At 38.7% G+C, this 115343-nt stretch carries 113 protein-coding genes, 3 tRNA genes, 10 pseudogenes, 1 riboswitch and 1 other annotated feature (2 of these 128 cut by a window edge); of the genes and pseudogenes, 99 read left to right on the top strand and 27 right to left on the bottom strand.

Annotated features, from left to right (window positions below; all coding sequences use genetic code 11):
• Positions 1-361: the final stretch of a flavocytochrome c gene (locus CYK55_RS09900; protein ID WP_034690277.1), read on the top strand. The gene continues 1151 nt to the left of window position 1, outside the view; 361 of the gene's 1512 nt are visible here — the last part of the coding sequence; its start codon lies off the left edge, out of view; the stop codon is at positions 359-361.
• Positions 362-411: 50 nt separating this feature from the next.
• Here CYK55_RS09900 and CYK55_RS09895 read toward each other — a convergent pair whose 3' ends face one another.
• From CYK55_RS09895 to CYK55_RS09870, 6 genes are all read right to left on the bottom strand, one after another.
• Entirely contained in the window at positions 412-1398 is a 987-nt protein-coding gene (locus CYK55_RS09895) for an NAD(P)H-quinone oxidoreductase (RefSeq protein ID WP_034690281.1), read from the bottom strand.
• Positions 1399-1400: 2 nt separating this feature from the next.
• Positions 1401-2051: an NAD(P)-binding oxidoreductase gene (locus CYK55_RS09890; RefSeq protein WP_126134256.1), complete on the bottom strand. Its 651-nt coding sequence runs from the start codon at positions 2049-2051 to the stop codon at positions 1401-1403.
• 143 nt (positions 2052-2194) lie between these two features.
• Positions 2195-2809 (bottom strand): ECF transporter S component, encoded by a 615-nt coding sequence (locus CYK55_RS09885; RefSeq protein WP_034690283.1) that lies wholly within the window; start codon positions 2807-2809, stop codon positions 2195-2197.
• Positions 2810-2825: 16 nt separating this feature from the next.
• The gene (gene coaC / locus CYK55_RS09880) at positions 2826-3377 is read right to left on the bottom strand and encodes a phosphopantothenoylcysteine decarboxylase (protein WP_034690286.1); all 552 of its coding nucleotides are present in this window, start codon (positions 3375-3377) and stop codon (positions 2826-2828) included.
• 13 nt (positions 3378-3390) lie between these two features.
• A complete protein-coding gene (locus CYK55_RS09875; RefSeq protein WP_034690289.1) occupies positions 3391-4119 on the bottom strand; it encodes a phosphopantothenate--cysteine ligase in 729 nt (242 codons plus the stop codon).
• Positions 4116-5105, bottom strand: coding sequence for an acryloyl-CoA reductase (locus CYK55_RS09870; protein WP_126134255.1), 990 nt, complete (start codon positions 5103-5105; stop codon positions 4116-4118). Before CYK55_RS09870 ends, CYK55_RS09875 begins: the two co-directional genes overlap by 4 nt.
• Positions 5106-5336: 231 nt before the next feature.
• On the opposite strand from CYK55_RS09870, the gene CYK55_RS09865 reads away from it, so the two are divergent.
• The 8 genes and pseudogenes from CYK55_RS09865 to rhaM all read left to right on the top strand — a co-directional run bounded on the left by CYK55_RS09865 (position 5337) and on the right by rhaM (position 13232).
• Positions 5337-5879 (top strand): helix-turn-helix domain-containing protein, encoded by a 543-nt coding sequence (locus CYK55_RS09865; protein WP_019723760.1) that lies wholly within the window; start codon positions 5337-5339, stop codon positions 5877-5879.
• Positions 5880-5896: 17 nt separating this feature from the next.
• Complete coding sequence (locus CYK55_RS09860; RefSeq protein WP_034690297.1) at positions 5897-6982, top strand: ABC transporter ATP-binding protein; 1086 nt, start codon at positions 5897-5899, stop codon at positions 6980-6982.
• An 11-nt stretch (positions 6983-6993) separates the two neighbouring features.
• Complete coding sequence (locus CYK55_RS09855; RefSeq protein WP_034690298.1) at positions 6994-7800, top strand: ABC transporter permease; 807 nt, start codon at positions 6994-6996, stop codon at positions 7798-7800.
• Positions 7797-8627 carry an ABC transporter permease gene (locus tag CYK55_RS09850; RefSeq protein ID WP_126134254.1) on the top strand — a complete coding sequence of 277 codons (831 nt, stop codon included), beginning with the start codon at positions 7797-7799 and terminating at the stop codon, positions 8625-8627. Before CYK55_RS09855 ends, CYK55_RS09850 begins: the two co-directional genes overlap by 4 nt.
• Entirely contained in the window at positions 8624-9697 is a 1074-nt protein-coding gene (locus CYK55_RS09845; RefSeq protein WP_034690299.1) for an ABC transporter substrate-binding protein, read from the top strand. Before CYK55_RS09850 ends, CYK55_RS09845 begins: the two co-directional genes overlap by 4 nt.
• A 232-nt stretch (positions 9698-9929) precedes the next feature.
• Positions 9930-11296 (top strand): annotated as a pseudogene (locus tag CYK55_RS09840) (IS1182 family transposase).
• Between the two features lie 174 nt (positions 11297-11470).
• Positions 11471-12505, top strand: a complete 1035-nt coding sequence (locus CYK55_RS09835; protein ID WP_034690300.1) for a hypothetical protein — start codon at positions 11471-11473, stop codon at positions 12503-12505.
• 403 nt (positions 12506-12908) lie between these two features.
• On the top strand, positions 12909-13232 hold the full coding sequence (gene rhaM, locus CYK55_RS09830) for an L-rhamnose mutarotase (protein WP_034690301.1): 324 nt from the start codon (positions 12909-12911) through the stop codon (positions 13230-13232).
• Between the two features lie 72 nt (positions 13233-13304).
• Here the strand turns inward: rhaM and CYK55_RS09825 are convergent, their stop codons facing one another.
• A complete protein-coding gene (locus tag CYK55_RS09825) occupies positions 13305-15245 on the bottom strand; it encodes an ABC-F family ATP-binding cassette domain-containing protein (RefSeq protein WP_126134253.1) in 1941 nt (646 codons plus the stop codon).
• Between the two features lie 215 nt (positions 15246-15460).
• On the opposite strand from CYK55_RS09825, the pseudogene CYK55_RS09820 reads away from it, so the two are divergent.
• Together CYK55_RS09820 and CYK55_RS09815 are read left to right on the top strand one after the other, a co-directional pair.
• A pseudogene (locus CYK55_RS09820) lies at positions 15461-16116 on the top strand (redox-sensing transcriptional repressor Rex).
• A gap of 252 nt (positions 16117-16368) precedes the next feature.
• Positions 16369-18611, top strand: a pseudogene (locus CYK55_RS09815) (ATP-binding cassette domain-containing protein).
• A 53-nt stretch (positions 18612-18664) separates the two neighbouring features.
• On the opposite strand, the gene CYK55_RS09810 reads toward CYK55_RS09815, so the two are convergent.
• Complete coding sequence (locus CYK55_RS09810) at positions 18665-19015, bottom strand: thioredoxin family protein (protein WP_126134252.1); 351 nt, start codon at positions 19013-19015, stop codon at positions 18665-18667.
• A 279-nt stretch (positions 19016-19294) separates the two neighbouring features.
• Between CYK55_RS09810 and CYK55_RS09805 the strand changes: the two are divergent.
• Positions 19295-20210 (top strand): annotated as a pseudogene (locus CYK55_RS09805) (permease).
• Positions 20211-20220: 10 nt separating this feature from the next.
• On the top strand, positions 20221-21060 hold the full coding sequence (locus CYK55_RS09800; protein WP_034690814.1) for a TIGR03943 family putative permease subunit: 840 nt from the start codon (positions 20221-20223) through the stop codon (positions 21058-21060).
• A gap of 158 nt (positions 21061-21218) precedes the next feature.
• Here CYK55_RS09800 and CYK55_RS09795 read toward each other — a convergent pair whose 3' ends face one another.
• Together CYK55_RS09795 and CYK55_RS09790 are read right to left on the bottom strand one after the other, a co-directional pair.
• On the bottom strand, positions 21219-21692 hold the full coding sequence (locus CYK55_RS09795; RefSeq protein WP_010734803.1) for a threonine/serine exporter family protein: 474 nt from the start codon (positions 21690-21692) through the stop codon (positions 21219-21221).
• A gap of 15 nt (positions 21693-21707) precedes the next feature.
• Positions 21708-22460 carry a threonine/serine exporter family protein gene (locus CYK55_RS09790; protein WP_126134251.1) on the bottom strand — a complete coding sequence of 251 codons (753 nt, stop codon included), beginning with the start codon at positions 22458-22460 and terminating at the stop codon, positions 21708-21710.
• A gap of 198 nt (positions 22461-22658) precedes the next feature.
• On the opposite strand from CYK55_RS09790, the gene CYK55_RS09785 reads away from it, so the two are divergent.
• The 8 genes from CYK55_RS09785 to CYK55_RS13505 all read left to right on the top strand — a co-directional run bounded on the left by CYK55_RS09785 (position 22659) and on the right by CYK55_RS13505 (position 26294).
• The gene (locus tag CYK55_RS09785) at positions 22659-23048 is read left to right on the top strand and encodes a TetR/AcrR family transcriptional regulator (protein WP_034690806.1); all 390 of its coding nucleotides are present in this window, start codon (positions 22659-22661) and stop codon (positions 23046-23048) included.
• A 3-nt stretch (positions 23049-23051) separates the two neighbouring features.
• Complete coding sequence (locus CYK55_RS09780; protein WP_126134250.1) at positions 23052-23432, top strand: hypothetical protein; 381 nt, start codon at positions 23052-23054, stop codon at positions 23430-23432.
• Between the two features lie 283 nt (positions 23433-23715).
• Complete coding sequence (locus CYK55_RS09775; protein WP_126134249.1) at positions 23716-24435, top strand: DNA/RNA non-specific endonuclease; 720 nt, start codon at positions 23716-23718, stop codon at positions 24433-24435.
• Between the two features lie 258 nt (positions 24436-24693).
• Positions 24694-24960: an IreB family regulatory phosphoprotein gene (locus CYK55_RS09770; protein WP_002290885.1), complete on the top strand. Its 267-nt coding sequence runs from the start codon at positions 24694-24696 to the stop codon at positions 24958-24960.
• On the top strand, positions 24957-25388 hold the full coding sequence (gene ruvX / locus CYK55_RS09765) for a Holliday junction resolvase RuvX (protein WP_034690801.1): 432 nt from the start codon (positions 24957-24959) through the stop codon (positions 25386-25388). The genes CYK55_RS09770 and ruvX overlap by 4 nt, the downstream gene beginning before the upstream one ends.
• 21 nt (positions 25389-25409) lie before the next feature.
• Entirely contained in the window at positions 25410-25715 is a 306-nt protein-coding gene (locus CYK55_RS09760; protein ID WP_010734809.1) for a DUF1292 domain-containing protein, read from the top strand.
• A gap of 252 nt (positions 25716-25967) precedes the next feature.
• Positions 25968-26144, top strand: a complete 177-nt coding sequence (locus tag CYK55_RS13510) for a hypothetical protein (RefSeq protein WP_164546246.1) — start codon at positions 25968-25970, stop codon at positions 26142-26144.
• Complete coding sequence (locus CYK55_RS13505; RefSeq protein WP_164546245.1) at positions 26145-26294, top strand: hypothetical protein; 150 nt, start codon at positions 26145-26147, stop codon at positions 26292-26294.
• A 63-nt stretch (positions 26295-26357) separates the two neighbouring features.
• Here CYK55_RS13505 and CYK55_RS09755 read toward each other — a convergent pair whose 3' ends face one another.
• The 3 genes from CYK55_RS09755 to CYK55_RS09745 all read right to left on the bottom strand — a co-directional run bounded on the left by CYK55_RS09755 (position 26358) and on the right by CYK55_RS09745 (position 31159).
• Entirely contained in the window at positions 26358-27680 is a 1323-nt protein-coding gene (locus CYK55_RS09755; RefSeq protein ID WP_126134248.1) for a 2-hydroxycarboxylate transporter family protein, read from the bottom strand.
• 238 nt (positions 27681-27918) lie between these two features.
• A complete protein-coding gene (locus tag CYK55_RS09750) occupies positions 27919-29559 on the bottom strand; it encodes a malolactic enzyme (protein ID WP_034687550.1) in 1641 nt (546 codons plus the stop codon).
• A gap of 205 nt (positions 29560-29764) precedes the next feature.
• Positions 29765-31159, bottom strand: coding sequence for a PLP-dependent aminotransferase family protein (locus CYK55_RS09745; protein ID WP_126134436.1), 1395 nt, complete (start codon positions 31157-31159; stop codon positions 29765-29767).
• 92 nt (positions 31160-31251) lie between these two features.
• Between CYK55_RS09745 and CYK55_RS09740 the strand changes: the two genes are divergently transcribed.
• Both CYK55_RS09740 and CYK55_RS09735 read left to right on the top strand, forming a co-directional pair.
• Positions 31252-32211: an ornithine cyclodeaminase family protein gene (locus CYK55_RS09740; protein WP_126134247.1), complete on the top strand. Its 960-nt coding sequence runs from the start codon at positions 31252-31254 to the stop codon at positions 32209-32211.
• A 7-nt stretch (positions 32212-32218) separates the two neighbouring features.
• Positions 32219-33000 (top strand): annotated as a pseudogene (locus CYK55_RS09735) (PhzF family phenazine biosynthesis protein).
• Between the two features lie 202 nt (positions 33001-33202).
• Here the strand turns inward: CYK55_RS09735 and CYK55_RS09730 are convergent.
• Both CYK55_RS09730 and CYK55_RS09725 read right to left on the bottom strand, forming a co-directional pair.
• Positions 33203-34306 carry an alpha-hydroxy-acid oxidizing protein gene (locus CYK55_RS09730; protein WP_126134246.1) on the bottom strand — a complete coding sequence of 368 codons (1104 nt, stop codon included), beginning with the start codon at positions 34304-34306 and terminating at the stop codon, positions 33203-33205.
• Positions 34307-34539: 233 nt separating this feature from the next.
• On the bottom strand, positions 34540-35307 hold the full coding sequence (locus CYK55_RS09725) for a DeoR/GlpR family DNA-binding transcription regulator (protein ID WP_034687541.1): 768 nt from the start codon (positions 35305-35307) through the stop codon (positions 34540-34542).
• A 169-nt stretch (positions 35308-35476) separates the two neighbouring features.
• Here CYK55_RS09725 and ulaG point away from each other — a divergent pair.
• The 14 genes and pseudogenes from ulaG to CYK55_RS13845 all read left to right on the top strand — a co-directional run bounded on the left by ulaG (position 35477) and on the right by CYK55_RS13845 (position 47976).
• A pseudogene (ulaG, locus tag CYK55_RS09720) lies at positions 35477-36536 on the top strand (L-ascorbate 6-phosphate lactonase).
• A gap of 171 nt (positions 36537-36707) precedes the next feature.
• Entirely contained in the window at positions 36708-37163 is a 456-nt protein-coding gene (locus CYK55_RS09715; protein ID WP_034687539.1) for a PTS sugar transporter subunit IIA, read from the top strand.
• Positions 37164-37333: 170 nt separating this feature from the next.
• Positions 37334-38824 (top strand): PTS ascorbate transporter subunit IIC, encoded by a 1491-nt coding sequence (locus tag CYK55_RS09710; protein WP_034687537.1) that lies wholly within the window; start codon positions 37334-37336, stop codon positions 38822-38824.
• A gap of 15 nt (positions 38825-38839) precedes the next feature.
• Positions 38840-39151: a PTS sugar transporter subunit IIB gene (locus tag CYK55_RS09705; RefSeq protein WP_019722445.1), complete on the top strand. Its 312-nt coding sequence runs from the start codon at positions 38840-38842 to the stop codon at positions 39149-39151.
• Complete coding sequence (locus CYK55_RS09700) at positions 39152-39793, top strand: 3-keto-L-gulonate-6-phosphate decarboxylase UlaD (RefSeq protein WP_010734823.1); 642 nt, start codon at positions 39152-39154, stop codon at positions 39791-39793.
• Between the two features lies 1 nt (position 39794).
• Complete coding sequence (locus CYK55_RS09695) at positions 39795-40646, top strand: L-ribulose-5-phosphate 3-epimerase (protein ID WP_126134245.1); 852 nt, start codon at positions 39795-39797, stop codon at positions 40644-40646.
• A gap of 171 nt (positions 40647-40817) precedes the next feature.
• The gene (locus tag CYK55_RS09690) at positions 40818-41888 is read left to right on the top strand and encodes an ABC transporter permease (RefSeq protein ID WP_010734825.1); all 1071 of its coding nucleotides are present in this window, start codon (positions 40818-40820) and stop codon (positions 41886-41888) included.
• Positions 41889-41903: 15 nt separating this feature from the next.
• Positions 41904-42571, top strand: a pseudogene (locus tag CYK55_RS09685) (ABC transporter ATP-binding protein).
• Positions 42572-42588: 17 nt separating this feature from the next.
• Positions 42589-43164 (top strand): TetR/AcrR family transcriptional regulator, encoded by a 576-nt coding sequence (locus CYK55_RS09680; RefSeq protein ID WP_034687530.1) that lies wholly within the window; start codon positions 42589-42591, stop codon positions 43162-43164.
• Positions 43165-43695: 531 nt separating this feature from the next.
• Positions 43696-46284 carry a glycosyl hydrolase family 18 protein gene (locus tag CYK55_RS09675; protein WP_034687528.1) on the top strand — a complete coding sequence of 863 codons (2589 nt, stop codon included), beginning with the start codon at positions 43696-43698 and terminating at the stop codon, positions 46282-46284.
• A gap of 343 nt (positions 46285-46627) precedes the next feature.
• The gene (locus tag CYK55_RS13860; RefSeq protein WP_235186284.1) at positions 46628-46801 is read left to right on the top strand and encodes a hypothetical protein; all 174 of its coding nucleotides are present in this window, start codon (positions 46628-46630) and stop codon (positions 46799-46801) included.
• A gap of 54 nt (positions 46802-46855) precedes the next feature.
• A complete protein-coding gene (locus CYK55_RS13855) occupies positions 46856-47002 on the top strand; it encodes a glycosyl hydrolase family 18 protein (RefSeq protein ID WP_235186283.1) in 147 nt (48 codons plus the stop codon).
• Positions 47003-47047: 45 nt separating this feature from the next.
• Positions 47048-47332, top strand: coding sequence for a hypothetical protein (locus CYK55_RS13850; protein ID WP_235186282.1), 285 nt, complete (start codon positions 47048-47050; stop codon positions 47330-47332).
• A 281-nt stretch (positions 47333-47613) separates the two neighbouring features.
• A complete protein-coding gene (locus CYK55_RS13845; RefSeq protein ID WP_241234770.1) occupies positions 47614-47976 on the top strand; it encodes a carbohydrate-binding protein in 363 nt (120 codons plus the stop codon).
• Between the two features lie 127 nt (positions 47977-48103).
• Here the strand turns inward: CYK55_RS13845 and CYK55_RS09665 are convergent, their stop codons facing one another.
• A complete protein-coding gene (locus CYK55_RS09665; protein ID WP_034687526.1) occupies positions 48104-49006 on the bottom strand; it encodes an N-acetylmuramoyl-L-alanine amidase family protein in 903 nt (300 codons plus the stop codon).
• 81 nt (positions 49007-49087) lie between these two features.
• On the bottom strand, positions 49088-50002 hold the full coding sequence (gene rnhC / locus CYK55_RS09660) for a ribonuclease HIII (protein ID WP_034687524.1): 915 nt from the start codon (positions 50000-50002) through the stop codon (positions 49088-49090).
• 205 nt (positions 50003-50207) lie between these two features.
• On the opposite strand from rnhC, the gene zapA reads away from it, so the two are divergent.
• From zapA to CYK55_RS09620, 8 genes and pseudogenes are all read left to right on the top strand, one after another.
• Positions 50208-50642 (top strand): cell division protein ZapA, encoded by a 435-nt coding sequence (gene zapA, locus CYK55_RS09655; protein WP_034687522.1) that lies wholly within the window; start codon positions 50208-50210, stop codon positions 50640-50642.
• Positions 50643-50671: 29 nt separating this feature from the next.
• On the top strand, positions 50672-51220 hold the full coding sequence (locus CYK55_RS09650; protein ID WP_010734833.1) for a CvpA family protein: 549 nt from the start codon (positions 50672-50674) through the stop codon (positions 51218-51220).
• Between the two features lie 109 nt (positions 51221-51329).
• Positions 51330-53690: an endonuclease MutS2 gene (locus tag CYK55_RS09645; RefSeq protein WP_126134244.1), complete on the top strand. Its 2361-nt coding sequence runs from the start codon at positions 51330-51332 to the stop codon at positions 53688-53690.
• Between the two features lie 85 nt (positions 53691-53775).
• Positions 53776-54090 (top strand): thioredoxin, encoded by a 315-nt coding sequence (gene trxA, locus CYK55_RS09640; protein WP_010734835.1) that lies wholly within the window; start codon positions 53776-53778, stop codon positions 54088-54090.
• 266 nt (positions 54091-54356) lie between these two features.
• Positions 54357-56135 carry an excinuclease ABC subunit UvrC gene (gene uvrC / locus CYK55_RS09635; RefSeq protein ID WP_126134243.1) on the top strand — a complete coding sequence of 593 codons (1779 nt, stop codon included), beginning with the start codon at positions 54357-54359 and terminating at the stop codon, positions 56133-56135.
• A 143-nt stretch (positions 56136-56278) separates the two neighbouring features.
• Positions 56279-57178, top strand: coding sequence for an ABC transporter ATP-binding protein (locus tag CYK55_RS09630; protein ID WP_034687515.1), 900 nt, complete (start codon positions 56279-56281; stop codon positions 57176-57178).
• Complete coding sequence (locus CYK55_RS09625; protein ID WP_010734838.1) at positions 57171-58433, top strand: ABC transporter permease; 1263 nt, start codon at positions 57171-57173, stop codon at positions 58431-58433. The genes CYK55_RS09630 and CYK55_RS09625 overlap by 8 nt, the downstream gene beginning before the upstream one ends.
• 253 nt (positions 58434-58686) lie before the next feature.
• Positions 58687-60584 (top strand): annotated as a pseudogene (locus tag CYK55_RS09620) (fructose-1,6-bisphosphatase).
• A 96-nt stretch (positions 60585-60680) separates the two neighbouring features.
• Here the strand turns inward: CYK55_RS09620 and CYK55_RS09615 are convergent.
• Positions 60681-61399: pseudogene (locus tag CYK55_RS09615) on the bottom strand (gamma-glutamyl-gamma-aminobutyrate hydrolase family protein).
• A 218-nt stretch (positions 61400-61617) separates the two neighbouring features.
• Positions 61618-61665 (top strand) — a sequence feature (sodium ion sensor (DUF1646 type); this cis-regulatory element may regulate processes involved in with the transportation of sodium ions).
• A 108-nt stretch (positions 61666-61773) separates the two neighbouring features.
• Here CYK55_RS09615 and CYK55_RS09610 point away from each other — a divergent pair.
• From CYK55_RS09610 to CYK55_RS09565, 10 genes are all read left to right on the top strand, one after another.
• Positions 61774-62097 carry a hypothetical protein gene (locus tag CYK55_RS09610; RefSeq protein ID WP_034687508.1) on the top strand — a complete coding sequence of 108 codons (324 nt, stop codon included), beginning with the start codon at positions 61774-61776 and terminating at the stop codon, positions 62095-62097.
• Positions 62084-64078, top strand: a complete 1995-nt coding sequence (locus CYK55_RS09605; protein ID WP_034687506.1) for a V-type ATP synthase subunit I — start codon at positions 62084-62086, stop codon at positions 64076-64078. Before CYK55_RS09610 ends, CYK55_RS09605 begins: the two co-directional genes overlap by 14 nt.
• Positions 64079-64101: 23 nt before the next feature.
• Positions 64102-64572, top strand: coding sequence for a V-type ATP synthase subunit K (locus CYK55_RS09600; RefSeq protein WP_010734843.1), 471 nt, complete (start codon positions 64102-64104; stop codon positions 64570-64572).
• A 16-nt stretch (positions 64573-64588) separates the two neighbouring features.
• Positions 64589-65173 (top strand): V-type ATP synthase subunit E, encoded by a 585-nt coding sequence (locus CYK55_RS09595; RefSeq protein ID WP_126134242.1) that lies wholly within the window; start codon positions 64589-64591, stop codon positions 65171-65173.
• Between the two features lie 14 nt (positions 65174-65187).
• A complete protein-coding gene (locus CYK55_RS09590) occupies positions 65188-66174 on the top strand; it encodes a V-type ATPase subunit (RefSeq protein WP_034687500.1) in 987 nt (328 codons plus the stop codon).
• Entirely contained in the window at positions 66164-66475 is a 312-nt protein-coding gene (locus tag CYK55_RS09585; protein ID WP_034687498.1) for a V-type ATP synthase subunit F, read from the top strand. The genes CYK55_RS09590 and CYK55_RS09585 overlap by 11 nt, the downstream gene beginning before the upstream one ends.
• A gap of 20 nt (positions 66476-66495) precedes the next feature.
• Positions 66496-68277, top strand: coding sequence for a V-type ATP synthase subunit A (locus CYK55_RS09580; RefSeq protein WP_126134241.1), 1782 nt, complete (start codon positions 66496-66498; stop codon positions 68275-68277).
• Complete coding sequence (locus CYK55_RS09575; RefSeq protein ID WP_010734848.1) at positions 68270-69646, top strand: V-type ATP synthase subunit B; 1377 nt, start codon at positions 68270-68272, stop codon at positions 69644-69646. The genes CYK55_RS09580 and CYK55_RS09575 overlap by 8 nt, the downstream gene beginning before the upstream one ends.
• Positions 69647-69653: 7 nt before the next feature.
• Positions 69654-70289 carry a V-type ATP synthase subunit D gene (locus CYK55_RS09570; RefSeq protein WP_104871768.1) on the top strand — a complete coding sequence of 212 codons (636 nt, stop codon included), beginning with the start codon at positions 69654-69656 and terminating at the stop codon, positions 70287-70289.
• A gap of 374 nt (positions 70290-70663) precedes the next feature.
• Positions 70664-72010 (top strand): TrkH family potassium uptake protein, encoded by a 1347-nt coding sequence (locus CYK55_RS09565; protein WP_126134240.1) that lies wholly within the window; start codon positions 70664-70666, stop codon positions 72008-72010.
• Positions 72011-72091: 81 nt separating this feature from the next.
• On the opposite strand, the gene CYK55_RS09560 is transcribed toward CYK55_RS09565, so the two are convergent.
• A complete protein-coding gene (locus tag CYK55_RS09560) occupies positions 72092-72466 on the bottom strand; it encodes a lactoylglutathione lyase (RefSeq protein ID WP_010734851.1) in 375 nt (124 codons plus the stop codon).
• 133 nt (positions 72467-72599) lie between these two features.
• Here CYK55_RS09560 and CYK55_RS09555 point away from each other — a divergent pair, with 133 nt between their 5' ends.
• Complete coding sequence (locus CYK55_RS09555) at positions 72600-73043, top strand: NUDIX hydrolase (protein WP_126134239.1); 444 nt, start codon at positions 72600-72602, stop codon at positions 73041-73043.
• Positions 73044-73112: 69 nt separating this feature from the next.
• Here CYK55_RS09555 and yidA read toward each other — a convergent pair whose 3' ends face one another.
• Genes yidA through CYK55_RS09540 form a run of 3 tightly spaced genes read right to left on the bottom strand, consistent with a single transcriptional unit; the run spans position 73113 to position 76124 of the window.
• Complete coding sequence (yidA, locus tag CYK55_RS09550) at positions 73113-73922, bottom strand: sugar-phosphatase (RefSeq protein WP_010734853.1); 810 nt, start codon at positions 73920-73922, stop codon at positions 73113-73115.
• Positions 73923-73936: 14 nt separating this feature from the next.
• Entirely contained in the window at positions 73937-75307 is a 1371-nt protein-coding gene (locus CYK55_RS09545) for an HD domain-containing protein (protein WP_034687487.1), read from the bottom strand.
• Positions 75291-76124, bottom strand: a complete 834-nt coding sequence (locus CYK55_RS09540; RefSeq protein WP_034687485.1) for a lipoate--protein ligase family protein — start codon at positions 76122-76124, stop codon at positions 75291-75293. Before CYK55_RS09540 ends, CYK55_RS09545 begins: the two co-directional genes overlap by 17 nt.
• 253 nt (positions 76125-76377) lie before the next feature.
• Between CYK55_RS09540 and CYK55_RS09535 the strand changes: the two genes are divergently transcribed.
• The 5 genes from CYK55_RS09535 (at position 76378) to CYK55_RS13835 (ending at position 78997) form a co-directional block, all read left to right on the top strand.
• Positions 76378-76809: a DUF1934 domain-containing protein gene (locus CYK55_RS09535; RefSeq protein WP_034687484.1), complete on the top strand. Its 432-nt coding sequence runs from the start codon at positions 76378-76380 to the stop codon at positions 76807-76809.
• A 76-nt stretch (positions 76810-76885) separates the two neighbouring features.
• Complete coding sequence (gene rpoE / locus CYK55_RS09530; RefSeq protein ID WP_034687482.1) at positions 76886-77500, top strand: DNA-directed RNA polymerase subunit delta; 615 nt, start codon at positions 76886-76888, stop codon at positions 77498-77500.
• Between the two features lie 238 nt (positions 77501-77738).
• A complete protein-coding gene (locus CYK55_RS09525) occupies positions 77739-78182 on the top strand; it encodes a hypothetical protein (RefSeq protein WP_235186280.1) in 444 nt (147 codons plus the stop codon).
• 284 nt (positions 78183-78466) lie between these two features.
• A complete protein-coding gene (locus CYK55_RS13840) occupies positions 78467-78706 on the top strand; it encodes a hypothetical protein (RefSeq protein WP_235186279.1) in 240 nt (79 codons plus the stop codon).
• 3 nt (positions 78707-78709) lie between these two features.
• Positions 78710-78997: a hypothetical protein gene (locus CYK55_RS13835; RefSeq protein ID WP_235186274.1), complete on the top strand. Its 288-nt coding sequence runs from the start codon at positions 78710-78712 to the stop codon at positions 78995-78997.
• 206 nt (positions 78998-79203) lie between these two features.
• Here the strand turns inward: CYK55_RS13835 and CYK55_RS09515 are convergent.
• Positions 79204-79275: transfer RNA gene (locus CYK55_RS09515), tRNA-Arg, on the bottom strand.
• Between the two features lie 59 nt (positions 79276-79334).
• Between CYK55_RS09515 and rpoN the strand changes: the two genes are divergently transcribed.
• The 9 genes from rpoN to CYK55_RS09470 all read left to right on the top strand — a co-directional run bounded on the left by rpoN (position 79335) and on the right by CYK55_RS09470 (position 90975).
• On the top strand, positions 79335-80663 hold the full coding sequence (gene rpoN, locus CYK55_RS09510) for an RNA polymerase factor sigma-54 (protein ID WP_126134238.1): 1329 nt from the start codon (positions 79335-79337) through the stop codon (positions 80661-80663).
• A 152-nt stretch (positions 80664-80815) separates the two neighbouring features.
• Complete coding sequence (locus CYK55_RS09505) at positions 80816-81907, top strand: sugar-binding transcriptional regulator (protein ID WP_200868945.1); 1092 nt, start codon at positions 80816-80818, stop codon at positions 81905-81907.
• 40 nt (positions 81908-81947) lie between these two features.
• Entirely contained in the window at positions 81948-82949 is a 1002-nt protein-coding gene (gene gap / locus CYK55_RS09500; RefSeq protein WP_034687475.1) for a type I glyceraldehyde-3-phosphate dehydrogenase, read from the top strand.
• A 105-nt stretch (positions 82950-83054) separates the two neighbouring features.
• On the top strand, positions 83055-84245 hold the full coding sequence (locus CYK55_RS09495) for a phosphoglycerate kinase (protein ID WP_034687474.1): 1191 nt from the start codon (positions 83055-83057) through the stop codon (positions 84243-84245).
• A gap of 94 nt (positions 84246-84339) precedes the next feature.
• On the top strand, positions 84340-85095 hold the full coding sequence (tpiA, locus tag CYK55_RS09490; protein WP_019723102.1) for a triose-phosphate isomerase: 756 nt from the start codon (positions 84340-84342) through the stop codon (positions 85093-85095).
• Positions 85096-85211: 116 nt separating this feature from the next.
• Positions 85212-86510 carry a phosphopyruvate hydratase gene (eno, locus tag CYK55_RS09485; protein ID WP_010734865.1) on the top strand — a complete coding sequence of 433 codons (1299 nt, stop codon included), beginning with the start codon at positions 85212-85214 and terminating at the stop codon, positions 86508-86510.
• A gap of 689 nt (positions 86511-87199) precedes the next feature.
• Positions 87200-87694 (top strand): hypothetical protein, encoded by a 495-nt coding sequence (locus tag CYK55_RS09480; RefSeq protein WP_034687472.1) that lies wholly within the window; start codon positions 87200-87202, stop codon positions 87692-87694.
• Positions 87695-88238: 544 nt separating this feature from the next.
• A complete protein-coding gene (locus CYK55_RS09475; RefSeq protein ID WP_126134237.1) occupies positions 88239-89702 on the top strand; it encodes a helix-turn-helix domain-containing protein in 1464 nt (487 codons plus the stop codon).
• 205 nt (positions 89703-89907) lie between these two features.
• Positions 89908-90975: a WxL protein peptidoglycan domain-containing protein gene (locus CYK55_RS09470; protein WP_034687467.1), complete on the top strand. Its 1068-nt coding sequence runs from the start codon at positions 89908-89910 to the stop codon at positions 90973-90975.
• A 46-nt stretch (positions 90976-91021) separates the two neighbouring features.
• Here CYK55_RS09470 and CYK55_RS13830 read toward each other — a convergent pair.
• Positions 91022-91430: pseudogene (locus CYK55_RS13830) on the bottom strand (hypothetical protein).
• 644 nt (positions 91431-92074) lie between these two features.
• Here CYK55_RS13830 and CYK55_RS09460 point away from each other — a divergent pair.
• The 5 genes from CYK55_RS09460 (at position 92075) to CYK55_RS09440 (ending at position 95388) form a co-directional block, all read left to right on the top strand.
• A complete protein-coding gene (locus CYK55_RS09460) occupies positions 92075-92467 on the top strand; it encodes a hypothetical protein (protein WP_241234769.1) in 393 nt (130 codons plus the stop codon).
• The gene (locus tag CYK55_RS09455; protein WP_126134236.1) at positions 92460-94034 is read left to right on the top strand and encodes a lipase family protein; all 1575 of its coding nucleotides are present in this window, start codon (positions 92460-92462) and stop codon (positions 94032-94034) included. The genes CYK55_RS09460 and CYK55_RS09455 overlap by 8 nt, the downstream gene beginning before the upstream one ends.
• A 13-nt stretch (positions 94035-94047) precedes the next feature.
• Entirely contained in the window at positions 94048-94341 is a 294-nt protein-coding gene (locus tag CYK55_RS09450; RefSeq protein WP_034687461.1) for a hypothetical protein, read from the top strand.
• Between the two features lie 3 nt (positions 94342-94344).
• Entirely contained in the window at positions 94345-94671 is a 327-nt protein-coding gene (locus CYK55_RS09445; RefSeq protein ID WP_034687459.1) for a hypothetical protein, read from the top strand.
• Positions 94672-94770: 99 nt separating this feature from the next.
• Entirely contained in the window at positions 94771-95388 is a 618-nt protein-coding gene (locus CYK55_RS09440) for a sugar O-acetyltransferase (protein WP_034687457.1), read from the top strand.
• A 167-nt stretch (positions 95389-95555) separates the two neighbouring features.
• On the opposite strand, the gene CYK55_RS09435 is transcribed toward CYK55_RS09440, so the two are convergent.
• Together CYK55_RS09435 and CYK55_RS09430 are read right to left on the bottom strand one after the other, a co-directional pair.
• Positions 95556-96134, bottom strand: a complete 579-nt coding sequence (locus CYK55_RS09435; protein ID WP_034687455.1) for an ECF transporter S component — start codon at positions 96132-96134, stop codon at positions 95556-95558.
• Positions 96135-96140: 6 nt separating this feature from the next.
• Positions 96141-97115 carry a nucleoside hydrolase gene (locus CYK55_RS09430; RefSeq protein WP_126134235.1) on the bottom strand — a complete coding sequence of 325 codons (975 nt, stop codon included), beginning with the start codon at positions 97113-97115 and terminating at the stop codon, positions 96141-96143.
• Positions 97116-97138: 23 nt separating this feature from the next.
• Positions 97139-97183, bottom strand: a riboswitch (PreQ1 riboswitch).
• 285 nt (positions 97184-97468) lie between these two features.
• Here CYK55_RS09430 and CYK55_RS09425 point away from each other — a divergent pair.
• From CYK55_RS09425 to CYK55_RS13500, 24 genes are all read left to right on the top strand, one after another.
• Positions 97469-98440, top strand: coding sequence for an alpha/beta hydrolase (locus CYK55_RS09425; protein WP_034687452.1), 972 nt, complete (start codon positions 97469-97471; stop codon positions 98438-98440).
• Between the two features lie 91 nt (positions 98441-98531).
• A complete protein-coding gene (locus CYK55_RS09420; protein WP_034687450.1) occupies positions 98532-98807 on the top strand; it encodes a GNAT family N-acetyltransferase in 276 nt (91 codons plus the stop codon).
• Positions 98808-99007: 200 nt separating this feature from the next.
• Positions 99008-99244, top strand: coding sequence for a preprotein translocase subunit SecG (gene secG, locus CYK55_RS09415; RefSeq protein WP_010734881.1), 237 nt, complete (start codon positions 99008-99010; stop codon positions 99242-99244).
• Positions 99245-99447: 203 nt separating this feature from the next.
• Positions 99448-100194: an alpha/beta hydrolase gene (locus CYK55_RS09410; RefSeq protein WP_034687447.1), complete on the top strand. Its 747-nt coding sequence runs from the start codon at positions 99448-99450 to the stop codon at positions 100192-100194.
• A gap of 2 nt (positions 100195-100196) precedes the next feature.
• Complete coding sequence (gene rnr, locus CYK55_RS09405; RefSeq protein WP_126134234.1) at positions 100197-102560, top strand: ribonuclease R; 2364 nt, start codon at positions 100197-100199, stop codon at positions 102558-102560.
• A 33-nt stretch (positions 102561-102593) separates the two neighbouring features.
• Complete coding sequence (gene smpB, locus CYK55_RS09400; protein WP_010734884.1) at positions 102594-103058, top strand: SsrA-binding protein SmpB; 465 nt, start codon at positions 102594-102596, stop codon at positions 103056-103058.
• A 301-nt stretch (positions 103059-103359) separates the two neighbouring features.
• A complete protein-coding gene (atpB, locus tag CYK55_RS09395) occupies positions 103360-104079 on the top strand; it encodes a F0F1 ATP synthase subunit A (RefSeq protein ID WP_010734885.1) in 720 nt (239 codons plus the stop codon).
• Positions 104080-104127: 48 nt separating this feature from the next.
• Entirely contained in the window at positions 104128-104343 is a 216-nt protein-coding gene (gene atpE, locus CYK55_RS09390; RefSeq protein WP_010734886.1) for an ATP synthase F0 subunit C, read from the top strand.
• Between the two features lie 101 nt (positions 104344-104444).
• Positions 104445-104969, top strand: a complete 525-nt coding sequence (gene atpF, locus CYK55_RS09385; RefSeq protein WP_010734887.1) for a F0F1 ATP synthase subunit B — start codon at positions 104445-104447, stop codon at positions 104967-104969.
• Positions 104956-105498, top strand: coding sequence for an ATP synthase F1 subunit delta (gene atpH, locus CYK55_RS09380; RefSeq protein WP_034687442.1), 543 nt, complete (start codon positions 104956-104958; stop codon positions 105496-105498). Before atpF ends, atpH begins: the two co-directional genes overlap by 14 nt.
• A gap of 22 nt (positions 105499-105520) precedes the next feature.
• Positions 105521-107077: a F0F1 ATP synthase subunit alpha gene (gene atpA / locus CYK55_RS09375; protein WP_010734889.1), complete on the top strand. Its 1557-nt coding sequence runs from the start codon at positions 105521-105523 to the stop codon at positions 107075-107077.
• Between the two features lie 13 nt (positions 107078-107090).
• The gene (locus tag CYK55_RS09370) at positions 107091-107993 is read left to right on the top strand and encodes a F0F1 ATP synthase subunit gamma (RefSeq protein WP_010734890.1); all 903 of its coding nucleotides are present in this window, start codon (positions 107091-107093) and stop codon (positions 107991-107993) included.
• 22 nt (positions 107994-108015) lie between these two features.
• Positions 108016-109422: a F0F1 ATP synthase subunit beta gene (gene atpD / locus CYK55_RS09365; protein ID WP_034687440.1), complete on the top strand. Its 1407-nt coding sequence runs from the start codon at positions 108016-108018 to the stop codon at positions 109420-109422.
• 13 nt (positions 109423-109435) lie between these two features.
• Complete coding sequence (locus CYK55_RS09360; protein WP_010734892.1) at positions 109436-109858, top strand: F0F1 ATP synthase subunit epsilon; 423 nt, start codon at positions 109436-109438, stop codon at positions 109856-109858.
• Positions 109859-110263: 405 nt separating this feature from the next.
• On the top strand, positions 110264-110494 hold the full coding sequence (locus CYK55_RS09355; RefSeq protein WP_029594144.1) for a DUF1146 family protein: 231 nt from the start codon (positions 110264-110266) through the stop codon (positions 110492-110494).
• A gap of 95 nt (positions 110495-110589) precedes the next feature.
• Positions 110590-111891, top strand: a complete 1302-nt coding sequence (gene murA / locus CYK55_RS09350; RefSeq protein ID WP_034687438.1) for a UDP-N-acetylglucosamine 1-carboxyvinyltransferase — start codon at positions 110590-110592, stop codon at positions 111889-111891.
• Between the two features lie 14 nt (positions 111892-111905).
• Complete coding sequence (locus CYK55_RS09345; RefSeq protein WP_080693132.1) at positions 111906-112082, top strand: DNA-directed RNA polymerase subunit beta; 177 nt, start codon at positions 111906-111908, stop codon at positions 112080-112082.
• A gap of 212 nt (positions 112083-112294) precedes the next feature.
• Positions 112295-112570 (top strand): membrane protein insertion efficiency factor YidD, encoded by a 276-nt coding sequence (yidD, locus tag CYK55_RS09340; protein WP_034687566.1) that lies wholly within the window; start codon positions 112295-112297, stop codon positions 112568-112570.
• 32 nt (positions 112571-112602) lie between these two features.
• Positions 112603-113052 (top strand): GNAT family N-acetyltransferase, encoded by a 450-nt coding sequence (locus CYK55_RS09335; protein WP_034687436.1) that lies wholly within the window; start codon positions 112603-112605, stop codon positions 113050-113052.
• A gap of 65 nt (positions 113053-113117) precedes the next feature.
• Positions 113118-114002: an ROK family protein gene (locus CYK55_RS09330; RefSeq protein WP_126134233.1), complete on the top strand. Its 885-nt coding sequence runs from the start codon at positions 113118-113120 to the stop codon at positions 114000-114002.
• Positions 114003-114076: 74 nt separating this feature from the next.
• A complete protein-coding gene (locus CYK55_RS09325; protein ID WP_010734899.1) occupies positions 114077-114310 on the top strand; it encodes a DUF2969 domain-containing protein in 234 nt (77 codons plus the stop codon).
• Between the two features lie 87 nt (positions 114311-114397).
• Positions 114398-114478 (top strand) — tRNA-Tyr (locus CYK55_RS09320).
• A gap of 6 nt (positions 114479-114484) precedes the next feature.
• Positions 114485-114556, top strand: a tRNA-Gln gene (locus CYK55_RS09315).
• A 116-nt stretch (positions 114557-114672) separates the two neighbouring features.
• The gene (locus tag CYK55_RS13500; RefSeq protein ID WP_010734900.1) at positions 114673-114843 is read left to right on the top strand and encodes a hypothetical protein; all 171 of its coding nucleotides are present in this window, start codon (positions 114673-114675) and stop codon (positions 114841-114843) included.
• A 52-nt stretch (positions 114844-114895) separates the two neighbouring features.
• Here CYK55_RS13500 and CYK55_RS09310 read toward each other — a convergent pair whose 3' ends face one another.
• A protein-coding gene (locus tag CYK55_RS09310; RefSeq protein WP_126134232.1) for a TetR/AcrR family transcriptional regulator crosses the window boundary here: on the bottom strand, positions 114896-115343 show its 3' portion. 161 nt of this gene lie beyond the right edge of the window; 448 of the gene's 609 nt are visible here — the last part of the coding sequence; its start codon lies off the right edge, out of view; it ends in the stop codon at positions 114896-114898.

Below are 115343 nucleotides of genomic sequence, written 5' to 3'. Positions count from 1 at the left end.
AATCAACTTACCAGCAGAAACATTAGCACAAACAGTCACAACTTGGAACGAAGAAGTTGCCAATCAAGACGATACAGCATTTGGTCGTACGACAGCAATGGAGCATGATCTGTCTAAACCAAACTACTATGCGATCAAAATCGCACCTGGTATCCACTATACGATGGGTGGAATCAAAATCAATACGAACACAGAAGTTGTGGATAAAGACGGACAACCGATCACTGGACTTTACGCGGCAGGTGAAGTCACTGGTGGCTTACACGGTGAAAACCGCATTGGCGGAAACTCTGTAGCGGAAATCATTATTTTTGGACGTCAAGCAGGACAACAAGCAGCAAAATTTGTCTCTGCACAATAATAGAAATGATATAAAAAGAGAACCTAAGGCTCATGCCCTAGGTTCTCTTTTTAAGATTCACTGACTGTCAAAATAATTTTTCCAACGTTTTTGTTGGCTTCCATATATTCATGGGCTTCTTTTACTTCTGATAATGGAAAGGTTCGATCAATGATTGGACGGATCGCTCCGGTTTCAAAATAAGGATCGATATTTTTCATAAACTCTTGAGTCAGTTTTGCTTTGTATTCATCACTTCTTGGTGTCAATAGCGTGCCAATCAATTGGATTCTTTTTTGTAGCAAAACTCTTAAATCAAGAGACTCGACTGTGGTGCCTCCTAGTGTGCCAATCAAGACCCAGCGACCATCTACAGCAATCGATGCCAGATTTCTTTCCCAATAAGAGGCACCGATGAAATCTAAGATGACATCAACGCCATTCCCATCAGTGATCTTTTTTACTTCATTCGCGAAATCTTGCGTTTTATAGTTGATTACTTCATCTGCGCCTAATTCTTGGCAGAAGGCTAACTTTTCAGCTGAACCTGCGGTAACGATGATGCGTGCTTGCGAATATTGTTTGGCTAATTGGATTGCTGCAGTACCAACACCACTTGCACCAGCATGGATCAAGACAGTCTCATTTTTTTGGAGTTTTCCTAACCAGTACAAGGTTTGATAGGCAGTCAAGAAAACTTCAGCGATACCAGCGGCTAATACGTAGTCAAGGGAATCCGGCAAGAGGATTGCTCGATCTGCTGGGATTACGGCATATTCTGCATAGCCACCTAAATTCACTAGACCATAGACTCTCGTTCCAGTTGAAAACTCAGAACGGTCACTTGCGTTTTCAATGACTTCACCAGCAACCTCTACACCTAAGATAGGGTAAGGCGCTTGGAGTACAGTATTTTCGCGACGCATGATATCCGTACGATTGACCGCAGCGGTATGGACTTTTAACAATAACTCCCCAGCTTTTGGAATAGGTCTAGGGACATCCACTTCCGTCAAAACATCTGCTGAACCGGGATGTTTCATAGAGATTCCACGCATGATCAAGCCTCCTCAACAAGTTGTTTGATGGCATCCAATACTGTAGCCGATCCTTCAGATAGAACAACAGTTGTTTTTGAGATGTTTGGTTGATCCACTAACGCTGCTAAAACTTCTGCTACCGTTTTTCTTGTAATCGATTGAGCTGGTTTTTCGTCTGGTTTGGTCAATTGGATCGAAGTGATCTCATCGTCGTTCGTCAAAGCTACAGGTTGTAGTATGACATAATCTAATGATGTCTGATTTTTCAACCATTCGTCTGCATAGTATTTGGTAATATAATAATCAGTCATTGACTCAGGCCATTTTTCACGGTTATCCGCAAAAGCTGCACTGATCATCAAATAACGAGAGATATTTGCTTGCTCTGCTGCAATCATTGTTTTGATTGCGCCGTCTAAATCAACTTGTAAAAGATTTTTTCCTTGAGAACCAGCAGCAAAGATGACGAGTTCACTCTCTTGGAAGGCTTCCGCCATTTTTTCTGAAGACCAAGTTAAATCAAAGGGAACATAGGCGATATTTTCTTCATCATAAATCGCTTGGTTGGCAACATCTCGTACACCCGCGTAAACTTGATGTTCGGTTGTTCCGAGTTTTTGGATCAAATGACGCCCAATTTGTCCGTTTGCTCCTACTACAAAAATATTCATTTTCTTCATCCTTTCGCTACATATCTGTATCCATCATGGTAACACCAAAAGATAAAAAATTCAGGACTAAACACTTATCAACAAAAAAACCAAAAAAGAGCGAGCATACCGCATCACTCTTTTTTGGTTTTTTAATCTGATCATTAACGAATCATTCGTAGTAAAACGGTAGATACCGCAGCTGTGACTAAACCAGCGACGATTGCTTCTGGTACCCCACTAGTAAAGATGACCGCTAAAACTGCTGAATAGACTGCATTGATATTTGTCCCAAGAACCTGTGCATAATCTTGTTGGAATAGAAAATAAATCAAGTTCATCACTAAGATCGTATTGGTCAGAGAACCAGCAATCCCTGCGAGAAACAATGAGAGCGGACTAACTTTGTTTTTTGTCAATCGCTGTATTCCTTTATAAACGAAATAAGGAACAACACCGATCAAGATTCTAGGTATCAAGGCAATGATCAAGGCTTTCCAGCTTCCTTGATCTGTGCCGATCACCGGAATAAACGGTGAGAAAACAAAAGACAACGCTGTTGGTATGAACGTACTGCGAATCAGACTGATCAAACCAAATGTTCCACCGAGAAAGGCACCTAGCCGAGGGCCTAAAATAATTGAAGCGACGATGACAGGGATATGCATCGTTGTTGGGTTAATCGGCCCAATCGGAATAAATCCGAGAGGCGTGACAGCGAGTAAGATCATAATTGCTAAAAACATAGCAGTTAAAGTAAAGTTTTTGGTATTTTTCATCATAACTCCTTAGATACTAGACCGACCTCTGATTCAGCAGAAGTGTGACTTGGTCGATAATGATTTGGTTATCCGCTAAAGCACCTTTTCCGTAATCGCCACAAGCTAAGAGGGATTCTCTAGGTTCAATCTCTTGATAACCAATTTCTTTTAGCGTCGTTAAATTTCTTTGATTGATCGGATGTTGGTACATATTAGTATTCATCGCCGGTGCAATCAATTTTGGTGTTTCCGGTAAAAGTGCCATGGCAACAGTCGATAAGAGATCATCCGCTAGACCATTCGCTAACTTGCCGATAATATTTGCGGTGGCTGGTGCAATCAAAAACAAGTCTGCTTGTTTGGCTAGCTCGATATGGTTGATGACTGAAGGATCATTTTCTTGCATGACATCTGTATGGACAGCACGCTTAGAGAGGGATTGCAATGTTAAAGGTGTAATAAATTTAGTACTACTTTTTGTCATGATGACATCGACTTGATAGCCGAGTTTGACTAGTTGATTTGTGATATCTGCACTTTTATAAGCGGAAATACTGCCAGATACGCCTAATAGGATTTTTTTCATCGTGAATTCCTCCTTATTTTAGAATCGCGGTAACGATACATGTTGCAATCTCTTGCTTGGTATCGGCTTCTATGACTTCTCCATTTTTAGATAATAAATAGCCATGGTGGTGTGTTTCACTGACTTGAGTCAAGTCGTTGGCCAAAACATAATCGGTTTGATTGGTGATCAAACTTTTTTTAGCTACGTCCAATAAGTGTTCTTTCGAGACATCGACTAATAATTTAAAACCAACGATGACAGCATTGGGTTGCCATTGGCGTAACAAACCAATAATCTTCGGTGTTTTCTTCAAGGTCAAAAAGAGATAGTCCGTATCAGATGAAATCTTGGCTTCTTTACTAGCGGTTCGTTCTGTTTTTGCCAACCATGAAGACAGTGAACCAGGAGTCAATGCCTCTTTACTTAACTGCTCAGCAAACTGTTGTTCAGAAAGACTGAAAGCTGGCGTGAAATCACTGACAGCCATGCTATGGATAATGGCATCATAAATATTATTTTGCATCAATCGTTCTAACGTATCCAGTAAATCTTGTGTAGAATCGATGAGATGGATCGTCAAAAGTTTAGAAGGAGTAGGTGTTACAGCAGATCGTGTCGTCACGTAGTCGATCGTCACAGTTTCGTGAGCAAGAAAAGCTTCTGCGATGGCTTGACCTAATCGTCCAGTCGAGTGATTCGTGATCGAACGGACTTGGTCGATTCGTTCGCTTGTGCCACCAGCAGTGATCAATACCTTCATATTTTTTCACCTACATTGACAAGTGTTCTTCCTTGGTGTGTCCCATCAAGGATTTTTTGGGTTGTTTCTTCCAATTGCTCTAAGGTGATCTCATTGACGACTAAATGATCAGTTACAGATAGGTCTGCTAGTTGTTGCCAGATATTCAAGCGTTTTTCATGAGGAACATTGACTGAATCAATCCCGATCAACTGGATATTCCGTAGAATAAAAGGTAAAACAGTCGTTGTCAATTTGATACCACTTGCGTTGCCACATAGTGCAGCAGCTCCGTCATAAGCGATCAAAGGGAGTAACCGAGTGAGTTGTTCACCCCCAACAGTATCGATCACATAATCGACTTGTTGTTTATCTAAAGGTTTATTTTTTTCTGGTAGAAAGGCTTCTGGATGAACGACTTGAGTTGCCCCTAGTTTCTGTAGCCAAATTTTTGCTTCTTCTTTGCGGGAAAACGCGATGATTTGTTGAAAGCCCATTTTATGCAACATAGCAATTGCCACACTACCCACTCCGCCAGAGGCACCAGTGACGATCACTTTATCCTCTGCTTTCATTCCTTGGGTAAGTAAAGCATTCACGCAAAGTGCAGCAGTCAAACCAGCGGTGCCTAAAACCATTGCTTGACGTAGGGTCATCGTTTCTGGAAGAGGGATAAGCCAATCCCCGGTTACTTTCTGGTAAGCGCTATAGCCACCAGGTTGACTAACACCCAACCCATAGCCGGTTGCTAAAACTTGATCTCCTGGTTGCAATCGTTTGTCCAAGCTTTTCATGACGACACCAGAAAAATCAATTCCGGGAGTCATTGGATAGTGACGGATCACTTGACCATGTTCACTACAAGCTAACGCATCTTTATAATTGACATCTGAGTATGCGATTTTTACCCAAACTTCATTATTAGTCAGCTCAGGAAATTCTTTGTCAACGATGCTTGTATGAAAAGTAGGCTCGTTGTTTACTTGAAACTGTTTGAATGTATTCATTAGATAGAAGGTACTCCTTTCGAAATTTTCCTTAATCATACCATAAAGCGTTTCATTTTCTAGTAGTTTGCTGATTAATTTCTTCAAAAAAAAAAGTTGAGATAACCGAAAAAGTACAAAGAAAATTCAAGCAAAAGGGTTGTTTTTTCAGCGGAAATTTGTATACTAATACAGATGGTAGTAAACTTGGAGTTTACTATTAGAAAACTTCGCATAGGGGGACAGTGATAAATGGAAATTGGTGAGAAGTTACGAAATCTACGCATCCAAAAAAATTTGACGCAAGAAGAATTAGGGGAGCGAACGGATTTATCTAAAGGCTATATCTCACAACTTGAACGGGATTTAAGTTCACCATCGATGGAAACATTTTTCTCTATTCTTGAAGTATTGGGCGTCACCCCAGAAGCATTTTTTCATCAAGAAACACCCAACCTTCAAATCGTTTATACGAAAGAAGATCGTACCGTCTATTACGATGAGGAAAATGGGTACGAACTGGAATGGTTAGTGACAGATTCCAATGAAAAAGAAATGGAACCAGTTTTATTGACATTCGATACAGCCGGTGAATATAAAACCTTTGAACCTTCACTTTCAGAGACATTTATTTTTGTCTTAGAAGGAGAGATCGCGTTAAGCTTGGGTGAGCGAGAGTATGTAGCAAAAAAAGGACAATCGATGTACTATCAGGCAACGACACACCATCAATTACGCAATCATCAAAACAAACAAACTAAGGTATTGATCGTCGCAACCGAATCATACTTGTAATATAGGGGGCAGAAAAAGTGGGAAAACCAATCATATCATTCGATCAAGTCGTAAAAAGCTATGATGATGAAACAATTTTGAAGAATGTCAGTTTTGAGATCGAACAAGGGAAATTTTATACATTGTTGGGGCCTTCTGGTTGTGGGAAAACAACGATTTTACGAATCATTGCAGGATTTACGGAAGCAACCGAAGGAGATATTTATTTTGAAGGAAAGCGCCTAAACGATCTACCGGCGAATAAGCGCCAAGTCAATACGGTTTTCCAAGATTACGCCTTATTTCCTCATATGAATGTATTTGATAATGTTGCATTTGGATTGAAAATTAAAAAAATGCCTAAATCAGAAATCGAAAAAAAAGTCAAAGACGCATTACGTATGGTGCAATTACCTGGGTATGAAACGCGGGAAATCAGCGAGATGTCAGGGGGACAGCGCCAACGGGTAGCCATCGCGCGAGCCATCGTCAATGAGCCGAAAGTCTTGTTATTGGATGAACCGTTATCAGCTTTGGATCTGAAGCTACGTACCGATATGCAATATGAGTTGCGCGAACTACAACAACGTTTAGGGATCACCTTTATTTTTGTGACACATGATCAAGAAGAAGCGTTAGCAATGAGTGATGAGATTTTTGTGATGAACAAAGGAAAAATCGTCCAAAGTGGTACTCCTGTGGATATTTATGATGAACCAATCAATCATTTTGTGGCAGATTTTGTTGGTGAAAGCAATATCGTTAATGGAGTGATGATTGAAGATAATTTGGTTGAGTTTGTTGGCAAACAATTTGAGTGTGTCGATGGTGGGATGCGCGTCAATGAACCAGTTGAAGTCGTCCTTCGTCCAGAAGATTTGACGATCACTTCACCGGACAAAGGAAAATTAGTCGTGACAGTGGACACTCAACTATTCCGTGGTGTCCATTATGAGATCATTTGCTATGATGAGCAACAAAATGAATGGATGGTCCACTCAACGAAAAAAGCGCGTGAAGGGAGTCAAGTCGGCTTAGCCTTTGAACCAGAAGACATCCACGTTATGCGTTTCAATGAGTCAGAAGAAGACTTCGATGCACGTTTGGAAAGCTACGAAGAATAGGGGGAGAGAATATGAGAACAATGCGTAGGATCTATTCCATCCCTTATGTTTTGTGGCTTGGATTATTTGTGATCGCGCCTGTTTTGATGATCATCTATCAATCTTTTTTTGATATGAGTGGTCAGTTTACATTAAGCAATTATGCTGCGTACTTTACTTCAGGAACTTACATCGCCATGACGATCAATTCGGTATGGTATGCGTTCTTGATTACATTATTCACATTGATGATCAGCTACCCAACAGCTTATTTTTTAACGAAATTGAAACATAAGCAATTATGGTTGATGTTGATCATATTACCGACATGGGTCAATTTATTGTTGAAGGCATATGCCTTTATAGGGATTTTCAGTATCAATGGAAGTGTCAACCACTTTTTCGAGTTTGTCGGCATTGGCCCGCAACAGATTTTATTTACTGATTTTAGCTTCTTATTCGTAGCGACATATATCGAGATTCCTTTCATGATCATGCCGATTTTTAACGCTTTAGAAGAAATGAATCCTTCGTTATTGAGTGCTAGCAAAGATCTAGGAGCAAGTAATTTTGAAACCTTTCGCCGAGTGATTTTTCCTTTGTCGTTGAATGGTGTGAAAAGTGGGGTACAAGCAGTTTTCATTCCCTCACTATCCCTTTTCATGTTGACCCGTTTGATTGGCGGAAATCGAGTGATCACGCTAGGTACAGCAATCGAACAGCATTTCTTAGTGACGCAAAATTGGGGCATGGGTTCAACGATCGGTGTGATTTTGATCATCGCGATGTTCGTTGTGATGTTACTAACTGGTGAGAAGAAAAAAGGAGGTCGCTCATGAGAAAAAAATTCAAATGGTCGTATCTCTATCTAACAGTTGTTTTTCTATTATTGTATTTACCGATTTTTTATTTGATTTTTTATTCCTTCAATGAAGGCGGAACGATGAACAGCTTTACCGGCTTTACTTGGGAGAATTATCAAGCGGTATTTGAGGATACACGACTGATCATCATCGTATTGAATACATTTATGCTGGCGTTCTTATCGGCTTTGATTGCAACGATCATCGGGACATTTGGCGCGATGGGGATCTATTACACGAAAAAACGTCAAGCACGAACGGCGCTATTGAGCATGAACAATATTTTACTTGTTTCTCCCGATGTGATCATCGGTGCGAGTTTTTTGATTTTCTTTACCTTAATCGGCTTTGGGTTAGGCTTTCAAAGTGTTTTGCTTTCCCATATCGCTTTTAGTATCCCAATCGTTGTTTTGATGGTCTTACCAAAATTGCAGGAAATGAACGATTCGATGGTGGATGCAGCGAGAGATTTAGGGGCGAATAATTTCCAAGTAGTAAAAAATATCATTTTACCGTTTTTATCTCCAGGAATCATTGCCGGCTATTTCATGGCATTCACGTATTCTTTGGACGATTTTGCGGTCACTTTCTTTGTGACAGGGAACGGCTTTACTACTTTATCCGTTGAAATCTATTCAAGAGCGCGGCAAGGAATCAGCTTAGAGATCAACGCATTGAGCGCACTTGTCTTCCTATTCTCGATGGTATTAGTGATCGGTTACTACTTTATTAGTAAAAAAAACCGACCAAAACGATTGAAAAAAAATCGCCGCAACCGTGAGGAGGTGGCTCGTTTACGATGAAAAAATTACAGTCTTTGCTGATCGGTATTATCTTGATCATTGGTGTATTGCTTGTCAGTGTTCGACAATTAGAAAAAGCGAGCGGAATGAGTGGAGCGAAAATCGTGACCATTTATAACTGGGGAGACTACATCGATCCTAGTTTGATCACGAAGTTTGAACAAGAATCCGGTTATAAAGTCAATTACGAAACATTTGACTCGAATGAAGCAATGTTTACCAAGATCCAACAGGGCGGAACCAATTATGATATTGCTATTCCTAGTGAATACATGATCCAAAAAATGATTGAAGAACAACTTGTCATGCCTTTAGATCATAGTAAGATCAGAGGCTTGAACAATATCGATGATCGCTTCTTGGATTTGGATTTCGATCCTGATAATAAATATTCGATTCCTTATTTCTGGGGAACACTGGGTATCGTGTATAACGATAAAGTGTTCGATGAAGAAGCAATCAAGCACTGGGATGACCTTTGGAAACCAGAATTGAAAGACAGCTTGATGTTGATTGATGGAGCAAGAGAAGTGATGGGCCTATCTTTGAATAGTTTAGGGTATTCTTTGAATAGCAAAGACATGACCGAACTGAACGAAGCAGCTCAAAAATTGAATAAAATGACGCCAAATGTCAAAGCAATCGTTGCAGATGAGATCAAAATGTATATGATCAACGAAGAGGCATCAGTAGCTGTGACTTTCTCAGGTGAAGCAGCAGATATGATGTATGAAAATGAACATTTACATTATGTGATCCCAACCGAAGGCTCAAATCTTTGGTTTGATAACATCGTCATACCAAAAACAGCTAAAAACCAAGAAGGCGCCTATGATTTCATCAACTTCATGCTCGATCCGGAGAATGCCGCACAAAACGCAGAATATATCGGCTACTCCACACCAAATAAAGCTGCCAAAGCTTTGCTACCAAAAGAAATCTCCGAAGATGAACAATTTTATCCATCTGATGAAACGATTTCGCATCTTGAAGTTTACGAAAATCTCGGTTCGGAATACTTAGGAATCTATAATGATTTATTCTTAGAGTTTAAGATGTATCGGAAATGATAGGAAAACTCAAGGAACAAAAACCACTGTTTTCGTACTTTTGAACGCTCAGTTTTCCAAATTTCTACCAAGAGCGCCTTTTTAGGTGCTCTCAGACTGTAGACAAACTCCTAAATTTGGAGTGTTGTTTGCAGTTTTTTTGTTTTATACTATTGTATAAACTATTTTGGGAGTGATTCTAATAATGAGAAAACAATCGATTGAAGGTAGAAATCAATTTGCTATGTAAACAATTGATGATCTTGTACCTAAAGATACTTAGTTCGAAAGATTGATGCTGCAATTCAGTTTGATTTCATTTATCCCATTGTAGAATTACGTATTCGACCTATGGTCGTCTCAGTATTGATCCAGTGGTCTTAATTAAATTAATATTTATCCAATATTTATTTGGTATCCGTTCGATGAGACAGACCATTAAAGATGTTGAAAAAAATGTTGCTTATCGTTGGTTCTTAGGTGATTCATTCGAGGATCCTATCCCGCATTTCCCTACTTTTGGTAAAAACTATGTTCGAATATTTAGAGAAACAACTTTATTTGAAGATATTTTCTTTCATATTCTAGAACAAGCTGTAAAAGCTGACTTCGTTACGGAAGACAACCTTTATATTGATTCTACTCATATTAAGGCAAATGCTAATAAACATAAGTTCACAAAAGAAATGATCTATGGTCAAGCTAAAGCTTATTAAGATGAATTAGAAGATGAAATAAAGAAAGAACGTATTGCTGTAGAAAAACATCCTTTTACGTGGACACAGAAAGTGAGTTGAGTCTTCAAAAAATAAGTCATTCAGATCCAGAAAGTGGCTACTATGTTAAAGATGAACGAGAAAAACAATTTGTTTATTCCGCGCATACTTCCTGTGAAGATAACGGTTTTATCTTATCTACATTAATTACACAAGGAAATGGACATGAGAGCCAAGTCGCAATCGATCTGGTTAAACAGTCGAAAAGAGCTTTTCCAAATATAAAGCGCGTTGTCGCTGATGCAGGATATAAGACACCTAAATTTGTTCATTTTCTGTCACACACTCTACCCGATTCTTCCATATACTGTACCTCATGGAGTAAAAGGAATGTTTCATAAAAAAGACTTTGTTTTTGATTCCTATTTTGACTGCTATTTATGCCCCAATAATCAACCGTTGTTATTTTCAACTATCACTCGTGATGGTTATCGAACCTATAAATCAAATCCAAAATTATGTAGGAGTTGTCCATTACTTGAAAACTGTATTTTGAGTACAAAACATCAAAAAATAGTAACTCGACATGTTTGGGCGGATCTTATGGATGAACTTGAACACCAACGCCATAAGGCGTTGAATAGAGAAATTTATAAAAAGAGAAAATAAACCATTGAACGAATAGTTGCAGATGCAAAAGAAAAGCATGGTATGCATTGGACGAAATATCGAGGTCTTGAAAAAATCGCCACGCACTCGATGCTTACGTTTGCTACCATGAATTTAAAAAAACTAGCCACATGCTATGGAAAGCAAAAAAGCCTATGGCTTTTTATTTCAAATTTCTACAATGACTAACAAAAAGAGTTGGCAATTAAGCCACTCCTTTTTGTCTACAGTCTGACAACAGATCATTCCAAAGTAATTCTTTGGAATGATCTGTTATTTATATTAAAAGGATGGGCTATTTTTAACGAAATTTTTAAGTCTTTTTTTTCAATTCTCAGAAAAGATGGGCGAGCGGAACGCTTTTCAAACTGTATACTCATTTTAGCAACTAGAAAATAGGAGGGATACTATGGGAATCAGCCAACGTATCAGGAAAATATTGAATCAAACTCAAGAATCAGCCGTCACTACTGAAAGTCAAGAACCTTCTTTAGACCAATTTGATGAAAATATCAGAGGTGAATTAGCAAAGTATCTAAAACGTCAAATACCTAGAGTTATGACATCAAGCAAGAAGGCTGCTATTGAACGTCTGCAGCATGCACAATCAATTGCAATATCCTGTGAAAAAAAAGATCAAAATGTGTTAGCCACTCAAATGACCGAGTACTTTAAAGATAATTTCTACTTAACCGATTATCTGCATGTCTGGTTAAATATCGATAAGGAAAAGCTCCAAAAATTCGAGGAGCAGAAAAGCCGAATAATAGAAGCAAATGATAATGCAGATATTTTCACACGATTGATTGAGTCATTAAAAGAAACGATCGTTACACGAAAAGAAATCCTTCTTATCTGCTTGGATAAACCGGAATTTAATCGAAAGCTAAACGATGAAGCAAGAGTGGAAGTAATTGAACGAGTAAAAACGGGCTACTTTAATCTTGATCCAATGCTCGAAAAATATATGGAAGAGAAAGATAAGCAAGAAGTCTCTGCACAAATAATGAATTCAAAGGGAGAGCTAATCCAACATCCCCTAACTGAAATGGCATTAAAAATAAATGACCCAATTCAACAAGAAGCTAGGACTAGAAGAATCGGGATACTTGAACCTCTAAATCGGAAGATAACGATCATGGAAAAGCCATTAACTAAAGACCAGCTAAACAAACATAATCCATTATCGTCAAAGATTGCTGTGAGCAAAGAGAGTGCAAACAAAAATAATAAAAAAGTAACTATAAAAGCAAATCGGAAAATAACCGTTTATCTAAATAACTGGAAATCACCGAAGAGTAGAAGACGATTCGTCTTTATTCGACGACAAATAAGAAAGCTTAATTTCAAAAATCGCCAGAAAATCAGTCTTTTAGTACAGCAAGCAAAAGCGGACAAAAAAGCGAGTAAAAAAGTAGGTGATTATTTTGGGTACCACCGTTAAGCCTACTAGCAAATGTCTAAAAGGTCTCATATTGAGTGATTTCTTTATTGGTAAACAACTGCAACGATAGCCGTTTTACTTTTTCTTAAAGAATTATCCTAACAAAAGACAAATATTATAGTGAAAATTCTTCAAACTTTTCTTCTATTCTATATACATACCAACCAACAACCCTATACTTTTTCATTTTTACTCCTCAAGTAAAAATAAACTCCTAGACCGCGGCTACCCACCGCGGTCGCTTTTTTGTTCTATAATGAATTCCTGTGAATCTGCCACCGTTATCCTTAGATTTTGCTATTGTAAACGCTTGCTTTAAGTTAGAAAATAAAGAAGTAAGTAAGAACCAAAAGATAATTGCTAGGATCGAGCAGATCGAACAATCAGTGAAAGGGGAATAAAGATGATCAAAAAAGCAGTAAAAATGAAGTTGTACCCAGGATACGAAGCAGAGTACCTCAAAAGACACAATGAATTGTGGCCGGAGATGCGTGAAATGTTGGCTGAACATGGTGCGCGCTCTTATTCGATTTTTCTTGATCCAGAAATAAATACTCTTTTTGGGTATTTAGAGATTGAAGATGAAGAAAAATGGCGGCATGTATCAGAAACAGAAATCAATCAAAAGTGGTGGGTGTTCATGGAAGATCTGATGGAAACAAATCCAGACCATTCGCCAGTAACTGTCGAATTGAAACATGTTTTCGATTTATATCAACAAGTCTAGAGTAAAACCGCTGAAAGCAGGATATAAAGCCAGCTTTCAGCGGTTTTGTTTAAAAGGGTGACAGGAGCGAGTCTATTGATTATTTTCGATTTCTTCTAACTCAAGACTCAAGTTTTCCCATTCAGACAACTTTTCTTCTTGTAGTTGATGTGCTTCATCAAGCGCTTGATTTAATTCATTCAATTTGACATGATCATCTAATACAGCAGGAGAGACCATCTGTTGTTCGAGTTCTTCCACTGTTTCTTCTAGTTGAGCCATATCTTCTTCGATTTGCGTGATTTTACGTTGCAAGCTCCGCATCATTTTTTGTTGTTCTTTGCTTTGTAAGTAAGTGGACTTGTTGGTTGAAATCGTGCTGATTTCAGGTTGTTCAGCTGCTAACAGTTCCGCAATTTCTTCTTCTTCTTTTTTCTTTTCTAAATAATAATCATAGTCCCCCAAGTAGACTTTGCTTCCGTTTTCTGAGAGTTCAATGACTTTAGTGGCGATACGATTGATGAAGTAGCGGTCATGGGAGACAAAGAGCAATGTTCCTTCATAGTCGATCAATGCATTTTCCAACACTTCTTTATTGTCGATATCTAAGTGGTTGGTGGGCTCATCTAAAATCAAAAAGTTCTCTTGATTCATTGCTAGCTTAGCTAACGCGACACGCGCCTTCTCTCCACCACTTAACAAGGGAATCGTTTTTTCAACGTCTTCACCAGAAAACAAAAAAGCGCCTAAAATCGAACGGATATCTTTTTCTGGAACGGTTGGATGTTCATCCCACAATTCAGCTAGAATCGTTTTATTGGTGTGGAGCTCCGCTTGTCCTTGGTCGTAATAACCAATGCTGACATTCGTACCAAGTGTTTCTTTTCCGCGGATGAAAGGCAGCTGTTGAATAATCGATTTTAGTAAAGTGGATTTGCCGATTCCATTTGGTCCCACTAAAGCGATTGCTTCTTGACGACGGATATCCAAGTTGATTGGTTCAGATAAGATGGTGCCGTCATAGCCAATAGCGGCATCTTCTACTTGTAACACAACATTTCCCGAAGGTTTCGCCACATTGAAGAGAAAATGTGCTTGTTTCTCATCTCCTTGTGGACGGTCTAAACGTTCCATTTTTTCTAGTGCCTTTCGACGGCTTTGGGCACGCTTTGTCGTTGACGCACGGACAAGATTTCTGGCAACAAAATCTTCGAGTTTATTGATTTCTGTTTGTTGTTTTTCATAGGCTTTCCAATCAGAAGCTAATTGTTCAGCTTTCATATCTAAATATCTGGAATAATTTCCTTTATAGTGACGCATCTTTTTCCGACTTAGTTCATATACCTCAGTCGCCACTTTATCCAAGAAATAACGGTCATGGGAGACAATTAGAAGGGCACCGGTATAACTTTGCAAATAGTTTTCCAACCAAGCAAGGGTTTCGATGTCCAAGTGGTTCGTTGGCTCATCCAGGATCAAGATATCTGGATGTTGTAAAAGCATCCTCGCTAAAGCTAATCTTGTTTTTTGACCACCAGATAACGTATCGATTCTTTGTTCGTAAAACGATGGATCAAATTTGAATCCATGTAATACAGAGCGAATTTCATTTTCATAACTATAACCGTTCTTATCAGAAAAATCATGCTGCAATTTATCATATTCTTTCAATAAGGCTTGATAAGCCGGCGTGTCAGGGGTGCCTTCACTGATAAATACTTCAAGGTCACGCATCCGCTGTTCCATCAAGCGTACCTCTTCAAATGCTTTTAGCATCTCATTCCAGACGGTTTCAGTTGAATCTAATCCTGTATCTTGGGCCAAATAACCAAGGGTAGCTGTTTTATTTTTTGCGATATTACCTAAATCAGGCGCTTCAATGCCAGCAATGATTTTTAATAATGTCGATTTACCGGCGCCGTTACGTCCAACTAAAGCGATACGTGCGCCCGTTTGGATCTCTAAGTGGATATTTTCAAATAAAATCTCAGCGCCAAAATGGCGAGCGATTTGATTGGCTTGTAATAGTATCATCGAATCCTCTTTTCTACTTTGTGAATTATCCTAGAATTTCATGGACTTTTTCTATTGTAGTCTACCACAAATTCATAGTTACTGCGAGGTTCTGAGAAGCTAGGAAAATGAGAATAAGAATAAAAATTCACAATATACAAGCAACGAAATTGATTTTTTTGTGTAAGTACTGATATGATGTATAAATCGAGAAGAAATACAGTGGAGGTAATGAAGTGAAAGACCATGTAATTCCAAAGGCAACCGCAAAACGCCTGCCTTTATATTATCGTTATTTAAGAATCTTGAATAATGCAGGTAAGAAAAAAGTTTCATCAACTGAACTAAGTGAAGCAGTCCAAGTAGATAGTGCGACGATCCGTCGTGATTTTTCCTATTTCGGCGAACTAGGAAAACGTGGTTACGGTTATGATGTAGAGGACTTGATGCATTTCTTTGCAAAAACCTTGAATGATGACCAATTAACGAACGTTGCATTGATCGGGTCGGTAATCTAGGAAGTGCCTTGTTGAAATATAAGTTTCACCAAAGTAATAGTATCCGTGTTAGCTGCGCTTTTGATGTGAACCCAGAAATCGTGGGTCGGATCGTTGATGGTATCCCTGTTTATCCAATGGATGACATGATCGAACAAATCAAGATCCAACAAATCGAAGTGGCAATCTTAACGATACCTGCCGAAAAAGCACAAGAAGTCGTGAATCGTTTGACAGAAGCTGGTGTCAAAGGGATATTAAACTTTACATCTGCTCGGCTAAATGCACCATCCGAAGTATTGATCCAAAATGTCGATTTGACGAACGAGTTACAAACGTTGATCTACTTCTTGCATTCCGATGCATCCTTGCACGAGCATGACGACAACGAATAACCGGAAATAAAGAAGAGTTAAACGTTCAATGACAAACTATTTTTCTGTTCACCAGAAAAAATAGTTTGTTTTTTTATGATCTTTTTTAGAAATGGATTAAAGTAAGAAACGTTTTTCTTCGTTGGCGTCTATTCAATTAGGAGACTGATAGATAAATAACTGAAAGCTTCGATATTTATTATAGTGATACATAGTTTCTGTGTTATAATAATACTTCACCAAAAAAATCGAGGGAACACGGGAGGATCAGTAATGCAGGAATATATCAAGATACATAATGCCAGACAAAATAATCTAAAAGGGTTTGATTTACAAATCCCAAAAAGAAAGATCACGATTTTTACAGGTGTCTCCGGTTCGGGAAAATCTTCCATCGTTTTTGATACGATTGCCCAAGAAGCGGGAAGACAGCTCAATGAAAATTTCTCTAAATTTGTGCAGAATTTCTTACCGAAGTATAGTCAGCCAGAAGCAGATGCCATCGACAATTTATCTATGGCAGTCGTTGTAGATCAAAGCCGTTTAGGTGGAAATTCGCGTTCAACACTAGGAACGATCACAGATATCAATCCACTGATCCGCTTGCTTTTCTCTCGTATTGGCACTCCCCATTTAGGCCCCGCCTGGAATTTCTCATTCAATGATCCTCACGGCATGTGTCCAGCGTGTGAAGGGATTGGTCGGATCGTTGGATTGAATCTAGACAAAGCGTTAGATTTAGAAAAATCGTTGAATGAAGGAGCGATTTTACTTCCAGGCTACAAAGCAGGATCTTGGTTATTGAAGTCTTTCACGAACACAGGTTTTTTTGACAATGATAAGCCATTAAAGGACTATTCAACAGAAGAAATGGAAAAGTTCTTGTATGCTTCAGGAGAAAAAATCGATTCGTTGTATATGGAAGGGATGAGTTCGACCTATGAGGGATTAGTGGCACGTTTCAATCGTTCCAATATCAAAGGGGCAATGAGAGCTCTGCCGCGACCCAGAAAAAAATCGTAGCGTTCATGGATGAACAAAGGTGTCCAGAATGTCAGGGAAAACGATTCAATCAAAAGGTTTTGGGCTGCAAGATCAACGGATATTCAATCGCAGATTTCTTAGCGATGCAACTGGATGAACTATTAGAAATCTTACCGGGGATCACAGATGAAATGATCCAACCAGTGTTGAGAAATCTCCAATCACGACTACAAGATCTGATCAATATTGGGTTGGATTACGTTTCCTTAGATCGCGAGACAGCGACTTTATCTGGAGGAGAAAGCCAACGAGTGAAAATGGTCAGGCACTTATCTTCTAGTTTAAATGACGTCATTTATATCTTCGATGAGCCTAGTATTGGGTTGCATCCACGAGATGTTCATCGGTTAAATGAACTATTGATCAAATTGCGTGATAAAGGAAACACGGTCATTGTTGTCGAACATGATCCAGATGTTATCAAAGTAGCAGATCATATCATTGACGTTGGACCCAAAGCAGGAAAAAATGGTGGGTATATCACCTATGAAGGTAGTTATGAGGGGTTACTGTCTTCAGATACATTGACAGGAAAAGCTTTTGGACAAATGATAGATTTCAAACAGGAACCAAGAAAAACAGATAGGTTTATTGAAACCTCAAAATCGACATTGCATAATCTTAAAAATACTTCTCTCAGAGTACCATTAGGTGTTTTTACAGTAGTTACCGGAGTAGCTGGTTCAGGAAAGAGCAGTTTAGTGAACAGCGTGTTTGCGAAAGAGTATCCGGAAGCAATCAATATCGATCAGTCAGCTGTTGCAGGGAATATTCGTTCCAACCCAGCGACTTATTCAGGGATCATGAACGATATCCGCAAGGTCTTCTCGTTGGAAAATAATGTTTCTGCCGGACTGTTCTCTTATAATTCAGAAGGGGCATGTGAAATTTGTAAAGGACATGGTCATATCAAAATGGAATTATCTTTTATGGATTCTGTAGAGGTTCTTTGCCAAGCCTGTGGCGGTAAACGATTCAAAGAAGAAGTTTATCAATACAAATTAAAAGAGAAATCGATCGATGAAGTACTAGCGATGAGTGTGACTGAAGCGATGGCATTTTTTGAAGAAAGATCGATTCAACGAAAACTGAAACAAATTTTAGAAGTAGGGCTAGGATATATGACGTTGGGACAACCGTTAAATACATTGTCAGGAGGAGAATGTCAACGGTTGAAACTGGCGAAAGAATTAAGTAAAAAAGGCAATATCTACATTATGGACGAACCAACAACCGGTTTACACATGGCAGACATCAAAAGTATCTTGGCAATCATTGAACGGTTGGTCAATAAAGGAAATACGGTCATCGTCATTGAACATAATCTGGAAATCATGAAGGCGGCAGATTGGTTGATCGATGTAGGGATCGATGGGGGCATTCGTGGTGGCGAGATCCTTTATGAAGGAACACCAGCAAAAATCGGAACTTGTGAACACTCAATCACCGCTCGTTATTTTACGGGAGTTTAACTAAAAAAATCGACAAGTCATTCGTTTGTGGAAAATGACTTGTCGATTTTTTTCTATTGATTAAATAAAGTATCGTAGCTGATTGGATCACTTGATTCATTCAATTGATCCAATCGCTTTGTCAGTTGTTCAAACTGAATAAAGCGGGCTTGTCGCCCGACTTCTTTCCCGAAATGGAAGAGTAAGATCACTGGGGCAGTATATGCTTGGAAGGTGCCAGCTACTTCCGGCACCTCGAAGGCATCTAAATGATACGCTGGGAAAGTATAATGAGTTAATAATTGTTCCAATTTTGGCACTACTGCATGACAAACACTACAATGGGGTGTAGAAATCGCAATCACGACAGTCGGTTCTTCTTGGATAGTTTTTAAGACTTCAGTTAAATCATGGGTTTCTTTCATGGTGATAACTCCTTAAGGTTGCTTCTAGCACATCGCTAATTCGATGGTGAAAAAGTATTCAGTCGTATACAGATAGAAAAAAGGCAAATGACTCTCTTATTTTTTACCTGAATCTTCATCTTAGCTGTGCTAAAAGTAAATCTATATGACGGAGATGTCAATAAAAAAGCTTTTTTTGATTTCTTAAACTTATGAAAAAAATTTAAGCTTTCTTGTATTTTATTGAAGAAAAGCGTATATTGATGGGCGAATGAAGTTCAAATGACAAGGAGAAATTATATGTTTTCGTTTATTCCAAATTCGGTATTGCAGATGGGAACGATTTTTTTATCGATCGTTATCGAAGCCTTGCCGTTTGTTTTATTGGGATGTATCATCTCAGGTGCTTTACAAGTATTTTTGACCCCGAACGTGTCAAACGATGGTTACCTAAAAATCGTTTTTTATCGATTATTGTTGGGTCTATTCTAGGTTTTTTCTTTCCTTCATGTGAATGTGGGATCGTTCCGATCGTTCATCAGTTTGTAAAAAAAGGGGTTCCTGTACACACCGCATTTGCATTTATGCTCACTGCGCCAATCATTAATCCAGTCGTGATCTTTTCAACTTTTATTGCATTTGGCAATACTTGGAAAATGGCGGGGCTGCGTATGTTAGGGAGTTTTATTGTCGCACTGATCGTAGGTGTCTGGTTGGCCTATATCCAAAAAGGCAGAATCTTGAAGTCTTCATTTGATTCAGCGATGGTTGAGCCTAGCTCCCATATACATGAGCATGAGGAAGCAATCGCACCACAGAAATGGGGACATCGAATCATCCATGTCTTGACTCACTCCATCGATGAGTTCTTCGATACGGGCCGATATTTGATCATTGGGGGGGGATTGCTGCAGGGATGCAAACCTATTTACCTACGAGAGTGATGTTGACGTTAGGTTCGACAAAGCTATTAGCCATTTTGATCATGCTAGTATTGGCATTCACGATGTCTCTTTGTTCCGAAGCGGATGCGTTTATTGGCTCCTCTTTGTTGAGTCTTTTTGGAACAGCACCGGTGGTTGCTTTCTTAGTTTTTGGACCAATGGTGGATATCAAAAACCTATTGATGATGAAACGTTATTTCAACACACGCTTCATCGTTTCATTGATCGGGCTGATCGCCTTAAGTGTTATCGGCTTTACACTATTTATTTAGGAGGAGAAACATGCTGCGATTTTTGATTTTATCCGGTTATTTTGAAATGATGATGTATCTTCAAGTCTCAGGGCGTTTAGATCAATACATCAATGTCCATTATCGTTATTTGGCAGTATTATCCATGGTCTTATCTGCCTTACTAGCCTTAGTTCAGTTGTATCTTTGGGTAAAAGCAGATGGACAAAAAGGAGTCCATGAGTCCCATGATTCTCATGATCACGGATTATCAAAACCGTATCAGCGTTGGATTGCTTATCTCTTATTAGCCTTGCCGATCGTTGTAGGAACACTGTTTCCGACGGTTAGTTTAAACACAACGATCGTGGAAGCGAAAGGGTTCAACTTTCCATTAAGCAAAGAATCTGTCGGTGATCCACAAGTGCAAACGCAATATTTGAAACCAGATACGAGTATTTATTTCAATAAATCTGACTATCAAGATCAAATGAATGAGTTAAAAGATAAATACGAAGATGAACAAATGATTGCGATCACAGACGATAATTATTTAGAGATCATGGAATTGATCTACAACTATCCAAGCGAATTCATTGGTAAGAAAGTCTCTTATGAAGGTTTTGTCTATCAGTCGAAAAATGACAAGGCTACTGATACCTTTCTCTTTCGATTTGGGATCATCCACTGTGTTGCTGATTCAGGCGTCTTTGGTTTGTTGACGCATCTGCCAGAAGGAATGACTGTGAAAAATGATGACTGGTACAAAGTCGAAGGGACGATCCAAACCGATTTTTATCAACCTTTCAAGCGAGAGATTCCTTCAGTCGTAGTGACGAAAGTAGAAAAAATCACTGCTCCTGAAAATCAATATGTGTATCGGGCATTTTAAATGAACGAAATAAAGTTGTAGTCATGTACAATATAAACAAAAAAGTGATAAGAGATGAAATTCTTACGAGTTTCATCTCTTATCACTTTTTTCATTAAAGGTTACAAGAATCCCACAGTATGATTGCTCTGTACAAAAAAGATCAAAGCGAGAAACGCTCATTTTTTCTTTCTTCTCTTCAATACAATCGCTTCACGTTTCAGTTTAAAACTACGGATATTGTGGTTGAATACTTCTGATATTACTAGACCTAAGGCAATCGCTCCAGCGATCATGATCGCTTGAACAGTGAAAAATGCCGCATCTTGATAAGCACCTGTAACTAAACTGCGAACAGCTTGATAGGCTAATCCTCCAGGAACCAATGGTACCATACCGGGGATATTGAAAATCGTGACGGGCATTTTTAGTTGTTTAGAAAAAAGATCACTAGCAAACGCAACGCCTAATGAACCTAGTAATGAACCTAAAGCTGCACCGCCACCCATAGCTAGACACAACCAATAGATCATCCAACCTACGGCACCAGCTAAACCACACCAAACTAAGGCTTTCCTTGGCACATTAGTGATGATTGCAAAGGCAGCGGTTGCTAAAAAGCTAAAAGAAAATTGAATCAATACATGCCACATGGATAAATTCCTTTCTTAGTAGAAGATTTGAAAGATAAAGGCGATTGCAAAACCAATCATCGCCGCAGTCATCATCGCTTCTGCTCCACGAGAAACACCAGAAACGTAGTGCCCCGCTAATAGATCACGAATCGCGTTGGTGATTTGAACACCAGGAACCAACGGCATAACACAACCAATGATGATCAAATCCTGATTGAGACCGATTCCTAAACGCACACTTAAAATAGCGGCTATGCCGATAATCAAAGAGGAAAGGAATTCAGCTAAAAACTTGATTCTAAAAAAACGTAAACTGCACAGATAAACAATGTAGCCCACTCCCCCAATCGACAATGTGATCGGTAAATCTTTCAATTCGCCACCAAATAAAATCATGATCGTTCCGCTAATGATAGCAGCGCTGATGATTTGTAGCCATACTGGGAACATCCGGCGGTCTTTCTCAACTTCTTGTAATGCGCTATATAGTTCTTCCAAAGTCAATTCATTGGCAACATATTTTCTTGAAAGGTTATTGACCTTGACTACTCTTTCTAAATTGATCGTTCGATTGGTGATTTGTTCCATGCGGATCGTCGAAGTCCGATCAAATCCGATAAATAGTCCTGTTTGGGTCACGTAGCTAACTAAGCGATAATTTCCAGAAGCAGAAGCGATCCGACTCATCGTATCTTCTACACGGTACATCTCTGCATTACTTTCCGTCATTATTTTTCCCGCCAATAAACAGGTATTAAGCAATAAATCTAAATCTTTTTCTGGCATGGCATTTTCTCCAATAGTTGTTTTCTTGTATTTATTTTACTACAAACAAATTGGAAAACGTAGAAAAAGAAAACTTGAATCTCAAAAATAAGCAGTGAAAGGTAAAATAAGATCCAAGTGTTCAATCAACATTTTAAATAAATCAAGCTTTCTAGTTAATTATTGACCAATCGTTCAATAATATGGCATAATCAAGTTATGGGAAGAACGAGAGAATTTAATGAAGAGAAAGTTTTATTAGAATCGGCCAAAGTTTTTGCCAAAAATGGGTATGCAGGGACGTCGATTAGTCAATTGGTAAAAGCGACTGGTTTGCTTCGAGGAAGTTTATACTCTGCTTATTATAGTAAAGCTGGTTTATTTACGACTTGCTTTAACTATATAGCTGAATATGAAGTGACTGATAATGGGTTATTGATTGATTTGTTAATCATTGCATTACTAGAACGTACGGCGGATGACAACGAGGTAAAAAGGATCGCGCAGAAAGTAATCGCTGCTTTAGAGCAGAAAAACGTGGCTTCGATTGAAACGATCATTGCTGATCGAATCATGCATCGGGCGAATCTTACGGACAGGGGGAAGTAGAAAATGGCTAAAGTTGAAATCCAAAATGATCGATTGATTATCAGTATGGAGGGCGTACGAAAACTGTGGGCATTGAAAAATGAAATATCCACACCATTATCCAATGTATTAGGCGCAACTGTGGATGCCGATGTCTGGGAAGATACACCGAAATTTGGCGAAAAAAGAATGGGTGTTGATGCCTATGGATATTATTTTGCCGGAACATTCGTCCAAGATTCAGATAAGGTTTTTTATGATCTCAAAAGAAAAGAAAACGGAGTCGTTATCACACTCAAAGATGAAGAATTCAATCGTCTCATCATTGGAGTAGAAGACCCACAAGCAACAGTCGAAATGATTGAACAGGCAATGAACAAAGCAAGCTTTGTAAAAGAAACTTGAAATAAGAATAGATGTTGAGAGCCTAATTGTCCGATCAAAAAAAGTATTCACTTGGTGATAGAATTGATAAGAAGATCAATCGAATAGAGTGATGAAGTTTTAGTAACAACCTAGATTTCCTTTCACGTGGAAATTTAGGTTGTTTATTTTAGGAAATAGACTGAAAATGCGTATATAATTTTTGAAGAAGGAATTGTTGAAAGAATTTAAATACTTCTTTATTTAAAAAAAGGGGAACGTATGTTAAGATTTATGGAGTTCGACTGAATAAAGGAGTAGATACATGAACAAAAAAACAACAAAAACAATCATAGGTGTCGCAGTTGCTCTTTTAGCAGGTGCATTAGGAATTTCAACGACGCAAAAAGAGTCTGATCTCGTTCAACAGCTGACAGGTCTATTTGATTCTAAACCTCAAGTCTCACAAGTGGCGAATGTTCCAGAATACGACGGCATGCACCAAGAAATCGAAATCAATCAAAATAAACCGACTTTTACAAAAGAAGAACTGAGCTTAGAAAAAGGAACATGGGAAAGTTATTCCGATATCGATCGATTGAATCGTGTAGGTCAAGCCAATGCCATGTTAGGAAAAAAGATGTTTCCTAAAGAAAAACGTGAGTCTCTTTATATCGATCCGACAGGTTGGAAACAAAAAAAATTGAGTGACGGACAATGGCTTTATAATCGAAGCCACTTGATAGGTTTTCAGCTAACTGGTCAAAACAATAACATCAAAAATTTGATGACAGGGACTCGTTCGTTGAATACCCCTCATATGCTGGCACATGAAAACGATATTGCAGCATACATCAAAGAAACCAATCATCACGTTCGCTATCGGGTAACACCACATTTTGAAGGAGAAGAACTAGTAGCACGAGGTGTTCAATTAGAAGCCCAAAGCATTGAAGATAACCAAATCTCATTCAATGTATTTATCTATAATGTGCAAGACGGTTATACGATCAACTATCACACGGGGCAAGCAAAGAAAACATGATCCATAGGCGTTCGTTATTTGAATATTTTGTGAATTTTTTGAAAAAACAGAGAAAAGACTTATTTTTGATTAAATATCACGTATACTGTAAGAAAGTGTACTCATAAATGTTGGAATCGATACAATCAAATAAGAAATCATTATTATTTTTATATTTCCAGCGAAGTTGGAATATTTATTTGTAGTTTTACCACATTTCGAGTAAAATAAAGGGTGTAGAGGGTAATTTGACTACCCTGCGGAAAGAGGTGTAGAATCATGGGTTTTACAGATGAAACCGTACGTTTTGGTTTTGATGATAGTCGTAAAAAAGAAGTCAGCGAAACATTAGCGATCGTTTATCGGGCTTTGGAAGAAAAAGGCTACAATCCAATCAACCAGATTGTGGGCTACTTGCTTTCTGGAGACCCGGCCTACATTCCTCGTTATCGTGATGCAAGGAATCTGATCCGTCGTCATGAACGCGATGAAATCATGGAAGTGATCGTCAAAGACTATCTCTCAAATCATGGAGTGAATCTATGAGAGTGATGGGCTTGGATGTTGGCTCAAAGACTGTAGGTGTCGCTGTTAGTGATCCTTTTGGCTGGACTGCACAAGGCGTAGAGATCATTCGTATCAATGAAGATAAAGAAGAATTTGGATTTGAACGATTGGCAGAACTGGTCAAACAGTACGAAGTAGATCGTTTTGTTGTAGGTTTGCCGAAAAACATGAATAATTCAATCGGTCCGAGAGCAGAAAGCTCAATGGCTTATGGAGAAAAGATCAAAGAAATGTTTTCTCTACCAGTCGACTATCAAGATGAACGACTGACTACCGTACAAGCAGAACGCATGTTGGTCGAACAGGCAAATACGTCAAGAGCAAAAAGAAAAAAAGTCATCGATAAGCTTGCTGCGGTGATGATTTTACAAAATTATTTAGATGGTTCGGGAAAACAACTATTTTAAAAAATGAAAAGAGGGGTTCTAATGGCAGAACACAATCATACACATGATCATGAAGGACATGAACATATCACATTGGTCGATGATCAAGGAAATGAAACATTATACGAAATCTTGTTAACAGTCGATGGACAAGAAGAATTTGGTCGTAACTACGTATTGCTTTATCCAGCCGGCGTACCGGAAGATGAAGATGTAGAATTACAAGCCTATGCCTACGTTGAAAACGAAGACGGAACAGAAGGCGAATTAGAACAAATCGAAACAGATGCTGAATGGGATATGATCGAAGAGGTCTTCAATACATTCATGGCGGAAGAAGAAGAATAGGATTAAAATAGCGGAGAAACCTTGAAATGACAAGGTTTCTCTTTTTTATCATTCTTTTAATCAAGAAATTGACCATGTTTATTTCCATAGAACAAATCATACTATCCTTAGCATAGTACATAACCTTAGAGATGAAAGGAAGAACAAAATGGTAAGAACTGCTTGAATGGAGGATGCAGAAACCATAAATAAGCTAAATAAGGAAGAACTAGGGGATGAGATGCCACTTTCGGAAACAACGGAGCCATTAAAATGCATCTTGGCACAGCCAGAGATCTATGTCTTGGTGTTTATGAGGAAGAAGGGACGAGGAAAGTATTAGGATATGTCCATACCCAAAAGTATGCAACATTGTTAAGTCCAACGTTGATCAATATTTTAGCATTAGCAGTTTCTTCAAAAGCGCAACATCAAGGAATTGTCAGATGATTGATGGAGAGTGTTGAGAAGCAAGGAAAAAAACGTGGCTACTTTGATGTTCGACTAAACTCTGGCAAACATCGAAACGAAGCACACCGTTTTTATGAACGTATCGACTATCATTCAACCAAATGGCAAAAACAATTTCTAAATGAATGATGAAGGTCATCACAAAAAAACTTCTCGAATAATGATCGAGAAGTTTTTTTACATTTATTCGAATTAAGAAAATAGTTGCATCAAAAATCCGGAAATGATCAAGACGATCGCTCCACCTAAACGATTGCCCATTTGAGCAAAAGCAATCAACTCCATGCGGTTTGCTGCGGATAAGACGGCAACATTTCCTGTGCCACCCATTGAATTGTTACATAATCCTGCTGTAATCGTTGATTCGATCGGATAAAGTCCAAATAGACGACCAACAAATGCTGAGACAAGTGAGATGACGATGACACTTGTTAAGCAGAGTACGACGAATTGCCATGTTAAAGCAGAAGCTAAAACATTCAAGTTCAATAAAGCAATCCCGATACCTGCTAAAACAGCTGCCGTTAAGTTTTTAACAATCAAGTTATTGAACATGATCGCTGCATCTTCGTAGTATTCAGGAAGAACATTGGTGATTTTACAGATGACCACAATAATGATCATGAAAGCATAAGCATGAACTTTTGGTACAAAGAAATTACAGATTTGCCCAAGAATAAAGAATGTGATCGAGACCATTAAACCAACACCTAATTGAGGGATAGAAGGTTTCACATTGCGTGGTTTGCCGTCACCTAGATCGCCTTTTTCCATCAGTTTCCCATTACCATTCAATTTTGGCATGGATTGTCCAGCACGAGCCACTAAAGCGGCTCCGATAATGGCTAGCACGTTTGTCATTGCAGTTGCAGGAATCAAACGTGAAATAATGGCAGAAGCATCTGTTCCTAAGACGTTTGCATAAATAGTTGATAGTGGAACAGCGCCAGCACCTACACCACCAGCCATGGCAGGTAAAGAAATGTATAATACGGAATTAGCGAAGCCATTCCCAATCAACATTCCCACAAGTCCAACTGCAAAAAATGAAACAACCATAGAAATAAGTGCAACAGGGATAAAACGAACGGAAGCCTTCATCAATAATTTGCGGTTCATTCCTAGAATACTTCCGGTAATCAAAGCAGCGATATAAAAGTCTAAAAAGCCCATATTATTAACAAAGTTTTCAGTTGATTTCACAACATAATCAGGTAAAATACCAAAGGTTGCGATAGCTGCGGAAGCGAAGATCGCAAAAACAGAGCCACCACCTAAATAACTTTTGACGATTGGGATTTTTGTCCCGATAAAATGGAATAGATTCCCAAAAATGACGAGTACGGCGATAGGACCGATCATATTTGTTGGTAATTTACCTAATGCCATCGCAATGATCAAAACGAGAACCATGATCAAATAGATAGGTAAACTGACCCCACTGATTTTTGTTTCCCAAAAACCTTCTTTGTTTGTCTTAACGACTGTAGAAGTCGTTTGTTCTTGATCTAACATCCTTACAGATCCTTTCCTTGATTAACGTAAGAGGAGTTCCCTATTAGTTGGAAAATAATTTAAAGCTATTCCTCAACTCGCTCCAGTATTTCTTAGCAAAAAACACCCCTTGGATCAATTCGTTGAAATGAACGAATGATCCAAGGCCTCGATGTTTACCATACGTATTTTTACTTTAAGTCTCGTTTTGCTCAGAACTGTTTTAGTAACGAATTATTGTGAAAGAGACTAGTGTGAGTTAAGCTTCTAAATCTTGATATTCAGGCACCCATTTAGCTGCTTCGACAGCTGCTTTAATGTCAGTGATTTCTTCACGGTTCAATTGTTGATCCACGACAGATTGAGCGACTGTTTCAGCAATCGTTTGTGAGAATTCAGTGATTCTTGCAACAGGTGGTAAAATAGCTGCCCCTGGTTTTGTGACATCAACGATCCCACCTAATGCACGACTTGCTTGTGAGATGATCTCAGCGTTGACACGAGTAGCTGTTGAAGCAATCAAGCCAAGTCCTAATCCTGGATACATCAATGCGTTGTTTGCTTGTCCGATTTGATAAGTCACGCCATTGTATTCCACATCATCCGCAGGGATACCTGTTCCGACTAATGCTTTTCCATCTGTCCATTCAATCAAATCTTTTGCTTTTGCTTCTGCTAATTTTGTTGGGTTAGACAAAGGCATGATGATTGGTCGTGGTGTATGGCTAGCCATTTCTTTGACGATTTCTTCTGTGAATGCTCCTGGTTGAGTAGATGTACCAATCATGATTGTTGGGTGAATTGCTTTGACAACAGCTTCTAAATTAGTCAATTCTTCACTATTGGCAAATTCTGAACGTTTACGTGCAAAAGGAATTTGTCCAGGCGTCAAGCCTTCAGTATCTTCGAACAATAGTCCTTGTTTATCCACTTGATAGAAGTGTTTACGTGCTTCTTCTTCTGGTACACCTTGACGGATCATTTCATCTAATAAGATATTCGCAATGCCGACTCCAGCCGTTCCCGCTCCAAATGTTAGGATCGTTTGATCTTTCAAAGATTCACCAGAAATATTCAATCCGCCAAGTACGCCAGCTAGTACGACGATCCCTGTTCCTTGGATGTCATCATTGAATGTTGTGATTTTGTCTTCATATTTTTCTAAGATCGTTGCGGCATTGCCACGACCAAAGTCTTCCCAGTGTAACAATAATTCAGGAAACAGCTCTGTAGCGGATGAAACAAATTGGTCGATGAATTCATAGTAAGACTCACCTTCGACACGTGCGTGTTTGTTTCCTAGATATAACGGATTATTCAATAACTCTTCATTGTTTGTACCAGCATCGATCGATACAGGTAATACTTGCGCTGGATTGATACCAGCAGCTGCAGTATAAACCATTAGTTTTCCAATTGCGATGTCAACGCCATTGACTCCCCAGTCACCCATACCAAGGATTCCTTCTGCATCTGTAACAACGATCAAGCGAATATCACGACCAGCTGCGGCGTTTTTCAAGCTTTCTTTGATCAATTCTGGTTCATCGATCGAAAGAAATGCAGCATCTTGTGGTTTTAAGAAAATTTCATTGTATTGTTCGATTGCATCTGCAACTACTGGATCATATACTACCGGCATAAATTCTACTAAATGTTGTCCCATCAATTTATAGAAAAGTGTGCGGTTTGTATTGAATAAGTTCATTAAGAAAATACGTTTTTCTAAATCAGTTTGTTTGCTTAGGTATTGGCCATATGCTTGCACAGATTGTTGTTCTAATGTTTGGACTGTGCTAGGAAGCATTCCGGTAATCCCATATTTTTTACGTTCTTCTTTTGTAAAAGCTGTTCCTTTATTTAAAAATGGATCATTTAGTAAGTTTAACCCTGTTAGCATGAATGATTCCTCCTAAGTTTTAATACATACGAAGTATAGGATTCACTAAGGGCTATAGTCAAAATAGGTAGTTGTGATAAATTTTATTTATATGACGAAAGAAAAAAGAGGAGCCTATGATTAAAAATAGGCTCCTCTTCGATGGGGTTCGAGTAGTTAAAAACAAAAAGAATGAGTTGGATCGTTTTGATTTTTATGTGATAAGTCACCGTTGAAAGTACACGATTTCTTTCTTGACGATTTCAAGTCCTTTCGTTAATACTTCTAATGGATTAGAGGATAAAGCAATTCGAATAAAAGGATCATGTTGCGGTTGTGTCGTAAAACGATGTGAATGATAGACACGAATCCCTTTATTTAAAAAAGCTTGTTCAATCGTTTCTGGAGACAGATCATTTCGAACAGGGAGATTTCGATAAAAAGGAAGTGGATTAGTCGGTCGAGGCAAGTTGAAAAGTGTATCGAATCGTTCATTTGCTTGTTTTGTATAGTTGGATTTTGTTTCGAGTATGTCCTGTGCGGTTTCTGAACATAAGATTTGCATGACAATCTCAGCATCTAAACTTGAGGTTTTGACATTGATATTGAAAATCGCCTGTTGGATGTTTTGTTTGTACTTTGCGGGAAATACTAGAAAAGCAACACGCATGCCTGCACAAATAAACTTGGTCATTCCGGCAAGATAAATGGTTTGTTCAGGAAGTAACTGCTGGAATGAGGGAAAGGGTGTTTTTTGATTATAGGTAGTCAAAAAAGAATGGATGTCGTCTTCGATCACGATCAATTGTTGCTTTGTAATGACTTCTTTTAGCTGTTGTCTCCGTTTTACAGATAGTTGAAACCCAATAGGATTGTTACATGAAGGCATCAGAAAAATACCGTGGATTTCTTTTTTCCGACATTCTTGTTCAAGTAATTCGGGAAGCATACCCTCCGCATCAAAATCAATCGGCACGATTTCCATATGGTAAAGGTGAGCAAGCTCAATGAAATTCGAATAAGTATAGCGATCGACTGCCAAACGATCTCCTGGAGAAAACAAAGCAGCTAGCGTGATCGCCAAGCCGTTTTGGACACCTGAAACAATAGCAATCTGTTCCCTTGAAGCATAGACACCTTGTGTTTCCAACCATTTTTTGGCAATCGTCAATTGATAGGTTGTCCCTAATGGTTCACGGTAGCTAAGAAGTCCGTTAGTCGCATGATTTTGTGAAACAGCTTGAATAAAAGGAGTGATCATTTCGTTGCATTCATCAAATGAACTGACTAACCCAAAATCAATGACATGATCAGGTACTTGATCAGAAGAAATAGTGATGGAGGTAAACGCATTTGGGGAAACAAATGTCCCACTCCCGATACTTGTATAGAGTAACCCTTTTTCTAGACCCAACTTATAAGCTTGACCAACTGTTGTGAAATTGATGTCTAAGAAGTCAGCTAGTTCTCTTTGGGAAGGTAACCTTGTATTTTTTTGTAATTTATTTGATAAGATGTCAGCTTCTAACTGCGTGACAAGTGATTGGTAGATTGGGCGATGTAACTTTTTTTTATCTGGACGCCAAGTCAGTGGATAATTCTCATAAGAGTTGATCGACATACTCGTTCCTTCTTTCAAAAATTGTATTCCATACAATTATATCATTGAATGTATTGTTTTCGGACGCTAGTATAGAAAAAAGGAGGAGAAATATGCAAATCATCGATAGTCAAGAAGTCAACACCCATTTTAGTTTTAAAGAAGCAATCAAAGTAATGGAACAGTGTTTTGGAGATTTTCAAATGGGAAAGATTTCTCAAGAGAAGCGAATGGTCCAACAATTACCAGATGGCGAGAAACAAAATGTGTTTGCGATGATGCCCGCTTATTTGGGAAGAAATCGGTATTTTGGTTCAAAAATCATCACGGCTTTTCCAAGCAATCACAAACAAAACCTACCATCACATTTAGGTGAAATCATACTCTTCGATTCAAAAAACGGGCAACCCGTCGCGATGATCGATGCGAATGCCGTGACTTGGATACGAACAGCAGCAGTTTCAGCATTAGCAACAGATTACCTAGCAAAGCCATCAGCAGATACACTCACATTGATTGGAACTGGACAACAAGCAGTTTCACATCTAGCCGCAATTACCTGTGTCCGAAAGATTCACCGTGTGTATGTCTATGATTTAGATGAAACACGACGAAAACAATTTATCCTAGAACAGCAAAATAATTATCCAAAACTGCGTTTTATTGATTGTTCGACATTAGTTGAAGCAACTATGGAAGCAGATATTATCTGTACTTTAACACCTAGTAAACATGCTTTTTTATCAAAAAAAGAGGTGAAATCTGGCGCACATATCAATGCAATCGGAACATTTACACCAGATACTCGTGAATTAACAAGTGATTTGATGGCCTCTGGACAACTGTATGTAGATGATTACCAAGCGGTCAAAAGGGAAAGTGGCGACTATTTGATTCCCTTGTCAGAAGGGAAAATTGATCAGACAAACCTCCTCGGTTCTCTAGGTGAATTAGTCACCCATCAGAAAACAGGGCGTACAGAAGAACGAGTGATCACGATCTTTGATGCAGTTGGCTTAGCAGTGGAAGATTTATGTTGTGCCGAATATATTTATCAAAAAGTAAAGGAGTAGTTTATAAATGAATTTACCCTATTATGTAGTTGACGCCTTCACCAATGAAGTGTTCAAAGGAAATCCTGCTGCGGTCTTTGTGTTAGATGAATGGCTACCTGATGATACCATGCAAAAAATCGCCATCGAAAATAACCTATCCGAAACCGCCTTTACCGTTAGAAAAGAGAAAGGTTATGAATTACGTTGGTTTACCCCTGATCGTGAAATCGACTTATGTGGTCATGCGACTTTGGCAACCGCATTTGTATTGTTTTACTTTTATGGTATCAGTGAATCCAAGATTTCATTTTCAACACAAAGTGGGAACCTATTTGTCACAAAAAAAGAGCAAAAATATGCGATGGATTTTCCAAGTATTTTACCGCAACCAATTGCTATATTACCAGAATATGAACAAGCAATCGGCAAAAAAATAAAAGAGGCTTATCTGGCAAGGGACTTATTTTTTGTTTTGGAAGACGAAGAGACAGTGGCAAAGCTAACGCCTGATTATACTGCAATGAGGGAATTAGAAGAAGGCGTCGGCGTGATTGTCACAGCTGAAGGAAAGAACGAAGATTTTGTTTCTAGGACCTTTTTCCCAAAACTAACGATCAATGAAGATCCAGTGTGTGGCTCGGCACATGCGAATTTGATTCCTTACTGGGCACAAAAGCTTGGAAAGGATGACTTGGTTGCTCAACAACTTTCTGCCAGAGGGGGGGCTTGACTTGCGAGTGGTTAGGTGAACGCGTGATGATCAGTGGCGAAGCAACCTTGTTTGCACAAGGTGAAGCGTACATTTAGAAAATCCATCCAAACAGGTAGTATATAGAGTGCAATAAATAGCATACAGTTCTGAAAAATAAGCCAGAAGCCCCGAAATTTGTTCAAATTTTTGGGGCTTCTGACTTATTTTTAAAGGCTTTTTTTGATGTTCGTTTATTTGGATTCAAAAGTGCGAGATAACTATGGGAACTGTACTTGTTTTATTTGAGATTTTCTCAATTTAGAAGAAACGATTTTCCCGTAATGTCACATTTTTGATATCTTCGATGGTTTGTGTCCCAGCTAATTGCATGACCATTTCTAATTCTTTTTTGAAGAAGTCGAATACTCGTTTGATACCTGTACTTCCACCGAGAGCTAAACCGTAAATGGCAGGACGACCGATCGCGACTAAATCGGCACCAGAAGCGATGGCTTTAAAGACATGCTGACCACGACGAACACCACTATCAAAGATGATAGGGACACGTTTGTCGACGGCTTCTGCTACATATTTCAAAGAATCAAAGGCTGCTGGCCCACCATCTAATTGACGACCGCCATGATTCGATACCCAGATGCCATTTGCTCCCGCATCTAATGAACGATAAACATCGTCTTCTGATTGCACACCTTTTACATAAACGGGTAAGTCAGAATGAGTAGCAATAAATTCCACATCTTTTGGACTTAACTTTTGTTTGGAGGATTTATAAACTGCGTCCATCGTTTGTCCGACCCCTGATTGATAGGCTTGAACGATCGGCATTGGCAAAGGAAAAGTGAAACCATTGCGAAGGTCGTTTTCTCGATTACCACCAACGGTTGCATCAGCTGTCAAAACGATTGCTTTTGCGCCATTACGTTTGGCCATCTCAAGAATATCTAAATTGATCCCATTGTCTTTACTCATGTAAAACTGGAACCATTGTGGTGCGTCTGGCCCACCGGCCTCGCGGATTTCTTCTAATGTACATGAAGCGTAAGAACTCGCCGTATAAATCGTATGAAAATCGGCAACTCCTTTAGCTGAAGCTTTTTCTGCATGTGTATGAGCTAAACCATGAGCTGCAATAGGCGCCATAATGATTGGCGCAGTTAATGTTTCTTGGTCAAAGCAAGTCGTTGTATCTGGAATTTCTACGTCTTTTAAAACATGAGGAATAATCAATTGATGATTGAATGATTGCACGTTTTCTTGATACGTAAAGAGATCTCCAGCGCCACTACTGATATAGCCATATCCGCCAGTAGGAATCACTTGAGCTGCCGCCATTTCTAGATCTTCTGTATTGATAAAACTGATTTGCCCTTCTTGTGAGCCAGCTTGATAAATCATTTCCATAAAACAAACCTTCTTTCGTAGTATCGATCAATAACTAATATTAAATTTGTCAGCGGTTACATTTTTTATACTACGCCTTGTTTTTAAAACAGGCAAATAATCTGTTTTATTTTATTTAACTGAACAAAGAGTTACTGCTATGCAAGAGTATAATCACGCTTTGAATACTTAACTAAAGGAAGAAAATCGAATGATAGCTGTTTTTTATCTGTTAGCAATTTTGGTGATTTTTTTTACAAACTTACTCGAATAACAGTGACACCTCGTTGTTCGATTTTTTTGGCAAGTTTAGGTGAACAATGCTGATCGGTGATCAAATAATCAAAGGCTGAGATATCGGCAATCTTAAACTGTGAAGTCCGGCCAATCTTACGATGGTCTGCAACAAGGATACGACATTTGATACTCTTTTTGATCATCCATTCGTTGATTTTAGATTCGTTTAAAATTTTTGTCGTCACACCATTCTCTAAATCTATTCCGCTACATCCAATAATACAGACATCTGCATTCATATCTGCTAATGTGCGAGCGGCAATATCTCCCACCAAGATTTCTTTCGGTACGCGTAATTCGCCACCAGTGAGAATATACGTATAATTTCCTTGTCTGACACAAGAAACGACCTTTAAATTATTCGTTACGACAGTGACGTGATTAGATTCTAAATAATCGAGTGTAGCTAATGCAGTGGAACTTGAATTGATAAATACTGTGGCATAGTCTCCAATATATTGACTAGCACAACGAGCAATTTGATGTTTGATCCATGTTGGTCCTGAAAGATCGAAATTTGTTTGATTGTCATAATTGAAGAGACAATAGCCATGTTCACGAATAATCTCATTTTTTTCTTCTAATAATCTAAGGTCTCGACGAATGGTGCTGAGTGATACGTGAAGCTTTTCAGACAGTTCAATCGTGGTCATTTGTGTGTACCGTTGTAATAGATCAAGAATTTCATTACGTCTTTTTTTAATCGTCAACAGAGAATTTTTCATTGTTATCCTTCCTTTTCAATCAATTTTTCTCTATATGACTAATTATAACTAAACGAGCATAAAAAAATGGAAACGATCACATAAAGTAATAACAGTCATATAAAGCTATTCCAATCATTTTGATAGCGCTTTATCATTTGTATATACCTAAAAAAGAGGAGGATGGCACATGAATTTAACAGAAGTAACAAAGGAAAGTTGGTTGCGTTCGACTTTTCCAGAATGGGGAACCTATCTGAACGAAGAAATCGAAATGGAACAAGTAAAAGAAAAAAGCGTATCTATCTGGTGGCTAGGATGTACAGGTATATGGCTAAAGTCAAATGAAGGTACAAATATCCTTTGTGACTTATGGTGTGGGACAGGAAAACGAACACACGGGAATGGACAGATGAAAAAAGGCCACCAGATGATGCGTATGAGCGGTACAGAAAAGATGCAACCGAATTTACGAACGCAACCTTTTGTGATCGATCCATTTGCAATCAAAAATGTGGATGCATTAGTGGTGACACATATCCATTCCGATCATCTGGATATCCACACTGCCGCTGCTGTTCATCAAAATTGTCCGGAGGCTCTATTTATTGGCCCCAAAGCAGTAGTGGAAACATGGCTCTCTTGGGGATACCAAAAGAAAAGACCCAAGTAGTCAAACCCGGCGATATCGCTTTGATCAATGAAGTAGAGATCGTTGCGCTGGAAGCCTTTGATCGGACGGCACTGATCACACATGATGATCCTCATGTGCAATTAAAAGATCAGTTACCACAAGAAATGGATACGATCGCTGTCAATTATCTTTTCAAAACATCAGGAGGGACGATCTACCATGCAGGGGATTCGCATTATTCCAACCTCTTTGCCAAACATGGCAATGAACATCAAATTGATGTTTGTCTAGGTGCATATGGTGAAAATCCGCGTGGTATCACTGATAAGATGACCGCCAGTGATTTGTTGAGAATGGCAGAATCGTTAAGAGCTCAAGTAGTGATCCCAGTCCATTATGATATTTGGTCAAATTTTATGGCTGACCCTAGCGAGATCACTCAATTATGGCGCATGAAAAAAGATCGATTGGCTTATCAGTTTTCCCCTTATATTTGGCAAGTGGGGGGAAATATACGTATCCAGATAATAGACAAGACTTGGCATTCAATTTCGATCGTGGCTTCCATGATGTCTTCGCCCAAGAAAATGATACGCCGTTTCCATCATTTTTGTAGGAGCCCAAGAGATATATGACAATAAATCAGCTGAACTGAGAATTTTATAACGAAAAGCAAAAGCGAGGAGGGAGAACGTATCAAAGCAAGGGAACGTAAGACAAAGTCATCTCTTGATAAGGATGCGCTATTGTCAAACAACGGGTTGCCTGCTTGATACTGTTTGTAAATATGTTGAGATATTTCTATGAGAATGACTTAGTCAATTATGTAGAAACTACGATAAATGATTGGCGAGTAGCAATCGAGGAGAGCAGTCGTCACTTATTAGAAAAAAGAATCATTGATCATATATATGTAGAAGAAATGATCCGCAATGTCGAAGAACATGGGGCATATATCCTGATCGCCCCGCACGTTGCGATGCCTCATGCCATGCAAGGTGGCTCACATGTTTTCGATACGACGATTTCATTTACCAAAATGAACGTGCCAGTTCCCTTTGAAGAAGGGGCAAAGTCTGCCAGCCTTTTCTTCACCTTAGCAGCTAAAGAGCCAAAGCAGCACTTAGAAAATATTCAATCATTATCAGAATTACTGATGCAAGATGGGTTGATCGAAGAATTACTTGCGACAGAAACAATCGAAGATTATCAAAGGATCATGGACAAATACGAGCCAATATAGGTAAAAGTAGTCTTTTGCTTGCTAGTTATGGTCAGTGAGGACCATAACTAGCAAGCAAATAGATACAAAAGATAAAAAAATACGATGTAAGGGAGGGAGTCCGTTTACATGAAAACCATGATATCTGGCATCTTTTGAGGATTTGTTCTGGTTTTTGGTAACGGAAAAATATGGGAGCTATCTTGATGGAGATATGGACGTATTTTGCGACAAATATTTTAACGCAGCCGGCTTATTTGATCGGTTTGATTGTTTTATTAGGGTATCTACTTCTTGGCCGACCATTATACGAATGTATAGCTGGATTTTTGAAAGCCACTGTAGGTTATCTGATTTTAGCTGTTGGTTCAGGTGGATTAGTAAACAATTTCCGACCGATCTTAGTTGGTTTGAAAGATCGCTTTGATCTTGAGGCGATGGTGACTGATCCTTATTTTGGCCAAAATGCTGTAGATGCAGGATTGATGGAGACTTTTGGGCGAACATTCAGTGATGTGATGATTTTATTATTGATTGCATTTGTGTTGAATATCCTGTTAGTTCGTTTTCAAAAATATACGAAGTTGCGAGCTGTTTTTACGACAGGAAATGTCCAGATCCAGCAAGCAGCTACAGCTTTTTGGATCTTACTTTTCTGTTTTCCTGAATTAGGAAGAGTAGAAGTATTAGTATTTATGGGAATCATTTTAGGGTGTTACTGGGCAGTTGCTTCTAATTTAACTGTTGGTGTGACACAAGAATTGACAGACGGAGCTGGTTTTGCGATTGCGCACCAACAGATGTTTGGAGTGTACCTATTTTCTACTTTAGCAAAGTGGTGGCAAAAGAGTAGTCGTAAAAAAAGTGGGAATAGAAAAGTTGATAAAAAGCTTGAAGATATGGAGCTTCCGGGTTTCTTATCCATTTTCAACGAAAATATGGTGGCGACTTCTTTATTGATGCTGTTCTTCTTTGGCATCATCTTATTAGTATTAGGACAGGAGTACTTGATTGAGGCAGAATTTATGGTGGCAGGCCAAAGTTTTCTATTCTACGTACTGACCACTTCTTTGAATTTTGCTGTGTATTTAGCCATTTTACAACTTGGTGTCCGGACCTTTGTGGACGAGTTGACACAATCTTTCCAAGGAATCTCAAATACTATTTTACCAGGAGCTGTGCCAGGGATCGATGTGGCTGCAACTTTTGGCTTTGGATCACCAAATGCAGTCACGATCGGGTTTTTATTTGGTGCATTAGGACAATTCTTGATGATCATCTTATTGATCGTCTTCCGATCACCAACGATCGTGATCGCTGGATTTATCCCACTATTTTTTGACAATGCGGTCATCGCTGTGTTCTCAAATAATCGTGGTGGATTCAAGGCAGCATGTTTGTTCCCTTTTTTATCTGGGCTGATCCAAGTCGGTGGTTCTGCAATCTTTGCGACATGGATCGGGTTATCTAGTTACGGAGGGTATATTGGTATGTTTGATTGGGCGACTGCTTGGCCAGTCTTTACTGTTTTGATGAAATTTTTTGGTTATGCTGGTGTTGCACTAGTGGTCGTCGGTTTGTTGCTAATTCCGCAACTACAATATCGAAAAAATCCAGAAGGATATTTTTTGATTGTGGAGGATTATCAAAAATATAAAGAGAAGTTTGGAGACAGTAATTAATAGGAGGGAAAGTAAATGAGAATTTTAGTTTCATGTGCCAATGGTTCTGGTACAAGTTTAATGATGATGCGTAGTGTAGAAAAGGCAATGAGAGAATTAAATATTACAGTGAGTAAAATCCATCATTGCCCGATCTCTGAAGGAAAAAGTTCAGCCAGTCAATATGATGTTGTCTTTACGCCACTCAATTTTATGCCGATGTTCATGCAAGCAATTGAGCGAGGTGTGACGGTCGTGGGGATCAAAAATGTGATGTCACCTACTGAAATCTGTGAGAAATTCAAAGAAACAACAATGTACAAAGAATTGAAATCAAAGGAGAATTAGATGAAACGACCAAAATTACAAATTGCTCTGGATCATAACACGTTAGCGTCTGCGTTGGCAGATGTGAAAAAAATAGGAGAAATCGTCGATGTGATCGAAGTAGGCACCATTCTTTGTCTTCAAGAAGGAAGCAAACCAATCGAATGTATGAGAAAAATGTTTCCAGAAAAAACGATCGTTGCGGATACAAAATGTGCTGACGCAGGAGAAACTGTGGCTGGGAATGTAGCGCAGGCTGGAGCAGATTTCATGACAGTGATCTGCTGTGCCTCTCTTGCTACCATGCAAGCCGCACAAAAGAAAGTCAAAGCGCTTCAAGTAGAACTATACGGAGAATGGACGATGGAACAAGCAAAAAAATGGCGAGAAATTGGGATTTCTCAGGTCGTCTATCATCAAAGTAGGGATGCCTTGTTAGCTGGAGAAGTTTGGGGAGAAAAGGATCTGAAGCTAGTCCAACAATTGATCGATTTAGGTTTTCAAGTATCAGTAACTGGTGGGCTGTCAATTTCAACGTTAGCCTTGTTCCAAGGGATGCCGATCTTTCATTTTATTGTCGGTCGAGGATTGACGGCGTGTGCAGATCCTATCATACAAGCTCAAGCATTCCAAAAGGAGATCAAGCGACTGTGGGGAGAATGAGATGACGAGAATCGGACTTTATGAAAAGGCACTGCCTAGCGGATGGTCGTGGCAAGAGCGGTTAGATGCAGTAAAAGAATTGGGGTTTGATTTTCTGGAAATATCGATTGACGAAAGCCAGGAACGATTGGCTCGTTTAGATTGGACGAATGAACAAATCGCTGAGTTAAAGGAAGCGATAGCGATTTCGGGGATTGCTATCCATTCGCTTTGTTTAAGTGGGCATCGGCGTTTTCCATTCGGCTCAGTAGATATCAAAAAACAAGAAAAAGCCTTATCTATGATGAAAAAAGCGATACAGCTTGCGTATCAGTTAGGCATCAGGATCATACAAGTGGCGGGATACGATGTATACTATGAAAAAAAATCAATAGAGACAAGAGAAGCGTTTATCAGAGGATTGCGTACCAGTATCAAAGAGGCAGCACAGTTTGGGATAATCTTGTCGATTGAAGTTATGGATGACCCATTTATGAATTCCATTCGTAAATTCATGGAGATAAAAAAACAACTCCCTTCTCCTTATTTACAAGTTTATCCTGACTTAGGAAATCTATCAGCGTGGCCAGAAAATAATGTGGCGATTGAACTTGAACAAGGCATCGAATATATTACTTCGATCCACCTAAAAGATACGCAACCAGTAACAGCTAGTAGTAAAGGTAAGTTTAGAGACGTTCCGTTCGGTCAAGGTTGTGTGGATTTTTCTGGCTTATTTAAAACATTGAAACGTGTAAATTACGACGGACCATTCTTGATTGAAATGTGGAGTGGTCAGGATAAGGATTATGAAAGTCAGATTTTACAAGCGAAAGAATATCTATTGCCAAAGTTAAAAGAATCGGGATTTTAACCTCACTTTTTTTGGTGAAACTTGTAAATAAACGATTGACATATTCCATATTGAATATAATCAACTCAATTATTTTTTCTTTAATTGATTATTCTGAGCAGATTATTCCTCTAAAAATTTATCAAGTGATAATATATATTTATCAGTTGATAAATTTTTAGGGGGAATTTTATGTTTTTAGCATTAAATGAAATCATTCATTCAAAATTACGCTATGCCTTAGTGACAGGTGTCATGTTTCTAATTGCGTACCTTGTCTTTTTTTTGACAGGATTAGCCTATGGGTTGGCACAAGACAATCGAACTGCTGTAGATAAATGGGAGGCAGATACCATTGTTTTATCAAAAGATGCCAATACAAACTTAGGGATGTCGATGATCACGAAAAAGATGGCAGAAGAAGTGAAAGGTGATCAAGTCGCTTATTTAGCTCAAACACCTGGAGTAGTCACGAGTCCAGATCGTCCAGATGCTGATAAAGTCAATGTTAGTTTTTTTGGAATCGATCAAAACCAATTCATCATGCCGAATATCGTGGAAGGAGAAGAATTCCAGTCAAATGATGAAGCAGTCGGTGATATCAGTTTAAAAGAAGAATATGGCTTAGATATTGGAGATACGATCAAATTATCAGGAAGCGACAAGACATTTAAACTGACTGGATTTACTGAGAATGCCAAATTCAATGTCTCTCCTGTCGTCTATACAACGATCAATGCGTACCAAGAGATACGATTTGAGAAACAAGATGCAACTGATAATGCTCGTATCAATGCAGTGGTCGTGCGAGGAGATGTGGATAGCTTACCGGATGATCTAGAGAAAATCAGTATTTCGACATTCATTAATGAACTACCAGGGTACAATGCACAAGTATTGACGTTTGGTTTCATGATCGGCTTTTTGATTGTGATTGCAGCAATCGTGATCGGCATTTTCATCTATGTATTGACCATGCAAAAGATCAATATTTTTGGTGTACTGAAAGCCCAAGGCGTTACTGGTGGATTTATTGCACGTTCAGTAGTTGCACAAACGTTCTTACTTTCCTTTTTCGGTGTCGCTCTTGGATTGTTTGGAACGTTCGTTACATCACTTGTTCTACCAGATGCTGTACCATTCCAAAGTAACTGGTTGTTTTTCGGTGTGATTAGTGTAATGATGTTGATCGTTGCTATTTTAGGGGCGCTTTTCTCTGTTAGAACGATCGTAAAAATTGATCCATTAAAAGCAATCGGATAGAAAGGAGAATGGGAAATGAAAGCAATTGAATTTATAGATGTTGAAAAAAGTTTTAAAGATGGTGATCAAACCGTCCAAGCATTGAAAAAACAAATGTCAGTGTCGATAAAGGGGAGTTTGTCGCAATCATTGGACCATCTGGTTCTGGAAAGAGTACCTTCTTAACGATTGCAGGCGGTTTACAGACACCAAATAAAGGAACCGTCAAGATCAATGGAGAAGATTTCAGTGAACAACCGGAGAAAAAACGAGTAAAATTACGGTTTAAGGAAATCGGATTTATTCTTCAAGCTTCCAATCTAGTTCCATTTTTGACCGTCAAAAAACAATTGGTACTAGTCGATAAGATCAAGCATGAAAATCGACAAGAGGAGGCAAAAGAATTATTCCAACAACTTGGGGTGGATAAACTCCTTAATAAGTATCCAGAAGATCTTTCGGGTGGTGAACGACAAAGAGTGGCAATTGCTCGAGCGCTATATAACGATCCATCAATTATTTTGGCAGATGAGCCAACAGCTAGCTTGGATTCAGAAAAAGCAGTAGAAGTTGTAGATATTTTAGCGAAAGAATCCAAGGAAAAAAATAAAGCAATCATAATGGTCACTCATGATACCCGACTTATTGACAGATGTGATAAAGTATTTATGATAGAAGATGGTGTCTTTCGAGAAAAAAAATAAGTCAGAGGGTGTAAAAGTTGGTCCATCGATACAATAAAGATACACAAGAGAAAATTTTAAAAGAAGCCAATCGTTTGTTTATGTCAAAAGGTTATCAAGGAACTTCAACACGTGAGATTGCTAAAAATGCTGGAATCACGCAACCAAATCTTTATCATTACTTTAGCGATAAAGAAAAATTATATTGTGCAGTCTTAGAAGAGCATTTGAGTACTGTAGGCACAGACTTAAGAGCAATCTTAGAAGAGAACAAACTTGATTTTAAACAATCTTTGACTAAAATGACGAAGTATCTGATCGATACCCATCTCTTAGACCTATTTATGATGCACCATGATTTAAAATCAAACCTTTCTGCCGAGACACGAAATCATCTTTTTACCTTGTGGAAAAAAAGTTATCGTGAACCATTTGAAGTGATTTTTTCGACAAATCAATCTTTGATGCGCACTCATGTTACGACAGAAATTGCTGCAAAGCACTTTTTTCTTCTGTTAGCACCATATATCACCGAATCTTCTAATTCACTTGAAAACCCATTTAGTGTGGAACGACTGATCGATTTATACCTTCATGGTGTGGTAGCTGATTAAATACGGTGATGACAGAAGTGTCCAGCTCCGAGAAAAAAGCCGAGAAACCCAAAATTGTTTTTCAAATTTTGGGTTTCTCGGCTTTTTATCAAGGAGTCACTTCTGGAACATCGTTTATTTGATTTTTAAGATTAGAAACAAAAATGAATTTAATTTCTTGTCCTCTACACTTTTTTTGTTATTCTATTTTCTCTGATTGTTATTTTTTAATTAAAATAATGAGGGATATTTAATTTTTTTGGCAATTGAGAAAAAGAGGTGAAAAGCAAGTGATATAAAGATTTTTAATAATAACAATTATAAATTAGATAGATAACCAAAGTGATTTAATTTGTTTTTTTAATAATTTTAGGAAAACGGTTGAAAAAGCCATTTTCAGGTGATAATATTCTGTTAGCAACAAAAGTTTCACTGAGTTTAACTCACTATTTTAGAGAAATAGAGGGGGGATGAATAACATATTTTCGTATTTATTTTGTTACATAATTGTTTTTTGAAAAGTGAATAGTGTAAAAAGGGGAGAATTTAAAAATGAAAAGTGTTAAAAAAATTGGGTTGGCAGCAATGTTATTTTCTTCTGTTGTCTCAACGGCGCTTCCGACAATTGGGGAATTGTCTATCGTCAATGCAGAAGAAATCCAACAAACAGAACAACAAGCAACTTATAGAAACGTAATGTACTATGGTGACTGGTCGATTTGGGGCGGCGAAGGTAACTTTTATCCAAAAGATATCCCGGCTGATCAATTGACACACTTGAATTTTGCCTTTTTAGATTTTGATAGTAACGGCGAATTAGTCTTTACTGATACAGACGCAGCGACTGGTGCACCTGTAGGATTACCTGGTGTACAATGGAACTCTGCTAGTTCTGGCATCTTAAATGCGATTCAAGATTTACGTGGGAAAAATCCAAACATGAAAATTGGTGTTTCATTAGGTGGTTGGTCTAAATCAGGAGATTTCTCTGAAGTAGCAGCAAACCCGACGAAACGTAAGAACCTTGCAGAGAATGTAGCAAAATTTATTAAATATACAAATATGGACTTTGTCGATGTTGACTGGGAATTCCCGGCAGATGTACGTCAACCAGACCTAGTGGATAACGTAAATGATGAAGGAACGCCAAATGCAAAACCTGAAGATAAAGATAATTACATAAAATTATTAGATGAAATTCGTGAAATAATTGATAAACAAGGCGAAGAATTAGGAAAAACATATGAACTGTCTGTTGCATTACCAGCAGCTCAAGGTAAATTAAATTCAGGTATTGACGTGAAACGATTATTTGATGTTGTCGATTTCGCAAACATCATGACTTATGATTTAACTGGTGCATGGTCAGATACAAGTGGTCACCATTCAGCACTTTACGGGAATCCAGCTGATCCTAATTATGATGAAGGCTTCTCAGTGGATCAAACAGTACAGTACCTACGTGAGAAAGGTGCGGCATCAGAAAAAATCGTTATCGGGGCAGCATTCTATACTCGTGGATGGGACGAAGTGGCAAAAGGAGATAATGCAGAGACACCGGGATTATTCCAAAAAGCAGAATTATCAAGTCAAGATGCCGATCAAACACCAAGTTATGGAGCGAAAAACAAAAATCCATTAAAAGTAGGCGACGGTGGACGTGCTAGTGGTATATGGCCATACCGTGATATTGAAACATTACTTGGTGATACATCTGGATTGAAAGAATATTGGGATGATGTAGCGAAAGCACCATTTATGTATAGTGAAACAACTGGTGAATTCTTTACTTACGAAAATAAAAAATCAGTGACTTATAAAGCTGAATATGTAAAAGAAAACCAACTTGGTGGAATTATTTCATGGCAACAATCACAAGATAAAGAAACAACTGGGACAAAACGTGATGAGTTGACCAATACAATCAAACAAGGACTGTTTGCCAGCGAGAAACTTCCAGAATTTGAGATCAAAAGCACCCCATTAAATGTAGATGTTGAAATCTCAACGTATACACAGTATGGCGTTAGTGGGTACGATGTTAAAATTACCAATAATGAAAAAGTGGAAGAAACTTCTTCTGTACTGAAATTAGTTGAATTTTCACAAGAAACAATCAAATTACCTAAATTGGTGATCCCAATGGCGACAAACGAAAAACTGGGCGCTGGTGATTACCAAGCAGGTACTGTAACAAATGTGGATGGCGCTGCAATCATTGATTTGTCTTCTGTATATGATGGCAAAGAAATCGCACCAGGGGCATCTTATGAGTTCAGATTGAGTTCAAGTGCTGGTGAGGCAGATGTCGCTGTCGACAATATCGACTCAATCACTTTGAGCCAAAGAATTGGTGACGAAGGTATCGAAATCAACAAACAAGTAATTTTTGGTGAAGGTTCAACAACTGAACCAGGAACACCGGATACAGAAGCACCATCAGTACCAACAGATCTTACGGCTTCTACGATTGGCGAAACAAATATTTCCTTATCATGGGCAAAATCAACAGATGATAAAGCAGTAAAAGGATATTACATTTTCCGCGATGGCAAACAAGTAGGACAATCATCCACAACTTCATTTACTGATGCTGGGTTAACGGCGGATACAGAATATTCATATACAGTAAAAGCGTTTGATGCAGCAGGAAATGTTTCAGAAGAAAGTAAAGTATTAGTGGTTAAAACGTTAGAAAAAGCACCAGTAGATACAGAAGCACCTTCAATTCCTTTAGACTTGAAAGCTTCAACGATCGGTGAGAAAAATGCTTCATTGACTTGGACTCGTTCAACAGATAATGTTGCAGTAGCGGGATACTATGTTTTCCGTGATGGCAAACAAGTGGGACAATCAGCTACAGCTTCATTTGCTGATACTGGTTTAATACCGAATACAGAATATTCATATACAGTAAAAGCATTTGATGCAGCAGGAAATGTTTCAGAAGAAAGCAAAGCATTAGTTGTCACAACTTTAGAAGAAACAACTCCGCCAGCTGAAGGCGAATGGGATGCTAACAAAGTCTATGATTTGGGTGATGTAGTAACTCATAAAGGTAATACGTATCGTGCGAAATGGTGGACACAAGGTGATGAGCCGGGAACTGAACCATGGGGTCCGTGGGAACTAATCGGTTAATTTAAATAAAAAAAGAACAGGGCAGCTTGCCTTGTTCTTTTTTTATAATGTTATTCTGTCGTCGTTATTTATCTTATTTGCTCGAATTTACCGAAAAAAACATGTTAGTTAAAAAATAAACAAAACCACATGGATTAAAAATAACTTGGAACGTGATGGATGTATTCGGTTGCAATTAGTTTCATTATAAAAATTGAATGCTGAATTTATATTTGTAAGACATTTACAATTAAAATTCAGCTGATTTCTAATTTTTAAGGAGTGATAAAATAACTTTAATCTGTGATTTTGGCACGCTTGTTTTTTCTGTAAAAAAACTGAGAAAAAAGGAGATGAGATTGATATGAAAAGAATTAAGAGTATTAGTTTAGTTGCTTTTCTATTTTCTTCGATTATTGCAATGACTTTACTAGCATTTAATGAGTCGCCAGAAGTCTATGCTGAAGAGGTGCGAGAAATTCAGGTCGCGCCTTATCGCAATGTCATGTACTATGGCGATTGGTCGATTTGGTGTTGAGAAGGAAATTTCTATCCTACAGATATTCCAGATCTGATTAGTGTAACAAGTGGATTGACTGAGTACTGGGATGATGTAGCGAAGGGTCCTTATATGTATAGTACAGAAACTGACGAATTTTTTAGTTTTGATAATGTACGTTCGATTGGTTATAAAACACAATACATACAAGAAGAACAATTAGGCGGTGTGATTTCTTAGATGCAATCATAAGACAAAGAAACGACAAGTATAAAATGTGATGAATTGACGAATGCGATCAAAGAAGGATTATTTGGGAATACGCCATTACCACAGCACGAAAATGTTAGCACACCGTTAGATATCTCTTTAGATAGCACGCCTTATACAGAGAATGATGTAAGCAGGTACAAAATCACTTTGGAAAATGATGAAACATTGACAGAAACGTCTACTATAGTAAGCGCTGTTGAAGCTGCCCAGAAAACAGTCAAATTGCCTAAACTTATGCTGGAGTTGAATAGTAATGAAACGTTAACTTCTGGTAACTTCAAGGAAAGGGGGATGTGACTACCACGAACGGCATGGTAACTGTCGATCTAGCCACCGTTTGTGATGGCAGAGAACTTACTCCAAGAGCTTCTTATGATTTCTGATTACAATCTACTACGTCACAGGTTTCGGTTGATCATATTGACACGATCACTTTAAGTCAACGAATTGGAACTAGCGGTATTGAGATCAATCACCAAGTAATCTTTGGTGTAGAAGCGCCAGACCCATCAGATGTTGAAGCACCGTCAATTCCAACAAATGTTGCAGCAACAACGATCAAAGCTACAGAAGTGGCGTTGAACTGGACGGTTTCAATTGATCATCAGCGAGTAGCAGGTTATTTTGTTTACCGTGATGGTCAATTAGTAGGGCAAACAAGAAGGCCATCATTTACAGATACGGGATTAACACCTGATACACAGTATACGTATAATGTAAAAGCATTCGATGCCTCAAACAATGTTTCGGCAGCTAGTCAACCAGTGATCGTTCAAACCTTGGAAGACAGTATGCCTGGATATGCGGTATGGGATGCATCAATAGTCTATCTTATGGGAGATAAAGTCACTCATTTAGGAAATACGTATTGGGCGAAATGGTGGACACAAGGCGATGAAACTGGTACTCAGCAACGGGGACCATGGGAACTGATCAATTAGATCGTTTAAATATAAACAGATTCAGCGGTGGCCATTTACTGACAACTAGTTGCTGATGAAATTGAAGAACCTTGTTGGGCTTGATGAAATATCAATACCTAACGAGGTTCTTGCGTTTAGAAAAAAATTACTGATTAAAATAAGTGAGCAGCGCTTGTGTGATCGATTGCGCCAACTGTTGTTGATAATTAACAGTAGTCAATGTAGCTAAGTCTTCGTCATTATTCATATAGCCCATTTCGATCAAGAGGGAGGGTTGAAGGTTTTCTCTTAACACCTGATAGTTCCCTGTAGCAGTTCCACGAGATGTAATGGGCAGATCCTCCAGTTTTTCAGAAACAGTTTCCGCTAGACGTTGCTCACTATTGTAATAATAATAAGTGGTTGTACCAGTTGCTTCATTGGCCGATTCAGTCGAATCAGCATGTAAGCTGATAAAAAGGTCAGCTGCTTTTTCTTCGCTAAATGCACAAATGTCATCTAATGAAATGTAGGCATCTGTTTCATGTGTCAAATAAACCGTTGCGCCAGCGGCTTCTAAACTCGTTTGTAACTGTTTTGCGGCAGCGAGTGTCACTGTCTTTTCTTCTGTATGTCCATCTGTGCTAAGTGCGCCTGTATCGTCGCCTCCGTGTCCAGGATCTAGTACGATCACCGCTTCTGATAGGTCACTCGGTAGCTCTTGTGTCGAGCGAGTCAGTGATGAGCCATCCGTAAGTGATAAATAGCCAATTTCACCATCATTCGTGGTAATTTTGTAGGCGTTGGCTGTAGTTGAAAGAAGCGTAGCCAGTTCACCAGCATTGACGGAAATAAGCGGTTCACTTAATGACGAGTCTGCATACAATGTGGCATCTTCTTTTCCAATTTTTATGAGGGTCTCTGAAGGAGAATCAGTTGTTTGTATGATGCTAGAGACACTGTTGCTTGTCTGTTGTTTCGCATCTGTTTCTTGATTGCTAAGATCAAATTTGAAAAGGGCAATGGGCCCGATCATACATATAAAAATAATAATTCGCATTTTTTTCATCGTTTCACCTCTTGAACATGAGGATAAACAACAAAACTTAAATCGAACTTAAAGAAAAGTGGAACAAGCTAAAACGGATAGTTAGTTGACTAATTTTTTGGCTTTTTCTGTGTTCGCAAAATGCAATTTTGCATAGTTTGCTAACAAAGCTTCGCCCCCTTTTTTTAAAATCGTTGCAGCGACTTGGTCGGATTTTGTACCTGCACCAGAAGGCAGCGTGAGACCAAGTTCAGCAGATTCTTTGTCCAACTCTTCTAAAAAGCTTGCGCGACTAATGATCGAAGCGGCAGCAACAGCTAAATGATATTGTTCACCTTTGGTAACAAAGTAGAGTTTTTCGGTGAGTTGATTTTTTTCTAAACGAGCGTATTTTTTAAAGTTGGCTTCCGGTGTGAACTGGTCGATCAAAATAGCATCCGGCTTGACTGGTGCTATTTTTTGTAACAATAAGTGGATAGCTTGATTGTGTAAAGCGACCTTCATTCTCACTGCATTATAAGTAGGTTGGATCTCATTGTATTTTTTTGGTGGCAAAACCAGTAATTGATATGGGATCGTGTTCTTTAATACTTTGGCTAATTGAATGATATGTCCATCTTTTAATTCTTTTGAATCTTTGACGCCTAACGTGCGTAATTCTTTCAATTGTGTTTGATCGACATAGGCAGCACAAACAGTCAGTGGGCCAAAGTAACTACCGTTGCCGACTTCGTCACTCCCTAAAACAGATAGTGTTTGTAGATCTTTGGGTAAGGAAGAAGAATTAGTTTGTGTCGAATTTTTTGCTGCAAGTGGGTTTCCCCATTTCGCTGCTTCTTGTTCGGCGCCGGTGCCTTGAAACATCACTTTTCCAGAAGTATAGGCAGTGATCGTTGTGCCATTTTTTTTTGCTGAAAAAAGAGTATATGGAATCGGTTTTTGTACTAGAAATGGACGATACGCCTCTTTCATCTTACTTATTTGATTTTTCGTTACTTTTAAGATAATGTTACTCATGTTTTCCTCCTGTTGCGATCCAGTCGCAAGAAAACTTGTATTTGACTAGATCCAGCTAATTTGAAATCAATGCACACATAGCATTTTTGCAAAGTTTATCATATAATAGTAAAGTATTTATAATGAAGTTTTTCGTGTACGGTTAATTGCTTAACTATATGGTACACTAGTTAATATTTTTGGCAATAGGAGGAGACAGATTCATATGGCACATGAAAAAACACGCTATAAAGCGGTGATTGCGGATCAAACGTATACTATTATCGGGCAAGAATCAAAACAGCATATGGATATGGTCACAAAATTAATCAATGAACAATTAGCTGAACTGAAAGAATTGTCCCCTCAATTAGGCAATGAACAAGCAGCTATTTTATTAGCAGTCAATGCATTTTCCGATCAATTGAAAAGACAGGAAAAAAATTTGAATTTAATAAAAGAAGTCACAGAACTGAAACAAAAAATGGTGAGATTCACAGAAATGGAAAATCGGATCAAACGAATCGAAGCAATTGAAAATGAAGCACGAGCAGTATTGAAAGAAAATGGAAGTGACCATGAAATCAAAAATCATGTGGAAGCACAGCAGATTCTAAATGAAAAACGAAAAGGTCAAATCAAACAAAGATCTTCGAATTGATACTATTATAGAAGAGAAAGGAAGAATGTATGCTTAGTCTTTTGATTTTATTTATTTTGCTGATTGCATTTTTTTCTGGAGCCAGTCGTGGTTTTGCGCTACAGGGAATTTATCTAGTTGGCTATTTTGTCTCATTTCTAGCAGCACAAACCTATTACAAAACATTAGCCAATCATCTGCAATTATATATTCCTTATCCTGCGGTAACAGCCAATTCTAACTTAGTTTTTTTTGATCAAGCTTTTTCATTTAAACTAGATGAAGCATTTTATGCAGGGGTGGCTTTCTTGATCATTTTATTTGTTGGTTGGCTAGTCACACGATTCATTGGGGTATTCGCTCATGGGTTGACGTTTATTCCTGTACTAAAGCAATTAGACTGGGTGGCTGGCGGGGTTTTATCCGTGATCATCACCTATATTTCGTTGGTTCTAGTTTTACGTTTACTGACATTTATTCCGGTGGGATTTATCCAAAACCAATTTAGTGGCAATAATCTTGCAACTTTTATGGTTGAACGAACACCTATTTTAGCAAATAAAATATATGATCTATGGGTGACACAAGTGATTAACTAAGTAAGAGATGATTTCTTGTCAATGACAGAGGCTATGAAGATGTTGGTTAGTCTTGAAGACTGCTTAGCCATCTATCGGCCTCTTTTTTAGTGAAAGTAAGGTGAAAAAAATGAACAAACGCATTCTAGAAACATTAGAGTTTGAAAAAGTAAAACTACAAGTACGACAGTTTGTGATCACAGCACAAGGGCAAGAAGAATTAGCCCAGCTTGTGCCAGTGAATGAAGCAGAGACGATCAGATATTGGTTGGAAGAAACAGAAGATGGTCTAAAAGTCCAACGATTGCGTGGCGGTATCCCAATCCCCAAATTAGAGAATATCCGTCCGCATATGAAACGCATCGAAATCGGTGCTGACCTTAATGGGGTCGAGCTAGCACAAGTTTCTCGTGTCTTATCAACTACTAGTGAGTTGCGACGTTTTATTGATGATTTAGCAGATAGCGAGATTGAGTTTGAGCGTCTTTATTTTTGGACAGATCAATTAGTCGCTATCCCATCCTTGAGTCGTCGTTTGAAAGAAGCAATCGACGATGATGGACGAGTGACGGATGATGCCTCTCCAGAGTTGAAGATGATCCGCCATAATATCCGTAGAAGTGAACAAGCAGTCAGAGAACAATTAGATGGGATCGTTCGTGGGAAAAATGCCAAATACCTAAGCGATGCCATCATTACGATGAGAAACGACCGCTATGTTATTCCAGTAAAACAAGAATATCGTGGTTTGTTTGGTGGAGTCGTCCATGATCAAAGTTCTTCGGGACAAACACTATTCGTTGAACCAAAACAAGTCGTGGAGTTGAACAATCGCTTGCGTCAATATCAAATTGCTGAACGCAATGAGATCCAACGTATTCTAAGTGAGTTGTCGGCGGAGTTGGTTCCTCATCGTCAAGAAATCATCCACAATGCGTATGTCATTGGAAAAATGGACTTGATGAATGCGAAAGCACGCTTTGGGAAAGAACTAAAGGCAATCGTACCGACGATCAGTACAGAAAATATCGTTGATTTGAAGCAAGCCAGACACCCATTGATCGATCAAGAAAAAGTCGTGCCAAATGATATTTCGATTGGAGAAAACTATCAGGCAATCGTCATTACTGGACCAAATACTGGTGGGAAAACCATCACGTTGAAAACATTGGGCTTATTGCAATTGATGGGGCAAGCAGGGTTACCGATCCCGGCGGATGAAGAAAGTCAGATCGGGATCTTTGAAGATATTTTTGCTGATATCGGAGATGAACAATCGATTGAACAAAGTTTATCGACCTTCTCCTCACATATGACAAATACCGTGGATATCCTTTCCAAAGTCAATGAAAAAAGCTTAGTTTTATTTGACGAATTAGGTGCGGGGACTGATCCTCAAGAAGGAGCAGCGCTAGCAATTGCTATTTTAGATGATCTAGGAAAGAAATCTGCCTATGTGATGGCAACAACACATTATCCTGAATTGAAAGTCTATGGTTACAATCGCTCGAATACCATCAATGCGAGTATGGAGTTCAACGTTGACACCCTTAGCCCCACTTATCGCTTGTTGATCGGCGTGCCAGGTAGAAGTAATGCCTTTGAGATTTCAAGTCGTTTAGGATTAGACAACCAAGTCATTGATGAAGCCAAGCAATTGATGAACGATGAAAGTCAAGACTTGAATGAAATGATCACTGATTTAGAGAATCGTCGAAAAATGGCAGAAACAGAATATTTAGAGATGCGTCATTATGTCGATGAAGCGCAACGTCTGTACAATGATTTAAAAGAAGCATATAGCTACTTCTTTGAAGAGCGCGAACAAGAAATGGCGAAAGCCAAACAAAAAGCCAATGCACTTGTCTCTGAAGCAGAAGAAAAGGCAGAAAAAATCATCGCAGATATTCGCAATTTACAAAAACAAGTGGGGCAAGGTACGGTCAAAGAGCATCAATTGATCGATGCCAAATCACAGTTAGCCAACTTGCATCAAGAAGAACAATTAAAGAAAAATAAAGTCTTGAAAAAAGCGAAAGAACAGAAAACATTGAAACCAGGTGACGAAGTACTCGTGACGACTTATGGGCAACGTGGAACATTGTTGCGCAAAAATGGTAACCAATGGCAAGTGGAAATCGGTATCTTGAAGATGAACGTTTCGGAAAGTGAATTGACACCGATCGCTCCTCAAAAAGAACCACAACAACGAGTGATCCATACGGTTCGCTCAGATGCTCATTCCACCGTCTCCAACCAGCTTGATCTTCGAGGGAAACGTTATGAAGAAGCATTAAATGAAGTCGATCTATATTTAGATGCGGCAATTTTGGCTGGCTACCCTCAAGTGACGATCGTTCATGGAAAAGGCACAGGCGCCCTAAGAACTGGGATTACCGATTATTTAAAAAATCATCGTAGTGTCAAGAGCTTCGATTTTGCTCCTGGAAATCAAGGGGGTAATGGTGCGACAATTGTTAAATTTAAATAAAGCTTACTAAAGGTAAGCAAATAGCTCGAATGTAGGTACCAATAGTGCTATACTTAGAGTAGACTAATAAATGGAGGTCTTTGATATGGCTCAAGTAATTACAGATGCAACATTCAACGAAGAAACAGATAAAGGGTTAGTTTTAATCGACTTTTGGGCAACTTGGTGTGGACCTTGTCGAATGCAAGCGCCAATTTTAGACCAGTTAGAAGAAGAATATGACGAAGACGAATTCAGAATCGTGAAGATGGATGTTGATGAAAATCCTGAAACACCACAACAATTTGGGATCATGAGTATTCCAACATTACTTTTGAAAAAAGACGGCGAAGTAGTAGAAAAAGCAATCGGTGTTCAATCAAAAGATCAATTACGTCAAATGATTGCCCAACACTTATAAGATTAAGTAATTAACACATCAGACTGAGACAACAATCATATGGATTGCTGTCTCGGTTTTTTTGCGACTAATGAAGTCATGAAACTGTATAGAGAAGTGGTACAAAACAGTCACAGATGAAGAGAATAGTATCTATTTTTGGAGACAAGATACTTAAAAATTTATACAATAAACCGCGCAAACTTTTTCTTATGTCTCTTCGCTTGATACTTCTATCTCAACCTCTGTTATAATAGCGATATCAGAAATATAAAGGAGCAGTCACCATGAATGAACGAATAAAAAATAAACTTGCATTACTTCCTGATCAGCCTGGCTGCTATTTGATGAAAGACAAAAACGGCACGATCATTTATGTAGGAAAAGCCAAAGTCTTGAAAAATCGTGTGCGTTCCTATTTTACTGGAAGTCATAACACGAAAACGGAGCGATTAGTCAGTGAGATCGAGGACTTTGAATACATTGTGACAGAATCCAACATTGAAGCATTACTGCTAGAAATCAATCTGATCAAAAAGAATGATCCAAAATACAATATTATGTTAAAGGATGATAAAACTTATCCTTTTTTAAAAATCACGAATGAAAAATATCCTCGTTTGGTGATCACTCGTAAAGTATTAAAAGACAAAGCCTTTTATTTTGGGCCTTACCCGGATGTTGGGGCTGCGAATGAAACAAAAAAGATTTTAGATCGTTTATTCCCTTTACGAAAGTGTAAACCAACTCAGACAAAAGAACCTTGTCTTTATTACCATTTAGGTCAATGCTTATGTCCCTACTATTTTGATGTAGATCCAGCGGAATATACAAGTATCGTGAATGAAGTCAAACGCTTTTTGAATGGTGGTCATGAGACGATCGAAGCGGAGATCAAAGAGAAAATGGCTAATGCTGCAGAAAATATGGAATTTGAAAAAGCAGCAGAGTATCGTGATCAAATCAGAGCCATTGAAACGATCATGACAAGACAAAAAATGACAAACACTGATTTGATTGATCGAGATGTGTTTGGTTATGCCATTGATAAAGGCTGGATGTGTGTCCAAGTATTCTTTGTACGTCAAGGAAAGCTGATCGAACGAGATGTATCGATCATTCCTTTTTATAATGAAGCAGAAGAAGATTTCTTAACCTATATCGGACAGTTTTATCAAGAAAATGAACATTTCATTCCAAAAGAAGTGGTGATCCCTGATACGATTGACCAACCGAGTGTTGAGGCGTTGTTAGCGACGAAGGTCATCCAGCCAAAACGTGGTGAGAAGAAAAAGTTAGTGGAACTGGCCAATAAAAATGCAAGGGTGGCATTGAACGAACGATTTGATTTGATCGTTAGGAAACAAGAACGAACAATCGGAGCGATCGAGCGCCTTGGTAATGCGATGAACATTCCAGCACCCATCCGGATCGAGTCTTTTGATAACTCTAATATCATGGGAACCGATCCCGTAGCGGCGATGGTGGTATTCATCGATGGAAAACCAGCAAAAAAAGAATACCGTAAATACAAAATCAAAACGGTCGTTGGACCGGACGACTATGCTTCGATGAGAGAAGTCATCTACCGCCGCTATGCACGTGTGATACGAGAAGAACTGCCATTGCCTGATCTGATTTTAATCGATGGGGGGAAAGGGCAAGTCGATGTAGCGAAGGATGTATTAGAAAATCAATTAGGTATCGATATCCCCGTCGCTGGAATGGCTAAGAATGATAAGCATAAAACCAATGAGTTGTTATTTGGGAATGAATTAAAAGTGGTTCCGCTCGAACGAAATTCACCAGAATTCTTTTTATTGCAACGTATCCAAGACGAAGTACATCGCTTTGCAATCACGTTTCATCGTCAGTTACGTAGTAAAAATAGTTTTGCGTCGCGCTTAGATGAAATTGAAGGATTAGGACCAAAACGAAAAAAAATGTTGTTGAAAGAGTTCAAATCGTTAAAAAACATCACCGCTGCGTCAATTGAGGAGTTACAAGAAATTGGTCTACCAAAAAATGTCGCACAAAATGTTTTCGATAAACTGCATAAAAATTGAACTGAGGGCGCTTTACAAAACCTGTAAAGTGTCCTATCATTTTCATATGTACAATAAAAAACAATAACATAAGTTCTTATGTATAAGTTATTTTCATATCGTACAGTAAAGGATCGAGGAATTTAGGATGAAGGAGTGAGAAAATGCTAGAAGTAAAGGATTTGGTTAAGACATTTGGCAGTTATACAGCTGTTGATCATGTTTCTTTTCAAATACCTGATGGGAAAATCATGGGATTGATTGGGCAAAACGGTGCAGGAAAAACAACGACTTTTCGTTTGATTTTAGATTTTTTGACGCAAGATCAAGGAGAAGTACTATGGAACGGCCATCATTTGAGTGAAAAAGATTATGATATCATTGGGTATTTACCTGAAGAACGAGGGCTTTATCCCAAGGTATCGATTCAAGAACAGTTGATCTATTTTGCTGCATTACGGGGAAAAACAAAAAAAGAAATTGAACCTAAGATCGATTTTTGGATGGAAAAATTTCAAGTAAAAGGAAAAAAAACAGATAAAGTTAAGTCCTTGTCAAAAGGAAATCAACAAAAGGTACAACTGATTGCAACACTGATCCATGAACCTAAGTTGATTATTCTAGATGAACCTTTTAGTGGATTGGATCCAGTGAATGCTGAGCTACTCAAAGATGGAATCATCGAACTGAAGAAAAACGGCTCATGTGTCATTTTTTCTAGTCACAACATGGATAATGTTGAAAAGATTTGTGACCACTTGATCATGCTTCGAAATGGTAAGATGGTACTAAATGGGAAAGTCCACGAGATTCGAGAAGCATTTGGACGAACAAAGCTATTTTTGGAGTCTGGATTGTCACAACAAGAAATAGAGGGAATTGCTGGGGTCAATAAAGTGATCCTTCGGGAGGATCAATCATTGGAAATCACGTTGGATCATCCAGATGTAGGAAAAGAGATCTTTACCCGTGCAACACAATTTGGCTATATTCCAATGTTCAATCAACAACCGCCTACTTTAGAAGAAATCTTCAAGATGAAAGCAGGTGAGCTACATGGGTAAATTTTGGATCATCACGAAAGATGTCTATTTGAAAAATGTCAAATCGATTTCTTTTATTATTATGATATTAGTCCCGTTTGTCTTGATGGGTGTGATTTATTTAGCAGGTAATTTTGCTCAACAAAACAGTGAAACAGATAAAATCGGCGTGATTGCTGAAGACCAACAAATCACTGATTATTTGAGTCAATCCGATATGGGGGATTTCCACTTTGAAGCTTTTTCATCGGAGGATGAAGCCAAAAGTAAGTTATCTGACGAAAAGATCGATGCATACATGGTAGTCACGACAGATAATGGAGAAGTATCTGGAGAATTATTTAGTGAAAACTCATTAGGCCAAGCAACACAACTGTTGATCCAACAGCAGTTGACTGGTTTACAGTCGATGATGCGGGCAAGTAGCTTAGGAATTTCTCCTGAAGAAGTGGCTGCATTAAGTCAACCGGCTGGATTTTCACGACAAAAAGTTAGTTTTGACGCAAATGGTGAAATGACGATAGGAGAAGATAACTCAGCTGTTCAATATGCAGTCAGTTATGTCGCAACGATCATTCTATTCATCATCATCTTGACGTATGCACAGATCATCGCTCAAGAGATTGCTTCAGAAAAAGGGACAAGAATCATGGAAGTGATCTTGTCTAGTACCACTGCACAAAAACATTTTTATGGAAAACTAACAGGAGTTCTGCTAGTGGCAGTCACTCAAATGGCTTTATACGGTATCATTTTTGCTGTAGGATTCAACCAGTTCAAAGATATGGAAATCGTTAAAAGTGTACTGGATGGGATTTCTTTGGATAGTATTTTCGGGCCATTCTTATGGTATTCTTTACTATTTATGTTCTTTGGGATTTTGATCTACGCCGTGTTAGCTGCCTTATGTGGCTCACTGGTCAACAAAGCCGAAGATACAGCAAAAGCGATTTTACCAGTGACGTACCTTTCTTTAGGTGGTTATATGTTAGGATTGATCCTTGGTGCATCTGATCCGAATAATATCGTGATCCGCATCACTTCATACATTCCATTCCTATCTTCATATATCATGCCGATCCGCTTGGCAAATGAAACGGTTGAAATAAGTGGCGTTTTGATTTCTTTGATCGTCCTAGTGATCATCACATTCGTATTGATGTTCATGTCCGCAAATATGTACAAATCAAACGTGCTTGTTTACAGTGAAGGTGGTATTTGGACGTCATTGAAACAATCGATTTCAATCATGAGAAATGAACGCAAAAAGAAATAAATGTTGAAGTTGTAACAGAAATGTTCAACAATGAGAAATAAGCCGAGACACTCGAAAATTGTTCTTCAACTTTCGGGTGTCTCGGCTTATTTTCGTAAGAGCTGCTTTTAGACGTATACCTAGAGCGCTTTTGTTTGATTCAAAAAATTCACGATTTTATATGTACCTATTTTTTATTTATCAAAGTAATTTTGTTGTAAATATCCATTATGTATCCTATAATTTTAGGTATACCAATTTTGGAGGCGTTTGGATGGATCAATATTTAGAATTATTGTCAGAAAAATTCCCAACAAAAGAAGAAGTCATTACGGAGATCATCAACTTAGAAGCAATCCTACAACTACCAAAAGGAACCGAATTATTTTTAAGTGATATCCATGGAGAGTTTCCAGCATTTGATCATATATTGAGAAATGGTTCAGGGAATCTACGAGAGAAAATCAAAGATTTATTTCGAGAATGTTTAAGTGAAGAAGAGATGAAACGATTAACGATTTTTGTTGCATATCCGGAATACGCATTAGCGACTGACTGGTACAAAAAACAAGACAAAACAACGTTGATCCATCAATTGATCGAGTTACTGCGATTCACTTCTGTTAAGTATACGAGATCAAAAGTAAGAAAAGCCTTACCTAAAGAATATAGTTATATCATTGAGGAATTATTGTATGTCGATGATCGTGTGCAAGGGAAAAAATCTTATGTGAGTAAAATCGTTGATCAGTTGCTTGAGATGAATGAAGAAGAGCGCTTTTTAAAAAAGTTAGCGCAGACGATTCAACGAATGGTAATCGATCATGTCCACGTGGTCGGAGACATCTTTGATCGGGGACACAAGCCGCCAAAGTGATGGACCGCTTGATGGAGATCCATTCAATCGATATCCAATGGGGCAATCATGATATTTTATGGCTGGGAGCATATTGTGGCTCGGAAACTTGTTTGTTGACCTTATTGCGTATCGCTGCGCGGTATAATTATTTATTCGAGTTGGAAAAAGAGTACGCGTTGAATCTGCGTTCCCTTTGTTCGTTTGCGACAGAAACTTATCAGACAAACCCTTTGTTTACACCTAAGAATAGCCAAGACGCAACGGAACGCGAGAGAGAAGAGATGGAGAAAATCCATCAAGCGCTTGTGATCATGCAATTCAAACTAGAATCGCAATTGCTGAAACGACGACCAGAATTTGAGATGGCGGAACGGGATATGTTAGCGAATATCGATTATGAAAAAAATGAGTTATTTCTGGATGGTCAAAAGTATACGATCCATCACCCATGTTTCCAGACGATTTCTGCGCAGGAACCGGATCGTTTAACGGCAGACGAACGACGAGTGATCGATATGTTGCTGTATTCTTTTCAACATTCACTCCGGATGCAAAAACATATGGATTTCCTTTTAGAAAAAGGTAGGATGTATCTCGTCACGAACCAAAGTATCTTATTTCATGGCTGTATGCCAGTAGATGAACATGGTGAGTTTCTAAGTTTTAAACTTGGGAGTGAGACGTATCAAGGGAAACAATTGATGGCATTTTTTGAAGAACAGATTCGTGAAAGTGCTAAATCACTGAAGAAAAAAGAAGACTTAGCGACTGATTTGATTTGGTATGCATGGAGTGGACCTTACTCGCCGTTGTTTGGTAAAAGTAAGATGGCTACGTTTGAGCGTTATTATTTAGCAGAAAAAGAAACGCATGTGGAAGTCAGCAATGCTTACTATCGATTACGAGACAAAGAATGGTTAAGTCAAAAAGTGAGGCGTGAGTTCGGTGTACCTGTTTATGGTTCAGTGATCATCAATGGACATACACCAGTCAAAGTGAAAAAAGGGGAGTCACCAATCAAAGCGGACGGAACAGTTTTCGTGATTGACGGTGGTTTATCAAAGGCCTATCAAAGAACAACAGGTATTGCAGGGTATTCGTTGCTATGCAACTCTTATGGCTTTCAAATTGTGACCCACTACCCATTTTTAGGCATCGAGGAACAATTTGAAACAGCCAATGGCTTGGCAGAAGTTAAAAAGGTCATTGATCAACAGTTGCCACGAAAATTAAATCGTGATACGACAAAAGGGAGCGAATTGCAGCGACAAATCCAGCAATTGAAACAGCTGCTTGAGTATCGTAGAAGGTAACTGCTGGTTGATGTGCCTTGCATAAAATGAATGAAAGCCCGTCTAGCCGAAACAACATGTTCCTGCTAGACGGGCTTTTCATTTCGTTTGTAACAATCATAACGATTGTACAAAATAATCAAATAATTTTTGATCGAGTGGATTTTTTTGATGAATAAGCTCAGGATGCCATTGAACACCCAGTATTCGTTGGTCGGATCCTTTACTTTCAACAGCTTCCACCAATCCATCAGGAGAATACGCTGTTGCTTTTAGTGTGGGAGCAAGATCTCTGATTGCTTGGTGATGATAAGAATTTACAAAATAAGAAGTAGGTAATACTTCGTGGAGTATACTATCTGGTTCGACTGTGATTTCATGCGTAGCAAATTGTGGGGGGTTGGTTGTTGTTCATGTTTCACTGACCAATTTGGATATAACGTAAGGTCTTGGTAAAGATTCCCTCCTAACGTTACATTCAATAATTGCATCCCACGACACACAGCTAAGATCGGTTTATTTTGTTTTAATGCTTCATTGATCAACGCCTGTTCAAATAGATCCCGATTCAGGTTTGTTTCTGTCAATTTAGGGTGAGGCGCTTCATTGTAGAGCGAAGGACTGATATCCTGACCACCAGCAAGGAGTAGCTTATCGACGAGCTGAATGTAGTCACGAGCGCTTTCTGTGGAAGAAATAGGGAAAAGCAAAGGCAAGCCCCCTGCTTGCTGTACCGCATCAACAAAACCTTGCGGGGTGTAAGTGACTTGATTTCCTTGAAATGTTTCTGTAGCCCGCAGTAATTGATTGGCCGCGATACCAATTTTTTGATGCATACGATTTCCTCCATTCATAAACTATTTCTATTTTAGCAATAGTTTAAAAAAAATTAAAATATTTGTTTTGGAAAACGTACGTAATTATATAATAGGTAGAATGTTTATCTAAAGTTGCTCATTTACTGTCAGTTGTGAACTTTCTGAAAGGAAAAAGGGATCTGTTAGTTGAAATTTTATCTGAATTTGTTATACTTATAAGTAAGAAATATATAAATGGTTGGGCGCAAGCTTCAAGGATCTAGTTCTTCAAGGGGTGAGAAGAACATTTTTTTGAAAGTGCCTAGATTATCTGAAGTTATTTTTAGAGGGACATACTTTCAATGAAAAAAGAAAGGATGTCCCTCTTTTTTTAGAGAAAGGAAGTGGGGAATATGCTAGAAGCCTTGGAAAAAATCAAACAAGCTGAAAAAGAAAATGAACAAGCGATGAAAAAGCTTCAGCAAGAGTTAAAAGATTATAAAGAAGCAAAAGATGTCGAATTGGATCAATTTCGTGCAAGTCAAAAACAACATTTGGAACAGTTGTTTGAAGAAAAAAAACGAGCGGAAAAGCAAAAAGCTATTGCTGAAAAAAATAAATTGAACGAAGATGCTAGACGATTGCAATCCATCGTAAAAGAACAATATGAGAAGCAACGTCAGCAAGCAGTTGACGCGATCATTGAAAGGGTGAAAGAAACCTATGGCCGTCACTAAGATGGAAAAAGTGACTCTTATTTCCGATAAACAAAATCAGGATGCCTTATTACAAGCAATCCAAGGTATCCAAAATGTAGAGATTCGCGATCTTTTTCAAGAAACGACAAATAATCAATGGGTGGATACTTATTTTCCTAAGGCAGCGATTTTCGAAAAAGAACCGATCGTCAATGCGCTTACTAGTCGGATCATGCAAACAAGAGAAGCTGTTCAATTCATTGATCATCATGGGGACAAACAACAAAAGAAACAACACCTCAAACGAAGAGAAGTGACCTTGCAGGAACTAGAAGCAAATTATTCGGAAGAAGATTTTACGAAGCGTTTAACTGAAATATTAGACTTAAAGAAACAATGGGAAACATTGGCAGAACAACGAGAACAACTGTCAGAGCAGGAAGACTGGTTGACACATTGGGCAAATCTGGATTTTATGCCGCAAAGCTTTAGTAGTCACCAAACAACAGTTGAGATGGGAACGATCAGTGTTGCTAATGCGACAGAATTTAGAGAAGCATTAGCAAAAGTTCCAGAGGTCTATGTGGAAGAAGTCAGTGAAACAGATCACTTCGTTTACTTGACTTACGTGGTGCTCAAAAATTCAGCATCTATTGTCGATGAGATTGCTACTCGTTATGGTTTTGTCAAAGAAGCATATCCTTATGAGCAAACGCCAAAAGAACAGCTACAGAAAATCAAGCAAGAGTTGCAAGCTTGTTACGAAGCACAAAAACAATTAGCAATCAAAATCGGTCGCTGTAGCAGTTACATCCAAGAATTGGAATGGGCAGAAGAAATCCTATTGGCAATGGCAGAACGAGAAGCAGTGAAGGATCGGTTTGTCATGGCGCCTTACCTGATCGTTCTCCAAGGATGGGTCGGCGAGGACGAAAAGCAAGAATTGATCCAGCAGGTAGAAAATACGTTGTCTGCTGATGAAGTCTTTCTTAGCTTTGAAGCGCCCACCGAAGAAGAGATCGATCAAGAAGTACCAACGAAATTGAAGAACCATCCAATAGTGGCACCTTTTGAAATGCTGACGGAAATGTATAGTTTACCTAAGTATCATGAAATTGATCCGACACCATGGATGACGCCATTTTATCTTGTCTTTTTCGGGATGATGGTGGCTGATATTGGTTATGGTTTACTCATGCTTATAGGCGCAATCATTGCGCGAAAATTGTTGGTATTGCCTCGAGGAATGCAGCGATTTGCTAAGTTTTTCGAAATCTTAGCGATTCCGTCAATCATCTGGGGATTTATTTATAGTTCCTTCTTTGGACAAGCGTTACCGACCGAAGTATTAGGTATCCACTTACCCTTCCCATTGTTGTCTACAACAGATGATGTCAATACGATTTTAGTCTTGTCTGTCATTTTTGGGCTTATCCAAATCTTAGTCGGATTGTTTCTTGCAGCGAAAGAGCATATCAAGCGCAAAGATTACGTGGATGCGATCAATGATGGATTTGCCTGGCAAGGGATTTTAGTGGGAGTCGTCCTTATATTGCTTGGTAGTATGATTCTTAAAAACCCGATTTTTGTTTATCTAGGTGCAGGATTAGCGATTTTATCAGCGCTATGTATTTTGGTCATTCCGATTTTCCAATCTTCATCTAAAGCCAAAGGTGCTGCAAAAGGAGCCTATAATTTGTATGGTTTGACTGGTTATATCGGTGATCTAGTGAGTTATACACGATTGATGGCTTTGGGGATCTCTGGTGGGAGTATCGGCGCTGCCTTCAATATGTTGGTTGCTTTCATGCCGCCAGCCGCACGTTTTAGTGTCGGGATCTTATTGATCATCGCTTTACATGCATTGAATATGTTCTTGACCTTGCTTAGTGCCTACGTGCATGGCGCGAGATTACAATATGTCGAATTTTTCGGCAAGTTTTATTCCGGAGGCGGACGGGCCTTCGATCCACTGAAAACAGCGGAAAAATATGTCAATATCAATCATAAGAAAAAGTAAAAAAATTGGAGGAATTTTAAAAAATGATGGATTACTTAATTGCTCAAAATGGTGGAATGGTGTTTGCGGTATTAGCGATGGCAACGGCCACGATCTTTTCAGGGATCGGATCAGCGAAAGGTGTGGGGATGACCGGTGAAGCCGCAGCTGCATTGACGACAAGTCAACCGGAGAAATTCGGACAAGCGTTGATTTTACAATTACTTCCCGGAACACAGGGACTTTATGGATTCGTAATCGCCTTCTTGATCTTTATCAATTTAAATGCAGATATGTCGGTTGTGCAAGGGCTGAATTTTTTAGGCGCATCTTTACCAATCGCCTTTACAGGTTTGTTTTCTGGGATTGCTCAGGGGAAAGTATCTGCTGCAGGTATCCAGATCTTAGCGAAAAAACCAGAACACGCAACTAAAGGAATTATCTTTGCCGCAATGGTTGAAACTTATGCAATCTTAGGCTTCGTTATTTCTTTCTTATTAGTATTGAATGCTTAAACAAGGAGGAAAAACAATGAACGCCATTGATAATATCATTCGTCAAATGAATGAAACAGCTGAAGCAGAACGAGCGGCGTTTGAAAAAGCAGAACGTGAAAAAATCGATCAGCAGTTCAAAATCGAGCGTGCGCGTTTAGAAGCAGACAATGAAAAGCAAAAATCGAAAGAGCTTGAAGAAATCGAAAAGAGTTACCGTCAATTAAGAAATCGCCAACAGGTGGAAGTGCGTCAAGCAACACTCAATGAAAAACAAGAATTTTTACATCGTTTGTTTGCTGAAGCACGTCAAGAATTAGAAAATTGGCCAGGAGAAGATCAACTTGCCATCATGTTCAAAATGGTACAGAATTTATCCTTATCTGGTGATGTTACTTTATTAGCCGGAGAAAAATCTGCTGCCATTTTAACTAATGAAGTAGTGACAAAGTGGAATCAACAGTTACCTTTTACCTTGCATCTAAGCGATCGAAGGATTGCCAAAGAAGCAGGATTTTTGATTGATGACCAAGGTGTACAATACAACTTGGTCTATAGTGATCTAGTACAAGAAGTGCAAGAACAAATGCGCTTTGAAATTGCGAAACAACTATTCGAGTAAGGAGGGATCGATGAATGGATTATCATGAATTAAATCCCTTGATTCGTGGAAGAGAATTAGAACTTTTATCAAAAGAAGACTTTGATCGCATGATCCAGGCGAAATCATTAGACGCATTAGGCGAAATGTTAAAGACAACGATTTATCATCCTTATATCTACGAAGGTTTTGAACGGGACTTTGAGGAAAATCTGTTGGCTGAATCGGGCAAACTATTTACCTGGTTGAAAGAGTCGGCGCCAGAACCTGAAGTCGTTTGGATCTATACGATGCGTTATACGTTCCATAATTTAAAAGTCCTGACAAAAGCTGAGATGACGGGCAAAAATCTGGATCACCTGTACCGTAACGATGGTTTTTATTCATGCGAAGCGTTAAAGCAAGCAATCCATACACAAGCCTCTACAGAATTGCCTTCGCAGTTGATGGATAGTATTCGTGAAGTCCATGAATATTGCGAAGAATCCTCTGTGTTACAAGGAATCGATGTTATCTATGATCGCTATTTCTTGACAGAGCAACGCCGTCTTGGAGAGAAACTTGGGTATCCGGAATTACTGGAAGAAATCATTGCGTTTATTGATTTGACTAATATCACGACGATGGCACGCGGTATCTTGCAACAACGATCCAGCGGATTTATGACCGCAGTACTTTCAAGTTCTGGCAGTATCCCGAAAGAAACGTTTTTGAGTTTCGTCAAAAGCGAGTTGGATACCTATTTGAACTTTCTGCAAACAACAGATTATCGTCAATTGATCGAACCTGCGATCCATGAAGGAGAACTAGATTTTGTTCGATTAGAACAAATCAAAGACGATTACTTATCTTCGCTGTATGAAGCCGCACAAACGCAGGCTTTTGGCCCGTTGCCTTTACTTGCTTTCTTGAATGCAAAAGAAATTGAGAGTAAAAATCTTCGGTTATTAGTGATCGGTAAGAAAAATCACTTTGACAATGAAACAATCAGAGAAAGGGTGAGACAAGTCTATGACGCATAAAATCGGTGTCGTTGGCGACAAAGATTCTGTTTTACCATTTAAGTTATTTGGGTTTGATGTGCACTATGCGACAGAGCCACAAGAAGTGAGGCGCGCAATCGAACAAATGGCAAAAAGCGCCTATGGAGTGATCTATGTCACAGAACAATCGGCGACGATGACACCTGAGACGATTGAACGTTACAAAGAATCGATGACGCCAGCAATTGTCCTAATCCCTAGCCATCAAGGAACGATGGGGATCGGCGTAGCAGAAATCCAAAAGAGTGTGGAAAAAGCAGTTGGACAAAATATCTTATAGAATGTAAAGGAGATAGTGCATTGCAAATTGGAAAAATCATAAAAGTCTCCGGCCCTCTCGTGATGGCAAAAAATATGTCAGATGCAAGTATCCAAGATATGTGCTTAGTGGGAGAGCTAGGAGTCATCGGTGAAATCATTGAGATGCGCGGAGATGTCGCATCGATACAAGTATACGAAGAAACTTCAGGGATCGGTCCTGGTGAGCCCGTTCGTTCAACAGGTGAAGCGTTATCTGTTGAGTTAGCACCTGGGATCATTTCACAAATGTTTGATGGGATCCAACGGCCATTGGATACGTTCATGGAGATCACGCAAAGCAACTTTTTAAGTCGTGGTGTCCAATTACCAGCGTTAGACCATGAAAAAAAATGGTGGTTTGAAGCAACTGCTGAAGTCGGGCAAGAAGTCAGTACTGGAGATGTTCTAGGTGTGGTGGATGAAACAAAGATCATCCGACACAAAATCATGGTACCTCATGGTGTCAAAGGAAAAATCAAAAAAATCGAAGCGGGATCATTTACGATCGATGAAGTGGTTTGTGTCATCGAAACAGAAGATGATTTGCGAGAATTGACGATGTTGCAAAAATGGCCTGTTAGACGTAGTCGTCCGATCAAAGCAAAATTGAATCCGGACGCGCCAATGATCACGGGGCAACGTGTTATCGATACCTTTTTCCCAGTGACAAAAGGCGGAGCTGCCGCTGTACCTGGCCCTTTTGGAGCTGGTAAAACAGTTGTCCAGCACCAAATTGCTAAATGGGCAGATGTCGATATGGTCGTTTATGTTGGTTGTGGTGAACGTGGTAATGAGATGACGGACGTATTGAATGAGTTTCCAGAATTGATTGATCCTAATACAGGTGAATCATTGATGGAACGTACCGTATTAATTGCCAATACATCAAATATGCCAGTAGCCGCACGGGAAGCATCAATCTATACAGGGATCACTATTGCGGAATATTTCCGAGATATGGGGTATGATGTGGCGATTATGGCAGATTCGACCTCTCGTTGGGCAGAGGCATTGCGAGAAATGAGTGGACGTTTAGAAGAAATGCCTGGTGATGAAGGCTATCCTGCATATTTAGGTTCTCGTTTAGCAGAATACTATGAACGTTCAGGACGTGTCATTGCTTTAGGTAGTGACGAACGTGAAGGAAGCATTACAGCGATCAGTGCGGTCTCACCATCTGGTGGAGATGTTTCTGAACCAGTGACTCAAAATACGTTGCGTGTTGTGAAAGTATTCTGGGGATTAGATTCCAGTCTGGCGCAGAAGCGTCATTTTCCATCCATCAATTGGATTCAAAGCTATTCTCTTTATTCGTCAGAAGTAGGACGTTATATGGATCAGATCCTACAAGAGAATTGGGCAGAGATGGTGGCAGAAGGAATGCGTATCTTGCAACAAGAAGAGCAATTGAATGAAATCGTGCGTCTTGTTGGTGTCGATTCCCTTTCAGATAATGATCGCTTGACGCTTGAAGTAGCAAAATCCATTCGTGAAGATTACTTACAACAAAATGCGTTTGATGAGGTGGATACATTTACTTCTAGAGAAAAACAATTCAAGATGTTGAAATTGATCCTATCTTTTGGTGAAGAAGCACGCCAGGCGATTTCATTAGGTGCTTATCTCAGTGAGATCATGAAAGGAACTGTGGGATTGAGAGAACGAATCGGTCGTAGTAAATTCGTGCCAGAAACAGAATTAGAGAAATTAGATGAAATCCAAGCGAATATCAAACCAACGATCCAAGCAATCGTTTCAGAAGGAGGAATGACCGATGATTAAAGAATATCGAACAATTGGTGAAGTGGTCGGTCCTTTGATGGCGGTCGAGAAAGTCGCTGGGGTGAAATATGAAGAATTGATCGAAGTTCGTATGCAAAATGGCGAGATTCGTCGTGGACAAGTACTTGAAGTACAAGAAGACAAAGCGATGGTCCAAATTTTTGAAGGAACTAGTGGGATCAATCTTAGAGATTCAACGGTCCGCTTTTTAGGGCATCCATTAGAGTTGGGGGTTTCTGAAGACATGATCGGTCGCGTATTTGACGGATTAGGTCGTCCAAAAGACAATGGGCCAGAAATCCTACCAGAAAAATACTTGGACATCAATGGAGAAGTGATCAACCCGGTGGCTCGTGATTATCCTGATGAGTTTATCCAAACAGGTATCTCAGCAATCGATCACCTGAACACTTTGGTCAGAGGACAAAAATTGCCGGTATTTTCCGGCTCTGGTTTGCCACACAAAGAATTAGCTGCTCAAATTGCGAGACAAGCGACGGTATTAGACTCTTCTGATGATTTTGCAGTTGTTTTTGCTGCCATAGGAATCACCTTTGAAGAAGCAGAATTCTTTATGGAAGACTTCCGTCAGACGGGAGCAATCGATCGTTCGGTGATGTTCATGAACTTAGCAAATGACCCAGCCATCGAACGAATCGCAACGCCTCGTATGGCATTGACCGCGGCTGAATATCTCGCCTATGAAAAAGGGATGCACGTGTTAGTCATCATGACAGATATGACTAACTACGCCGAAGCATTACGAGAAATCTCTGCTGCCCGTCGTGAAGTGCCTGGTCGTCGTGGCTATCCAGGGTATCTTTATACGAATTTAGCAACTTTATATGAACGTGCTGGTCGAATTCGAGGATTAAAGGGTTCTGTGACACAAATCCCGATCTTGACCATGCCAGAAGATGATAAGACACATCCGATCCCTGATTTGACTGGCTATATCACAGAAGGACAAATCATTTTGACGAGGGAATTGTATAAGAGCGGCATCCAACCACCGATCGATGTCCTACCTTCGCTTTCACGTTTGAAAGATAAAGGGACAGGTGAAGGGAAAACTAGAAAAGATCATGCAGCGACGATGAACCAATTATTTGCGGCGTATGCCCAAGGCAAACAAGCAAAAGAATTAGCTGTTGTCTTAGGGGAATCGGCGTTGTCAGACGTGGACAAAATCTATGCTAAGTTTGCGGAACGTTTTGAAAAAGAATATGTCAATCAAGGTTTTTATACCAACCGCTCGATCACTGAAACGCTGGATCTAGGATGGGAACTTTTAGCCATGCTTCCACGAACAGAATTAAAACGGATCAAAGACGATCTGCTTGACCAGTACCTGCCAGAAGGGGAGTGAGTGTCTGATGGTTCGATTAAATGTTAATCCGACACGAATGGAATTGACACGACTCAAAAAACAATTGACAACTGCAACAAGAGGACACAAATTGTTGAAGGATAAGCAGGATGAATTGATGCGTCAATTCATCCTACTGATCCGTAAGAACAATGAACTGCGCCAAATAGTGGAAAAAGAAATGACAGCAGCTATGAGCGATTTTGTCCTTGCGAAAGCTTCATTACCTGAAGCCTTCATTGATGAATTGTTTGTACTACCGGCTGAAAATGTCGAGTTAGCTGTTATCGAAAAAAACATCATGAGCGTCAAAGTACCGATCATGAATTTTGAATATGACGAACAGCTAGGCGAAGCACCGGTGGATTATGGCTATTTGAATTCCAATGCAGAATTAGACCGTTCGATCGATCGTTTTACCTCATTTCTGCCTAAACTCCTTGAGTTGACAGAGATCGAAAAAACCTGTCAACTCATGGCCGGTGAGATCGAAAAAACACGGCGCAGAGTGAATGCGTTAGAGTACATGACGATCCCACAACTAGAAGAAACGATCTATTATATCAAGATGAAGTTAGAAGAAAATGAACGTGCGGAAGTGACTCGCTTGATCAAAGTGAAAAATATGGGGAACGCTGATTAGCTAAGCCATCCGAGCAAATTAGTCACGTTGTTCGTTCATTCGAGCTACAGTTCTAAGCTCCGAAGAATAGGCCATAAATGTCGTAAATTATCTTTAACTAATTTCGGACGTTTATGGCTTCTTATCAGGAGTTTTTTCTTTTTGTAGAACTTATTTGAGCGTTTCTATTGTTTGTTCAAAAGCATGTGTATCAAACGAACAGGTATAAAGGAGGAAAAAGACTCAAATTCTTTGCTGGAAGAAGAAAAACAGGGTAAGATAAGGGATGAAAAGAGAGCGAGCGTTTGGCGGACTTACTTTTACATCCGTGAGAGCAATAGCTACTTCATTTGTTCGTTGCGAAGGTAGCTAACGGTCTTAGAGGAGTGATTCGAATGAAACAGAGGATAACAAAACAACTGTCACCAGTTCAATTGATTGCTGTTGGCTTTTTTCTTTTGATCTTAGTTGGTGGCAGTTTACTTACTTTGCCTTTCTTTAGTAAAAGTGGCGAACCGACGAATTATATTGATGCATTATTTACTGCAACTTCAGCCGTCTGTGTCACTGGCTTGACTACGTTGAACACTGCGGCGCATTGGAATGAAGCCGGTCAGTTTCTGATCATGGTTTTGATCGAGATCGGTGGTTTAGGTTTTATGATGATCCCCATTATTTTCTTTGCAGTAGCGAAGAAAAAAGTCAGTTTTAGTATGCGGATCTTACTGAAAGAAGCATTGAATCTTGAAATCATGTCAGGTGTTATGAGTTTGATGCTCTATATCTTGAAATTCGCAATGGTCATCCAAGGGCTGGGAGCACTTGCCTTGAGTTTTACATTTGTACCGACTTACGGATGGACAAAAGGGATTTGGTACAGCATCTTCCATGCCGTATCAAGTTTTTGTAATGCTGGATTTGATTTGTTAGGGGATAGCTTAGCAAATGATCAGCCAAACATCTATCTCTTAATGGTGGTCTCTGCACTGATCATTGCTGGAGGATTAGGTTTTATTGTTTGGCGGGATCTACTTAGTTATCATAAAGTAAAGAAAATCACTCTTCACTCAAAAATTGCATTGATTGTCACTGGCGGCTTATTGGTGGGTGGTTTTATCGTCTTTTTCTTTACCGAACAAAATGCGATCCATCTAGTTGAAGGAACTTATCTTGAACGTTTAGCAAATACGTTCTTCCTGAGTGTCACACCAAGAACAGCTGGTTACTACTCCATCGACTATTTACAAATGAGTCATGCCGGCTTGATGTTGACAATGATCTTGATGTATATCGGTGGAACATCAGGTTCAACAGCTGGTGGGTTAAAGACCACTACTTTGGGCATCTTATTGATTCAAATGCATGCGACATTTAATGGGAAAACTAGAGCTGAAGCTTTTGGACGAACGATTCGCCCAGCAGCAGTACTTCGCGCACTGACGTTGTTTTTCGTTACATTGTCTTTATGTATGTTGGCGATCATGGTCTTGTCGGTGACTGAGACGATCCCAGAAACTTCAGGCATCGAATATATTGCTTTTGAAGTGTTCTCAGCGTTTGGAACAGTTGGTTTGACAATGGGGTTGACACCAGATCTGACAGAAGTCGGCAAACTGCTCATCATGTCATTGATGTATATCGGACGTGTAGGGATTTTAACCGTCTTTTTCTCTATCCTTGTAAAAGGAAATCAAGTAGGGACGAAGTACAAATATCCAGAAGAGAGCGTATTGATCGGTTAATAGTAAGAGGTTTTAAGAACAAAAAAACAGAGGAAGTTGACACACGGTGTTCACATCCTCTGTTTTTTAGTGTTGCTCTATTTATTTTGTACGAATGACTTCGATTTTGTAACCATCAGGATCGACAACGAAGTAATAAGACGGAGCTGTTCCTGGCAGTCCTTTCAAGTCAGTCACGTTGAAGCCTGCTGCTTGATGTTTTTCATGAAGTGCTTCTAAGTCTTCAACTGAAATAGCGATATGACCGTAACCGTTTCCTAAATCATAGCCTTCATGATCATAGTTGTAAGTTAACTCTAATTCGTAATCGTCTCCTGGTAAAGTCAAATAAACCAGCGTAAACTTGTTTTCTGGAAAATCGCGGCGACGACTTTCTTCAAAGCCGAATGCTGTTTGATAGAATTTTAAAGAAGCGTCAAGATCTTTGACACGGACGCAAGTATGAGCCATTTTCATAAGTATATCTTCCTTTCTATTTTACCTTTTCCACATTATCATATCAAAAATTTCAAGTACGCTATGGGTTTGTGCTTGTTTATGAGAAAACTCTCATGTAGAATAGAAAGAAAAAGATGAAGGGACAATACCTATGGAAAACCCAATGTTTGGCGAAAAAGACGAGTCTGCAAATTACCAAGACCGTTACGCAGCGTATATCATTGTCGAAACACATGGGAAAATCGCAATGATCGAAGCGCCAAATGGTGCCTTTTTTTTGCCAGGCGGTGAAAAAGAGGGACAGGAAACAAATGAAGAAGCGATTTCTCGTGAATTACTGGAGGAAATGGGGATCAGCGCAGAGATTGCTTGTTATCTAGGAGAAGCAGCGGAATATTTTTACTCAAACCATCGAAAAACTTACTTCCACAATCCTGGCTATTTTTATGTAGCAAAGAGTTGGCAAAAGATAGGGGAACCGACCGAAAAAGACCAATTGATCTGGTGGGTCACTCCTGAAACGGCCTTAGAAAAATTAAAACGAGGAAGTCATCGTTGGGCAGTGGAAAAATGGCTAGCGATGAAGCAAAATTGAACAAAAAACAGCTCATAAGAAAGAGCCGATACCTCGGTCTTCGAAATGAGCTGTTTTTATTCATTACTTTTACAAGACATATTTTTTGATTGCTTCGGCCACACCGTGTTCATCGTTAGTTGCAGTAACCACATTAGCTGCTTCTTTTATCAACGGAACGGCATTTCCCATCGCCACGCCTAATCCAGCGTATTCGATCATCGACAAATCATTTTCGTTGTCACCGATCGCCATGATTTCCTCTTGTTTGATTCCTAGATGTTGGGCTAAGTTAGCAACAGCAGCGCCTTTACTAGCTTCTTTGTTCAAGATTTCAAAGTAGAAAGGTGAACTCTTGACAGTCGTATATTTTTCGCGGAAAGTTTGTGGTAAACGAGCGATGGCAGCATCTAGGATCGCTGGTTCATCGATCATCATCATCTTCACGATACTCATATCAGGTGTCATTTCATCAGCTGTCCGATATTTCAATGGCATGTTGACTAAAAAAGCTTCATGGACAGTATAGGGACTGATATCACGATTCGTTGTATAGATTGTTTGATCATCGATCGAATGCAAATGACTTCCCACACGTCTGGCCATGACTTCGATCTCCAAGAAATCTTCATAAGTCAAGCCATGACGAGCAATGATTTTACCGGATTTTGTTTGCTGGACTAATGCACCGTTATAAGTGATCACATAATCGTTGTCTTGGTATAATCCCAATTCATTCAATTGGTTTTTGACTCCTGGAAGCGGACGACCTGTACATAGTACGATCGCCACGTTTTTTTCCACAGCGCTTGCAATTGCTTCTTTTACTTCTTGTGTGATTTCTCTTTTTTCGTTTAAAAGGGTACCATCGATATCGATAGCGACTAATTTGATAGACATAACATTCTCCTTAGTTAGTTTATTTCTTCAATCAATGCGCCATTATGGATATGACGCGCAAATTCTTGGTAGGTTTCATCAAAAAGATCATAGTGATTACGCAAGGTAGGATCGACCATTTCTTTCGGAAAGAAGAAGCGTTCATCTCCTTGTTCTTGCCCTGCGAGTGCAGCAACTAATTGACTGACCTCTGATAATTCTATCAAAGTTCCGTCATTTCGCAAGATTTCGATTTGTGTGCGATGTCTGCCTTCTTCTGGACGGTAAAAATCATAAGGCAGGTCATAGCTTGAATTGATGGCTGTATAATAGTTTGGATTGTAGCCAACTTTTTCGACCAAAGAGGTCAATTCAGCAATCAGTGGTGACTGACGATCACCAGAAAACATCGCTGATTTCAATGGTTTACGATTTAAGAAGCGTTTGGCTAAGTCACTAAGGATTGGATCAGATGAATCCGTCCATTGACTGAAACACGTATTTAAGACGCCATCATCCAGCTTTAAGTACTCATCTAAACTAAATGTGCCATCTAAAAATGGCAACAGTAACTGTGAATGACGTGCAAAACTATCATCATTTTGGTGATAAAGTTCATGGGCACGATGCAGCAGATGCTCTAAGACGACTTCCATTCCCCGAGAAACTGGATGAAAGTATACTTGGACATACATCTGATAGCGACTGACGATATAATCCTCTACTGCGTGCATCCCATTCATGGAAAAGGCGATTCCACCTTGATAGGGGCGAATCACACGCAAAATCCTTGTCAAATCGAACGTACCATATTCTGTACCTGTAAAGTAGGCATCGCGTAAAAGGTAATCCATGCGATCGGCATCGATTTGGCTAGAAATCATTTGGACGACTTGTGGATTTGGATACGTTTTTTGGATCACACTAGCCACTTTCTCAGGAAAACCTTCTTCGACACGATTCAAAATCTGATAGACTTCCGTTTCTGGCGAAGTAATGATCTCTACAGTGATTGCTTCATGATTGGTCTGGAAAATATGTTCAAAGGTATGTGAATAAGGCCCATGGCCAATATCATGGAGTAAGGCAGCACACAAAGTGACTAAACGTTCACGATCATCCCAACCAGAAGGACCAATTTTTTCTATTGAGAAATTTCTTGAAAAAATATCACAGATGCGTCGGGAGATTTCATATACACCGAGTGAATGAGTGAAACGGCTATGTTCTGCGCCATGGAAAGTAAATGACGAAGTGCCGAGTTGCTTGATCCGCCGTAATCGCTGGACTTCTTTCGAATTGATCAAGTCTAAGATCACTTGATGTTGCACGTGGATGTAGTTATGCACCGGATCTCTAAAGACTTTTTCCATCGGTAACATTTTATATTTATAAGGTGTTGTCATAAGCCAGCTCCTTTAGTGCATTTCGTTGGTTCATGCGCTCGATTTGTGTTTGCCACTTATCTGGTAAGACATTGGCTTCTTGCCAAGCGTCAGAGTCCATTGAAATACTTGTTGGATACATTGTATCAAATGCCTTGATAAACGAATCTTTTACTTGAACGATAGTCAAGGACGTATCGAATAATTCCTCTAATGTCGCCATACTTGTTGGTCTAACGGCAGGGTAGCCATCAGTACCAAATTGTTCTTTCAATGCTTGTTGATAAAATCGTCGCATCAACTCGCCACGTCTTTCTTGGTCGCCATTCACGCTAAGATACATCATGACTGAAATCCCGTTTTTGATTCGACGTTGGGCAATCCCCGCAAATTTTTTACCGTCAATACTAAGATCATATGTACCTGGACAGTATGAGTCTTTGATTTCATAGGCTTTTATTTTGTCTGCGTAAACAGGAAAAGCTTGGCGAGTCAAAGCGAGCATTTTTTCGTAGCCTTCATCGATCGAGATTTTGTTCTCATCTTCTTGTGGGAAAATCAACGAGATATTCAAAATCCCTCGGTCTGAAACGACACCTAGTCCACCGGCATTGCGGATCACCGGTGTAAATCCTGCATCTTGGATAGCCTTTATCCCATCAGCTAAAAAGGATGTCCGAGTATCTTTCATACCAAGAATAACTGTCTGTTGATATTGCCAAAAATGCAGAAAAGTTTGTTGCTTTTTTTTCGAATTCTCTGTTAAAATATCCGTTAAAGCAAACGGAGAAAAATCATTTGTGTGATAGACTTCTTGATCCAAAATAATGGATGTCATGTACTCAGCTCCTAGTTAAATCTGTTTGAGAAGGGGTGCTTTACATACCTTTAATTCAAACTTAGGTGGGACGAGAGGATCATATCACAGCCCCCAAATTGTTAGAATATATAGGAGTATCACGCCCACTTCCTTCATTATACTCCAAAATATTAAAGAAGAGAGGAAAAAAGTTATCCGCTCTTTAGACCTGTCGGTTGACAAATCAGTGGAAAGTGGGAACAATGTAGCTATGAGAAAAGGAGAATGTCAAATGGAACGATCTGGATTACCGATTTCGATACAATTACGTACAAAAGTGAAACAACAAGGAGAGCAACAAGATTTTTATTTTGATCTGAAAGGACAGATGGTCAAAATTGGCGATACCTTATACATACGCTATAAAGAGATCCAAGAAGGACAGGAAGAAGTTCCTGTCACGATTAAGATCATGCCGGATGGGCACGTTCAATTGATTCGTGCTGGTGAAATGCGTATGCGTTTGAAATTTGCCTATCGTGAGCGCTTGGAGACACATTATCGTACCCCTTACGGAATGATCCAAGTCGATACATTCACGAAGGAATTACACGTCAGTCTAAAAGATCGACCAACCGCTGGCAAAGTCATGATTGAGTACGATTTATTCATGGGTGTAGAAAAAATAGGTGAATATGAGATGGTCTTAGATTTTACTGCATAAAATAGCAAAGAAACGTTTGATTTTTTACCTGTGATTTTGTATGATAAGGAGTAGACTGTGAAAGGACGTGTCCTGATTGGAAATTAGTGTATTTGAAGGTGCAAACAAAAACGAATTATCAATGATCGAAGTCGCACACGCGATCTTAGAGCAGCGTGGTGATGTGATGGACTTTTCTGATTTAGCAAATGAGATCCAAACTTATCTTGGCAAATCAGATAGTGACATTCGTGATTCACTCGCACAATTTTATACTGACTTAAATATTGACGGTAGCTTTATTTCATTAGGCGACAATCGTTGGGGCTTGCGTTCATGGTACGCCATCGATTCGATCGATGAAGAAGTCAACCATGGAATCGACGAAGAAGACGAGGATACACCACGTCGTCGTAAACGCAAAAAAGTCAATGCCTTTATCAATGATGACGAAGATGCCATCGATTATAATGATGACGACCCAGAAGATACTGATTTGTCTGAGGAAGACGATGATGATCTATTTGAAGACGAAGATGACGATGATGAAGAAATCGCTGCATACAACTCTGACTTACAAGAAATCGGTGCGGATACTGGTGATGATGAAGAAGAAATCCCAGGGAACATTGAAGAAGATCTAAGCATTATCGAAGACGATGATGACGAAGAAGATGAAGAGTTCGAAGACGAAGATTTCCCAGAAGAGTAAGTGAGGGAAACCACATAAAACTGCAAGTTACTGATAAAAGTAACCTTGCAGTTTTTTTTTGTCTTTCAACAAAAGAAGAAAGTCGTACAGAGTAAAGCAGAACGTCAACTAGAAAACCAAAAGTGCTGTCTTAGTGTTGAAGTTATACTTTTGTGACTTCTAGAAATGATTTAGAAAAAAGCATCACGTGATGTCAGCGAATCTTTTTTCATTTGCTGTAAAAAAGAGTATGATGAAAGTGAAACCGAGACAGGACAATCAAATACAAAAGGAGACGATCGATATGTTAGATGATCAATTAAAATGTCCCAATTGTCAGACCAAATTCTATTATAATGAAGTACGTCACATTGTGAAGCATCGAGAAAAAGAAATGCCGATCCGCTGTCCTGAATGCAATGAAGTAGTCAAACGGAAACTTTCTCATGGCTATTTCGTGACATACAAAGAAACAGATTTTTCAAAGTTGGATCAGGAAGTGGAGGAAACTCCGAAGCAATACAAAAGCTTGAAAACCGGTGCGGTGATCAGTGCAGATGAATACCGAGAAATGATTGAACGTCATGATTTATCTTTAAACGGACCAATGAGTTCGGAACTAATGGGTGGTATGAACTATTTTATTGAAAATGAAGCATTGAATAACGAAGAAAGTTACGAAGATTACGTCCCTTATGATTGACAAAAAATGAAAGAGCATGGGACATTAGTCCTCTTATACTGCTTGAAATCGTTTAAATAGCAGGAATAGAAGTAACTGGTTTGGAAATAAAGCCACTAACCACAAAAATTTGAAGAAACATTTATGTGGTTAGTGGCTTTATTTCGCTAGGCTAAACACTGCTGTTGAGATCTCTTGAGGAAACAGGTGATGTATTAAGTAAGAAAATAAAAAACTCTTTGTTTCATTGGCTATTTCCGATTAAGATTATGGACGGAAGAATAACAAATAAATAGGAGTAATCAATGAAAAAGTCAATACGAATAAAAGTAATCGGTTTTCTTGTGATTTTACTTGGGTTGTTTTTCTTGGTCCATTCATCACCACAAGAGCAAACCTCTTTAAATCTTTCCACGCAAAATGAAAAAAATACATATCGTACATTATCCAGTAAGTTGGACTTTCAGCAACAGCTTCGTGTCATTTCGAGAGAATATCAACTAACCGAAGAAGAAGCTAAAAAACAGCTCGGCTATACTGGGTAAATGGTGCAAAGCGCAATACATAATGGAGCAATCCACCGTGTCTTTTCTCAAAACATAACTGTCAATCGAGTGTACCAACCAAGTTTATTGTTATACTGTGAAACGAGTGAAGGTGGAAATTTCCGAGCAATCAAGTCGATTTTAGTCGTCCAACTGAGAGCAAACAACCAAGGTTTAGAGAAACATTTTTCAGGAGATGTCTTTGTTTATTTGGAAGACCCTAACCGGCTATTTTATATCGTCAATGGCGATTTTTACGATAAAAAAACAGCCGCTTTAAGAAACGGTTAAACGCTTCGTCAAGGTGATGGAGTGACAGAGCGCTATAATCCTGGACCTTTAACGAATCATTTCTACTCTAGTTACATAGAAGATTGGTTTACTTTTTGAAATCCCATGAAGAGATCAAAAAAAGCAGTTTTCCTAGATAGGAAAACCGCTTTTTTCTTAGAATTTTGAAAGCAAAATCCTTGCAAATATGCTAAGATAACAATAGACGCGTCCTGAGGGAATCGAACCCCCGTCTCAAGAACCGGAATCTTACGTGATATCCACTACACTAAGGACGCAAGCACTGCAACAATTGTATCGAAATCAAAAATAAATTACAAGGGGAATGGACAAAAAAATGAAATTTGAACAAAATTTTTCACAAAAACAACAACAAACACAAAAACTTGCCATGACACAACAGCTCCAACAGTCCATCCAAGTCTTGCAGTATAACAGCGAAGAGCTACTGGCTTTTGTTGAAAATCAGGCATTGGAAAACCCCTTAGTAGAAGTGATCGAACCGGATTGGCAACCCGATTACCAAAAACGTAATGCCAGTTATGAGGGAGAAGAAACGAGCTACTTGAATCAAATCCCTGATACAACAGGCTCTCTGTTTGAATCGTTGATCGAACAAGTCCATTTGAATTACCGAGATACTTTTTTACGTAAGTTGATTTTATATTTGATTGAATATATCGACCTGAATGGTTTTTTGACTATTTCTTTAGAAGACGCCATCCAACAAACGAATGCGACGCCGATCCAAATGCTTGACGCATTGACGTTGATCCAGCAGTTAGAGCCAGCAGGTGTTGGGGCGCGAAGTTTACAAGAATGTTTGATGTTACAAACTGAACGAGACGATTATGCTCCCGAATTGGCTTACATTGTCTTGGAAGAATGGTTTGATCAATTAGTCGAACGCAAATGGAAAGAGATCGCCCAACATTTTGCAATTCCATTAAGCGATGTACAACGGATCTTTGACTATATCCAAACCCTTAGTCCAAGCCCTGGACGAGTCTTTGACCATAGTAGCGGTTTGTATATCATCCCCGATGTTAAAGTTGTCGTAACAGATGAAGAAGTCCAAGTCATCTCAAATCGAGGCAACCAACCGAATGTACGTTTTCAAGAAGCTTATTTTCAACAGATGCAAAAAAAAGCAGATAAAGAGACTCAAGCCTATTTGAAAGAACGAAAACAAGAATTTGAGTGGCTGCAAAAAACGATTTTGCAACGTGGTGATACGATCATGCGCGTGGCGCAAATCATTGTTTCTCGGCAAAAAGAATTCTTTACAAATGTCGCACGACCGATCCGCCCATTGACCTTAAAAGAGGTTGCAGAAGAAATCGACGTCCACGAATCAACGGTCAGTCGAGCAGTCAATGGCAAGTATCTTGAAACCGATTTTGGTGTCTTCGAATTGAAAAAGTTCTTTACGACGAGACTCCAACCTACAAATGCAGAGAGTACTGAAGATCTATCAGCAGATACCGCAAAGAAAAAAGTCCAAGAACTAGTGGATGCGGAAGATAAAAGCAAACCATTATCTGACCAAAAATTAGTAGAACTACTGAAAAATGACAAAATTTCGATTTCTCGACGAACAGTCGCTAAATATCGTGACTTGTTAGGAATCCCTAGTTCATCGAAAAGAAAACGGTATGATAAATAATTGAACAGGAGACTGGAAGAATCTTAAACATTTTTCTAGTCTTTTTTTGTTGATAAATACGGACAAAACTGTTAGACTATGTCATGTGAGGTTGAGATTTTCCTAGTAGAAAACGTGCAGGTTGGAAAGTCCGATTTATTTTTTTAGATCACATGGGTCGTTTGGAGTCTACATTGGACGAAAAATGTCCAGCTAAGGAGATCGCTATGTTAGATGAATTGAAACTGATTGAAGCTGTTGCGCCAGACATCATGGATGTTTTGCAAGAACGCTATAAGATTTTGCGCAATATTTACTGGATGCAGCCAATTGGTCGTCGTAGTTTATCGGAAAGCATGGGCATGACCGAACGTGTTTTACGAACTGAAACGGATTTGCTCAAACAACTTGAACTGATCAACGCCTCTAAAAGTGGTATGACGCTGACAAAAAAAGGTGAAGAAGTCTATCAAAGCCTCGAAAGCTTTATGGACCAACTTTTAGGAATGCATCAGATTGAAATGAAACTATCTGAGTATTTTGGTAATCAGCGCTGTATCGTTGTTTCTGGAAACAGTGAACAACAACCAAAAGTAGCAGATGCTTTTGGCGAAGCCTTAGACGAATCTTTAAACCTATTACTTCCAGAAGGTGACAATATCATTGCAGTCATGGGAGGAACAACGATGGCGATCGTCGCAGAGCAACTGACCAGCTTAGAAAATAGTAAACGCCATAACTTGTTTGTACCCGCAAGAGGTGGGATCGGTGAGGCGATTACTGTACAAGCGAACTCAGTCAGTGCTAGAATGGCTACAAAGGCAAATGGAAAACACCGAGCATTATATGTGCCGGAACAATTAAGCTTGGCTACTTACAATTCACTACTCAATGAGCCGTCTATACAAGAAGTGTTAAACTTGATAAGTGAGGCAAATTGTGTTATTCATAGTATTGGACGGGCGTTGCACATGGCAGCGCGACGAAAAATGAATGAAGAAGAATTGCTGATGTTGAAACAAGCCAATGCCGTTGCGGAATCTTTTGGCTATTTCTTCAATGAAAAAGGAGAAGTTGTTTATAAAGTCCCACGAATCGGTATCGAATTAAAAGACTTAGCCAAGGTCCCGATCATTCTTGCAGTTGCAGGAGGGAAAGCCAAAGCCAAAGCAATTCGAGCGTATATGAATAATGCACCAAAACAAACGTGGCTCATCACAGATGAAGCCGCTGCTAATGAGATTTTAAAAGGGGTATCCCTTTAAAATAAATATTTTTTTGATTTTCATAAGGAGGAAATCTTAAATGACAGTTAAAGTAGGTATTAATGGTTTTGGACGTATTGGACGTCTAGCGTTCCGTCGTATCCAAGATGTAGATGGAATCGAAGTAGTAGCAATCAACGATTTGACAGATGCTAAAATGTTGGCACACTTGTTAAAATACGATACAACTCAAGGACGTTTCAACGGAACAGTTGAAGTTCACGAAGGTTCATTCAACGTAAACGGAAAAGAAGTTAAAGTATTAGCTAACCGTAACCCTGAAGAATTACCTTGGGGCGAGCTAGGCGTAGACATCGTTCTAGAATGTACTGGTTTCTTCACTTCAAAATCAGCTGCTGAAAAACATTTAACAGCTGGTGCTAAACGTGTTGTTATCTCAGCTCCTGGTGGAAATGATGTACCAACAATCGTTTACAACACAAACCATGAAACATTAACTGGTAAAGAAACAGTTATCTCTGGTGCTTCATGTACAACTAACTGTTTAGCACCTATGGCTAAAACATTGAACGACAAATTTGGTGTGGTTGAAGGATTAATGACAACTATCCACGCTTACACAGGTGACCAAATGACTCTTGACGGACCTCATCCTAAAGGTGACTTCCGCCGTGCACGCGCTGCTGCTGCAAACATCGTTCCTAACTCAACAGGTGCTGCTAAAGCAATTGGTTTAGTAATCCCTGAATTGAACGGAAAATTAGACGGAGCTGCTCAACGTGTACCAGTCGCAACTGGTTCATTAACAGAATTAGTTACAGTTCTTGATAAAAACGTAACAGTTGATGAAGTAAATGCAGCAATGAAAGAAGCAGCAAACGAATCATACGGTTACAACACAGACGAAATCGTTTCTTCAGATATCGTTGGTATGACTTACGGTTCATTATTTGATGCTACTCAAACAAAAGTAATGACTGTTGGCGACAAACAATTGGTTAAAACTGTTGCTTGGTACGACAACGAAATGTCATACACTGCACAATTAGTACGTACTTTAGAATACTTCGCTAACTTATAAGATAAAGCGTACAAGTGTAACCTATATCCATGTACACTTAAAAGCGGGGAAGCAATCGCGCTTCTCCGCTTTTTTTGATAAGATGTTTATTTAGGAGGAAATCAAATGGCTAAGAAAACAGTCAAAGATATTGATTTAAAAGATAAAAAAGTCCTTGTCCGTGTTGACTTCAATGTTCCTTTGAAAGACGGCGTCATTACTGATGATACACGTATCAAAGCGGCATTGCCAACAATCAATTACGTGTTGGAACAAGGCGGAAAAGCGATTCTTTTCTCTCACCTTGGACGTGTAAAAACAGAAGAAGATAAAGAAGGAAAATCTTTAGCACCAGTTGCGAAACGTTTAGGCGAATTGCTAGGTAAAGAAGTAACTTTTGTTCCTGAAACTCGTGGTTCAGAATTGGAAAAAGCAATTGCTGACATGAAAGATGGCGACGTAGTTGTTTTTGAAAACACTCGTTTTGAAGACATCGACGGCAAAAAAGAAAGCAAAAATGATGCTGATCTAGGTAAATACTGGGCTTCTTTAGGCGATGTATTCGTCAATGATGCATTTGGTACAGCTCACCGCGCGCACGCTTCTAACGTAGGGATCGCTTCAACAGGTATCCCAACAGTTGCTGGATTCTTAATGGATAAAGAAATCAAGTTCATCGGCGAAGCTGTTGAAGAACCAAAACGTCCGATGATCGCGATCTTAGGTGGAGCGAAAGTTTCAGATAAAATCGGTGTTATCGAAAACTTGATTCCTAAAGCAGACAAAATCTTGATCGGCGGCGGAATGACTTACACATTCTACGAAGCAAAAGGCATCAAGATCGGTAACTCTTTAGTTGAAGCGGATAAAGTAGCTTTAGCAAAAGAATTGATCGAAAAAGCTGGCGACAAATTAGTTTTACCGATCGACAACGTTTGTGCGCCTGAATTTTCAAATGATGTGGAAACACAAGTCATCGAAGGCGACATTCCTGAAGGCTTGATGGCATTAGACATCGGCCCTGCTTCTGTTAAACTATTTGCTGATACATTGCAAGGAGCGAAAACAGTTGTATGGAATGGACCAATGGGGGTATTCGAAATGAGTAACTTCGCTAAAGGTACGATCGGTGTTTGTGAAGCAATCGCTAACCTTGAAGGTGCTACAACAATCATCGGTGGCGGTGACTCTGCAGCAGCTGCGGAACAATTAGGTTTTGCAGATAAATTCACCCACATCTCAACAGGTGGCGGTGCAAGTTTAGAATTGCTTGAAGGAAAAGAATTACCTGGCCTAGCTGCAATCAACGACAAATAAGCATAAAATCAACGAATAAATAAAATGGTGAGAGGACCATCTACAGATTGCTTAAATCTGTAGTCCTCTTATATTCTGAATAGGAGTGCATATCATGCGTAAACCAATTATCGCTGGTAACTGGAAAATGAACAAAACTGCATCTGAAGCAAAAGATTTTGCAGAAGCAGTAAAAAACAAGATCCCTTCAAATGATAAAGTAGATTCAGTTATTGGATCTCCTGCCTTATTTTTACAAGAATTAATGGCTTCAGCTGAAGGTACAGAATTGAAAATTGCTGCACAAAACTCTTACTGGGAAAACTCAGGTGCATTCACTGGTGAAACATCACCAGCAGCTTTAGCTGATCTAGGTGTACAATATGTGATCATCGGTCACTCTGAGCGTCGTGAATATTTCCACGAAACTGACGAAGATATCAACAAAAAAGCGAAAGCAATCTTCGCAAACGGTATGATCCCAATTCTTTGCTGTGGCGAGTCATTAGAAACATATGAAGCAGGCAAAACTGCTGAGTGGATCGAAGGACAAATCACTGCTGGTCTTGAAGGCTTAACAGAAGGTCAAGTAAGTAATCTAGTTATTGCTTACGAACCAATCTGGGCAATCGGCACAGGTAAATCAGCAGATGCTGAAATCGCTGACGAAATCTGTGGCGTGGTACGTCAAACAGTTGAAAAACTTTACGGCAAAGAGGTATCAGAAGCAGTTCGTATCCAATACGGTGGTTCTGTAAAACCTGAGAACATTGCTGAATATATGGCAAAAGAAAATGTGGATGGCGCATTAGTTGGCGGAGCTAGCTTAGAAGCGGATTCATTCTTAGCATTACTTGATGCTGTAAAATAATTATTGAAAATTTGTGAAAAATGCAAGAAATGTTTGCACAAAGACACAAAATTAACTAAAATCGTATATGAGGGAAATCCCTTAGGAAAAAACCAAACTCAAAGGAGAGACAAAACATGTCAATTATTACTGATGTTTACGCTCGCGAGATTCTAGACTCACGCGGTAACCCAACAATCGAAGTAGAAGTATACACAGAAAGCGGTGCTTTCGGCCGTGGAATGGTTCCTTCAGGTGCTTCAACTGGTGAATACGAAGCAGTTGAATTACGTGACGGAGACAAATCTCGTTATGGCGGTAAAGGTGTAATCAAAGCTGTTGACAACGTAAACAACATCATTGCTGAAGCAATCATTGGCTACGATGTACGTGACCAAATGGCTATCGACAAAGCAATGATCGCTTTAGACGGAACTCCTAACAAAGGTAAATTAGGTGCAAACGCTATTCTTGGTGTTTCAATTGCTGTTGCTCGTGCAGCTGCTGACTACCTAGAAGTACCTTTATACCACTACCTAGGCGGATTCAACACAAAAGTATTACCAACTCCAATGATGAACATCATCAACGGTGGATCACATGCGGATAACTCAATCGACTTCCAAGAATTCATGATCATGCCTGTTGGCGCGCCAACATTCAAAGAAGCACTACGTATGGGTGCAGAAGTATTCCATGCATTAGCTGCAATCTTGAAATCTCGTGGATTAGCAACTTCAGTTGGTGACGAAGGTGGATTCGCTCCTAACCTTGGTTCAAACGAAGAAGGTTTCGAAGTAATCATCGAAGCAATCGAAAAAGCTGGCTATGTTCCTGGTAAAGACGTTGTTCTTGCAATGGACGCTGCTTCTTCAGAATTCTACGACAAAGAAAAAGGTGTTTACGTATTAGCTGATTCAGGCGAAGGCGAAAAAACAACTGACGAAATGATCAAATTCTACGAAGAATTAGTATCTAAATACCCAATCATCTCTATTGAAGATGGATTAGACGAAAACGACTGGGATGGATTCAAGAAATTGACAGAAGTTCTAGGCGACAAAGTTCAATTAGTGGGTGACGACTTGTTCGTAACAAACACTGAAAAACTTGCTGAAGGTATCGAAAAAGGAATTGCTAACTCAATCCTTATCAAAGTTAACCAAATCGGTACTTTGACAGAAACTTTCGAAGCAATCGAAATGGCTAAAGAAGCTGGTTACACTGCAGTAGTTTCTCACCGTTCTGGTGAAACAGAAGATTCAACAATCTCTGATATTGCAGTTGCAACAAATGCTGGCCAAATCAAAACAGGTTCTCTATCACGTACTGACCGTGTTGCGAAATACAACCAATTATTACGTATCGAAGACCAACTTGGTGAAGTTGCAGAGTACAAAGGTTTGAAATCTTTCTACAACTTAAAAAACAAATAATTAAATGAATGTAAAAATCCCCTTCTTATGTCAATGATATAAGTGGGGGATTTTTTTAGGCAAAAAATCGATTAATTAGCTTTAATCATGCTGTTCTTAATTCATCACGTCTTTATCATGGATGATGAAAACGAGACGATTGAGAACAAGAATGGACCTCCTAGAAACTTGAAGATCGACAACTATGTGGGCTTTCTTTTTATTAGATAGTGTGTTATAGTCTATGGATTATCTAAACGACGAACGATTCCGAAGAATTTCTTCTTTATCATCTGCTTCTCTTACTTCCTCAATTTAACCACCAACCCTTTTGACGTCATCATCATCTGTTGCCATATAAACAAAACCCGCATAGTGTTCAGTTCCAATATAAATAAGTTTATTTTTGATGAATGCAAGAGAATAAGTTATCGTGGAAATTTTTTTGATTACCGGACATGGATTTATTTGAAATATCACGCCTAAAAGGTTTAATAACTCTGATCAAAGGATAAATAGGGAGCTTTTATAGAGGTAAGGAGTGAGCCTAGTCTCTCTTTCCGGACAAGTTTCTATCATGTAGCAAAGAACGTTGTGTAAGATTATCCTGTTTTTAAAAAAAGAGTGGAATGTTCGGATAAACCCTATGAGGGAATTTAATGTAAACTGATTTTGTGAAAAAAATATTAAATTCCGGAGGCTATCCAACAATGAAAAAAAAAGTATCCACAATAGTTATGCTCTCAACTTTGTTGTTAGTAGGTAGTAACCCAAGCTTAGTAAACGCATCCGAGGCAGTCAGTGAAAAACAAATACCGATTGAAGTCCAAGATGGAAAACTAGCTATCACTTTCAATGAAGGAACAACGGACAAAGTCGATTTCAAATTATCTGATTTTGACTTAAATTCAGATATGCGTAAACAAACGAAGGTCTTAAAAGCGATAGCTACAGTAAATAATACAAAATCTGAAGATGTTTTTGTGAATATTTTTGCAAAACTTGACCAATATGGAAATGGACTAGACATTCAACCTTCAAACCCACATCTTCAAGCACAACAGGTAATGCGCATGAGTTCGGTACAGATCGAAAAAGATTTTGATGTCATTTTAGATGCAAATGATTACGTATGGAGATCAAACAGAGATGATAGCGCCAAAATCATCTTGACAGCACAAGAAGTAAATAATCCTTGGGGATAATACTCCCGAATAAAAAATAGTTATTTTCAGTTGTGAAAGGCTTGTCAGGTATAAAGAGTTAAGTGTGCGGAGATTGACAGAATAAGATGGATTATAATAGAGAATACGTACATCTATCCGTCTGTCCTATAGAATATTCAAAGAAGAAATGCTGATCCAATCAATGAAAACTACTCTTGTTGATTGCCTGATCAGTGTTCCTTCTTTTATTCTTTCGTGTAGTTGCAAGCTTCTGCTGTGGCTGGTTGGTCCATCAGATTTATGAATCTATTAGTGCAAACAGAGAAAATTTTAATCAATAGAAATTTATTAGAAATAAGTGAAGGGGTTTAGAGAATAATTCCGTAAAAAGACAAATATACATGATCAAAGCTTCACTACCTTAGTAATCAAGTCAAAATGTACAGGCCAGACCAATACAACAGCCATGCAAGTTGAACTAGGAGACATCGGTATAGTTCGCTAAAAATAAAAAATGAAACATTCTGACTAAATGAATTCTTCTTAGTATAGAATCCTCTAAAAATGAAGGTTGGTAGAAGAAATGGAATATATAATGGATACGTTTAGTAGCCGTTACTTAACAAAAAAGCAAAACGAAATGTTGCAACTGTTTAAGGTTCTAGTGACAGAAAAATATTTGTCATTGAATAGATTAAGTGAGCGATTAAACTTAACGATGTATCAAACGAAAATATTACTGATTGAACTCGAAGAAAACTTTGAACAATTGAATTTCACATTTTCATCTTTCTTTTTACTAGAAAAAGGAACGATTGGTTTAATCGAAGGCGTTAATCAGGAATTGTTGCTTCAAGTATTTGTCAATTTGAAAAAAAAGTTTTTTAATGAATCACCTTATTTTCAATTATTGCTCTATCTCTTGAAACACCGAAAAACTCGTGTAGTCGATATTTCCGAAAAGTTGATGTTTAGTAAGTCTTATAGTTATAAATTGATCAGCAGACTGAAAGATATCTTTCATTATCAAAAAATACCAATAACTATTAATAGTAATTTTGAATCAATTTCTTTGGAAGGAAATGAGATGTCTATCAGAACATATCATTACCTTGTACAAATCATGGCCTATAATGTTTTCGCAGATAGCCAAACAAGAGTGAATATTGACCTAGTAGGTGGACACTACGAGAGGTTGAAGACGACAAAAGCAAAGCATGACATTCTATTCTCGATACTTGAAAATGCTGTGTCACGTGGGTATATCATACAAGATTTGGACAAAACAGCAATAGAACTATTCGCTGATATGAAAGAGCTGTATGAAGAGGACTCGCTAACAAAGTTGATACCAACCCGAAACATGGAAGATAGAGAAAAAGAAGTTGCATTCTTTTATTTTTGTAGACAACTTCTCATCCCTGAAACGACAAGCAAGCAGGACAAGATAGTCTTAGGCAAAAAATTCAAAGAGCATAGACATAACGAAATCGTTGATTTTTCTATGAATGTCGTCGAAACATTTTCAGAAACATATAAGATAAGTTCCGATGTGGAACATGTGATTTTATATGAAAGTGTCATCAATAGTTGGGCATACAAAAATATTTATTTCGAGAATTTAAAAGGAGTGGCTAATCAAAATAGTCCCAATAGTAGAATCCATGAAGTGAAGCAGCTACTATTGGAAATAGTCAAAAACAGGAATTTTCAAGTTGGCGATAGACAAATATTTGCGAACAAGTTAGCACATATTCTTTCGTATTATTTACCTATCCAAAACAATGAAAGAGTGACTATTGCTATATCGATGTTGCATCATCCGGAATATGTACCAGTTATCGAAAGTAAATTACTAACGATATTTAATAAAAAAATCATTCATTTCACTTCTGACTTTACTGATGCAGATATTTTAGTGTCTGATGGGATTGTGTACCACGAAGAGTCCCAAGATTTTGCTTTTTTTAGAGACATTCACAATAAGGATCATTGGGACAATTTAAACGCGATTGTCCAAGCAAGAATTATCTTAAAGCTAGAGTAATGAATTTAATAAATATAAATAATAAAAAAATCTCGAAGGAAACTTATCCTTTTCAAATTGATCAGGGAAAAGTAAAACATTCTGATGAATCAAAATACAAAGTATGATGATAGGATAAATATTGTTGTGAAAAAGAGGAATAAGAATATCAAGAACAAAATATAGAGATTTAAGATACTTGATAAGTAAATGAATAGGAGAAATAATGACAAAAAATAGCCAAGCCAAAGAATACAAGTTAGTTGACTTCTGTTCGCTTATTTTCGTTTTATTGATGGGATGTTTTTTTTACATACAACCAGTAGAGGCGTCCGAGGAAGATACTGCATCGATCCTAGTGGATGTGCAACCCAAAGAATATGAGATCAGAGAAAGTTATCTGCAGTTTACTCCAGAACTTAATAAGAATTATGAGTTCACTGCTACGATTACAAATATAGGTGACAAGGACTTAGATGTTACTGTCTATCCATCGGTTGCTATATCAACGATGGGAAGTGTCACTTATGTTGAAAATACAGAAAATCTTTTAGATGAAAAGTATGACTTTAGTAAATACGTGAAGATAGCTAATGCTAATGGCGAACTAGAAGACGGAAAAATCAAAGTTGAAGCGAAACAAAGTGAAACGATAGCGATTTTGATCAATGTGACTGAGGAACTTGATGGAGAAGTTTTAGGTGGGGTGAATTTCTCTCAAACATTAAGTGAAGAAAGTCATGAAGATGCTATAGATATCGTTCATATCTATGAGAAAGTAATCCTATTTCATCTTAAGATGGATGAACTAGAGGGGGAAAAAGAACAAACTTATGATGAGTTTGAGTTTGTGAGCTCACAGGATGTGATAAGGCTTGATTACTATATAGCCAATAATGATCCTGCAGTAACTTTTGCGGAAAGCGGCTCATGCAAAGTAATCAATCCAAACGGGGATATCATTTCTGAAGGAGAAATTGAAGAGAGCTCAATTGCATTGACTCCAATGACTAAAACAAAACTAAATCTACCGTTAGTTCGTGATGCAGAATTGATGTTTGGAGAATATCAGTTTATTCTAACTGTTGATGGCAAAGAAAAAGTAACTAAATTTAATTATACAAAAGAAGAACTGGAAGGATTGATAGAGGAAACAGGAGGTTCAAACAAGATTATCGTCAATCAAGGCAGTAATATCTGGATGATCGGTTTGTTGCTTGTTTTTTCTACTCTGTTGATCATCACAAGTGTAATATTTTATCTTAAATATAAGAAAACGAGAATCGACAGCTAAGGCTTCGATTCTCGTTTTACATTTCAGCCAGATGATTTTTGAAAAATTATGTGGTTTCTTTATTAGGTAAAAGTCCGAATGTATAAATGATTAACAATGTCAGAAAAGAAATTCCAGTACCAACAAAGCCAAAACACATATCAATAAGATCAGGTGTGTTTATGAATCCGAAGACAGTTTCGCATAGCGTATTTACTACGAGTAAGAGGAAAGAAAATATAATTACATAATTGAATTGTATCCCCATCAATAACCAAAAATATGGAATCAAACCTAAAATCAAGCTAATTGAAAAGTTTGAGATATGAAGATGAAAATCAGGATAGATAGAGGTGAAAATCATAATATTCCAATACTTTGATAAATACATGAATGAGCCAATAGCAATCACCACAAGATAAAAAAATAGAAGTCCATAACTTGGGTAAAAATTTAAAAGCGAGTTGGTTTTTCATGATAGGTCACTTCCGAATGATGTTTGAGTAATGAATATTAATATAGTGAGTTTTAATATGTATATAATGGCTTTTTATTATTAAAAAGAGGCGGTCAACTTCATTATAGCCGATTTACTTTATTATGTAATACACCAAACAAGAGATACGTGAAGTAAAGGACACATCCATATCTGGTATCGTCCACAAAACAAACAATCCTTTATTCTTTGTGATTTTTCAAAATAAACAGAGACTCTTCTGAATGATCGTAGTAATTTGCGTTTAATTTAAGCTCCCTATTAAAGTTGTTTTTTCGAACCATCGTTACTAGCATCAGGCTAAAACCTAACATTCCTAAAATAATAGAACCAACTACTAGTCTTGTTTTTCTTAGCATAGTTATCCTCTCCCAGTAGAATGATTTGACGAAGTAAGCATTTTTTTATGAGCGTATAAGACTAAAATTAACCGTATACGACGTATATGCTCCTTATCCAGTAAATTTTAATTTAAATAGGCAAAAATTACGTATAGTAATAATGAACGAAGCAGATGAGTAAACAGTAGTACAAGTAGAAAATACTAGCAAGTATTGATGTGCTGACAGAATATACACAAAAAGTATCCGAGAATTTGAAGAGTAAGGAATGAGGGATAATCAATTGGGAAAGAAAAAATGGCTGATTCTAGTAAGTATAGGTGTATTATTAGTTCTTTTGATGACGATAGGAGTGGATAAAATGAGCGAACCACCAGAAAAAGAAAGACAAATTGCTTTTTTGAAAGAACACGAAAATAAAATGACTGAGTATGTGAAATCTCAAAACCCAAAAATTCAAAGTGTTAAGTATGAATGGGATAGTGTGAAAGTCGCTGATATAGGAAATGGTACACCTAGGGGCGCTGGAAAATTAATGACCATTAATGGGAGATTTAATGATATTAAGGAGTCAAACTTTATATTAAGTTTCGGAGTAGATGAAAAAAATATGCCTAAACTTGATACAATAGGGCTTTTAAGCTCATTATATGTAGGAGGAATGATTTATGAGTAATTTAGAGAGTTTTGATAATATTTTTGCTGGCCTAGCAGAAAGTGCTTATAATAATCGTCCCAATTCTTTTACAAGTTACCAAAATAAAGAGAGAGTAATAAAATTTGACTTCTCCAAAGATAAAAAAATTAATGGAAAGTTAACAAAAGGGGGAAAAGAGTTACCCAACAACGGTGTGGTCTACCTCCAACCCGATACCACCGTCAAAACAGTCAAGGAGCTAGGAAACATACGAGTGCCGAAAGTAAACGGAGGCTATGAAGTGCAGAGCTATGTGAAAAACACATACAAGCAAGGTCTTTTGACGGATGAGAAAGCTGGGTTCAATGCTTATTATGTGACAGACACGCCTAAATTGTCGATAGAGACTAAACATACTTATTTTGTTACTAGAGGCAGTGATGGTATTTCTTCAAGTAATTTGAATCTCAATGACTGGTGGCATAATAATCAGGCATTTATAACAAAAAATGCCTATATTCCACAGGCAAAATTAGCAAATCAAGCTATGCACCAGAAGATAACGGAAATGACCACACAAGCACTTAATGCCACAATGTCTGTCACAGGTCATTCTTTGGGAACGATGGTGTCGATTCAGGCTGTGGCGAATCTCCCTGAAAAAGATATTGCTAAAATCGACAAAGTAGTTTTGTTTCAAGGACCTGATGCGCGTGAAAGTATTAATAGAATGTCGGAACAGGCACAAAAAAATATCCAGGAGTTGGAAGAGCAGGGGAAAATCGACTATTATGTCAATGCTGTTGATATTGTTTCCATGTTGAACAGAAATAAGCCTGGGCTAGATGAGATCGGGAATGTTCGTTACTTATTACCTAAATCTTTTAACACGACGTTTGATATGGAAGATCAAAACGGCTCTAGCCACGACTTTGGACAGTTTCAAATAAATCCTGATGGAACACTTCAGGAAGCTAATTTAAAGGAACATGGCTACATTTTTGCTGCGGGGGTAAAGGTTTCCCAATTGATAGATAAATATTTGAAACGTGTAGTAAAAGAAAAACCAGAAGGTGGGTTATCTTTTACAGAAGTCATAAAATTATTGCTCTCTGGAGAGTATAAAGATTTTGAAAAAGAATATGCCAAGATTATTGCAGAGACAAAAGTTGCTAGTGAATGGAACGAGACGGTCAACGAATTACATAAAAGAATTTCTCATGCTTCAGGTTCAAAAAAAATCAGTTTACAATCGGAATTAGTTCAATCGATCATCCAAAAGGCGAAAAATATAGGGGAAGAGTACGAGACCATCTTTAAAAATGCCCAAAAAGAATTCGAAGATGAGATTACGGCAACAGCGAAAGAACTATTAGATGGTGTTGGAATGATAAGAAACTATTTGACTTATTGGGAAGTACAAGAGATGGTTTCCCCATATGGAAAAAATAATTTATGGGACAGCGGACAAGCCTCATTAAATACGAATCAAGTGAAACAATATAAAGAGAAGCTGGAGGAGTTTAGTAATAAACTAGCGATAGTAGCAAATCATCTTACAGAGTATGACAGACAGGCAGGAAATATTTTGTTCAAAAACAAGTGAAAGGAGTTTATCTATGGAAAATAGAGAATTACAAGAATTTCTAGAAAGACTTGGACAAGAACAAAAGGAACGGGAACGAGTAGCCATACAAGCGCTGATTCTGGCAAAGGAAAGTCGCATCATTCAGACCAAGTTAACTTCAATCGAATTCCTAAAAGAGATCTCAGAAGGAATGTATCAACAAACAAATAGTATCTTACCGTCTACTTTGAAAGGCGCTTTAGAAGGGAAAAGTGCCGTTGCAGCAGAACAGTATGTCAAACAAATGAAACAACCAACATTGGTCACACCTGTGAAAAGGGGGTAAAGAATGGGGACAGTAGAGAAACAACATAAACTACAAAATTTAGAGGAGCAATTCTATCAAAACAAACGTCAAATACACCGTCAACAAGAAGAAATCAATCATCAGTTAGTAAACTTTAGGAGAGAAACAGATCAATTGGTACAAAAAATCATGTATTTGACGAAGAATGAACATTGGGATAGCCGACAATTCTATCATCAAATGGAGGCAATCGATCGTAACCTGATCCATACGGCTCAAAACTATGCACGACAATTAGAAGAAAAAGAGCAAGAATTAACAAGCTCCTATCGAAAAGAGATAGAGCGAATTCACGAAACCGATTACTAGAAAAACACTGTCACGATCTTTCACAAATCTCTCATCCTTATAGAAAATAGACTCTCTGTTATAATACATGTAAGCAAATAAGATAATAGGGGGAGAAAGATGAGCGAAAATGATGTGAAACAGATAACCAATACAGGTTTACCATACGATGATATGGACTCTAAAGTAGTACACGCAAGAAATCATGCATTGAGACAATGCAGGAGATACAATTTTCTCGTGAATTCAGAAAATCATTATAAATACCCCATTTTACGGGCACTATTCGCTTCAATGGGTGAGAATGTCTATATCGAGTCGAATTTTCAATGTGAGTTTGGATTCAACATTTCTATAGGAAATAATGTTTATTTGAACCATGATATGATCATTCTTGATTGTCATGAGGTGACGATCGGAAATGATGTCTATGTAGGGCCGAGAGTTGGTTTGTATGCAGCCAATCATGCAGAAGATCCGTTGGAACGTGCCGATCATGTCGTTTATGCGAAGCCGATCCATATTGGCGATAAAGTTTGGTTAGGAGCGGGAGTCCATGTTCTTCAAGGGGTGACGATTGGTGCAAATAGCATCATTGGGGCAGGAAGTGTGGTAACAAAAGATATACCAGAAAATGTGATTGCTGCGGGGAATCCGTGTAAAGTGATCCGACCGATCACGTATAAAGATCGAGAAAAAAATATTAAAGTCCAGGATAGTGCCTTGTTGATGGAATGATAGGATGCTGGATTTAGGAAAGTTTCTTTCAGTCAAACAAGAGACAAAACCTTTTGGATAACAAACAATACCCGAACGATGGATCAATTCCTTCTCATAGAGATGATAGAAATTGATTCGACGTTCGGGTATTTGCATTTAGTGATTAGCTATAGTACAAATACTCATCAACGATTTCTTGTCTTTGCCACTACTTGGTTTGGTAATTTCAACACAACAAGTGAAACGACAAGGACCGATAGCAGCCGATCTAAATAATCTGTCGCTGCTTGAACAATCGTGACACTTACAGCTTGGTTTAGTCCTAATCCGTAAAGAAGTTGGACAATGGTACTTGAACCTGATGAAGTGATACCACCAAATAATTGGATCGTGATAATCGATGATAGTATGGTTCCAGGCGCTGAAAGGACAAACGTCCATGCGAATAATGAAAGTTTACTCTTCAAACCTTGCGCCTGTAATTTCTGTGGTAAAATCAACCCCGCTAATAACCCAGTAATGATTTGTATCGGGGAATAATACAAAGAGAACATATCCATCGTCACGCCACTAAGTAAGCTACTACTCAATCCTGTTAAAACCCCAGGAATTGGTCCAAGTAAGGCACCTGCAAAAATCGTACCGATCGAATCAAGATAAATCGGTAAACGGAGCCATAAAGCAATCGTTCCACCGAGAAAGTTGATTCCGATACTTAGTGCCATGATTGTGATCATTCTTGTCGTGATTTTCTTTTGTGCCATCTTTTTTCATCCTATCTTTAATCTTTCCAGATCATTTTTTATCAATTCTTCTTGTGCATGTAAAAGAACGGCTAAAAACTTCCGGAAAAAAAGAGAGGTGTCAACATCTGTCATGATTAGACTGTTTGGTTTTTTCTGCCAAAAATCATAACGATCAACCAAGGTTTGTCCGCGGCTGATGCCTTGTGTTTCAACAGCAGTATAGCTAGTGAATCCTTGGCACAATTGTTCATCGATGAAATACGCAACGGCCAAAGGATCATTGATGACACAACCTAGGACGCGTTCTTGCTGCCAATGAAAGTCAAAGTAAAAGCGTGTGATTGCTTTTAAATAGTTGCCTTCTTCGGGCGCAAGTTGGCAACAATATTCTAGGATCGTTGGTGTAAATACGATTTCTCGTGTCACGTCTAAACCGACCATCTCGATCATTTGACCAAGATGTTTAAATACATAAGCTGCGGCATCAGGGTCACACCAGTAATTGTATTCTGCTACAGGTGAACAATTGCCGTGGCTTTTATACGTGCCACCCATCGAAACAAATCGATCCATGTTTTTTCCTATTTGTGGATTCTGTTGTAAAGCAGAAGCGACATTTGTTAGCGGCCCTAACGCAATCACTGAAGTATCTTTTTGTTCAGCAAAATAACTCGCTAAAAAATCAACAGCGTGAATCGTTTCGGCTTGCTTGTCTGTTTCTAATGGGAAGTTCGTTTCCCCTAGACCGTCCATGCCGTGAGTATCTTGAGCGCTGATAAATGGCATGTTGAGTGGTGTTGCAGAACCTTGATAAACAGGGATGTCTAAACGGTCACAACGTTCCAAACAACGGATCACATTTTCAGTTCCCAAATGTACAGGGACGTTCCCACAAACGGTGGTGATTGCGACAACTTCGATTTCTGGTGATTTTAATGCAAACAATAGCGCTAATGTATCATCGATACCGGGATCGCAATCAATAATAACTTTTCGCATTATTTCCAATCTCCTTTCTTTAGAGACACTTAGTTTTTTATCCTGGGAAGTTTCCGAACCAGTCCAAGGGGTCAACCCTTGATTCCAATGCACGGCATTAGTATACTTATTTTTATGGAGAATGTAAATGTTATACAAACAATTCATTTTTTCTTATGAGTGTTAGCAGTAAGAAGAGAAGATCATTATAGGGAACGATAGGTTTAAAATTACAGCAAGTCAATGGTTCCTCGTCTGTCTCTTTGATAGAAAGTGGTACAATAGAAATGAACGTTGAAATACGTGTGTGAAAACTAGAGCACCATTTAACATACTTGATTTTTTAATTTCGATCACCAAGTAGAAAGTGTGGGATGCAAGTGATTGTTTTTTATAGTTTATTAATGATGTTATTAATGATCGGTAGTTATCATTTTATTGCTTATCTGTACGCAAAGAAGTTGATCAAAACTGGATTACAACGTGGTTATGCTTGGTATGAAGAGACAGGGCATCAACTCATGGACCCTGCCTCTTTGACGACAGTTGAAGAGCAACGCCAACGTTTAGAAGATCTAGCAGAAGATTTTTGGCAACAAGGAGAACCCATAATGACCAAAAGTCAAGAGGGGTTAAAATTGAAGGGTAGAATATTCTCTGCTTATTCGAACAAAGGTAAATGGGTAGTCTGTGTCCATGACTATCGCAGCACAGGAAAAAAAGACATGTCTTATATCGGAAAAAAGTATGCAGAAAAAGGCTTCAATGTATTGATCCCTGATTTGCGTGCCCATGGGGAAAGTGAAGGGGAGATCATTGGGATGGGCTGGTTGGACCGATTAGATCTGATACTCTGGATCAATGAGATCTTGCAACGAGAGCCAGAGGCTAAGATCATCTTACATGGAGGCTCAATGGGTGCTTCTACGATCATGATGGCTAGTGGAGAGAAATTGCCGAGTGCTGTCAAAGGATTAATTCTTGATAGTGGCTTTGTATCCGTTTATTCAGAATTTCGTTATATGTTAAGCAAATTGACAGTTTTTCCAAAAAAAATCATTATGCGACATGCAAATCGTTACGCACAAAAATATGCAGGCTATTCTTTGAAACAGGCATCAGCAACGAGACAGTTAGGGAGCAATCATTTACCCGTTCTGATCATCCATGGTGAACATGATCATTTTGTTCCGATGGAAGCAGCTTATACGATCCAAAATGCAACGGCAGGAGATAAAGCCTTACTGCTAGTGCCTGGAGCAGAACATTTAGAAGCAGTCAGTAAAGATCCAGAGACCTACTGGACAGTGATTTTTTCATTCATTGAGCAAAGAGTGGGTCTATAAGTAAAAATGTTTGTTTGAAAAAAATAGGACTGTTAAAATTTAAGTTGAATAAAGAAATTGTTCGTTAGTTTAGGGTTGGGAGAGTGAAATGATGGAAATCAAAGAAGAAAAGAATCGCTTAGTGTTATTGGACGATGAACAAAGTGAAATAGGAGAAATGACGTGGTCTGATGCTGGTCCTGATATTATGATCATTGATCATACATTTGTTGATCCTGCATTTCGTGGACAGAAATTAGCAGAAAAATTGGTTGCTACAGGAGTGGAAGTAGCCCGACGTACTGGCAGAAAAGTGATTCCGTTATGTCCCTACGCAAAAGCGGAGTTTGAGAGAAAAGTTGAATATCATGATGTTTGGCGTAAATAAGCGCCAATGGTTAGCAAATAAGCATTGATTTTAGATGAGGATACAGGGGGAGCGTTTGTCATAGAACATGCAAAAAAATCGATGTGAAAAAGCCTAGAAATGTTCTTTAAAACATCGGCCATCTTATGAAACACTGTTGTCACAAGACGTGTTATGTGATAAAGTTAGAAGGACGATATTTTGAGAAAGGAGGCTGTTTGATGTATAATATTATTTTAGGGATCGTCATTGTCATCTCGATTATGATGGTCATTGCGATCATGATGCAACCAAGCAAACAAAATAGTGCAGCAAGTGCATTTACAGGTGGCGCAGATCAATTATTCGGAAAGCAAAAAGCACGTGGATTTGAAGCAGTAATGCAACGCTCGACAGCTGTTATGGGCGCTGTATGGATGATTCTGTTATTCGTACTTGCATTTTTATCTTCTAAATAGATCGTTCGAAACCAATGATCAGAAGTGATCATTTGCTTCATTTAGATTTTTGAGGAAACACGGATGGTTCATCGATTGTTCAAAAAAATAGAAGGTCTGGGAAACGAAATGCTCCCAGACCTTTTTTGTTGAATAGAAAAAGAACCATTATATAAGAAGGTATTTGCTAACTATGGTAAAATAAGGCTAATGAGGTGAATAAAATGAAAAGTCTACCACAACCTATTTATGAAAAACATGGGAAGCGTGCAATCCTCTTATTGCATGCGTATTCAGGTAGTCCAAATGATGTACGGATGTTAGCCCGTTTTTTAGAGAAATCAAACTATTCGGTCTATGCCCCAATGTTTACAGGACATGGCACGCTTGCTCCAAATGAAATCTTAGAACAGGACGCTGAGACGTGGTGGCAAGACACGAAACAAGCGATCCAGTTTCTCAACGATGAAGGATTTTCTGACATCGCCGTATTAGGATTGTCGATGGGCGGCATTTTTGCCGTTCGATCATTATCAGAATATTCGATGATAGGAGGCGGATTTTTTTGTTCGCCAATTTCTCCAGTAGAAAATCATGTGCCGGAGAATTTTGAGAATTATGTACGCCAGGTCTTGAAAATTGCTGGTGAATCGGAGTCGATGATCGAACAAAAAGTCGAAAGCTTTCGGCCACGAGTACAGCAACAATTAACAGATATTCAAGAACAAGCAGCAATAACAGAAAGTAAGTTATCAGATATCCAAAAACCAGTATTCATGGCTCAAGCGGGTCAAGATGAAATGATTGATCCTTATGGTGTCTACGAGACAGCAAAAAAACTTACGCAAACTGACATTTCCTTACACTGGTATCCAGAAAGTAAGCATGTGATCACAGTAGGAATAGCAAGAAAAGTGTTTGAAAAGGATGTATTGGATTTTCTAGAGAACTTACCTTGGAATGAGGAATAATAATGACAAAAGAAACATTAAAAGAAAAAATCATTTTCTTTATTGAAAGCAGTCGTAAGAAAAGTTTTTCGATGGAAGAAATCGCTGAAGGTCTTGGCTTTCAAAAAAGCGAAGATTTTAAATTACTAGTGCAAACCATCGCACAGATGGAAAGAGAACAAAGTATCGTATTTACCAAAAAAGGAAAAATCAAACTGCCACTTCAACCTATTTTGATTGAAGGAACGTTCCGCGCAAATGAGCGAGGATTTGGGTTTGTCACGATCGATCCTGAAGAAGATGATGTGTATATCCCCAAAGAAGCGACTGGCTATGCGATGGACGGAGATACTGTTGCAATCGATATCGTCAAAACGGCGGATGCCTTTTCGGATCGTGGAGCCGAAGGAAAGGTCGTTGAGATTCGTCAACGCGCAACCACACAAATTGCCGGAGAGTTCATCGCCTATACAGAAGATGAAATGGCAGAAACGGATCTTTATGGAGTAGTCATTCCAAAAGATAAAAAAATGAATCAATTCAAAGTGTACGCCGCAGCAGAAGGTGTCCGTCCAGTAGATGGAAGTATCGTGCTGATCGAATTGACCCATTATCCAGAAAAAAGTTATGCAACGAGTTTAGAAGGAATCATCAAACAAGTCATTGGCCATAAGAATGATCCCGGCATGGATATTTTATCGATTGTCGTAGCCAATGGGATACCGCCCCAGTTTCCGGATGATGTTTTAAGCGAAGCAGATGCTGTACCGGATAGTATCAGCGACAAAGATTTGATTGGTCGCAGGGATTTACGTGACCAATTAATCGTAACGATCGATGGCGAAGATGCCAAAGATTTAGATGATGCAGTCACAGTTAGAAAGTTAGATAATGGAAATTACTTTTTAGGCGTCCACATTGCTGATGTTTCATACTATGTGACAGAAGGCAGTCAATTAGATCGTGAAGCCTATGAACGTGGAACGAGTGTGTATTTGACTGATCGTGTGATTCCGATGATCCCGCAACGTTTATCAAATGGTATTTGTTCGCTGAATCCTAAGGTTCCTCGTTTAACGATGAGTTGTGAAATGGAGATCGACCCAACAGGGAAAATCGTTTCTCATGAGATTTTTCCAAGTGTGATCCAAACAACAGAGCGAATGACTTATACAGCAGTCAATCAGATCTTAGAAGAGCAAGACGAAAAAACGATGGCTCGCTACGAATCATTGGTTCCTATGTTTCAAGCGATGAGTGAGTTGCATGAGATCTTAGAGACGATGCGTATTCGTCGTGGTGCGATCTCTTTTGAAGATCGGGAAGCCAAAATCATGGTTGATCCAGACGGTCACCCTCATGATATCCTCTTGCGGAGTCGTGGTGTAGGAGAACGTTTGATTGAATCCTTTATGTTAGCAGCCAATGAAACGGTAGCAGAACATTACTCACGTGCGAATTTCCCTTTTATTTATCGTATCCATGAGCAACCAAAAGAAGAGAAAATGCAACGATTCTTTGATTTTGCATCTGCTTTAGGAATTTTAGTCAAAGGAACGAAGGGCACGATCACACCTAAGGACTTACAAAAAGTGATCGAAGATGTTGAAGAAAAACCGGAGTCAGCAGTGATCAATACCATGTTGTTAAGAAGTATGCAACAAGCACGCTATTCTGAGGATAATTTTGGTCATTACGGATTAGCAGCAGAGTACTATACACATTTCACCTCACCGATCCGTCGTTATCCAGACTTGATCGTGCATCGTTTGATTCGTTCATATGGTCAAGATCCAAGTGAAAGCAATCAGACGCATTGGGAAAATGCACTGCCTGATATTGCCGATCATAGCTCGAAAATGGAGCGACGTGCAGTTGAAACAGAACGTGAAGTGGACTCAATGAAGAAAGCCGAGTTTATGATGGATAAAGTGGGAGAAGAATTTGATGGGATCATCAGCTCTGTGGTGAAATTCGGGTTATTCATCGAACTTCCAAATACAGTAGAAGGTTTGATCCATATCAATGAATTGAAACAAGATTATTTCCACTACATTGAAAACCATCTAGCGCTCGTTGGTGAGCGGACAGGATTAACCTTCAAGATCGGACAAAAAGTACGGGTAAAAGTAGTAAAGGCTGATCCTACTGAGCGAGCGATTGATTTCGAATTAGTCTCCGCAGAGGAATTGGCACCGTTAGAAGCGCCAAAAGGAAGAAGAAAAGAAGCGAATAGAGGTTCTTCAAAACATTCAAATGGACGGCAAACGGACAAGAAAAAACGTCCGAAAAAAGCCGATAGTAAATATGGTCCAAAAAAAGGAAAAGGGAAAAAAGGGAAAAAACCTTTTTACAAAGGCGTCACCAAGAAGAAAAAGAAAAAATAAATAAAAAATGAAAATGAATTGGGGGAATGTCCAATGCCAAAAGGCGAGGGAAAACTGATTGCGCAAAATAAAAAAGCTCGCCATGATTATTCGATCATCGACACAATGGAAGCAGGAATGGTTTTACAAGGTACAGAGATCAAATCTATTCGCAATAGTCGTATCAACTTAAAAGATGGATTTGTTCGTGTGAGAAACGGCGAAGCTTTTTTGCATAATGTCCATGTCAGCCCTTATGAACAAGGGAATATCTTTAATCATGATCCACTAAGAACTAGAAAATTATTATTGCATAAAAAGCAAATTGCGCGTTTATTGAATGAAACAAAAAATACCGGAATCACGATTGTTCCATTGAAAGTCTATATCCGAGACGGCTATGCGAAAGTCTTGATCGGATTGGCCAAAGGGAAAAAATCGTATGATAAGCGAGAAGATCTGAAGCGAAAAGATGTGGATCGACAAATTGATCGTACATTAAAAAATTTCTCTAGATAATTTCATTATCCTTTTTCGCATATTCGGTGCTTTTAGATTTACTTAATGATAAAATTTGTTAGCATTTAATCTGATGAAACATGATTATCACAGGTTTTTTCTGAGTTTCCAGGCATCATATCATCCATGTTTTTGATGATTTTTAGACTGAAATAAAAAAGTGTCTAATTTTCATGAAAATACTTTGAAATTTCTATTTCGTGGTGGTATGATACCGTTTGGTTAGAAAACGATAAAGAAAAACCAGATACACACATGAAATTGATTTTATGTGAAATTCGGGGAAAAGAGGTGAAATGGATTGGATGAACGCTCGCTAACGTTTCACATTGGACCGGTTTGGTTTGATGGAACTGTTTGTTTGATGGTGTTGTTAACTTGTTTGATCGTTTTCTTTTTAGTTTACTTCTTTACAAGAAATCTAAAGATGAAGCCAACTGGAAAGCAAAATGCACTTGAATGGGTCATTGATTTTACACGAGGGATCGTGACAGATAATGTGCCTAGAAAAGAATTGAATAATTTTCATTTATTGGCATTTACCTTGTTTCTCTTCGTTTTTGTTGCGAACAATATCGGATTAGTTACAAAAATCGTCTTACCTAGCGAAACGACACTTTGGAAAAGTCCGACAGCAGACCCGTTTGTAACTTTAACATTGGCATTTATTATGATCACACTTACTCATCTATTCGGGGTGAAGAAGCTCGGCTTCAAAGGATACTTTGTCAACTCGTTCCTAAAACCTTATAGTTTTATGTTTCCAATGAAGGTGATCGAAGAGTTCACAAACTTGTTAACACTTGCTTTACGTCTTTATGGGAATATTTATGCGGGAGAAGTATTGCTAACTTTAATCGCAAAAATGATGACAAGCTTAGGCTGGTTCTCATTGCCTTTAGCAATTCCGTTAGAGATGGTTTGGATCGCGTTCTCATTATTTATCGGAAGCATCCAAGCATTTGTCTTTGTCACTTTATCAATGGTATATATGAGTCACAAAATTGAAGTAGAAGAGTAAAACAACTAGATTTAATTACTATTTAAACTATTTAGGAGGAAGTAAATTATGAATTATATCGCAGCAGCAATCGCAATCTTAGGGGCAGCTATCGGAGCTGGTTACGGTAATGGTCAAGTAATTTCTAAAACAATCGAATCAATGGCACGCCAACCTGAAATGTCAGGTCAATTACGTACAACGATGTTTATTGGGGTAGCCTTAGTCGAAGCCGTTCCTATTCTAGGTGTTGTTATCGCCTTGATCCTAGTTTTTGGTGTGTAATAAAAATGCTCAGGTTGCGCGATAGTCAAAGAAGCTATCTACTATTTTATTAAATACGCAATCTAAGAAAACTGGATTCTCAGAGAAAGGAAGGCTAACCTATGCTGAATCAATTGGCAATTGCAGAAGTTGGCAATCCGATGTTAGGTAATATCATCGTTGTCAGCGGCTCATTTTTGATATTAATGGTCCTATTAAAACACTTTGCGTGGGGACCGATCAGCGATATTTTGAAAAAACGTGAAGATAAGATCGCCAATGATTTAGATTCTGCAGAACAATCTCGCATCAAATCAGCAAAATTAGAACAAGAACGTGAGCAACAATTGTTGGCTTCTCGCTCTGATGCTGCGGATATCATCAAACATGCGAAAGAAAGTGGAGAATTAAGCCGCCAAAATATTTTGAAGGAGACGCAAGAAGAAGTTGCTCGTCTAAAAAGTAAAGCCCAATCGGATATCACGATGGAACGTGATACGGCCTTGAACTCAGTCAAAGACGATGTAGCAGAACTTTCTCTTCAAATCGCGGAAAAAATCTTGAATAAAGAATTATCTCCAGAAATGCACGAATCTTTAATCAATCAATATATCGAAGGTCTAGGTTCGTCAAATGAAACTAGATAAATACACAGTAGGTAGACGTTACGGAAAAGCATTATTTGAACTGGCGATCGATTCAAATAATACAGAAGAAATTTACCAAGAACTTCTTAGTCTACGTAATATCTATGCTGATGTTCCTGAATTAGGGAGTGTCCTTAGTGATGTTCGATTGGAACCGCATGAAAAGCGATTGATCATGGACAAATTAGTCAGTGGTTATCAAGGAATCGTAAAAAACTTTTTAGAAGTCGTGTTCATGTACAATCGGATGAACGATCTACCTTTGATGATCGATGAATATGAACATCGTTACAATGAAAATAATGGTTTGTTACTAGGAAGTGTGACTACAGCAGTCCCACTTTCAGCGGAACAATTGACTAGACTTGAAGAAAATGTCGCTAAAACAATGAACTATCAAACGGTCGAATTGAAGCAACAAGTTGATTCTACGATCATTGGTGGGGCAATTGTAGAAGCAGATCATCAAGTGATCGACGGAAGCATTCGGACGCAGTTGGAAAAATTGCGTAATCAATTAAATAGATAGTACAAAGAGGTAGGTGAATCGAATGGCTATCAAAGCAGAAGAAATTAGTGCCTTGATTAAAGAACAAATTGAACATTATGAAAACGTGCTTTCAGTCGAAGAAATCGGTACAGTCACTTATGTTGGTGACGGAATCGCACGTGCGCATGGACTTGAAAATGCCATGAGTGGTGAACTACTTGAATTTTCGAACGGTTCATATGGTATGGCACAAAACTTGGAATCAAATGATGTCGGAATCATTATCTTAGGTGATTTTGAATCCATTCGTGAAGGGGATAAAGTAAAACGCACAGGAAAGATCATGGAAGTACCTGTAGGGGACGCAATGATCGGACGTGTCGTCAATCCTTTAGGACAACCCATTGATGGGCTAGGAGAAATCGTGACGGACAAAACACGTCCAGTTGAAGCGATGGCACCTGGTGTTATGCAACGTAAATCAGTCAACGAACCAATGCAAACAGGGTTGAAAGCAATCGATGCGTTAGTACCGATCGGACGTGGACAACGTGAATTAGTTATCGGTGACCGTAAAACAGGGAAAACATCGATTGCAATCGATACAATCATCAACCAAAAAGGTCAAGATATGATTTGTATCTATGTGGCCATTGGACAAAAAGATTCAACGGTACGTACACAAGTAGAAACATTGAAAAAATATGGCGCAATGGATTATACGATCGTAGTCAATGCGGGAGCTTCTCAACCTGCACCATTGCTATACATCGCACCTTATGCTGGAACAGCTATGGGTGAAGAATTCATGTATAACGGCAAACATGTATTGATCATTTTTGATGATCTATCTAAACAAGCTGTTGCCTATCGTGAGCTTTCTTTATTACTTCGTCGACCACCAGGCCGCGAAGCCTATCCAGGGGATGTTTTCTACTTGCACTCACGTTTGTTAGAACGTGCAGCAAAATTAAGTGATGATCTAGGTGGAGGGTCAATGACTGCCTTACCATTTGTTGAAACACAAGCTGGGGATATCTCTGCTTATATTCCAACAAACGTCATTTCAATCACTGATGGACAAATCTTCTTAGAAAGTGATTTGTTCTATGCAGGAACTCGTCCAGCCGTAGATGCAGGGTTATCAGTTTCTCGTGTTGGTGGTTCAGCACAGATCAAAGCAATGAAAAAAGTTGCCGGAACATTGCGTCTAGACTTAGCAAGTTACCGTGAATTAGAAGCATTTACGCAATTTGGTTCTGATTTAGATGCGGCGACACAAGCGAAATTGAATCGTGGTCGTCGTACAGTAGAAATCTTGAAGCAAAAATTACATGCACCTCTTGCAGTGGAAAAACAAGTAGTCATCTTATATGCATTGACACACGGTTACTTAGACAGTATCCCTGTAGATAGCATCTTAGATTTTGAACATGAATTATTTGAATATCTTGAGACAAATCATGCAGATCTCTTTGAAACGATCCGTACAACGAAAGATCTTCCTGAAGAAGAAGCGTTGAACCAAGCAATTCAAGAGTACAAAGATATCTTTATGGCAACAAAAGGAAATAATTCTTCAACAGAAGATAAATTGAAATCCATTCAAAATGCATAGTGAGGTGAGATGAATGGGCGCTTCATTAAATGAAATCAAGACACGAATCGCGTCAACGAAAAAAACGAGCCAAATCACTCGTGCCATGCAAATGGTCTCAGCCTCTAAATTGACAAAATCTGAAGCTTCTTCACAGAAATTCCAGATTTATGCCAATAAGGTGAGAGAAATCGTTACGCATCTAACAGCAACACAATTAACTGACATTGCTTCGGCTAATCCAAGAGGAGATGTCAATTATAATAGTATGCTGATCAGTCGACCAGTTAAAAAAACCGGTTATATCGTGATCACAGCTGATGGTGGGTTAGTCGGTGGCTACAATAGTTCCATATTGAAACAAACCATGTCCATCTTGGAAGAAGACCATCAATCACCAGATGAATATGTCATGATCGCCATTGGTGGTACCGGAGCGGATTTCTTTAAAGCTCGTGACATCAACTTAGCGTATGAACTGCGCAATTTGTCTGATCAACCTAGCTTTGATGAGGTTCGTAAAATCGTGAATATGGCAACGACCATGTATCAAAATGAAGTATTTGACGAATTGTATGTATGTTATAACCATCATATCAATTCATTGACTAGTCAATTTCGTGTAGAAAAAATGTTACCTATTTCAGATTTAGATCCGGGAGAAGCGAAAAGCTTTGAGCAAGAATATATTTTTGAACCTTCAAAAGAAGAAATCTTGACTCAATTGTTGCCGCAATATGCCGAAAGTTTGATTTATGGTGCGATCGTTGATGCGAAAACGGCAGAACATGCCGCGGGAATGACTGCAATGAAAACCGCAACAGATAATGCTGCGAACATCATCGATGATCTGACGGTTTCTTATAACCGTGCAAGACAAGGGGCGATCACCCAAGAAATTACCGAAATTGTTGCCGGAGCATCGGCACTAGAATAGCAAGGAGATTGGAGGAAAAAAGATGAGTTCAGGCAAGATTGTTCAAGTAATCGGTCCCGTTGTCGACGTGGAATTTTCTTTAGACCAATCCTTACCAGATATCAACAACGCATTCGTTGTTTATAAAAATGATGAGCAAAAATCAAAAGTTGTTCTTGAAGCAGCATTAGAATTAGGTGACGGTGTGATCCGTACGATCGCAATGGAATCGACGGATGGACTACAACGTGGAATGGAAGTCATCGACACAGGTAAAGCGATCTCTGTACCAGTTGGAACAGAAACATTAGGTCGTGTGTTCAACGTGCTAGGTGAAACAATCGATTTGGAAGCACCGTTTCCAGAAGATGCACAAAGAAGCGAGATCCACAAGAAAGCACCAAATTTTGATGAATTAAGCACAAGTACAGAGATTCTTGAAACTGGGATCAAAGTCATTGACTTATTAGCACCTTATTTGAAAGGTGGGAAAGTTGGATTGTTTGGGGGTGCCGGTGTTGGTAAAACCGTACTGATCCAAGAATTGATCCATAATATCGCCCAAGAACATGGGGGAATCTCAGTGTTTACCGGTGTTGGTGAACGTACCCGTGAAGGAAACGATCTGTATTACGAAATGAAAGATTCAGGCGTAATCGAAAAAACAGCGATGGTGTTTGGACAAATGAATGAGCCACCAGGTGCTCGTATGCGTGTCGCACTAACTGGATTGACGATTGCGGAATATTTCCGTGATGTCGAAGGACAAGACGTGCTTTTATTTATTGATAATATTTTCCGGTTCACCCAAGCAGGTTCGGAAGTATCTGCCTTATTAGGACGTATGCCATCAGCGGTTGGTTATCAACCAACCTTAGCGACTGAAATGGGACAACTCCAAGAACGGATCACTTCAACGAAAAAAGGTTCGATCACGTCGATCCAAGCAATCTACGTGCCAGCAGATGACTATACTGACCCAGCGCCAGCAACGACATTTGCCCATTTAGATGCAACGACAAACTTGGAACGTAAATTGACCGAACAAGGGATCTATCCAGCCGTTGACCCACTTGCTTCTTCATCAAGTGCGTTATCTCCTGAAATCGTAGGAGAAGAACACTACAAAGTAGCGACTGAAGTCCAACATGTATTACAACGTTACCGTGAATTACAAGACATCATCGCTATTTTAGGGATGGATGAATTATCAGATCAAGAAAAAATATTGGTTTCACGCGCTCGTCGAATCCAATTCTTCTTATCGCAAAACTTCAATGTAGCTGAACAATTCACAGGTCTTCCAGGTTCTTACGTACCAGTTGAAGAAACTGTCAAAGGCTTCCGTGAGATTCTTGAAGGTAAATACGATGACCTTCCTGAAGAAGCATTCCGCAGTGTCGGCCGAATCGAAGACGTTGTCGAAAAAGCGAAAAAACTAGGCTACTAGAAAGGGGTGCCCCATGGATCAATATTTAACTGTTAATGTGGTTACTCCCGATGGTTTAGTTTATGATCACCATGCGGCAATCGTTGTTGCACGAACTACTGCTGGTGAACTTGGTATTTTACCGCAACATGCGCCCATCATCGTGCCTTTAACAATTGATGAAGTTCGTGTGAAACGGACAGATTCAGATACACACGTTGACTGGATCGCTGTGAACGGTGGCATCATGGAAGTTCGCGATAACTTAGTTTCAATCGTTGCAGATAGTGCGGAACGTGAACGAGATATCGACGTAACTCGAGCAGAACGTGCAAAACAACGTGCTGAACGCCAAATCGAAGAAGCCAAACAAAAAGAGGATAAGAATGAACTGAAACGAGCAACTGTTGCGTTACACCGCGCAGTGAACCGTATCAATGTATCAAAACATAAGTGATTACTATAATTGACAATTAATTGAATTATGGAGGGAGAACCACTCCCAAAAGAAGAGATCGGGACAAACACTTAGGGGTGCTAATGCATCCACGTGTGTTTTCCGATCTCTTCTTTTTTAATAAACGGTCAACAGTAAGGATACGGAAGGACATAGATTTACTATACCATGTTAAAATTTTGCGATTTTTTCTATTAATGTAGTGTCTTTTCTTTGTCATTCATTGTTAGGATAAAATTTATTTTTTTAGTGTAAAGAAATGATATTTTTCATCCATTTTTCAGAGTTTGTCAAGAAAATTACAGAGATTTATCATTTTTACAACCAATAATTTCTACTTTTATAAATTTTATGGTATCATCAGTGTGTTAGTTATAAAAAACATTTGTTAGAAAGGGCGTAATGATGCAAGTATATGGTATTGATGCAATCATTCGGATCGTTAGTCATTTGGCATTTATTTACTTAGCCTTTTGGTCTTTGCGTTCTTTACGCGTTGACGCTTTTTTTCGTTCAATGCATACGACACAAATTAGAATGGCAATTGTCCTTTTTTCAATTTTTTTAGGGTATACAGCGAGCAGTTTTTTCTTAGAGATCATTGCGCTATGTCGAAATCTTTTCGTCAGCCTATAATTTTAAAAAAAGGTACTATTTTAAAACAAGAAGTGATATAATAAAAAAGATTTTGAGCGAATGTATACTCAACGGATTTTTTTGGGGGGAACAACATGGAAGAGATCATCGTAAAAGGTGGCAATCAATTAAAAGGAACAGTAAAGATCGAAGGAGCAAAGAATGCGGTATTGCCGATTTTAGCCGCAAGTTTATTGGCTGAAGAAGGAACGACCGTTTTAGATAATGTGCCAATTCTTTCTGACGTGTTCACTATGAATCAAGTGATCCGTCATTTGAACGTAGATGTAGCGTTTGATGAAGAGAATAATCGTGTGACACTTGATGCATCGAGAGAATTAGAAATTGAAGCACCTTATGAATACGTAAGCCAAATGCGTGCGTCAATCGTTGTGATGGGACCATTATTGGCTAGAAATGGTCATGCCAAAGTTGCAATGCCTGGTGGATGTGCGATTGGAAAACGTCCGATTGATTTACACCTAAAAGGTTTTCAAGCCTTGGGTGCAAAAATCATTCAAAAGAATGGTTATATCGAAGCAATCGCCGATCAACTGATCGGAAATACGATCTATTTAGATTTTCCAAGTGTTGGTGCGACACAAAACATCATGATGGCTGCTGTCAAAGCAAAAGGCACGACGATCATTGAAAACGTCGCACGTGAACCTGAAATCGTTGATTTAGCGAATATCTTAAATAAAATGGGTGCGAATGTTTATGGCGCTGGTACAGAAACGATGCGTATCGAAGGCGTTGATCATTTGCATGCAGTCAACCATTCAATCGTCCAAGACCGTATCGAAGCCGGTACTTTCATGGTAGCAGCAGCGATGACTGAAGGCAATCTATTGATCGCTGATGCGATTTCTGAGCATAATCGTCCATTGATCTCTAAATTGATCGAAATGGGTGCAACGATCACTGAAGAAGACGGTGGCGTTCGTGTCATCGGACCAAAACATATTTTACCAACAGATGTAAAAACAATGCCACATCCTGGTTTCCCAACGGATATGCAAGCACAAATGACTGCTATCCAGTTGGTTGCAGAAGGTACAAGTGTTGTGACTGAAACAGTCTTTGAGAACCGTTTCCAACATCTTGAAGAAATGCGCAGAATGAATGCCCATGTAAAAATCGATGGCAACATTGCGATCATGGATGGTAATCACGAATTACAAGGTGCTGAAGTCTATGCAACAGATCTAAGAGCAGCAGCAGCGCTCGTATTAGCTGGTTTGAAAGCAAATGGAATCACACGCGTTCGTAACCTGAAATATTTAGATCGTGGCTATTATAATTTCCATATTAAATTGCAACAATTAGGTGCAGATGTGGAACGTGTAAGCGTGGAAGAAACACCAATCGAAAAAACACCACAAACAATCGCTTAAGGATGTGACGAGAGATGACGAATCCACGCTATATTTTGATAAGTTTGGTAAAAATTTTAGCTGTCATTTTACTTGTACTCCTATTATTCATCATTGGAACAATGATCGGATATGGTTTGATTGGCGGTGGAAGTCCATTCAAGGTCTTTCAACCGAGCTTATGGTTGCATATCTTCGATTTCTTTAGTTAAGTGTGTAAATTAGGTAACAGATAAGATAAAAAGAGGTTGTGGCAAAAGCGTACAGCTCCGAGAAATAAGCGCCAAAATCCGAAAATAGCTTTTCATATTTTTGGGTTTTGGCGCTTATTTCTGTAGGAGTTGCTTTTAGAACACCGTTTATCCGGGTATAGGGGATGGTAAGTGGATGTATGACCAATCCTCTTTTTTATGGAGATGAAAATATGAAAAAGATTTTAATTTATTTAGTTCGAGGATACCAGCGTTTTATTTCACCTGCGTTCCCACCAAGTTGTCGGTATTATCCAACTTGTTCCAATTACATGATCCAAGCCATCCAAGTACATGGTGCGCTCAAAGGAACTCTAATGGGAACAGCACGCATCTTTCGTTGTCACCCATTTGTGAAAGGCGGTATCGATTATGTGCCTCGTAACTTTCGTTTGACACGTAATAAAGAAGATCAAACGATGCCAGACTATAAAAAATACAAAAAATAGAGTCATTGATTTTTATAAGATGGGAGGAAGCAATGTTTCAACAATTGAACAAAAGTGACTTACCATGGGCGTTACTACTAGAAGCGGATCCTGATAAAGACAAAGTGATCGCTTATGTGACTAATGGCGATGGATTTATCTGGAAAGAGCATGATGAAGTGATTGGTGTGCTTGTTTATGAAATCAGAGAAACGGAATGTGAGATCATGAATGTTTCTGTTGCTGATGCGCATCAAGGAAGAGGAATCGGTGGCAAGCTGATTGACCATGCACTCGAACAGTTTAGCAAAGAATGCAAACAACTAACAAAAATATTAATCCGTACAGGAAGTATTACGAATCCAGCGTTATACCTCTATCAAAAGAAAGGATTTAAAGAAGTATCAAGGGAAAAGGATTACTTCATCAATAACTACCCAGAACCAATCTATGAAGAAGGAATACTTCTGAGAGATCAAGTCACTTTAGCCAAAGAATTATAGAATGAAAAGAAAGCGTTTCATAATGAAAGTAATGATGAAAAACTATCGAGGAGGAACAAATAATTATGGGGATTTTAGCATTCGATTTTGGCGGTTCAGCTGTCAAATATGGTTATTGGGAACAAGAAACACTAACACATAAAGGTCAGTTCACAACACCAGCTACATGGAAAGAAATGAAAGCGCAATTATCATCGGTATTCCAGCAATTATCACAAGAAGTAGCAATCAGTGGGGTCGCCTTTAGTGCACCAGGTGTTGTGAACAGCCAACGACAAGTGATTGAAGGTATCAGCGCGATCCCTTATATCCATGGATTTGATATTTATACTGAATTAACGGAATTGTTTGGTCTGCCAGTTGCTATGGAAAATGATGCGAATTGTGCGGGAATGGCTGAGTTTTATGAAGGTGCTGCTCGTGGCTATCAAAATGTTGCTTTTGTAGTGATTGGTACAGGCGTAGGTGGTGCGATGTTCACTAATGGTGAATTGAATAAAGGCGCTCATCTTTATGGCGGAGAATTTGGGTTGATGTTTCTTAATGGAGAGCATACATTCAGTACATTAGGAACGGCAGTCCAAATGGCGTGGCGGTACTGTGAACGCAAAGGATTAGATAAAAATACCTTTAGTGGAAAAGAAGTCTTTGAATTAGCAGAAAATGGTGATCCTCTCGCACAAGAAGAAGTTGAATCTTTTTATGATTATTTAACAAAAGGGTTATTTAGTATTCAATTTTCTTTTGATCCAGAAGTGATCGTATTGGGTGGCGGAATTTCTGCAAAAGAGGGATTACTGACAGAAATCAATCAACGGATGAAAAAATTGACGAGCCATTTTGGGTTGAATGATTTTGATCCATTAATCACCCTGTGTGAGTATCGCAATGATGCGAACCTGATAGGGGCAGCGGCAAATTATCTAGCGCAACAAGAAGTAAGAAAATAAATTATCAAATAGAAGGCGCGCAGTGAATGTTTTCTGCCGTTAAATGTGATAAACTATTGAAGAGGTGGGAAATAATGTCAAAAAAGAATAAAGATATTGAAGTGCGTACCGAAGAGATCAAAAAAACGATCAAAGGGAACACATATGAGGTAACGCAGTTATTTATTGGTAAAAAAATGATCGGTGAAATTTTAGCGTATGGACCAAAAGAATTTGAGATTTTCTTGGGAGAAGAAGACTTTGGCAAAGAAAAAAGTCTTGAAAATGCGATAGAAACAGTGATTCGTCATTGGAATTTACACGAATAAAAAAATATCAAAAAAATTTTCAATAAAGGGTTGCAATCACTTGGAAAATTAGGTATTATAACTAAGTCAGGTTGATACAAACCTTTCGGAGGAGTAGCGAAGTGGCTAAACGCGACGGACTGTAAATCCGTTCCTTAGGGTTCAGTGGTTCGAATCCACTCTCCTCCATTTCATTGGGGTATAGCCAAGCGGTAAGGCAAGGGACTTTGACTCCCTCATGCGTTGGTTCGAATCCAGCTACCCCAGTTCCTAGAGTGATCAGTTGCAGATCACTCTTTTTTTTGTGTAAAACATCTTGTTTCTTGCTGATTTTGCTATTATAGGCTAGAGTAGATATAAGAAGAAAAAAGGAGGCGGCACAAATGAAGTGGAAACAAAAAGTAGATGAAACCGCAGAAAAGATTTACGATATGATCAAATCGGAGAAGTACAATGTAGAGATCCATGTACCGAAAAAATCAGAAAAATTTGTCCAAATCAAAGCGAAACGTCCAACAAACCATACCAAAAAATGGTTGTCTAAAAATCGTTAAGAATAACAAAAGCTCTGAAGTTCACATAATCTTGTGTTCTTCAGAGCTTTTGTTATTTTTCAATCTCGATTCCTAAGACGGTCAAGTGACCATTTCCTACTAATTTGATGACTAAAGTAGCTAACTGCTGTGGTGTCATCTCGGTTTCACTAGTGACCCACCAATGTAAAGTACCGGTAAAAATGGCAGTTATGTATTCTGTGATAAAGTCAATAGGTACTTCTAGTTCGTTCTCTGTGATTTTTAAACGATCAAAGATAGTGGCGTATTTTTCTGATAAGAAAATTTTCAACTTTTTCCTGAAAAACTCGATCGAAGTGCCGTCTAAAGTCGTAATAAATATGGCTTTGTTCTCAACCACCAATTGGTAAATTTGAGTTAAGGCGCGGTTGACCCGTTTCAGCTTCAATTTATTACCTTCCATCAAGGGTTCCAAATCTAAAATCGAGGTAAATGTCTGGATAGCGATATGGAATAAATGCTCATAAAGATCTTGTTTA

Origin of the sequence: Enterococcus mundtii (assembly GCF_003957375.1) — a bacterium.
GTDB lineage: Bacteria > Bacillota > Bacilli > Lactobacillales > Enterococcaceae > Enterococcus_B > Enterococcus_B spodopteracolus.
This window is presented reverse-complemented; position numbering and strand designations above follow the sequence as displayed.

Excerpts from the sequence above, each read along its gene's own strand:
- CYK55_RS09895 (WP_034690281.1), bottom strand. The coding sequence starts at position 1,398 with ATGCGTGGAATCTCTATGAAACATCCCGGTTCAGCAGATGTTTTGACG.
- CYK55_RS09890 (WP_126134256.1), bottom strand. The coding sequence starts at position 2,051 with ATGAATATTTTTGTAGTAGGAGCAAACGGACAAATTGGGCGTCATTTG.
- CYK55_RS09885 (WP_034690283.1), bottom strand. The coding sequence starts at position 2,809 with ATGAAAAATACCAAAAACTTTACTTTAACTGCTATGTTTTTAGCAATT.
- coaC (WP_034690286.1), bottom strand. The coding sequence starts at position 3,377 with ATGAAAAAAATCCTATTAGGCGTATCTGGCAGTATTTCCGCTTATAAA.
- CYK55_RS09875 (WP_034690289.1), bottom strand. The coding sequence starts at position 4,119 with ATGAAGGTATTGATCACTGCTGGTGGCACAAGCGAACGAATCGACCAA.
- CYK55_RS09870 (WP_126134255.1), bottom strand. The coding sequence starts at position 5,105 with ATGAATACATTCAAACAGTTTCAAGTAAACAACGAGCCTACTTTTCAT.
- CYK55_RS09865 (WP_019723760.1), top strand. The coding sequence starts at position 5,337 with ATGGAAATTGGTGAGAAGTTACGAAATCTACGCATCCAAAAAAATTTG.
- CYK55_RS09855 (WP_034690298.1), top strand. The coding sequence starts at position 6,994 with ATGAGAACAATGCGTAGGATCTATTCCATCCCTTATGTTTTGTGGCTT.
- CYK55_RS09850 (WP_126134254.1), top strand. The coding sequence starts at position 7,797 with ATGAGAAAAAAATTCAAATGGTCGTATCTCTATCTAACAGTTGTTTTT.
- CYK55_RS09845 (WP_034690299.1), top strand. The coding sequence starts at position 8,624 with ATGAAAAAATTACAGTCTTTGCTGATCGGTATTATCTTGATCATTGGT.
- CYK55_RS09835 (WP_034690300.1), top strand. The coding sequence starts at position 11,471 with ATGGGAATCAGCCAACGTATCAGGAAAATATTGAATCAAACTCAAGAA.
- rhaM (WP_034690301.1), top strand. The coding sequence starts at position 12,909 with ATGATCAAAAAAGCAGTAAAAATGAAGTTGTACCCAGGATACGAAGCA.
- CYK55_RS09825 (WP_126134253.1), bottom strand. The coding sequence starts at position 15,245 with ATGATACTATTACAAGCCAATCAAATCGCTCGCCATTTTGGCGCTGAG.
- CYK55_RS09810 (WP_126134252.1), bottom strand. The coding sequence starts at position 19,015 with ATGAAAGAAACCCATGATTTAACTGAAGTCTTAAAAACTATCCAAGAA.
- CYK55_RS09800 (WP_034690814.1), top strand. The coding sequence starts at position 20,221 with ATGCTGCGATTTTTGATTTTATCCGGTTATTTTGAAATGATGATGTAT.
- CYK55_RS09795 (WP_010734803.1), bottom strand. The coding sequence starts at position 21,692 with ATGTGGCATGTATTGATTCAATTTTCTTTTAGCTTTTTAGCAACCGCT.
- CYK55_RS09790 (WP_126134251.1), bottom strand. The coding sequence starts at position 22,460 with ATGCCAGAAAAAGATTTAGATTTATTGCTTAATACCTGTTTATTGGCG.
- CYK55_RS09785 (WP_034690806.1), top strand. The coding sequence starts at position 22,659 with ATGGGAAGAACGAGAGAATTTAATGAAGAGAAAGTTTTATTAGAATCG.
- CYK55_RS09780 (WP_126134250.1), top strand. The coding sequence starts at position 23,052 with ATGGCTAAAGTTGAAATCCAAAATGATCGATTGATTATCAGTATGGAG.
- CYK55_RS09775 (WP_126134249.1), top strand. The coding sequence starts at position 23,716 with ATGAACAAAAAAACAACAAAAACAATCATAGGTGTCGCAGTTGCTCTT.
- CYK55_RS09770 (WP_002290885.1), top strand. The coding sequence starts at position 24,694 with ATGGGTTTTACAGATGAAACCGTACGTTTTGGTTTTGATGATAGTCGT.
- ruvX (WP_034690801.1), top strand. The coding sequence starts at position 24,957 with ATGAGAGTGATGGGCTTGGATGTTGGCTCAAAGACTGTAGGTGTCGCT.
- CYK55_RS09760 (WP_010734809.1), top strand. The coding sequence starts at position 25,410 with ATGGCAGAACACAATCATACACATGATCATGAAGGACATGAACATATC.
- CYK55_RS13510 (WP_164546246.1), top strand. The coding sequence starts at position 25,968 with ATGCATCTTGGCACAGCCAGAGATCTATGTCTTGGTGTTTATGAGGAA.
- CYK55_RS09755 (WP_126134248.1), bottom strand. The coding sequence starts at position 27,680 with ATGTTAGATCAAGAACAAACGACTTCTACAGTCGTTAAGACAAACAAA.
- CYK55_RS09750 (WP_034687550.1), bottom strand. The coding sequence starts at position 29,559 with ATGCTAACAGGGTTAAACTTACTAAATGATCCATTTTTAAATAAAGGA.
- CYK55_RS09745 (WP_126134436.1), bottom strand. The coding sequence starts at position 31,159 with ATGTCGATCAACTCTTATGAGAATTATCCACTGACTTGGCGTCCAGAT.
- CYK55_RS09740 (WP_126134247.1), top strand. The coding sequence starts at position 31,252 with ATGCAAATCATCGATAGTCAAGAAGTCAACACCCATTTTAGTTTTAAA.
- CYK55_RS09730 (WP_126134246.1), bottom strand. The coding sequence starts at position 34,306 with ATGGAAATGATTTATCAAGCTGGCTCACAAGAAGGGCAAATCAGTTTT.
- CYK55_RS09725 (WP_034687541.1), bottom strand. The coding sequence starts at position 35,307 with ATGAAAAATTCTCTGTTGACGATTAAAAAAAGACGTAATGAAATTCTT.
- CYK55_RS09715 (WP_034687539.1), top strand. The coding sequence starts at position 36,708 with ATGTTGAGATATTTCTATGAGAATGACTTAGTCAATTATGTAGAAACT.
- CYK55_RS09710 (WP_034687537.1), top strand. The coding sequence starts at position 37,334 with ATGGGAGCTATCTTGATGGAGATATGGACGTATTTTGCGACAAATATT.
- CYK55_RS09705 (WP_019722445.1), top strand. The coding sequence starts at position 38,840 with ATGAGAATTTTAGTTTCATGTGCCAATGGTTCTGGTACAAGTTTAATG.
- CYK55_RS09700 (WP_010734823.1), top strand. The coding sequence starts at position 39,152 with ATGAAACGACCAAAATTACAAATTGCTCTGGATCATAACACGTTAGCG.
- CYK55_RS09695 (WP_126134245.1), top strand. The coding sequence starts at position 39,795 with ATGACGAGAATCGGACTTTATGAAAAGGCACTGCCTAGCGGATGGTCG.
- CYK55_RS09690 (WP_010734825.1), top strand. The coding sequence starts at position 40,818 with ATGTTTTTAGCATTAAATGAAATCATTCATTCAAAATTACGCTATGCC.
- CYK55_RS09675 (WP_034687528.1), top strand. The coding sequence starts at position 43,696 with ATGAAAAGTGTTAAAAAAATTGGGTTGGCAGCAATGTTATTTTCTTCT.
- CYK55_RS13860 (WP_235186284.1), top strand. The coding sequence starts at position 46,628 with ATGAAAAGAATTAAGAGTATTAGTTTAGTTGCTTTTCTATTTTCTTCG.
- CYK55_RS09665 (WP_034687526.1), bottom strand. The coding sequence starts at position 49,006 with ATGAAAAAAATGCGAATTATTATTTTTATATGTATGATCGGGCCCATT.
- rnhC (WP_034687524.1), bottom strand. The coding sequence starts at position 50,002 with ATGAGTAACATTATCTTAAAAGTAACGAAAAATCAAATAAGTAAGATG.
- zapA (WP_034687522.1), top strand. The coding sequence starts at position 50,208 with ATGGCACATGAAAAAACACGCTATAAAGCGGTGATTGCGGATCAAACG.
- CYK55_RS09650 (WP_010734833.1), top strand. The coding sequence starts at position 50,672 with ATGCTTAGTCTTTTGATTTTATTTATTTTGCTGATTGCATTTTTTTCT.
- CYK55_RS09645 (WP_126134244.1), top strand. The coding sequence starts at position 51,330 with ATGAACAAACGCATTCTAGAAACATTAGAGTTTGAAAAAGTAAAACTA.
- trxA (WP_010734835.1), top strand. The coding sequence starts at position 53,776 with ATGGCTCAAGTAATTACAGATGCAACATTCAACGAAGAAACAGATAAA.
- uvrC (WP_126134243.1), top strand. The coding sequence starts at position 54,357 with ATGAATGAACGAATAAAAAATAAACTTGCATTACTTCCTGATCAGCCT.
- CYK55_RS09630 (WP_034687515.1), top strand. The coding sequence starts at position 56,279 with ATGCTAGAAGTAAAGGATTTGGTTAAGACATTTGGCAGTTATACAGCT.
- CYK55_RS09625 (WP_010734838.1), top strand. The coding sequence starts at position 57,171 with ATGGGTAAATTTTGGATCATCACGAAAGATGTCTATTTGAAAAATGTC.
- CYK55_RS09610 (WP_034687508.1), top strand. The coding sequence starts at position 61,774 with ATGCTAGAAGCCTTGGAAAAAATCAAACAAGCTGAAAAAGAAAATGAA.
- CYK55_RS09605 (WP_034687506.1), top strand. The coding sequence starts at position 62,084 with ATGGCCGTCACTAAGATGGAAAAAGTGACTCTTATTTCCGATAAACAA.
- CYK55_RS09600 (WP_010734843.1), top strand. The coding sequence starts at position 64,102 with ATGATGGATTACTTAATTGCTCAAAATGGTGGAATGGTGTTTGCGGTA.
- CYK55_RS09595 (WP_126134242.1), top strand. The coding sequence starts at position 64,589 with ATGAACGCCATTGATAATATCATTCGTCAAATGAATGAAACAGCTGAA.
- CYK55_RS09590 (WP_034687500.1), top strand. The coding sequence starts at position 65,188 with ATGGATTATCATGAATTAAATCCCTTGATTCGTGGAAGAGAATTAGAA.
- CYK55_RS09585 (WP_034687498.1), top strand. The coding sequence starts at position 66,164 with ATGACGCATAAAATCGGTGTCGTTGGCGACAAAGATTCTGTTTTACCA.
- CYK55_RS09575 (WP_010734848.1), top strand. The coding sequence starts at position 68,270 with ATGATTAAAGAATATCGAACAATTGGTGAAGTGGTCGGTCCTTTGATG.
- CYK55_RS09570 (WP_104871768.1), top strand. The coding sequence starts at position 69,654 with ATGGTTCGATTAAATGTTAATCCGACACGAATGGAATTGACACGACTC.
- CYK55_RS09565 (WP_126134240.1), top strand. The coding sequence starts at position 70,664 with ATGAAACAGAGGATAACAAAACAACTGTCACCAGTTCAATTGATTGCT.
- CYK55_RS09560 (WP_010734851.1), bottom strand. The coding sequence starts at position 72,466 with ATGAAAATGGCTCATACTTGCGTCCGTGTCAAAGATCTTGACGCTTCT.
- CYK55_RS09555 (WP_126134239.1), top strand. The coding sequence starts at position 72,600 with ATGGAAAACCCAATGTTTGGCGAAAAAGACGAGTCTGCAAATTACCAA.
- yidA (WP_010734853.1), bottom strand. The coding sequence starts at position 73,922 with ATGTCTATCAAATTAGTCGCTATCGATATCGATGGTACCCTTTTAAAC.
- CYK55_RS09545 (WP_034687487.1), bottom strand. The coding sequence starts at position 75,307 with ATGACAACACCTTATAAATATAAAATGTTACCGATGGAAAAAGTCTTT.
- CYK55_RS09540 (WP_034687485.1), bottom strand. The coding sequence starts at position 76,124 with ATGACATCCATTATTTTGGATCAAGAAGTCTATCACACAAATGATTTT.
- CYK55_RS09535 (WP_034687484.1), top strand. The coding sequence starts at position 76,378 with ATGGAACGATCTGGATTACCGATTTCGATACAATTACGTACAAAAGTG.
- CYK55_RS13840 (WP_235186279.1), top strand. The coding sequence starts at position 78,467 with ATGAAAAAGTCAATACGAATAAAAGTAATCGGTTTTCTTGTGATTTTA.
- rpoN (WP_126134238.1), top strand. The coding sequence starts at position 79,335 with ATGAAATTTGAACAAAATTTTTCACAAAAACAACAACAAACACAAAAA.
- CYK55_RS09505 (WP_200868945.1), top strand. The coding sequence starts at position 80,816 with ATGGGTCGTTTGGAGTCTACATTGGACGAAAAATGTCCAGCTAAGGAG.
- gap (WP_034687475.1), top strand. The coding sequence starts at position 81,948 with ATGACAGTTAAAGTAGGTATTAATGGTTTTGGACGTATTGGACGTCTA.
- CYK55_RS09495 (WP_034687474.1), top strand. The coding sequence starts at position 83,055 with ATGGCTAAGAAAACAGTCAAAGATATTGATTTAAAAGATAAAAAAGTC.
- tpiA (WP_019723102.1), top strand. The coding sequence starts at position 84,340 with ATGCGTAAACCAATTATCGCTGGTAACTGGAAAATGAACAAAACTGCA.
- eno (WP_010734865.1), top strand. The coding sequence starts at position 85,212 with ATGTCAATTATTACTGATGTTTACGCTCGCGAGATTCTAGACTCACGC.
- CYK55_RS09480 (WP_034687472.1), top strand. The coding sequence starts at position 87,200 with ATGAAAAAAAAAGTATCCACAATAGTTATGCTCTCAACTTTGTTGTTA.
- CYK55_RS09475 (WP_126134237.1), top strand. The coding sequence starts at position 88,239 with ATGGAATATATAATGGATACGTTTAGTAGCCGTTACTTAACAAAAAAG.
- CYK55_RS09470 (WP_034687467.1), top strand. The coding sequence starts at position 89,908 with ATGACAAAAAATAGCCAAGCCAAAGAATACAAGTTAGTTGACTTCTGT.
- CYK55_RS09455 (WP_126134236.1), top strand. The coding sequence starts at position 92,460 with ATGAGTAATTTAGAGAGTTTTGATAATATTTTTGCTGGCCTAGCAGAA.
- CYK55_RS09450 (WP_034687461.1), top strand. The coding sequence starts at position 94,048 with ATGGAAAATAGAGAATTACAAGAATTTCTAGAAAGACTTGGACAAGAA.
- CYK55_RS09445 (WP_034687459.1), top strand. The coding sequence starts at position 94,345 with ATGGGGACAGTAGAGAAACAACATAAACTACAAAATTTAGAGGAGCAA.
- CYK55_RS09440 (WP_034687457.1), top strand. The coding sequence starts at position 94,771 with ATGAGCGAAAATGATGTGAAACAGATAACCAATACAGGTTTACCATAC.
- CYK55_RS09435 (WP_034687455.1), bottom strand. The coding sequence starts at position 96,134 with ATGGCACAAAAGAAAATCACGACAAGAATGATCACAATCATGGCACTA.
- CYK55_RS09430 (WP_126134235.1), bottom strand. The coding sequence starts at position 97,115 with ATGCGAAAAGTTATTATTGATTGCGATCCCGGTATCGATGATACATTA.
- CYK55_RS09425 (WP_034687452.1), top strand. The coding sequence starts at position 97,469 with ATGCAAGTGATTGTTTTTTATAGTTTATTAATGATGTTATTAATGATC.
- CYK55_RS09420 (WP_034687450.1), top strand. The coding sequence starts at position 98,532 with ATGGAAATCAAAGAAGAAAAGAATCGCTTAGTGTTATTGGACGATGAA.
- secG (WP_010734881.1), top strand. The coding sequence starts at position 99,008 with ATGTATAATATTATTTTAGGGATCGTCATTGTCATCTCGATTATGATG.
- CYK55_RS09410 (WP_034687447.1), top strand. The coding sequence starts at position 99,448 with ATGAAAAGTCTACCACAACCTATTTATGAAAAACATGGGAAGCGTGCA.
- rnr (WP_126134234.1), top strand. The coding sequence starts at position 100,197 with ATGACAAAAGAAACATTAAAAGAAAAAATCATTTTCTTTATTGAAAGC.
- smpB (WP_010734884.1), top strand. The coding sequence starts at position 102,594 with ATGCCAAAAGGCGAGGGAAAACTGATTGCGCAAAATAAAAAAGCTCGC.
- atpE (WP_010734886.1), top strand. The coding sequence starts at position 104,128 with ATGAATTATATCGCAGCAGCAATCGCAATCTTAGGGGCAGCTATCGGA.
- atpF (WP_010734887.1), top strand. The coding sequence starts at position 104,445 with ATGCTGAATCAATTGGCAATTGCAGAAGTTGGCAATCCGATGTTAGGT.
- atpH (WP_034687442.1), top strand. The coding sequence starts at position 104,956 with ATGAAACTAGATAAATACACAGTAGGTAGACGTTACGGAAAAGCATTA.
- atpA (WP_010734889.1), top strand. The coding sequence starts at position 105,521 with ATGGCTATCAAAGCAGAAGAAATTAGTGCCTTGATTAAAGAACAAATT.
- CYK55_RS09370 (WP_010734890.1), top strand. The coding sequence starts at position 107,091 with ATGGGCGCTTCATTAAATGAAATCAAGACACGAATCGCGTCAACGAAA.
- atpD (WP_034687440.1), top strand. The coding sequence starts at position 108,016 with ATGAGTTCAGGCAAGATTGTTCAAGTAATCGGTCCCGTTGTCGACGTG.
- CYK55_RS09360 (WP_010734892.1), top strand. The coding sequence starts at position 109,436 with ATGGATCAATATTTAACTGTTAATGTGGTTACTCCCGATGGTTTAGTT.
- CYK55_RS09355 (WP_029594144.1), top strand. The coding sequence starts at position 110,264 with ATGCAAGTATATGGTATTGATGCAATCATTCGGATCGTTAGTCATTTG.
- murA (WP_034687438.1), top strand. The coding sequence starts at position 110,590 with ATGGAAGAGATCATCGTAAAAGGTGGCAATCAATTAAAAGGAACAGTA.
- CYK55_RS09345 (WP_080693132.1), top strand. The coding sequence starts at position 111,906 with ATGACGAATCCACGCTATATTTTGATAAGTTTGGTAAAAATTTTAGCT.
- yidD (WP_034687566.1), top strand. The coding sequence starts at position 112,295 with ATGAAAAAGATTTTAATTTATTTAGTTCGAGGATACCAGCGTTTTATT.
- CYK55_RS09335 (WP_034687436.1), top strand. The coding sequence starts at position 112,603 with ATGTTTCAACAATTGAACAAAAGTGACTTACCATGGGCGTTACTACTA.
- CYK55_RS09330 (WP_126134233.1), top strand. The coding sequence starts at position 113,118 with ATGGGGATTTTAGCATTCGATTTTGGCGGTTCAGCTGTCAAATATGGT.
- CYK55_RS09325 (WP_010734899.1), top strand. The coding sequence starts at position 114,077 with ATGTCAAAAAAGAATAAAGATATTGAAGTGCGTACCGAAGAGATCAAA.
- CYK55_RS13500 (WP_010734900.1), top strand. The coding sequence starts at position 114,673 with ATGAAGTGGAAACAAAAAGTAGATGAAACCGCAGAAAAGATTTACGAT.